The organism is Streptomyces sp. NPDC037242, from assembly GCF_055604165.1.
Genome location: NZ_JBVJUY010000015.1, coordinates 1 through 112056, shown reverse-complemented (window position 1 = coordinate 112056; position 112056 = coordinate 1). Strand labels below are relative to the sequence as shown.

Here is a 112056-nt window from a genome sequence, read left to right as displayed (position 1 = left end):
CTCTCCAGCTTGCGCCGCAGGTAGGAGATGTACAGCTCGACCACGTTGGCCTGGCCGCCGAAGTCGTACGACCACACCCGGTCCAGGATCTGCGCCTTGCTCAGCACCCGGCGCGGGTTTCGCATCAGGTACCGCAGCAGCTCGAACTCGGTGGCGGTCAGGTGGATCTCCTGACCGCCCCGGGTCACCTCGTGGCTGTCCTCGTCGAGCGTCAGGTCGCCGACCGCCAGCACCGAGCCGCCGCGGGCGGCCTGCGCCGCGCCCGAACGCCGGACCAGGCCGCGCAGCCGGGCCACGACCTCCTCCAGGCTGAACGGCTTGGTGACGTAGTCGTCGCCGCCCGCCGTCAGGCCGGCGATCCGGTCCTCGACCGAGTCCTTCGCGGTCAGGAACAGTACCGGCACCTGCGGGATCTCGCGGCGCAGCCGCCCGAGGACCGCCAGCCCGTCCATGTCGGGAAGCATGATGTCGAGGACCACGACGTCCGGCCGGAACTCCCGGGCCGTCCGCACCGCGCCCGCGCCGTCACCGGCGCTGCGGACCTCGCAGCCCTCGTAGCGCAGGGCCATGGAGAGCAGTTCGGAGAGCGCGGCCTCGTCGTCCACGACGAGCACCCGGCAGGGGCCGCCGTCGGACCGCACGAGTGCCGTGGGGTTGCTGGTGGACGTGGACGCGTGGGAGGTGGTCGTCGCAGTCATGCGACCACGCTGTCCGCCACCTCTGAGAGGGCTCTTGTCGGTTCCTGTGAATTTCCTGAGAAACCCCGGAGTCCCTGGTCAGGGCAGCCGGAAGAGGCGGGCGGCGTTGTCGTGGCAGACCGCGCGCAGCCAGTCGTCGCCGAGCCCGAGCCGTTCGAGGGCATCGAGCTGGTGCTCGTAGGTGTAGGGGATGTTCGGGAAGTCTGTACCGAGCAGGATCCGGTCGCCGAGGTCCGTGAGCCGGCCCCGGTCGCCCGGCGGGAAGCCGCTGAACTGTTCCGAGAAGTCGGTGAAGGCCATGGTGGTGTCGAGGCGGACCTCGCCGTACCGGTCGGCGAGGTCGAGGAAGTCGGCGTACTCGGGCATGCCCATGTGCGCGACGATCAGCGGCAGTGCGGGGTGGCGGGCCAGCAGCCGGGCGATCGGCTCGGGCCCGGTGTGCTTGCCCGGGACGGGCCCCGAACCGCAGTGGATCACGATCGGGATGCCCGCCTCGGCGAGCAGGCCCCAGACCGGGTCGAGCCGGTCGTCGTTCGGGTCGTACCCGCCGACCTGGAGGTGCGCCTTGAAGACGCGGGCCCCCGCCTCGACGGCCTGACGGACGTATGCCGTCACGCCCTCCTCCGGGAAGAACGTCGCGGTGTGCAGGCAGTCGGGGGTCCGGGCCGCGAAGTCCGCCGCCCAGGAGTTGAGCCAGGCGGCCATCGCCGGCTTGTGCGGGTAGAGCATCGCGGTGAAGGCCCTGACCCCGAACTCCCGCAGCAGCGCGACCCGCTGCTCCTCCTCGTGCCGGTAGGTGATGGGCCACTCGACGCCGGTCAGGGGGCCGACCGCGTCGAAGTAGTCCCACACCTTGTCCAGGACCCGCTCGGGCATGAAGTGGGTGTGTACGTCGACCAGCCCGGGCAGCCCGAGCCGCTCCCGGAAGGCCCGGACCGCGTCAGCGGTCGGCGCGGACAAAGCCGTGGCTCCGCTCGACCGTCGCGACGTGCAGGGTGTAGCTCTCGTACCAGTTCTCCCGGCCCTGCTTCATGGCCGCCTGGTGCTCCAGGTCCTCGCGCCACGCGGTGAGGGAGTCGTGGTCCCGGAAGTAGGCGACGGTGATGCCGAGGCCGCCGGGGGTGCGCGCGAACTCGTAGCCGAGGAAGCCGGGGTTCTCGCGGACGATCTCGTTCATCCGCAGGTTGGTCTCGGGGTAGCCGGTCTCGTCGGGGGTGCGGACGTTGCTGAAAACGGCCATCAGGTACGGCGGTTCGAACGCCGGTACGGGCTGAATGCTCATGCCCACCACCCTCGGCGGCGCGGCCCCGGCATGTCCACCGGAAAGCGGCCCGTGAGGCCAAAGGGATCCAAGTTTTGACCTTGGAACCCCGCGCGCGGCAGGTCAGAACAGCCCGTCCTGGCCGGCCTCGGGGACGGGCGGCGTGATCTGCGCGCACGGTACGTCCGTTGCCGCGCTCCCGGCGGCTGCCAGCTCCCAGCCGCCCAGCAGCCGGGTGTCCAGCACGAGCCCGTCCGCAAAGTGCAGATCGGGCCCGGCGGCGGCCGCCAGCAGCCCCGCCACCGCCCCGTCGGCCACCAGCTCCGTGACCACCCGGGCCGGTGCGGGAATCCCGGCCAGCCCGAACTCCCCAGCGTGGTCAGTGACTTCGCAGTCCAGCCGCTCCAGCGACTCCGGCCACCCGCGCAGCGCGGCTGCCCTCGCGTGCAGTTCGGCGACCTCCCCGGCCCGCTCGGCCGCCGGCGGCAGGTGTCCCCGTACGGCGCGTTTGCGGGCGTAGGCGATCCGGTCCGGCACGCCGAGCGCGGCCCGCAGCAGCTCCTCCGTACGCCGCGTCGCCATCAGCGGCCCGCGCCCCAGCCAGGTCCAGGTCACCGCACCCTGCTCCAGGAGCCGGGCAGCTCCGCGCTCCTCGGCGGTGATGCCGACCTTGACCATGCCGGGCCCGAACCAGGCCAGGTACACCCGGAAGGTACGCGGATCGGCGACGTTGGTGTCGGCCGCCACCGAGAACGACCGGTCCAGGCGGGCGCATTCGGGGCACTGGGCATGGCCGGCCCGCGCCGGGACGGTGGCGCCCGTCGGGCACACGGTCCGTCTCCCGGCCCGCCACACCCCCAGGCAGTGCCGCTCGCCGCGCGCGGCGAAGGCCAGGCGCTGCCCGAACGCGAGCGGGCTCTCGCGCTCGCCGCGCCCCGGCCCGTACCAGCCGATGGCGGGCCGGCCCTCGCTCCATCGGATCCCGGTGCACCACCAGGTCACAGTGGCAGCGGCCGCTCGAAGAAGGTCTCCAGGACGACCGTGGCGTGAGTGCCGCTGACCCCGTCGATGGCGTACAGGCGGCGCAGGACGTCCTGCAGCTGCTCGGTGGTGGCCGTGCGGACCTTGACCAGGACGGAGGCGTTCCCCGCGATGATGTGCGCCTCCTGGATCTCGGCGATCGCCTCGAAGGCGGCCCGGGAGTCACCCATCCAGGCGTTGGAGTCCACCATCACGTAGGCCAGTACCCCGCTGCCGACGGCCGCCGGGTCCACCTCGACCGTGGTGCGCCGGATGACCCCGCGCTCCCTCAGCTTGCGCACCCGCTCGTGGGTGGCCCCGGCGGAGAGCCCCACCGCCGTGCCGAGGGCGGCGTAGGACTGGCCCGCGTCCTGCTGCAGGCGCAGGACGAGCGCCCGGTCGATGTCGTCCACGCGATCTTCCTCCCACAACGCCTGCCACACCAGCCACGCCTCGCGAAGACGGTAGCTGATCCGGCAATCCCACCATCACGCCGAACGGGATTCGGAACCGCACCCCGGGGTTGGACCTACCGGGCGACGAACTGCGTCAGGATCGCCTGCACCTCGTAGATGTTGACGCCCTTGGTGAAGGTCTTCTCTATCGGTGCGGCGGTGCCCGACACCCATATCTTCAGCTCGGCGTCGAGGTCGAAGTGCCCGGCGGTCTCCACCGAGAAGTGCGTGATGCTGCGGTACGGGATCGAGTGGTACTCGACCTTCTTGCCGGTGATCCCCTGCTTGTCGATGAGCACCAGCCGCCGGTCGGTGAACAGGATCGTGTCGCGGATCAGCAGATACGCGGCGTGCACCTGCTCCCCGTGCCCCAGCAGCCGCGCGTACTCGCGCTGCGCCGACACCGGATCGACGGTGTGCGCGTTTCCGAACAGTCCCATGAGAGCCCCCGTACAGGTAAGAAACGATCTACCCGCAACGGTATGCGCACCCCGCACACGCCCGCGTCCCCCGCCAGAGCGATCCGCCCCCGTAGCTCCCCGGAGCCAGGACTCACCACAAAGGATGACCACCGTGCGGTCCGCGATCGGCGACTCGCTGCCGTACGGCCTGAAACGCCAGAAGCCCCGGACTTTCGTCCGGGGCTTCTGAGCTGCTGTGCACTCGGCAGGATTCGAACCTGCAACCTTCTGATCCGTAGTCAGATGCTCTATCCGTTAAGCTACGAGTGCTTGGCTGGCCGGGGTTTTTCGCCCCGTTGGCCTTGCGAGAACAACAATACATGGACCTCGCCGGGACGCGAAATCCATTAGGCAAACCGCCCCTGACCTGCGGAAACGCCCTGGAAGAAGATCATCCAGTTGAGGCCCGGGCAGCCCGGCCCCGCCCAGACTCCGCCCCGGACGCGCACCAGAGCGCGCGGATCCGGAAAGCACCGAAGCCCCGGTCCGCAAGGACCGGGGCTTCGTGAAGTGCGGAGGCGGAGGGATTTGAACCCTCGATGGGGGGTAAGCCCCAAACCGCATTAGCAGTGCGGCGCCATAGACCGGACTAGGCGACGCCTCCAGCACACCTTCGCGTACGAAGGTGCGTGCAGATGATGACACAGGCCTGGGGCCGGTCACCAATCCGCTCCCACGGTACAAGGACGGCGGCCCGCAGAGCAAAGCCTTAACCCCACTCCGTACGCAACGTCGGCGCGGCCCCGTCGTTGGTCAGTCGTACGACGTACGGACGACCTGGAGTGCCCCATGCTGCGTCTCGCCGCCTTCGCCGTCACCTCCGCCCTGGCCGCCGCGGCGGCGGGGCCGCTGCCGATCCCTCCCCTCGGCCGGCTGCTGGCGGTGCCCGACCGGCTCACCATCGCCGTGTCCGAGACCGGCAACCCGCTCGCCGACGGCGAGTACCGGCTGGAGTGCGACCCGGTCGGCGGGAACCACCCCCAGCGCGAAGAGGCGTGCGCCCGCCTCGACAGGTTCGCGCAGGAGGGCCGGGACCCCTTCGCCACCGACACCACGCGGCAGATCTGCTCCATGCAGGACGGCGGCCCGGCCACCGCCCGCGTCACCGGAACATGGCACGGCCACAAGGTGGACACCACCTTCCGACGCCACAACGGCTGCGAGATCAAGCGGTGGAACGACCTGGAACCTGTGCTTCCGCGTGGGCGTTCTTGACCTGGGAGGATGCGCGGGATGTGCGGTTTACACCACACATCCGCCACCCCGCCGCGGGGCAGTGCCCTTAGACTCCTCCCGTGACATGCCGGTAGTTGTGGTCAGGGAGGAAGCTCGTCGTGAGCAGCAGGCCATCCCGAGGCGCTGCTCGCCTCGCAGCAATACTCGACGCTCTTCCTGACGCGCTGTTGCTCGTCAACGCCAACGGCACTGTCGTCAACGCGAATTCGATCGCCCTTGAGGTCATGGAGAGCCCCGGCACGGGACTCGTCGGCCGCGGCGTGCTCGACCTGCTGCCCGAGTTCGACTCCAAGCTGATCCCCGGTTCCATGCGCCGCCCCGGCGAGGACGAGGGCGGCCGGGCCCGGCCCAAGCGGATGGTCGCCCGCCGGACCGACGGCAGCGAATTCCCCGTGGAGGTCACGGCCGCCCATCTCGACGGCCGCGACGCCTACCGCGAGCCGCAGCCCGGCTACACCGGCGACGAGCTGCTGATGCTCGTCGTACGGGACCTCTCGCAGACCATGGACACCGAGGCCGAGCTGGCCCGCTCGCAGCGCCAGACCGAGATGATCCTGCGCGCCGCCGCCGAGGGCGTCGTCGGCACGGACACCGACGGCCGGGTGGTGCTGGTCAATCCGGCCGCCGCCCAGATCCTCGGCTACCGCGCCACCGACCTCGGCAACCGCGAGCTGCACGGGCTGATCCAGCACTCGAAGGCCGACGGTTCACCGTTCCCCTTCGAGGAGTCCCCGCTCGCCGACACCCTGCGCAGCGGACGCAAGCACCGGGTCCGCGGGCAGGTGCTGTGGAACAAATCCGGGCAGCCGGTCGCCGTGGACCTGACCACCTCGCCCGTACGGGACGGGGAGCAGCTCGTCGGCGCCGTCATGACCTTCACCGACCGACGGCCCTACGACGCCCTGGCAGCGCGGCACGCGCAGCTGCTGGCCGTCCTCGGCGAGTCCCTGCGCGGACCCCTGGAGGAGCTGCGCGGGGAGCTGGCCACGCTGGCCGCCGATGACGCGGGGCAGCTGTGGCCCGAGGCCAACCAGCTGCTGCACCACCTGGCCGCGGGGTACTCCCGGATGAGCACCCTGGTGGACAACGTGCTCGGCTTCCAGCGCCTGGACGCGGGCAGCGAGAAGCTGGCCAAGAAGAAGGTCCTGATCGACGGGGTCGTGGCCGCCGGTGTCGACGGCGCGGTCGAGCTGATCGGGCCCGGCCGTGCGCAGTTCGCCGTGCACGCGCCGACCATCGAGGCGGAGATCGACGCGGAGCGGATCGCCACCGCCCTCGCGCACCTGGTCGCGGACGTCGCCGGGGTGGACGCCACCGGCAAGACCCGCCAGGGCAGCGGCTACGCCGACTCGACGATCGTGGTGGCCGCGGCGCAGCGCGGTGAGGTCGTACGGATCGAGGTGCGCGGGCCGTACGAGGGCGGGAACCCCGTCCACGAGCCCATCGTGCGGGGCATCGTGGCCGCGCACGGCGGGGTGCTGCAGACGGTGGAGGTGCCGGGCGCGCCCGGCGGGGCGTACGTGCTGGAGCTGCCCCTCGGGGCCGGCGCCGGGACGGTGACCCTGCCCGAGCCCGCGAAGGAGCCCGTGGCGGCCGAGGAGGGCGCCAAGACCTCCGGCGGCCGACGGGCCAGGCGCGGGGTGGATGCCTTCCTGGAGGACGAGGCCGAGGAGGCCAGGGTCAAGGCCGGCGCCGCGGACCGGCCCGCCGACGGCGGGGCCGCGCTGGCGCTGCCCTCCGGGCGGCGCCGGGCGGGCGAGGCCGGACCGGGCCAGGGCGGGTCGGAGCCGACCGGGCCCGCCGAACTCGCGCAGTCCCCGGTGAACCCGGCGGGTCTGGGCACCGGCCGCCGACGCGGCCGGGCCGGCGACGGCAACGAAGGCGGCGCGGGCGCTCAGGGCGGCCCGGGCGGTCAGAACGGCCCGGCAGGCCCGGCCGGCCCCGGGCAGCCTGTGCCGCCGCAGGGCACCGGCATGCCCGCGCTGCCCCCGGTGCCGTCCGTGCCGGTGACCGAGCACCCCGCGGCCCGGCGGCGGGCCCTGGGTGCCGCGGGGCCCGCGCAGCCGGGCGGTCCGGTGCCGGCGGCCGGGCTCGGCCCGACGCCCGCCCCCGCCCCCGCGACGCCCCCGGCACCCGCCGCCCAGCGGCCCGTCGCACCCGAGGGCGGCTTCGCGCTGCCCGCGGGACCCACCCCCGCCCCGGCGGACGCGCAGACGCCCGCCACGGCCGGTCCGGCCGCCGCTCCCGCCGAGGCCGAAGCCGAAGCCCCGGGCGGGCGGCGCGGGCGGCGGGTACTGGGCTCGCCGGCCGGGACCGAAGCCCCCGCCGAGCCGTCGGCCGAGGGCGCGGAGGAACCCGTACCCCCGACAGGGCGGCGGCGTGCGCTGCCCGCGACCCCGGCCTGGCCGGTTCCGGCGGCCCGTACCGCTCCCGAGGACGACGACGCCTCCGGGCAGGTCGCGGTGCCCGGGGCCCGGCAGCCGCAGGACAACCCGTCGGAGGCCGCGCAGCCGATCAGCGTGCGCGCCCTCGGCACCCTGGGCCAGGGCATCTCGGTCGACGCCAGCGGCTCCGGCCGTCGGCGCCGGCTCTCGGAACCCGCGCCCCAGGGCCGCGCCTTCGCCATAGGAGCCCCCGAGGCGGGCTCCGACGAGGGCCCCGAGCCGCTGGACGGCCCTGGAGGCGCCGTGGAGGTCGTCAACCGGCCCGTACCGCGTCCGGTGGACGACGAGCTGCCTCCGGAGCCGCTGGACAACCCGCGCCGGCTCCTGGTGTGGCCCGCGCCCGATGTCCAGACGCAGCAGGCCCTCAGCGACCGCGGCTACCGCCCGGTGATCGTGCACTCCCGCGAGGAGGTGGACGCACAGATCGCCGCGTTCCCCGCCGCGCTGTTCGTGGACCCGCTGACCGGGCCGATCACCCGGACCGCGCTCCAGTCCCTGCGCCAGGCCGCGGTGGCCGCCGAGGTCCCCGTCCTGGTCACGGCCGGTCTGGGGCACGCCACGCGCGAAGCCGCGTACGGGGCCGATCCGGCCGTCCTGCTCAAGGCGCTCGCGCCCCGCGACAGCGAGCAGCACCCCTCGCGGGTCCTGCTGATCGAGGAGCACGACGAGATCGCCACCGCGCTGACGGCCGCCCTGGAGCGGCGCGGCCTGCAGGTCGCGCGGGCCGGCGCCGATACGGACGCCGTGGAACTGGCGACCCGGATGCGGCCCAACCTGGTGGTCATGGACCTGATGCAGGTACGCCGGCGCCGGGCGGGGATCGTCGACTGGCTGCGTGCAAACGGGCAGCTGAACCGCACTCCGCTGGTGGTCTACACGGCCACGGGCATCGACCCCGCCGAACTGCCGCGGCTGGCCTCGGGCGAGAGCGTGCTCTTCCTCGCCGAGCGGGCCACCACCGATGAGGTGCAGGGCCGCATCGTGGACCTGCTGGCCAAGATCGGCACCAACTAGTAATCCTGGCCCGATGGCCATCACCGACACGACCGAGCAGACCGTCCCCGCCGACAACGGCGAGGTCAGCCTCCTGATCGCCCGGCAGGTGGAGCCGGGCTACGAGGAGGCCTTCGAGACGTGGGCGCGGGGGATCCTGGAGACCGCCGCCACCTTCCCGGACCACCTCGGGTACGGGTTCTTCCGGCCCGCCACCGAGGGCGCGCCGTGGTTCCTGGTCCACCGCTTCCGCAACCAGGCCGCGTTCCAGCGGTGGCAGGACTCCGCCGAGCGGGCCGAGTTCTTCGCCAACTGCCAGGGCCACCACCACACCGAGATAGCCCGGCGTGAACTGCACGGCATGGAGACCTGGTTCGCCAAGCCGGGTACGACCCGGCCCGCGCCGCCGCGGTGGAAGATGGCGATCAGCTCGGGGCTGGCCATCTTCCCGATCTCGCTGGCCGGCAACGCGGTGCTCGGGCCGTACCTGGTGGATCTGCACTTCGTGCTGCGCACGGCGGCCTTCGCCGTCGTCTTCAGCACCCTGATGACCTACGTGGCCATGCCCGCCGTCAGCAGGCTGCTGCGGCCATGGCTCACGAAGGGCTGAGCGGTCAGTCCAGCTTGGTCACGGCCAGCACGCCGTCCGCGTACTGCTTGCGGATCACCTTCTTGTCGAACTTGCCGACGCTCGTCTTCGGAACGGCGTCCACGACCGTCCACCGCTCCGGGAGCTGCCACTTGGCGATGGCCTGGCCGAGGAAGGCGCGCAGCCCTTCGTAGTCCACAGTCGCGCCCTCCTTGAGTACGACGGTGGCCAGCGGCCGCTCGCCCCACTTGTCGTCGGGGACGGCGACGACCGCCGCCTCGGCGACCTCGGGGTGGGCCATGAGCGCGTTCTCCAGCTCGACACTGGAGATCCACTCGCCGCCGGACTTGATGACGTCCTTGGCCCGGTCGGTGAGGGTGAGGTAGCCGTCGGGGCTGATGACGCCGACGTCCCCGGTCTTGAGCCAGCCGTCGGCGCTGAACTTGTCCTCGGGGCGCAGGGGCTCGCCGGCCGCGCCGCCGTAGTAGGAGCCGGCGATCCAGGTGCCGCGCACCTCCAGCTCGCCCGCCGACTCTCCGTCCCAGGGCAGTACGTCGCCCGCCGGGCCGACCAGCCGCGGCTCCACGCCCGCCGGGAACCGGCCCTGGGTGAGGCGGTACGGCCACTCCTCCTCGGCGCTCAGCCCGGCCGGCGGGTGCGCCATGGTGCCGAGCGGGGAGGTCTCGGTCATGCCCCATGCGTGGCAGACCCGCACGCCCAGCTTGTCGTACGCCTCCATGAGGGAGGGCGGGCAGGCGGAGCCACCGATGGTGACCTGCTTCATCGAGCTGAGGTCGCGCGGGTTGGCCGTGACCTCGGCCAGCAGTCCCTGCCAGATGGTGGGGACGGCAGCCGCGTGCGTGGGCTTCTCCCGCTCGATCATCTCCGCCAGCGGGGCGGGCTGCAGGAACCGGTCCGGCATCAGCATGTTGATGCCGGTCATGAAGGTGGCGTGCGGCAGACCCCAGGCGTTGACGTGGAACTGCGGGACGACGACGAGGGTGGTGTCGCGGTCCGTCAGCCCCATCGACTCGGTCATGTTGACCTGCATGGAGTGCAGGTAGATCGAGCGGTGGGAGTAGACGACGCCCTTGGGGTCCCCGGTGGTGCCGGAGGTGTAGCACATGGCCGCGGCCTCGCGCTCGTCCAGCTCGGGCCAGGCGTAGGTGTCGGGGCGGCCCGCGAGGAGTTCCTCGTACTCGTGCACGCGCACGTCGAGGCCGTCGAGCGCGGAGCGGTCACCGATGCCCGCGACCACGACGTGCTCGACGGTCGGCAGGTGCGGCAGCAGCGGCACGAGCAGCGGCAGCAGGGTGCCGTTGACCAGCACGACCCGGTCGACGGCGTGGTTCACGACGAAGACCAGTTGCTCGGGAGGCAGCCGCAGGTTGAGGGTGTGCAGAACGGCGCCCATGGAGGGGATCGCGAAGTACGCCTCGACGTGCTCGGCGTTGTTCCACATCAGGGTGGCCACGCGGTCGCCCTGCTGGACCCCGAGCTCGTCGCGCAGGGCGTTCGCGAGGCGGGTGGCGCGGATACCGACCTCGGCGAAGCTGCGGCGGTGCGGCTCGGCTTCCCCGGTCCAGGTCGTGACCTGGGACTTCCCGTGGATCGTCATCCCGTGCTGGAGTATGCGGGAAACGAGAAGCGGTACGTCCTGCATGGTGCTCAGCAAAGCGTCCTCCCGGTGAGCGCTGCGGCGCTGCGGCGGCTACGGATGCTGCCGATTCTGCGCACGTACCGGTCGGCATGTCACTACCCGGGGGTACAAACGGCCGCGGATGTTTCACGTGAAACATCGCCGGAGCGGCCGGAGGGCTCAGCGGACGAGGGTGAGTTCCGGGTCCTCGCGGAGCTTGACCATCGCGCGGGAGACGGCGCTCTTGACCGTGCCGATGGAGACCCCGAGCAGCTCCGCGGTCTGGGCCTCACTCAGGTCCTCGTAGTAGCGCAGGACGACCATCGCGCGCTGCCGGTCGGGCAGCCGGGTCACCGCTCGCCACATCGCGTCCCGCAGGGCCTGGGACTCCGCGGGGTCGGCGGACGGCGGCGCCTCGCTCTCCGGGAGCTCGTCGCAGGCGAACTCGTCGACCTTGCGCTTGCGCCACTGGGAGGTGCGGGTGTTGACCAGGGCCCGCCGGACGTAGCCGTCCAGGGCCCGGTGGTCCTCGATGCGGTCCCAGGCGACGTACGTCTTGGCCAGGGCCGTCTGCAGGAGGTCCTCGGCATCGCACGGGTTGGCGGTGAGCGAGCGCGCGGTGCGCATCAGGACCGTGCCGCGGGTCCGTACGTACGCCGAGAACGACGGGTACGGCGTCGGGTTCGAGGCGAGCGTGCACACAGGCGTGGTCATGCCTCCACGCTAGGAGCGGCCGCCCGCCCTGGGATCGGCCGCAAGTGCCGAAGCCGTGTCCATCTCAGGTTGTAGGAGTAGGGCTGGCCCCACCTCCTGAAGGTGGAGGAGGCGGGGCTTCGGCGTCACCGGGGCCGGGCGTCCGCGCCAGGCATCAGGCGGCCGCTCCGGGGGTCAGGCGTCCGCGCCGAGGATCAGGCCGGAGGTCGGGACGCCCGTGCCGGCGGTGACCAGTACGTGCCCCGCTCCCGCGACCTGGTTCACGGAGGTGCCGCGGAGCTGGCGGACGGCCTCGGCGATGCCGTTCATGCCGTGCAGGTACGCCTCCCCGAGCTGCCCGCCGTGCGTGTTGAGCGGCAGCGCGTCCGCGGCGACGAAGTCGGCGGCCTCGCCCGGCTTGCAGAAGCCGAACTCCTCCAGCTGCATCAGGACGAAGGGCGTGAAGTGGTCGTAGAGGATGCCGACGTCGATGTCCGAGGGCCGCAGGCCGCTGGTCCGCCACAGCTGGCGCGCGACCACGTCCATCTCCGGCAGCCCGGTGAGGTCGTCGCGGTAGAAGGAGGTCATGCCCTCCTGGCGGCGGCCCGCGCCCTGCGCGGCGGCGGTGATCACGGCGGGTGCCTGCCGCAGGTCCCGGGCCCGCTCGGTGGTGGTGACCACGACGGCCTGCCCGCCGTCGGTCTCCTGGCAGCAGTCCAGCAGCCGCAGCGGCTCCACGATCCAGCGCGAGGCGGCGTGGTCGGCGAGGGTGATCGGCTTGCCGTGGAAATAGGCGGCGGGGTTGTTCGCGGCGTGCCGCCGGTCGGTGACCGCGACGTGGCCGAAAGCCTCCGGGGTCAGGTTGTACGTGTGCAGGTAGCGCTGGGCGGTCATCGCCACCCAGGAGGCCGGGGTGAGCAGCCCCCACGGCAGGGACCAGCCCAGTGCCGCGCCCTCCGCCGAGGGCTCGCGCTGCTGGACGCCGGAGCCGAAGCGGCGGCCCGAGCGCTCGTTGAAGGCGCGGTAGCAGACCACGACCTCCGCGACCCCGGTGGCGACGGCGAGGGCGGCCTGCTGGACGGTGGCGCAGGCCGCGCCGCCTCCGTAGTGGATGCGCGAGAAGAAGGAGAGGTCCCCGATGCCGGCGGCCTGGGCCACGGTGATCTCGGGGCTGGTGTCCATCGTGAAGGTGACCATGCCGTCCACGTCGGCGGGCGTGAGCCCGGCGTCGTCGAGGGCGGCGTGCACCGCCTCGACGGCGAGCGTGAGCTCGCTGCGGCCGGAGTCCTTGGAGAACTCGGTCGCGCCGATGCCGGCGATGGCGGCGCGGCCGCCGAGGTCGTCCCGGATGCGGACGCTCATCCCGCGGCCCCCAGGGTGACGGTCACGGTGCCCGTGACGTGGTGGCCGATGCCGTTGGCGCCGACGACGCGGACCTCGGCGGTGTCCCCTTCGAGGGCGGTGACGGTGCCGGTGAGGGTCATGGTGTCGCCCGGGTAGTTCGGGGCGCCCAGGCGGATGGCCACCTTGCGCAGAACGGCGTACGGGCCGAGTCGGTCGGTGATGTACCGGCCGACCAGGCCGTTGGTGGTCAGGATGTTCATGAAGATGTCCGGGGAGCCCTTCTCCCGCGCGAGTTCCGCGTCGTGGTGCACGTCCTGGTAGTCGCGGGAGGCGATCGCACCCGCGACGATCAGCGTGCGGGTGATCGGTATTTCCAGCGGCGGCAGCGTGTCGCCGACCCTCATCGCTCAGCCCTCCTGCGCCAGTACGGCACCCAGTTCGGACAGCAGCTCGCTGCCGCAGCCCAGGTAGGCGTCGAGCTGACGCCCCCACAGGAAATGCCGGTGTACCGGGTGGTCCAGGTCCGCGCCCATCCCGCCGTGCAGGTGCTGGCCGGCGTGCACGACCCGTTTGCCCGCCTCGGAGGCCCACCAGGCCGCCGTCAGCGCGTGTTCCCGCGCCGCGAACCCCTGGTCGATGCGCCAGGCCGCCTCGTACGTCGTGACCCGGATCGCCTCGGTGTCCATGTACGCGTCGGCCGCGCGCAGCATGACCCCCTGGTTGGTGGAGAGCGGCCGGCCGAACTGCTCGCGGGTGGACGTGTACTCCACGGCGCGGGCGAGCGAGCCCGCGCAGACGCCCGCCTGGAGTCCGGCGAAGGCGGTGCGCGCGACGGCGAGGATGTCGGCGTAGGCGTGCCCCTCGCCCTCCCCGCCCCCGATCCGCTCGGCCTCGGCGCCGGTCAGGGTGAGCCCTCCGGCCGCCCAGGGCGCGGTGGTGTCCACCGGCGAGACCCGCACGCCGGGCGCGTCGGTCCGTACGAGCCACAGGGCCCCGTCCGCGTCCGGGACCAATACGTGCGTGGCCTCGCGCAGCCAGGGCACGGCCGGGGCGGTGCCGCTGAGCCGGCCCGCCGTGGCGGTGATCCGGCCGCGGGCCGGGAAGGCGCCGGTGGCGACGGCCTCGCCCGTACCGAGTGCGGGGAGCAGGCGGGCCCGCTGCTCGGCGGTGCCGTGCCGGGCCACCGCGAGGACGCCGTAGACGCAGGTGGCGGCGTACGGGACCTGTGCGGTGGTGCGCCCCTGCTCCTCCAGCAGCAGCACCAGGCCGAGCAGGCCGATGTCCTCGACGGCGGCGATCAGACCGGCGGCGGAGAGGGCCTTCCACAGTTCGGCGTCGCTGCCGGTGCCCGCGGCGGCGAGGCGTTCGTGGGTGGCCAGGTCTCCGAAGATCCGGGCGGCGAGCCCGGCCGCGGCGGCCTGCTCCTCGGTGGGGTGGAAGTCCATCAGCCCTCACTTCCCCGGAAGACGGGCAGTTCCAGTTCCTCGTCCACGCGCAGGAACTCCAGTTGCACGGGCAGCCCGATGCGGACCTTGTCGTACGGGACTCCGGTGATGTTCGTGACCATCCGGACGCCCTCGGCGAGTTCGACCAGGGCCACCGCGTACGGCGGGTCGAAGGCCGGGAAGGGCGGGTGGTGCATGACGACGTAGCTGAAGACCGTGCCCGAGCCGCTCGCCTCGACGGTGTCCCAGCGCAGGCTCGCGCAGGCGTTGCAGCCGGGCAGCCAGGGGAAGCGGAGGGTCTCACAGTCGGTGCAGCGCTGGATGAGCAGCTTGTGCTCCCGAACCCCGTCCCAGAACCCCTGGTTGTCGCGGTTGACCACGGGACGAGGGCGCTGGGCCTGGGCCTTGGGCTTCTTCTCCCGCTTGGCGGCGGGCGCGAACTTCAGGATCCGGAAGCGGTGGGTCCCGGCGAGTTCGCCGTCCGCGCGGACGTCCATGCGGGTGGTGACGAAGTGGCCGGTGCCGAGCTTGGTCGTCTTGCGGGCCGACACGGACTCGATGACGGCGTCGAAGGTGACGGCGTCGCCGGGGCGCAGCGGACGCAGGTACTCCTGCTCGCAGTCGGTGGCGACCACGGAGGTGTAGCCGGCGCCGTCGAGGAGCGCGAAGAGGTCCTCGTAGGCGGGGGAGCGGTCGGTGTGGCCGGAGAGTCCGCCCATCGTCCAGGCCTGGAGCATGGTGGGCGGGGCGATGGCCTGCGGCCCGGTGTAGGCGGGGTTGGTGTCGCCCATCGCCTCGCACCAGTGGCGGATCATCGGCTCGTTGACGGCGTCCTTGGCCCGGCCCGCGGTGGCGGCGGGCCGCCCTTCGAAGGCCTTGAGCAGTTCGTGGAACCGGGCTGCCCCGTCGGCTTCCGCCGTCGGTGCGGCTTGCCCGGTCGGTCCGGCCTGCCCGGCCTGCGCGTGCGCGGTCATCGCTTCCTCCCCTTCATACCGAGCCGCATCATGGCGACGATCTCCCGCTGGACCTCGCTGACCCCACCGCCGAAGGTGTTGATCTGCGCGGCCCGGTTCATCCGCTCCAGCTCGCCGCCCGCGAAGGCGGCGGGCCCCCTGACGAGGGCTTCCTCTCCCACCACCTCCTGGCAGATCCGGTACACCTCGACGGTGGACTCGGTGCCCAGGAACTTCACGCCGCTCGCGTCCCCGGGTGCCAGGGTTCCGCCGCCGACGTCCTGTACGAGGCGCCAGTTGAGCAGGCGTACGGCCGCAAGGCGCGCGTGCGCCTCGGCCAGCCTGGCTTGCACCCAGGGCCGGTCCGCGGGGCGCTCGCCGGTGGCCGGATCGGGGGTGCGGGCGTGGCGGAGCGCGTGGGCGTAGAAGTCCTCGGCCTGCATGCCGATGGCGGCGAGGGCGACGCGCTCGTGGTTGAGCTGGTTCGTGATCAGGCCCCAGCCGCCGTGCTCGGGGCCGACGAGGTTGCCGGCGGGCACGCGGATGGAGTCGTAGTACGTGGCCGTGGTGGTGAGCCCGCCGACGGTGTCGATCGGGGTCCAGGCGAAGCCGGGGGCGTCGGTGGGCACCAGGATGATGGATATGCCCTTGTGCTTCGGGGCCTCGGGGTCGGTGCGGCAGGCGAGCCAGATCCAGTCGGCGTTCTGGGCGTTCGAGGTGAAGATCTTCTGCCCGTCGACGACCCAGTCGCCGTTGGGCCCGCCCTCGCGGACGGCACGGGTGCGCAGCGAGGCGAGGTCGGTGCCGGCCTCGGGCTCCGAGTACCCGATGGCGAAGACGATCTCCCCTCGGAGGATCCGGGGGAGGAAGAAGTCCTTCTGCTCCTGGGTCCCGTACTTCATGAGCGTCGGACCGACGGTGTTCAGGGTGACCATGGAGACGGGCGCTCCGGCCCGGTAGGCCTCGTCGAAGAACACGAACTGCTCGTCGGGGCCCCGGCCTTGGCCGCCGTACTCGGCGGGCCAGCCCAGCCCGAGCAGTCCGTCGGCGCCGATGCGGCGCAGCAGCGCGCGCTGCGCGGCCGGATCCTCGGGGACCCCCTCGGGCAGCAGATCCTGGAAGTACTCCCGCAGTTCGGCGCGCAGCCGCAACTGGCCTTCGGTCGGGGCGAGGTGCACGGCGCTGGCCTCCCGGCATCGCATCGTCAAGTGGAGCTGACTGTCCGTCAGATTCCTGTTGGATGTCAAGGCCGGAACGCGCGAGGGCGCCTGCGTTACCGGACCCCAGCCGGTCCGGTCGCACAGGCGCCCTCATCACAGTGAGCGGCTCAGGCCGCGGCTACCACCAGGGGTAGAAGTTCACCGCCACGGTGGAGTTGTGCTGCTCGATCGCCGTGAGGGCCGAGCCGTTGACCTGCGCAGTGTTGTTCTGGTTGGACGCACCGGAGCCGGTGGCAACCTGCTGCGAAGTGGAGGAGTTGCCGTGGTTGCTGCCACCCACGCCGCTGCCGATGATGCTGGCGACGCTCGCATTCGATCCGTCGTTCGCGAAGGAGCCGTTGTCGGCCGACGCCACCCCGCCGAACAGGGCGACGGCGAGGGGGAGAGCGGCGACAGCGGCGATGACGCGGGCGGTACGGATGCTTGCCATGTCTTGATCCTCCAGAAAACCGAAGTGGGGTTTGCTCCAAGGCAGTTGGCCGACCGCCTCGGTCGTTCCGTGTGGTGACGACGTCGCGATTCCAGAGTTGCCCACCGAATCCCCGGCGAACCACCCCGGAGTCTGCGATTCCCCCGCAAGCATGACCAACATCGGATAAACCCGGTTCGCGCCCCCTACGCCCCAGTTCAGCACCCCTGCCCCTGACGGAACTCCTGCCACGCATGAGCTGAACCGTTCCGCCAAACCCATCCGCCCCGGACATGCCGAAAAGGGCCGCGCCGTCCGGGAACCCCACCGTCTCCCGGGCCTGCGGCCCTGCAATGCCAAGCTTCGCGCCCCCTGCGCGCCCCCGGCGTCCGCCGGGGTGATCCGTCCGTGCCCCGCTCTCGGGGCACCCTCGCGGCGCGATCCGCGGTCATGACGTCGACCGGGCTCCAGCGCCTGTTGTTCCTGCCGTTGCTGCTGTCGTACGTACGCGGATCTACGCGGCGAGCGCCATCTCCCGGCGGGCGGCGGCTCGGGCACCGATGGCGGAGGCGACCTCGGCATCAAGGGTGCTGCAGGAGTCGGTGGCGAGGGCGGCGGCGGTGGTCGAGCGGCGGACGGACGGGGTCTTGCCGTGGGCCTCGGCGCGGATGCGCTGCTTGATGGTGGGCGGGAGCGAACCGCCCCGCATCATCGCCCGCCAGGTCCGCCGGGCCATCACCGCCGGCCGGCGCACGGCGGGGGCGACGGTGCCGTCGGCGCCGACGGAAGCGGCGGGGGAGGCGGCCGGAGCGGCCTTGGCGCCGAAGCCGAGGCCGGCGAAGAGGGCCACGAGCGCGGCGAGGACGCTGGTCCAGATCGACATGATGGTGCTGCGGTGAGCCATGACGGGTCCCTCATTTCGCGATGTTCCGACGGGCGGATCTGAATACATTCGTCATGATGCGACCGCAACCGCACCGCCCCCACCACGCGCGCCGATCTTCCGACAAACACCACCCAAAGAGGCTAAACCGAACCTTCAGAGCCCCCAAGTACGGCCTCGAAGGCCGCGTACGCCACCGCGTCGAAGAGCACGAACCGCACCTCCTCCACCTGGGTACGGGCCGCCCGTACGGTCTCCACCGCGATCCGCGCGCCGTCGTCCATGGGCCACCCGTAGACCCCGGTGGAGATCGCCGGGAACGCGACCGTACGGGCCCCCAGCCCGTCGGCGACCCGCAGGGATTCCCGGTAGCAGGAGGCCAGCAGCCCGGAGCGGTCCTCGTCCCGGGACCAGACGGGACCGACCGTGTGGATCACGTGCTCCGCCTGAAGCCGGCCGGCCGTGGTGGCGACGGCCCGGCCCGTCGGGAGGCCCTTGCCGTAGTGGGAGCGGCGCAGGTCCTCGCATGCGGCGAGGATCTCCGGCCCGCCCCGACGGTGGATGGCCCCGTCGACTCCCCCGCCGCCGAGCAGCGAGGAATTCGCGGCATTGACCAACGCGTCCGCCCGCTCCGCCGTGATGTCCCCCTGCACGAGAACGATGCGCATGACCTCGGATCCCTTCGCTGCCTTCTCCGCCTTCTCCGCCTTCGCCGGCTTCTGCCGTCGGCACCTGCCACCATCGCCGTGAACCGGCCCGGCGGCAACGGAGATACGCCCGGCCTCGGCCGGCGGCGCGATCAGCCGTTCAGGAACTCCCTCATGAGCGCGATGTCACGCAGATCCTTGTCGCGCCCACGACCGGTGGCCACGAATCCGGATTTCCACTCGAGCACCTTCTCCAGGGGCGCGAACCGCACGCCTTCGAATACCTCGGCATCCAGGATCAACGCGTCCACCGAGTAGTCGAACCACCCGTTCAGGATCTCGATCGATCCGTCGAACAGGACGATGTGCTGCGCCCATCCGAGCGGGGCTTCCCGGGGTGTTCCGAAATTCCTGGCGCGCTCCCAGGCGGCGCCGCGCACCACGACGTCGAGGTCTCCGACCTCCCGTCTGATGCCGTGCGCCAGGAGGGGGCCGCTCCCGAAAATCACATAGTCCTCGGCCGGGAGTTCCAGGGAGATCAGATTCTGGAAGTACGGGTGATTGCGAAGCATCGTACGCAGCCTCCTGGAGGCGTGATGACCCCAGCGCAATTCTGGTGGGGCCCGCCGCCCCAGGACCTACCCCGATCCGGCCGCGCCACGCTCGGGGGCGGACGGACCGACGACGAAGGGGCGCCCCCAGTTCCGGGACGCCCCTTCCGACCAGCGCTCACGCGCCGGCCTGCGGCGGTGGGTGTGGGATTTGAACCCACGGTGACATCGCTGCCACGACGGTTTTCAAGACCGTTCCCTTAGGCCGCTCGGGCAACCCACCTGGCCGGTACAGAGTACCGGCCGCGGCGGGTGGCCGGAGTCTGGCGATTTCGGTCCGCAGGTGGAACTTTGTCGGTAGCTTCCGTGCGCACGCCTGAACCTGCGTTCGATGAGGGGTGGACCGCCGTATGGCGAAGGAACTTCCGGAGAAATGGCAGCAAGTCGCCCCGGGGGCGGCCCCGGCCGAGCCTCTGCCAGGGGGCGAAGTACTCCAGCACAGCGCGGGGCCCTGGACGGTCGCCGCGCTCGTCGCATCCGACCTCCAAGTGAGCATGGACGCGGGTCTGGCCAAGCTCGCGGCCTCCCACGAGGGAGTGGCCGCCGGCGCCCGCGGGCTGGCTACGGTGATCGCCCTCGACGGGGTGAAGGCCTCCTGGGAGGAACGGATCAAGGCCGTACGCGGCGAATGCTCGGGCCTCTCCGCCATCCTCAAGGGCGTCGCCCAGGCACAGGGCGAGCTCGACAACACGATCGGCCGTCAGTTCCGCCGGATCGAGCACCGGAAGGACGGCTGACCGCGATGGTGTCCCTGCCTGATTTACGGGATCTGCGCCTGTCGGAGCTCACCGAAGCGGCCCAGGGATGGGCCGAGGTCAGCAACCGGGCACGTGCGGCCCGGGACGAGGTGTCCGCACGGATGATCAACCCGCTCCGCGACACGCAGCGGAGCGAGGCCGCGAAGGGGGCGTACAGGCAGCTGGACCGGTTGCGGAACAACTTCCAGTACGTCCACACCGAGGCAGGCCTCGTCCAGGCTGCCCTGAACGGCCTGGTCGAAGAACTGACCGGGCCCCAGAAACAGCTGACGCAGGCACTGCAGGAGGCACAGGCCGACTGTCTGAGCGTGCACGACGACGGCAGCGTCAGCTATCCCGCCTACACTCCCACCGAGCCCGGTGCCGAACCAAGACCCTCGGGCGTCCGCGAGGGAAAGAAGACCAAGGGCCTCTTCGGCGAGATTCCGCTGGGCATGGACGCGAAGAACCCGTACGCGCTGAAGGCCCGCGAGATCGCCGACCGCATAGCCCGGGCACTGGAGACCGCGAGCGCCGCCGACCGGATGTACGCGGGCTCGATGCGCAATCTCAAGGCAGAGAGCGGCCTCGACATCAACCAGAGCACCTGGCAGGACGTGGCGGGAGACCAGTGGTTCCTGCGGCTCGCGGCCAATGACGTCCTGCGGGACGACATCCCCCAGGGCAAGTCCCCCAACGAACGCCGGGTCTGGTGGGACAAGCTCACCCAGGAGCAGCGCAACCAGTACCTCGCGCTCTACCCGGAGATCGTCGGCAACCTCGACGGCATCCCGTCCGCCGCACGCGACGAGGCGAACCGCGCCTACCTGCCGATCCTCATCGCCAAGCTGCAAACCAGCGGCTGGGACCCCAACGCGGCAACCAAGATCGATGGCCTGCTCAGGATCCAGCAGAAGCTGAACGAGGGTGCGGAGCCGCCGATGTTCCTGCTGGCCGTCAGCGCGGAGGGCAACGGGCGGGCGGCCGTCGCCTTCAACAACCCCGACACCTCCCAGAACATCGGCGTGTACGTGCCCGGCACCAATACCCGGCTGGACACGAGCTTCGCGAGCGGAGACCTGAACCGCGCCAAGCAGATCGCCGTGGAGGCGGCCGGCGTGGACCCGAACACCACCACCTCCACCATCGCCTGGCTGGGCTACGACACCCCACAGGTCCGCGGTCCCTCGTGGTCGGCCGCGAGCGCCATTACCGGCACCGAGCTGGCCGAGCAGGGGGCTCCGGCCCTCAACTCCTTCATGGAGGGCATCGGCGCCACCAATACCTACGCGGGCCCCAACATCACGGCCATCGGGCATTCGTACGGAACGCTGGTCATCGGCGAAGCGAGCCAGCTGCGCCCCGGCGGCATCCCGTACGTCGACAACATCGTCCTGGTGGGCAGTCCCGGCGTGGGTCTGGAGCATGCCGGGGACCTGCGGATCGACAAGGAGCACGTGTTCGTCGGGGCCTCGGACAAGGACGTGATCACCGACCTCCCCTCGCAGGACGAGTCACGGCTCTCGGGGGTCCTGGGCGTAGCGGGTGCCGTGGTGGTGGCCCCGATCTTCGGACCGCAGGCCGGACGGGAGGCCGCCGAATTCGGAGTCGACCTGGGCAGGGACGTCTTCGACCTGGGCAACGACGACGTCTGGTTCGGCAAGGATCCGGCCAGCAAGGCGTTCGACGCCGAACGGTTCCCGACCGGCCCCATCGGGCACAGCGACTACTTCACCACCGAGGAGGGCGACAACCAGGAATCCGGGGACCACATCGCCGCCATCGTGGCCGGGCATCCCGAACGCGTGCCGAGGATCCCGCTGCGGTAGCCGCCGACAGCCGGCGGGGCGGCGTGGATACGCCGCCCCGCCGGCCCGTGGTCCGGAGTCAGGAGATCTGCGCCTTGTCGTACGCCGCCTTCGCCTCGTTGCCGAAGTACGGGCCGTACATGCGGTTCGGCAGGAACGTGTAGCCGAAGCTGTTCACCGAGACCTGGGTGCCCAGGCCCGTGGCCTCGTTGAAGTCCTGGAACCAGGGGCCGCCGCTGGAGCCGCCGGTCATGTTGCAGGCCAGGCTGTGGTCCTTGGTCAGCAGGAAGTCCTTGCCGCTGTTGCCGCTGCAGTAGACGAGCTTGGTGCCGTCGTAGGGCGCCGCCGCGGGGAAGCCGAAGGAGTACATCTTCTTGTTGTAGCCGCCGTTGAACGCGATGCCCTGTGCACCGACGACCTGGCTGAGCTTCTGGCCGTTCAGCGGGGCGACGACGGCGAGGCCGACGTCCATGTTCATGTCCTCGCTCGCCGCCCACTGGTCGGTCGCGAGGGTCTTCGTGGCCGACCACTGGCCGTAGGGCGCGTTCCCGTTGTTGTAGGCGGGGACGAAGACCCAGTTGGTGTGCCAGGCGCCCTGGTACTTCACGCAGTGCCCGGCGGTGATCACCGTGCTGCCGTTGGCACTGGTCACGGAGTCGCCGGAACACGACGCCGTCCTGTCACCCATGGTGAAGAAGACCCGGCCGGAGGTCTTCACCACCGCCCCGCCGCCCGTCCAGGCGCCGCCCGCCTGCGGGAACGCCGTGGGGGCCGCGGCAGGAGATCCCACCGACGACGCCGACGCGGACGCTGCCGTCGGCGGGATCTTCGTGGGGGCCGCCACCGTCACCGGGGCTGTCGTACGCAGCGTCCCCGGGGCCGCCGTGACGTCGAGCGGGGCGGCTCCGCGCATCCGCTCGGCCGTCCAGAAGCCCTGCGTGTGCTGCTGCTTGAACGACGCCGGGGTGTCGGAGGAGGGGGCGGCCGCCGCGGGGCCGGCCGCTGTCAGCGCGCCTGCGATCAGGGCGCCCGCCGCCAGGAGGACCGATGCTGCCGTGCGATGACGATTCACGCATGACTCCTTCTGCCGTGCCCGGGTCCCGTCGGACTCGGACAGGGTGGGGGTGAAGAGCTGTCGGTGCGGATCGGCAGCAGAGTGGCACGCGCGGGAGCAGATGTCAGGAGCCGGTCGGAACGTTCGGTCGGTTCAGGCCAGGATTTGGCCAACTCCCCTCCGTCCCCCGGTCATACGGTCAGCAGCACTCCCGCGTACGAGACGCCGGCCACCACCGCCCAGGCGCCCAGCCCCAGTACCGCGGCACGGCCGCCGGTCCGGGCCAGTGTGGGCAGGTGCACGGCGCTGCCGAGGCCGAACAGGGCCGCCCCGAGCAGCACCTCCTGTGCGGTGTGCGACCACTCCAGCGCCACGTCGGGCAGTACCCCGGTCGCCCGCACCGCGGCCGCCGCCAGGAACCCGGCCACGAACAGCGGCACCGGAGCCGGCCGGCGTCCCGAGGCCGTGCGCACCCCGCGCCGCCGGGCCCGTACGGAGAAGGCCACCGCGGCGACCAGCGGGGCCAGCAGCGCCACCCGCATCAGCTTGACCAGCACCGCCTCGCCGAGCGCGCCCGGCCCAGCGGTCTGGGCGGTGGCCACCACCTGGCCGACGTCGTGGACGCTCGCGCCCACCCAGCGTCCGAAGGCCGGGTCCGAGAGTCCGAGCGGCCCTTGCAGCAGGGGCAGCACCGCTATGGCGAGTGTCCCGCACAGGGTGACCAGTGCGACCGAAGAGGCCACGTCCTCCTCGTCGCTCCCGGACACCTCGCTCACCGCCCCGATGGCAGAGGCTCCGCAGATCGAGTACCCGGTGGCGATCAACAGCGGCTGATCCCCGGGGAGTCCGAGCCTGCGGCCCAGCCAGAGCGTGCCGAGGAAGGTGGCCGCGACCACCACCGCCACCATCGCCACCGTGGCCCAGCCCAGTTCGAGCACCTGGTCCAGGCCGAGCGCGAGACCCAGCAGGACGATGCCGATCCGCATCAGCCGCCGCCCGGCCAGGGAGAGCCCCGGGCGGGCGGTTCCCCGTACGAAGACCCGTAGACGCGGGACATGGGCCACGGTGATGCCCAGCAGCACCGATGCCGTCAGCATCGGCACGGCCGGGACCAGCCGGTGCACGCACCAGGCAACGAGGACGCCCGCGGCCGCCAGCGCCAACCCGGGCCACTGGGACGATGTTTCACGTGAAACATGCCGGACCGACGCGCCCTGCGGGCGGTTGAGGAGAGCCATCAGTCGCAGCTGTCGACGGGGTGGGTGTAGACGCGCCGGATGCTGGTGCCGAGCCGGGAGACGTCGGCTCCGTAGACGTGGATGGATATCGCCTTGGTGCGACAGGAGTTGCGCACCTTGTGTATGTCTCCGGGCGGGGCGAATCCGCAGACCTCGCCCTGGGCGTTGACCACATCCTCGGTGGCGACCAGCCGGGCGGATGCCGCACCGGGCGCGAGCCGGTAGCGCCGTTCGCTCTCCTCGCCCTGGTGCACCCCGGCCACGCACCAGGACACGTGGTCGTGGATGCAGGTCTCCTGCCCGGGCAGCCACACCAGCGCGACCAGCGAGAAGCTGCCGTCGGACTCGGCGTGCAGGATGTGCTGCCGGTAGCGGTCCGCGGCCCCCTCCTGCTGCGCCTCGGTCAGGAGGTCGGGCGCACCCAGATGCGGCGCGAGGCGCTCGCCGACCAGGTAGGCGGTCAGGTCGGGGGCCAGCCCCCGGTCCACTACCGTGCGGATCTCACTGACGAGGGCGGCCATCCTCGCGGTCGTACGGGCCGGCGTGGTGGTGGTCATATGGGCAGCGTCCTGCCGTTGATCCATCACGTCCAACGACAGTTCTGACCGGATTTCCCAAGCTCGGCTTATGTGTTGGTGGGACGCTGCTCAGCAGCCGACCCGGTTCGCCGCCACCTGTTTCAGTACGTCCAGCACCACGGCGGTCGCCGGTATCCGCAGATGGTCGCGGTAGACGTAGGCGGCGATATGCCGGCGGGAGGCGGGCTGGAGGGGCCGTCCGCACACCCGGCTCAGCGACAGCGAGGGCAGGACCAGCGCGGGCATCATGGCTACGCCCAGGCCCTGTGCGACCAGGCTCTGCACCACGAGGTTGTCGTCGGTGGCGAAGCGGATGTCGGGTACGAAGCCCAGTTCCGCGCACTCGTGCAGCAGGTTCGCCCGGCAGCGCGGACAGCCCGCGATCCACCGCTCCTCGGCCAGGTCCGCGAGGTGCACGGCCCGCCGCCGGGCCAGCGGGTGCCCGGTCGGCAGGAGCACCGTCAGCTGGTCCTCCAGCAGCTTGACCTCGGCGACCTCGTCTGGGACCTCCTCGTGCAGCCCCGGATAGGTGAAGGCCAGGGTGATGTCGCACTCCCCGCGCTCCAGCCGGCGGAGCGAATCCGGGGGCTCCCCCTCCAGCAGTTCCACCTGGATGCCCGGGTGGTCCTTGGCCAGGGCGCTCAGGGCTTCGGGGACGAGGGTGACGTTGGCGCTGGGGAAGCCGCAGAGCCGGACCCGGCCGGTGCGTAGGCGGGCATAGGCCTTGAGCTGGGCCTCGGCGGCGGAGAGGCTGCCGAGGATGGACTCGGCGTGGCGGGCCAGGGACCGGCCGGCCTCGGTCAGCTGCATCCTGCGGCCGACGCGGGTGAACAGCGGGGTGCCGACAGCGCGTTCGAGCGCCTTCATCTGCTGGGTGATGGCCGGCTGGGTGTACCCCAGGACGCGTGCGGCCGCCGAGTAGGACCCCGAGGCGACCACCTCGTGGAAAGTCCGGATGTGCCGCGAATCGAACACCCGTGAAGCATAAGCGGACGTTGGGAGGGGCCGTAGGTGGAATCCCGCCTACGGCCCCTGTCCATCAGGCCATCGCCGCCCGTGTCTTACGGGCTACTCGTCACCGCGCGCGGCTTAAGGGCTACTTGTCGCCGATCCGCGAGCCGAGGGTGATGTCCACGGTGGTCGGCTTGCCACCGCGCAGGTAGGTCAGCTTCACCGTGTCGCCGGGCTTGTACGTCCAGATCATGCTGATCAGGGTCGGGCCGCTGTCGACCGGCCGGCCGCCGAACTCGGTGATGGTGTCGCCGGGCTTGAGGCCCGCCTTGCCGGCCGGGCCGTTGGGGTCGACCAGCTCGTTGGCCGCCGCGCCGCTCTCGGAGATCTTGGCGCCCTCGGCCTTGGACTGGAGGTCCACGGACACCGAGATGACCGGGTAGACCGGCTTGCCCGTCTTGATCAGCTGCTCGGCCACGTTCTTCGCCTGGTTGATCGGGATGGCGAAACCGAGGCCGATCGAGCCGGCCTGGCCGCCACCGAAGCCGCCGCTGCCGGCGGACTGGATGGCGGAGTTGATGCCGATGACCGCGCCGCGCCCGTCGAGCAGCGGACCGCCGGAGTTGCCCGGGTTGATCGAGGCGTCCGTCTGCAGCGCGCTCATGTACGAACTCTTGCCGCCGGAGCCGTCACCGGAGGCCACCGGGCGGTTCTTGGCGCTGACGATGCCCGTGGTGACCGTGTTGGACAGGCCGAAGGGCGCGCCGATCGCGATGGTCGAGTCGCCGACGGCGACCTTCTCGGAATCGCCGAGCGGCAGCGGCTTGAGGCCGGCCGGCGGGGTCTTCAGCTTGATGACCGCGACGTCGTAGCCCTGGGCCTTGCCGACGACCTCGGCGTCGTACTTCTTGCCGTCGGAGAAGGTCGCGCTGAGCTTCCCGCCGTTGGCGGCGGAGGCCACCACGTGGTTGTTGGTGAGGATGTGGCCCTGCTGGTCGTAGACGAAGCCGGTGCCGGTGCCGCCCTCGCCGTCGCCGGCCGAGGCCTCGATGGTGACCACGCTGGGCAGCGCGGCTGCGGCCAGGCCCGCGATGGAGCCGGCCTCGCGCTTGACGTCCTTGGGGGTGCTGGCGCTGATGGTGGTCGAGCCGGAGCCGTTGCTGCTGCGGTCCGCGGCCCAGTAGCCGACACCGCCGCCGACGCCGCCCGCGAGGAGGGCCGCTGCGAGTACGCCCGCGATCAGGCCGCCCTTGCCCTTCGGCTTGGGCTGCGGGGTGCCGTCGGCGCCCAGGGGCACGCCCCAGGTGCCGCCGCCCTGGCCGTCGCCGGCCCCGTACGCGGGAACCGCCGGCGGAGGGGGCGGCCAGCCGCCGGCTCCGTACGCGGCCGGGGCGGGGGCCTGCGGGGCCGGGGCCTGCGGCGCGGCGGGCTGGGCGTAGGCCGGGGCGGGCGGGATCTGCTGCGTCGGCTCGGTACCGGGCGCGGGCGCCGGCGTCGGCGGGAGCTGCTGCGTCACCGGCTCGGCGGGTACCGGAGCCGGGGCGACCGGCGCGGGTACCGGAGCCGGAGCCGCGACAGGGGCCGGGGCAGGCGGTTCGACCGGCGCGGGTACGGGCGCCTCGGGGGCAGGAGCGGCCACCGGGGGTACGGGCGGGGCCGCGGGGGGCATCGGGGCCGCGGTGCCCTCGTTCTCGGTGCTCACAGCGCTCTCTCCTCGTCACACACGGCTTCAGGTGAATCTGGCGATATCGGTCCGACTGAACGTTCGACGCACCGTACAAGTTCCAGGGCAAAGCCTTTCCCATGACCCGTCAGAGCACTGTAAGCCGGACCTGTGCGTCTCCCCCTATCCTTTATCTCCGACATTTCGGACGCATCCGCAGAAGCGCCCACAGGGCTCCGCACGACACCGGAGGGCCTCTCGGTGGCACCATGACCCGGTGACCCACGCAACGCCGCGCCCCATCCAGGTCGTCGCCCACCGCGGCGCCTCGGAGGATGCCCCCGAACACACCCTGGCCGCGTACCGCAAGGCCATCGAGGACGGGGCCGACGCCCTCGAATGCGATGTCCGACTGACGGCCGACGGCCATCTGGTCCTGGTCCACGACCGCAGGGTGAACCGCACGTCCAACGGCCGCGGGGCCGTCTCCGCCCTGGAGCTCGCCGATCTCGCCGCCCTCGACTTCGGCTCCTGGAAGGACCGCGAGGAGTCCCCCGACTGGGACGCCGACCCCGAGCGCACCTCCGTACTCACCCTGGAGCGGCTGCTGGAGCTGGTCGCGGACGCCGGCCGCCCGGTGCAGCTGGCGATCGAGACGAAGCACCCGACCCGCTGGGCCGGACAGGTGGAGGAACGGCTGCTCTTCCTCCTCAAGCGCTTCGGCCTGGACGCCCCCGCCTCCGAGGGCCCGCACCCGGTCCGGGTGATGAGTTTCTCCGCCCGCTCCCTGCACCGGGTACGGGCGGCCGCGCCGACGATCCCGACCGTGTACCTGATGCAGTTCATCTCACCCCGGATGCGCGACGGGCGGCTGCCGGCCGGCGTACGGATCGCGGGTCCGGGCATGCGGATCGTGCGCAGCCACCCCGGGTTCATCCGCAAGCTTCAGGCCGCGGGTCACTCCGTACACGTGTGGACCGTAAACGAGCCAGAAGACGTTCAGCTCTGCGCTGATCTGGGTGTAGAAGCGATCATCACGAACAGACCGCGTCAGGTTCTGTCACAACTAGGGCGCTGACGTCCCCTTTTGCGCACCCACCACTCCCACCCCGTCCGTTACGGGGTGTGCCCCGGCGCATCCGCTCCGCATTCGCTCGTCATGAATGCGTCAGGGGGCTCCACTCCGGCGGTTTCCGGTCCAGGCCATTGGGGCATCCAGACCATGCGTGGGGCTAAGGAGGTTCCGGGGGTGGCGTTGGTGGTGGCACAGGAAGTGCCCACGTCGTCGTGCATGGACGTACGCCATGGTCCTGCGGGCGTGGGCGAGGCGAGACACCGGATGCGCGAGCAGTTGCGCATCAGCGGGGTGTCCGAATCGGTCGTTGACGACGCCGTTCTGATCCTTTCCGAACTTCTCAGCAATGCCTGCCGACACGGCAGACCGCTGGGCGCACGGGAGATCGGGGACGGAGAGATACGCGCCTCATGGCGCGTCGACAAGGCGGGACGGCTGACGGTCGAGGTCACGGACGGGGGCGGACCGACCCGCCCGGTTCCGGCCACGCCATCGGTCACCGCACGGGGCGGTCGGGGGCTGAACATCATCAGCGCCCTGGCCCAGGACTGGGGTGTCCGGGACGGAGCGGCGGGTGAGGTCACCGTGTGGGTGATCGTTGCCTGTGGGCCCCGGCACGAGGATTTCGCTACGCGCGTTGCGCCCCCGGCGATCGACTTCAGTACGGCTTTCGACGAACTGAACCAGCTGGACCAACTGGACCAACTGGAACCGCTGAATCAACTCGATCCCTGAGTCGGGATCCGAGCAATATCGAGCAGTACCGGTCATCCGTGCACATGCGGCCGTCCGGGAGCGCACGCCGACCGTGCTCCCGGCCGCACCCCACCGGTTCCGGCGGTACGAACGGCTAGGCTCGCGCCCAGACACAACGCCGTACCGCCGCAACCGGGAGACACCCACGATGGCCAAGAAGCGCCCCGCAGCGAAGTCTGCAAAGCCGCAGCTCAACAACGGGGAAATCCCTGTGGTGGGTGCTCGCGAGCCCTGCCCCTGCGGATCCGGGCGCCGTTACAAGGCCTGCCACGGCGCGGCCGCCGCGCACGCCGTCACCGAGCACGTGCGGCGCCCGTTCGAGGGCCTGCCGGGCGAGTGCGACTGGGTGGCGCTGCGCGAGCTCGTGCCCGCGGCCACCGTCCCGCTCACCCTCAAGGGCGGCCTGCCCGAAGGCGTTCCGTCCGTCACGCTGGTGACCGTGCTGCCGATGGCGTGGCCTGCGCTGCGCCGCGAGGACGGCTCCGTCCTGCTCGGCCTCCAGAACGACTCGACCACCGGGGACCTCGGCCGCGACATGGCCGACACCCTGGAGCGCGCCCTCGCCACGGAGCCGGGCAACCCCGTCACGGCCCACCGGGTGCCCGCCGAGGGCCCCCGACTTCAGGATCTCCTCGACACGGACGGCGTTTTCGAGCCGGTTGTGCACAGCGGCTTCGAATTCTGGATTCCGGATGCGGAGAGCGCCCAGAGCGCCTCCCCGGAGATCGCCGCCTCGCTGGAGCGCGCCAACGCGGCCGCCATCCCGACCGTCAAGCTCGCCGGCGTGGACGCCGCCTACTGGTGCGAGACGCCGGACAAGAACCACCTGCGCTGGGTCATGCCGCACCCCGAGGAGAAGCTGCTCGACGCCCTGGCGCGACTGCACGCGACCGGTACGTCCTCGCTCGGCGAGGGCACCAAGCTCGTCGGTTCCTTCCGTGCGCACGGCCTGATGGTCCCCGTCTGGGACCTGCCCACCGGCGTCACGGCCGACGACGTGGAGAAGCCGGCGGCGGAGTTCGCGGAGCGGCTGGCCACGGCCCTGGCCACGGACTCCCCGCTGACCACGGAGGAGCGCCGGGCGCGCGGCGGGCTCACCAACCGCCAGGTGACGCTCAGCTGACGGGCGCACACCGGGGGTTCGGTGACGGGTGTCACAACTCCCGCTAATCGCCTGCAAATCGATGTCTGAATATCAGAGATCGAATTTGCGAACAGGCGATCTCTTGTTACCGTTCTTGTAGCCCGGTCGCTGGTGCATCCCCCGTCGCCAGCGACCGGGCCCTTCCATTTCCGGTGGCGCTCAACCGTCGCCCGGTGCCGGTGAGTTGCTCCCGGACCGCAGGAGCAGTGCCCCTTCATCATCCGGAACTGCAAACTCCGCTACGGCCGAGTAGCCGTCCGGTTCTCCCGCCGAAGCCTCCCTCGGCGTCTCGCACAGCCCCGGCTCGTCACCCGCGCCGACCGCGCAGCGGATCTGCACCGTCCGCCCGGCCGGCCCCATGACCGTCAGCACTGCTTCGAGGGCGCGCCCGCTCGTGTTGCGGTAGTAGCTGCGCCCCCAGGTCTGCCCCTCGCCGACCAGGATGCAGGTCTGCGCCTCCACCCCCTGGGGGGAGGACAGTTCGGGACCGCACCGGGAATCCGTACGGGGCTGCTCGGGCGGACCCGGCCGAGCCGGTTCGGGCGCGGCCGCCGACGGGGGCGCCGCTGCGGACCGGCCGGGCTCGGGGTCGGCGAGCCCGAGGGAGGAGAGCACCCCGCCACCTTTTCCGTCGTCCAGACCGGCGAAATCCGGTCCGGCGATCGCCCCGGCGAGCGGGAGCGACAAGATGATCAGCACACCGGCGCCGATACCGATCAAGCGGAGATTCATTCGCCGAAGATAGCGAGGCGGGAATCGGGCACGGAGATCCCCGCGCCCAATTCCCTTGGAAACTCGTCCTGCTGGCACCCGTACGAGTGATCCGACTGTGCTCCGTACGTCAACTCCGCACGCCGGCTCGCACGTCAGTACGCAAGCCGGCTGCCGCCGCCGGAGGCCCCGGTGCTCGCCTCGACCAGCGCGTCCACGACCGCCTCGACCTCCGGCAGCCAGACGCTCCCGGCCGCCGCGGGCTCCCGCTCCCAGCGCACCTGACCCCCGCCGGACGCGGCGGAGGGCGGCAGCAGCAGGTAGCCGCCCTCGCCGTGGAAGCGCAGCGAGGAGGGCACGTGATCCTTGGCGTAGAGCAGTTCGCCGAGCCGTTCCAGGGAGTACGGCGCCACCAGCAGCGACCACCGGGTGGGGGTCGCCACGATCGGCCCGAGCCGCATGCCTTGTGCGTGCAGGCGTGCGACGGCCCGCGCGGCCGCGGCGGCGGGCAGGCTGACCGCGCACGGCGCGGTCCCGCCGGTGGCGAGCAGGACGGAGGCGGTGGGCCGGTTGGTCCACCACCAGGACACCATCCGGGGGTCGGTGGTGGCCGCGAGCAGCCCCGGGTCGAAGGGGTGCGCGCCGGGCACGACGCAGTCGGGGTCGGGGCAGGCGCACCGCGCACTGTCGGCGGCGGACCGTCCGACGCCCGGCAGAACGGGCCACTGCCAGGCGGTGGCGCAGGTCAGCGCCGCGCCGAGGAGGGGGAGAGCCGACGGCTCGCTCCGCCGTGGGGCGGGGCGCAGGGATTGCAAGCGATCGCGGAGCCGCTGGAGACGCCTTCCGAGGATCTCGCGCATCAGCGCTCGTTCCTTTCCGTTGAACGTCGAGGGCCACATCACACCATGTAAGCGGTGTTTCACCACACGTACACGTTTCGCGTCACTGTCCGCCTGAAGCAGGTTCACACGGTTCGTGCAGTTTTCTTGCGGGTCCATGGAACGTCCGGCGGGGCCCACGAGGGGCGGTCCGCGCAACCAGAGACGGCGCCGGGACCGGCTGCCGCCGCTTAGGACGACGGGCCGCGCCGGGCGGTTCCCGGCAGGTACCCGAAGGGTGCCGGGCTGCGTCAACTGTCCCCAGGCACCACGGATTACGTACCCGGACCCACTCAGCAGCCCGTCCAGTCGACAGCAAAAACCGCCCGCTTCCGGCTTTTTCCGGCCAAGTTCTAGCCTTGGCCGGACAGTGAGTTGTCGTCCCACAGACACCAGGATTCCCACCTGGGCAATGCTGGACATCGCTCCTCGTCTGCGTGTAGATGTGGATTCATTGATAGCGGCGCAGCACGATCTGGGGGTTTGCGATGCTATATGGCGAATCGCACCAGCTGGAAAGGCGGACGCCATGAGCGCCCCGCATCTGCCGAAAGTGGCTGGAATCGATCCAGCGGTTACAACATCCCCGCACACTGCGGCGCCCGTGCCCACACGCACCGCGCCCGCTCCGGCACCCGCGCCTGCCCCGGCACCGGCCGCGAGCACGCTCATCCAGGACCGGCTGGCGGGCATGGTCTCCGACCTCACCACCCTCCATGAGCTCACCGAACGCCTCGCACGCACCGGTGACCTCAGCTCCTCGCTGCAGGAGTTCCTACGCGCCGGAGCCGCCCTCGTCGGCGCCCGGCGCGGCCTGATCGTCCTGGAGCCCTCCGACGGGCTCGGCCCGAGCACCACGATCGGGCTCGGGCTCGGCCGCGCCGACCTCGGCCACATCGAGACCGTGCCGCGCAGCGCCACCTCGTACGGACGCATCCTCGACGGGCTGCCCGACGCCCAGGGCGGCTCCGAGGTACTGCCCGAACCGGGCGCGGCACCGGGCAACTGCGCGACCCCCGTGGACCCGCGCCACCGCGAGGTCGCCGCCCGCCTCGGCTACGCCGCGAGCTACTCCCTCCCCCTGACCGCCGAGGCGACCGGGCGGCTGGGCGCGGCCGTCTGGCTCTACGACGAACAGGCCGAGCCCAGCGACCGCCAGCGGGACCTGGCCGAGCTGTACGTGCGGCACGCCGCCGAGCACCTGGCCCGGATGCTGGAGGTCGAGCGCTCGCGCTCGCGCCTGGCCACCATCGCCGAGGAGCTGCTGCCCAGCCGGCTGCCCCGGATCACCGGGGTCCAGCTCGCCGCCCGCCACCACACCGGCCCGCGCGGCGGCGGCGACTGGTACGACGCCCTGCCGCTGCCCGAGGGCGCGCTGGGGCTGGCCGTCGGCTCGGTCACCGGCTCCGGGCCGAGCGCCGTCGCCGCGATGGGGCGGCTGCGGGCGTCGCTGCGCGCGTACGCCGTCATGGAGGGCGAGGACCCGGTCGCGGTCCTGTCCGACCTGGAGCTGCTGCTGCGGCTCACCGAGCCGGCGCGCGCGGCGACCGCGCTCTTCGCCTACTGCGAGCCCGCACAGCGGAAGATCATCCTGGCCGGGGCCGGCCACACCCCGCCGCTGCTGATCGGCGAGCGGCGCACCGAGTACGTGGAGACCACGCTCTCCGCGCCGCTGGGGATGCTGGCGTGCTGGGAGGCCCCGAGCGTGGAGGTCGAGCCCGCACCGGGAGAAACGGTGCTGCTGTACACGGACGGGCTCCTGCGGCGCACCGGGGACCCGATGGACCGGGCGTACGCGCGGCTGCACGCCGCGGCCGCCGGGGTGCCCCGTAGCGTGCGCGAGGACCCGGCCGCGCTCTGCGACCACATCCTGCGGACGGTGCTGCCCGAGGGGGAGGTGGACGCCGGGACCGACGCCGATGAGGACATCGTGCTGTTGGCCGCCCGCTTTGACTGATTTGTCACACAGTGCTCGGGGCGCCTTCCGCTCACACATACGATGGATGAGGTCCGTACCCGGTCCTTGCATGTCGTAGCAGCTGAGGAGAAGACGTGGCTGACGAGCTCACCCCGGAGACCCCGGAAGAAGAGCAGCCCAAGAAGACGCACAAGCAGCGGAAGAACGGGCTGTACCCGGGCGTCAGCGACGAACTCGCCGAGAGCATGCGCACCGGCTGGGCCGACACCGAGCTGCACGGTCTGGAGCCGATCGCCCAGGCCGAGCACACCGCCGCCCGCCGCGCCGCGCTGTCCGCGCGCTTCCCCGGCGAGCGCCTCGTCGTCCCCGCGGGCCGTCTGAAGACCCGCTCGAACGACACCGAGTACCCCTTCCGCGCGTCCACCGAGTACGCGTACCTCACCGGTGACCAGACCGAGAACGGCGTCCTGGTCCTGGAGCCCGCGGGCTCCACCGGCCACACGGCCACCATCTACCTGCTGCCCCGCTCCAACCGCGAGAACGGCGAGTTCTGGCTGTCCGGCCAGGGCGAGCTGTGGGTCGGCAGGCGCCACTCGCTCACCGAGGCCGAGCAGCTCCTGGGCATCCCCGCCAAGGACGTCCGCGAGCTGGCCGAAGCGCTCACCGAGGCCACCGGCCCGGTCCGCGCCGTGCGCGGCCACGACTCCGGCATCGAGAAGGCCCTGACCGACAAGGTCACCGCCGAGCGCGACGAGGAACTGCGCGTCTACCTCTCCGAGGCCCGCGCCGTGAAGGACGAGTTCGAGATCGGCGAGCTGCAGAAGGCCGTCGACTCCACCGTCCGCGGCTTCGAGGACGTCGTGAAGGTCCTCGACAAGGCGGAGGCCACCTCCGAGCGCTACATCGAGGGCACCTTCTTCCTGCGCGCCCGCGTCGAGGGCAACGACGTCGGCTACGGCTCCATCTGCGCCGCCGGCCCGCACGCCTGCACCCTGCACTGGGTCCGCAACGACGGCGACGTCCGCTCCGGCGACCTGCTGCTGCTCGACGCCGGCGTGGAGACGCACTCCCTCTACACCGCCGACGTCACGCGCACGCTGCCGATCAACGGCTCGTACACGGACATCCAGCGCAAGATCTACGACGCGGTCTACGAGTCCCAGGAAGCCGGCATCGCCGCCGTCAAGCCCGGCGCGAAGTTCCGCGACTTCCACGACGCCTCCCAGCACGTGCTGGCCGAGAAGCTCGTCGAGTGGGGCCTGCTGGAGGGTCCGGTCGAGCGCGTCCTGGAGCTCGGACTCCAGCGCCGCTGGACCCTGCACGGCACCGGCCACATGCTCGGCATGGACGTCCACGACTGCGCCGCCGCGCGCGTCGAGGCGTACGTGGACGGCACGCTGGAGCCGGGCATGTGCCTGACCGTCGAGCCCGGGCTCTACTTCCAGGCCGACGACCTGACCGTGCCCGAGGAGTACCGCGGCATCGGTGTCCGGATCGAGGACGACATCCTCGTCACCGAGGACGGCAACCGGAACATGTCGGACGGGCTGCCCCGCACCTCGGTCGAGGTCGAGGCGTGGATGGCTCGCCTGAAGGGCTGACCGCCCGCGCCACAGCTGTTTCGACCCGCAACGCCGGTGGGCGGGATCCCGTACGGGGTCCCGCCCACCGGCGTACTACGACACCTTCAGCAGCGCTCCCTCGCGCCACTTGAGGATCTTGTCGAAACTGACCACCGCACCGCTGCCCGGCCGGTTGCGGAAGCGGACGTGGTCCGCGAGCTCCGCGATCAACCACAGGCCGCGGCCGTGCTCCTTCGCCGTCTCCGCGCAGCCCGGCGGACCGGCCCGGCCGGGTCTGCCCCCGGCTCCCGTGCCGGCCGCGGCCGGATCGGGCGCGGCCGTGTCGGGCGGAAAGCCCGGGCCCGAGTCGGTCACCTCGATCCGGCAGCAGTCCCCGTCCAGGTACGCCGTCACGCGGTACGCCGCGCAGGCCCCCTGACCGGCTCCGGCGCCGTCCTGCCCGTCGTCGGCCTTAAAACCCCCGTGCTCCACCGCGTTCGCACACGCCTCGCTCAGCGCCACCGACAGGTCGAAGGAGATGTCAGGGTCCACCCCTGCGGTCTCCATCGTCCCGAGCAGCAGCCGCCTGGCCAGGGGCACGCTCGCTGCTTCGCGCCTCAAGTGGAGAGACCACCAGATGCTCATACGGTTACCTATTGCCGCCCATGCCGGGGCGTAAGCCCCCAGCGGCGCCCGGAGCCCTCATTCGGCCGATGCGGCGCTCCCGGGTGGCGGTGTATGCGGCGGTATGGGGCGGCCCCCGGGCCCTCGGGGACGGTCCGCCGACCCTTCGGACGAAGGCGTCTGGAGCCGCGCTGGAGCGGAATCCAAGGCACCTTCCGGAACCTGCCGTATGAAGGGCCTAAGCCCAGTGCGATGATGGCCCGGCCATGACTGCCCCCCACGCGACGCAGGCCGGAGCCGGCCTCCGACTGATCCGGGCCGCGGTGTTCACCGCGGTCTGTGTCGTGCTGTCCGCGGCCGGGCACGCCCTGGCGTCCTGCGCCACCGTGCCCTGGTGGGCCATCGGCATCGGCTTCCTCGCCGTCTTCGCGGTCGCCGCCCCGCTCGCGGGACGCCGCCGCTCGCTGCCGGGCATCGCCGCCGGGCTCGCGGCCGGACAGCTCGCGCTGCACACCGTGTTCGGCCTCGGCCAGCACGGTGCGGCCGCCTCCTCGGCGGGTGCGGCAAGCCCCTCCGACACCTCGCTCGCGGCGCTCGCCGCCCGGTTGGTGTGCGGGGGCAACTCCGTACCGCTGAGCCCGTCCGACGCCCGGCAGATCCTGGAGAGCGCCGGCCTGGACCCGGCCGCCCTGGCCGCCCAGGCCGAGGCGCAGGGGCACTTGGCCCACGCCCACCTGACCCAGGCCGCGGCGGAGCCCGCGACCGCCCTGTTCAGCCCGGCCATGCTGCTCGGCCACCTGCTGGCCGCGCTCGCCGCCGGCTGGCTGCTGGGCCGCGGTGACGCCGCGCTCTTCCGGCTCGTGGAACTGTCCCGGCGCTCCGCCGAATCCGACCCCGTACGTCCGCTGCGCGCCGCGCTGGCCTTCGTACGGGCGCTCCGTGCCGGGCTCGCGGGTACGCCTGCCCGTACGCCGCGGGGCTCGCGGGCCGCGGCCGAACCCGCCGCCTGCACCGGCCGGGAAGCCCTCCAGCACACGGTGATCAGGCGCGGGCCGCCCGCCGCCCTCGCCCTCGCAGCCTGACGCGGCACCCCCCGACTCCCCGGGACACACGACGGGAGCACCGGTGCCGCGAACTCCGCGCGCGCCCTGTGCGCGGAGCCCCAGCCACCACTGCTTCCGTGGAGTGTTTCTGCCATGAAGACCTCTCGCGTCTCCATCGCCGCCGCCGTCGCCGCCGGCTCCGTCCTCCTCCTCTCCGGCACCGCCTTCGCCCACGTCGGCGTGCAGCCCGGCGAGGCCACCAAGGGCGGCTACGCAACGATCAACTTCAAGGTCCCCAACGAGCGCGACAACGCGTCGACCACTCAGCTTGAGGTCAACTTCCCGGTCGACCAGCCGCTCACGTCCGTGATGCCTCAGGACATCCCCGGCTGGACCTCGACCGTCGAGAAGACCAAGCTCGACAAGCCGCTCTCGGTGCACGGCAAGCAGATCAACGAGGTCGTCACCAAGGTCACCTGGTCCGGCGGCAAGATCGAGCCCGGCCGGTTCCAGCAGTTCCCGGTCTCCGTGGGCAAGCTGCCGGACAACGCGGACAAGATGGTCTTCAAGGCGATCCAGACCTACGACAACAACGAGGTCGTCCGCTGGATCGAGGAGCCCAAGGAGGGCTCCGCCGAACCGCAGAACCCGGCGCCCATCCTGAAGCTGACCGCGCCCGCCGCCGGTGGCGACCACCACGACGACGCCAAGGGCGCGGACAAGAAGGCCGACAAGGCGGCCGACAAGGGCCACGACACGGCCGCGAAGAGCGGTTCCGACACGACGGCGCGCGCGCTCGGCATCACCGGCATCGTCGTCGGCCTCGCAGGTGTCGCCTTCGGCGTCGCCTCGCGCCGCCGCGCCTCCTGACCTGCCGCGCTCGCAGGTCCGGCCCAGCCCGCCTGCGGCGCACCCGCACCCCATCACAGAACCACCAGAACCATCCCCCGATCCCAGGGACACTTCCCCATGCGCACCACACGTGTGACGGTCGCCGCCCTCGTGGCAGCGGCCGCCCTCACCCTCACCGCCTGCGGCGGTGAGAAGGCCCCGACCAGCTCGGTCAAGCAGATCAGCGGCGGCCAGGCCAAGGCCGGCTCCGCGACCCTGCTCGACCGCCCGTTCGACAAGCCGGAGCTCGTCCTCACGGACACCACCGGCAAGCCGTGGAACCTGCGCGAGCAGACCAAGGGCAAGCCGACGCTCATCTACTTCGGCTACACCAGCTGCCCCGACGTGTGCCCGCTGACGATGAGCAACATCGCCGTCGCCAGGAAGGCACTCCCCAAGGCCGACCAGGAAAACCTCCAGGTCGTCTTCGTCACCACCGACCCCGACCGGGACACTCCCGAATCCCTCGGCTCGTGGCTCAAGGCCCAGGACCCGTCCTTCGTCGGACTGACCGGGGACTTCGCCACCATCCAGGCCGCCGCACGCAAGCTCGGCATCGGTATCGAGGCCGCCAAGCCGGGAGCCGACGGCAAGATCGTCTCCATGCACGGCGCCCAGGTCATCGCGTTCTCGCCCAAGACGGACGAGGGCTACGTCCTCTACGGCGAGGGCACCACCGTCGATGACTACACCAAGGACCTGCCGAAGATCGTCAAGGGAGAGAACCCGTGAACGCCCGCACCACCCGCACCCTCGCCGCCGCCCTCTCCCTGACGGCAGCGCTCGCCATATCCGGCTGCTCCTCGGACGGCGAGGACGCCGGGGCCAAGCCGAAGCTCTCGGTCAGCGGCGCCTTCATGCCCCAACCGGTGAACGACAAGATGGCCGGCGCGTTCATGGTCATCAAGAACGACTCCAAGACGGCCGACAAGCTGACCGGCGTCACCAGCACGCTCTCCGACGATCTGCAGATCCACGAGACCAAGGAACAGAAGATGCAGCAGGTCCAGTCCCTGGACGTGCCTGCCAACGGTGAGCTGAGGCTGGAACGCGGCGGCAGCCACGTCATGTTCATGGGTCTCAAGAGCACCCCGAAGGTCGGCGACAAGGTCACCGTCGAGCTCCGCTTCGAGAAGGCCGACCCCGTCAAGGTCGAGCTGGACGTCAAGGAGCGGACGTACAACGCGAAGACGCCGACATCCACCGACGGCAATGCCCACTGACGGACCGAGGGACTGACACGCCATGACGGCCACCGCCCCCGCCCCATCCGCGGCCCGCGTCCACGCCACGGCCTTCCTGCCGCGGCTCACGCTGGTCCTCGCAGCCCTGCTGGCAACCCTGTTCGCCGTGGCCACCCCGGCCTCGGCGCACGCCGCACTCACCGCGAGCGACCCCAAGGACGGGGCGGTGGTCGCCACGGCTCCCGCCCAGGTCACCCTCTCCTTCTCGGAGCAGGTCGCCATGGGCGACGACTCCATCCGCGTCCTGGACCCCCAGGGCAAGCGCGTCGACACCGGTGAACTGCGCGACATGTGCAGCGGATCGATCATCCGCTACGGCACCGCCCTGCACACCGGCCTGCCCAACGGCACCTACACCGTGGCCTGGCAGGCCGTCTCCGCCGACAGCCACCCCATCGCCGGCGCCTTCACGTTCTCCATCGGCGCCCCTTCGGCCACATCGGTGACCCTGCCCGCACAGACCGCGGGCGACGGGCCCGTCGCCATCGCCTACGACGTCGCCCGGTACGCCGCCTACGCCGGCTTCGCCGTCCTGGTCGGCGGCGCCGCCTTCATCCTGGTGTGCTGGCGCCGGGGCGCGGCCGAGCGGTCGCTCCAGAGGCTGGTCGTACGGGCCTGGGTCACGCTGACCGTCGCCACGCTCGCGATGCTGATGCTCCGCAACCCGTACACGGGGTCCGGGAAGTTCGCCGACACCTTCGACCTCGACGGGCTCAAGGCCGTACTGGAGACCAAGTCGGGCGCCTCCCTCGTCTCCCGGCTGCTCCTGCTCGGCGCTGCCGCGCTGTTCATCGCCGTACTGTTCGGCGCCTACGCGAGGCGGCAGCAGGCCGACAGGAGCGCGGAGGACGCCAAGGCCGACGGAGACCTCGTCTTCGGCCTCGCCATCGGCGGGACCGTCGTCGCGGCGGGCATCGCCGCCACCTGGGCCCTGTCCGAGCACGCCTCGACCGGCATCCAGCCCGGCATCGCCATGCCCGTCGACGTCCTCCACCTGCTGGCCGTCGCCACCTGGCTCGGTGGACTGACCGCACTGCTGGTCGCCCTGCACAAGGCCCCCGGCATCGAACGCGAGGCCATCCGGCGGTTCTCCACCGTGGCCTTCAGCAGCGTGCTGGTCCTCGCCGCGACCGGCACCTATCAGGCCTGGCGGCAGATCGGCACCTGGTCCGCCCTCACCGGCACCGGATACGGACAGCTGCTGATCATCAAGGTCGGCCTCGTCGCCGTTCTCATCTCCATCGCCTACGTCTCCCGCTCGTGGACCGGGCGGCTCGCCGAGTCCGCCTCCGGGAAGGCCGCCCACGGGGCCGAGGCGGCCAAGGTCGTGGCGCAGCGCGATGTTTCACGTGAAACACAGCCCGTCGGCGTCGGCGGCACCGCGGCGGGCGACCCCAAGCGGGCCGCGCAGCTCGCCCGGCAGCAGGCCGCGCAGGTCAATGCCCGCGAGAAGCAGGCGCGCGACGCCGATCCGGACCGCGCCGGCCTGCGCCGGTCGGTCCTCGCCGAGGCGGGTGTCGCCGTCGTGCTGTTGGCCGTCACGACCATCCTGACCAGCACCGAGCCCGGCCGGGCCGCGGAGCTGGAGTCCTCGCGGGGTTCCAACTCCACCGCCGTGCCCAACCGGGCCATCAAGGTCACCCTTCCCTTCGACACCGGCGGCCAGAACGGCAAGGGCTCCGTCCGGGTCGAACTCGACCCGGGCCGTGTCGGCGCCAACACCCTCCACGTGTGGGCCGAGACCCCCGACGGCAAGCCCTTCGACCTCCCCGAGATGAAGATCTCCTTCACCCTCCCGACCAAGGACATCGGCCCCCTGCCGGTCGTCCCCGACCGTGCCGCGCCCGGGCACTGGAGCGCGTCCGGCGTCCAGTTGCCGCTGGCCGGCGAGTGGCGGATCGACGTGACGGTCCGCACCTCCGACATCGACCAGACCACCGTGCAGAAGAACGTGAAGATCGGCTGACCAGCGTGACCGAGAGCAACCCCGACATCGAGATCTCCCGACGCCGCCTGCTGGGCACCGTCGGCGCCGCGGGCGCCGCGGGGCTGGCGCTCGGCGCCACCGGCGGCGCCCTCGCCCACTCCGCCGTCGCCGAACCCGCGGCCGGCGCCCCGGGCGCCGCCGGGAGCCTCAGCTCCCTCGGCGCCACGCAGGTCGCCTTCCACGGTGACCACCAGCCCGGCATCACCACGCCCCTCCAGGCCAAGGGGCACGTCCTCGCCTTCGATATGGCTCCGGGCGCGGGACGCACCGAGGCCGCCGCCCTCATGCGCCGCTGGTCCGACACCGCGCGGCGGCTCATGGCGGGCGAGACCGCGCCGACCTCCGACACCGGGATCGCCCTCGACGCCGGGCCTTCTTCCCTCACCATCACCTTCGGCTTCGGGTACTCCTTCTTCGAGCGCACCGGTCTGACGGCCCGCCGCCCCGCGGCACTGGACCCGCTGCCGGACTTCTCCTCGGACCGGCTCGACGCCCAGCGCAGCAACGGCGACCTGTGGGTCCAGATCGGCGCCGACGACGGACTCGTCGCCTTCCACGCCCTGCGGGCCATACAGAAGGACGCCGGGGACGCCGCGCGCCTGCGCTGGTCGATGAACGGCTTCAACCGGTCCCCCGGTGCCACCGCGGCCCCCATGACCGCCCGCAACCTGATGGGCCAGATCGACGGCACGGGCAACCCGAAGCCCGCCGAGCCCGACTTCGACAAGCGGATCTTCGTCCAGGGCGCGGGCCCCGGACCCGCCGAGCACGCCTGGATGGCCGGTGGCTCGTACGCCGTCGTGCGCCGCATCCGCATGCTCCTCGACAGCTGGGAGCAGCAGTCGGTGGCCCAGCAGGAGCAGGTCATCGGCCGTACGAAGGCCACCGGCGCCCCGCTGACCGGCGGCACCGAGACCACGGCGATGGGCCTCGACAAGATCGGCCCCGACGGCAAGTCCGTCATCCCGGCCAATGCCCACGCCCGGATCTCGGCCCCGGCGCAGAACGGCGGGGCGGCCATGCTCCGGCGTCCCTTCTCCTTCCACGACGGGATCTCGGCGGACGGCACCCCGGACGCCGGACTCCTCTTCATCTGCTGGCAGGCCGACCCGCTGCGCGGCTTCGTCCCCGTCCAGCGCAAACTCGACCGGGGCGACGCGCTGTCGGCGTTCATCCGGCACGAGGCCAGCGGCCTGTACGCGGTGCCGCCCGGCGCGCGCGCCGGGGAGTACGTGGGGCAGCGGCTGCTCGAGGGGTGAACAGCCCCACGGCGGCCGGTGCCCCGGCATTAGGCTGATCACATGTCGGCCACCCGCTTCACCTATCTCGGTCCCGAGGGCACGTTCACCGAAGCCGCCCTCCGGACACTGCCGGAAGCCGCGACCAGGGAGCTCGTCCCGATGGTGTCGGTCCCGGCCGCCCTGGACGCCGTACGCAACGGCGAGGCCGCGGCCGCGCTGGTGCCGATCGAGAACTCGGTGGAGGGCGGGGTCACCGCCACCCTCGACGAGCTCGCCTCGGGCGAGCCGCTGATGATCTACCGCGAGGTGTTGCTGCCGATCGCGTTCGCACTGCTCGTGCGGCCGGGGACGAAGCTGTCGGACGTGAAGACCGTCACCGGCCATCCGGTCGCGCAGCCCCAGGTCCGCAACTGGCTGCGGGCGAACCTGCCGGACGCGGTGTGGGAATCGGCCGCCTCCAACGCGGACGGGGCCCGGCTGGTCCAGGAGGGCCGGTTCGACGCCGCCTTCGCGGGCGAGTTCGCGGCGGCCACCTACGGGCTCGTCCCGCTGGTCACCGAAATCCACGACGCGGAGAACGCGGAGACCCGCTTCGTGCTCGTGGGGCGCCCGGCCCGGCCGGCCGCCCCGACCGGTGCCGACAAGACCTCGGTCGTGCTCTGGCTCGGCGACGACCGCCCCGGAGCGCTGCTGGAGCTCCTCCAGGAGTTCGCCGTACGCGGGGTGAACCTGATGCTGATCCAGTCCCGGCCGACCGGTGCGGGCATCGGCAACTACTGCTTCGCCGTCGACGCCGAGGGCCACATCTCGGACCGCCGGGTCAGCGAGGCCCTCATGGGCCTCAAGCGCACCTGCCCCCAGGTGCGCTTCCTCGGCTCGTATCCGCGCGCCGGGGTCGCTCAGGGTGACGTCCGCGCTCCGCGGCCGGGCACCTCCGACGGTGACTTCACCGCCGCTTCCGACTGGTTGGCACGCTGCCTCGACGGCCGCGCGTAGCGGTCCCTCCACTGTCCACAGGGTTATCCACAGGCCGAGGCCCAGGCCTGGGGACAAGTCGACAGAGTGGCGCGACAAGGTCGACAAATCGGTCGGGCGGCGCAGGTTTCGCGCTGGGGAGCGGAGGGTGAACGGCGTCACCCCCGCATCACCGATCAACTCTTTGGGGCGAGCCATTCCCACCCGAATGAGTGTGTGAGGGTGGTTTGAGCCCTGATTGAGCCCGGCGACTCCCCGGTCGGGAATGATCTATTCCCGTGTCCACAGATCCGGCGCACAGCCTGTGGATAAGACGCCGCGACGGGGAATTCCTGTGGACAAGGCAGAGCCTCCGGCCCTGCTCAGGGCATGCCCGATCCCTGGCGCCATGCCCCTTTTCGGGGAATGGGACCGCTTTTATTGACCCACCCCGAAGGGGCCTCCCGACCACCTTGCCGGAGCTTTTCCATTCTCCGCAATTAGGACATAGCGACACGCAGCGTGATATCGGTGTGATCCCAGGAAGGCCCGCCCGGTAGCCTGGAGGGGTGATTGACCTTCGGCTGCTCCGTGAAGACCCTGACCGTGTCCGCGCCTCGCAGCGCGCCCGTGGAGAGGACGTCGGCCTCGTCGACGCACTGCTCTCCGCCGATGAGCGCCGCAGGTCCTCCGGCATGCGCTTCGACGAACTGCGCAATGAGCAGAGGTCCCTCGGCAAGCTCATCCCGAAGGCCTCCCCCGAGGAGCGGGCCGAGCTGCTGAAGAAGGCCGACCAGCTCAAGCAGGACGTCAAGGCCGCCGAGGCCGAGCAGAACGAGGCGAACGAGGCTGCCAAGCAGCTCCTGCTCCAGCTCGGCAACATCGTCCACTCGGACGTGCCCGTCGGCGGCGAGGAGGACTTCACCGTCCTCGAGACCCACGGCACCATCCGCGACTTCGGCGCCGAGGGCTTCGAGCCCAAGGACCACCTGGAGCTCGGCGAGTCGCTGGGCGCCATCGACGTCGAGCGCGGCGCCAAGGTGTCGGGCTCGCGCTTCTACTACCTCACCGGTGTGGGCGCGCTGCTCGAACTCGCGCTGGTCAACGCGGCGATCGCGCAGGCCACCGAGGCCGGCTTCATCCCGATGCTGACCCCGGCGCTGGTCCGCCCGCGCGCCATGGAGGGCACCGGCTTCCTCGGCCAGGCCGCGGAGAACGTCTACCACCTGGAGAAGGACGACTACTACCTGGTCGGCACCTCCGAGGTCCCGCTCGCCGCGTACCACATGGACGAGATCATCGACGCGGACAAGCTCCCGCTGCGGTACGCCGGCTTCTCGCCGTGCTTCCGCCGCGAGGCCGGTACGTACGGCAAGGACACCCGCGGCATCTTCCGCGTCCACCAGTTCGACAAGGTCGAGATGTTCTCGTACGTCGCGCCGGAGGAGGCCGAGGCCGAGCACAAGCGGCTCCTCGACTGGGAGAAGCAGTGGCTGACCAGCCTGGAGCTGCCGTTCCAGGTGATCGACGTCGCCACCGGTGACCTGGGCGCCTCCGCCTCGCGCAAGTTCGACTGCGAGGCCTGGATCCCCACCCAGGGCAAGTACCGCGAGCTGACCTCCGCCTCGAACTGCGACAGCTTCCAGGCCCGCCGCCTGTCGATCCGCTACCGCGACGGCAAGAAGACCCAGCCGCTGTCCACGCTCAACGGCACGCTGTGCGCCGTCCCGCGCACCATCGTCGCCATCCTGGAGAACCACCAGCAGGCCGACGGCACCGTCCGGGTCCCCCCCGTGCTCCGTCCGTACCTGGGCGGCCGCGAAGTGCTGGAGCCGATCGCCAAGTGAGCACGGCCCCGTTCCCGTACAAGCTCGTCGCGACCGATCTCGACGGCACGCTGCTGCGTGACGACGACACCGTCTCGGAACGCACCCGTGAGGCGCTCGTCGCGGCCACCGCGGCGGGCGCGGCGCACATCATCGTCACCGGCAGGGCCGTGCCGTGGACGCGGCACGTCCTGGACGACCTCGGCTACAAGGGGATCGCGGTCTGCGGGCAGGGCGCTCAGGTCTACGACGCGGGCGCGCACCGGCTGCTCACCTCGGTGACGCTGGACCGGCAGCTCGCCGGCCTGGCGCTGTCGAAGCTGGAGGCCGAAGTGGGTCCGCTCGCCCTGGCCGCCAGCCGGGACGGGGTGGACGGCGAGGTCCTGTTCGGGCCCGGGTACCAGGTGCAGGAGGGCCTTCCGGCGCTCTACCTGCAGGACACCGCTGCGATGTGGACCGCCCCGCTGAACAAGCTGTACATCCAGCACCCGGAGCTGGACGACGACGCGTTGGTCAAGGTGGCCCGGGAGACCGTGGGCAGCCTCGTGGACATCGTGATGGCCGGTCCGGGGATCGTGGAGATCCTGCCGCTGGGGCTGACCAAGGCCACCGGCCTCTCGCTGGCCGCGCGCCGGCTGGGTGTGAAGGCGGCGGAGACGATCGCCTTCGGCGACATGCCCAACGACATCCCGATGTTCGGCTGGGCCGCGCACGGGGTGGCGATGGCCAATGCCCACCCGGAGCTGAAGGCGGTGGCCGACGAGGTGACGACCTCCAACGAGGAGGACGGCATCGCGGTGGTGCTGGAGCGCCTGCTGGGCGCTGCGTAGCACCTACGACGTACGAGAAGGTCCGGGGCAGCCCGCGCCGTCAGGCGCGCTCGAAGCGGCTGCCCCGGACCTTTTTGTTGCTCCCCGCACGACTCACTCTGCCCCGCGCGCAATCCCCGTACCAGCGAATTTCCCTACGTCGGCGGCGCGTCCGGCGCCGCCGCTCAGCGGCCGGAGCGGGTCGCGGGCCACCGGCTCATGTTTCACGTGAAACATGGACGGGACGCCCGTGCGGGTGGGGGTGCCGGGTGAGCGGCCAGGCGAGCAGACCGACGGCGAGCGAGATGGCGTGGCCGAGGTCGGTGAAGGTGCCGCCGGTGGCGAGCGGGAGCCCGAAGAAGGCAACGGCGCCGGCGAGGTAGAACCATCTCCAGGGGCCGGGCAGCCGGTAGGTCAGGACGCCGATGGCGGCCGCGAGTCCGTAGCTGACGCCGATGTCGACGACGTGGACCATGCTGCGCGGGGCCCGGTGGTCCTGGATGGCCATCAGGACGACCTTCTGGCTGACGAGGGTGGCCGTGATGTGGGCGGTCGCGACGATCACGAGCCAGCGCAGGGTGCCGAGCCAGCGTTCGACGGGGGCGTGGAAGAGCTCGAAGAGCACGGCGTAGAGGGCGAGCGAGGCCGGGTTCTCGATCCAGAAGGCGCTGGAGAGAAGGCTCCTTATCGGGTGCTTGGCGAGCTCGTGGATGTTGCTGCTGTTGCGGTGGAGCAGGACTCGTTCGAGGTGGTCGGGCGCGATCACGACGACGATGCTGGTGATGGCGATGATCAGCAGCCAGATGTGCGTGCCGGGCGCGGACCGTATCCAGGACCGCACGGGCCTGGACGGCTCGGGCTCGGGGTGCTCGATCATGCACTGATGATGACGTGCGCGGCTGTGCCCCGCCTGGCCGGGTGGGCCGGGCGGGGCACAGTGTGCCGAGCGGGTGCGGCGGGGTCCTACTCCTCGCCCGCCAGGGTCAGGCGGCGCAGCTTCTGGCCGGCGTAGACGGTGGCGCCGATGGTGACGGTGACGAGCAGGACCACGGCGGTGGGCATGCTGACGGTGGCGTCCACGTATCCCTCGCCGGCGATCTTCTCCGCGAGGGTGAGGGACCACTGCTGCACGCTGAGGGTCTTGGCACCGTTGACCAGGCTGCCGAACAGCGACTCCCAGATCAGGGCGTAGACCAGGCCGAAGACGACGGCGTGCCGGCTGACGGTGCCCAGCAGCAGGAAGAGCGCGCTGTAGGCGATGGAGGCGACCACGGCGGCGACGGCGTAAGCGACGGCGATCTGCTGCCCATTGCCGTTGAGGATGAAGCCGGCGATCAGGGTGGGGATGGCGGAGAAGGCCATCGTGACGGCGATCGCGACGATCAGCTTGGTCATGATGATCGTCGGGCGCTTCACCGGCTTGGAGAGCAGGTAGACGATCGAGCCGTCGTCGATCTCCGGGCCGATGGCTCCGGTGCCGGCGATCACGCCGATCAGCGGGACCATGGTGGCGAGGGCGAAGCCGCCGAGGAGGTCTGCCGCGACCTTGTCGTCCAGGCCGGCGAAGGCGCGGACGGCGACGGAGATGACGATCAGCAGGACGGGCAGCGCGCAGAGGATCAGCGCGCGGCGGCGGCCGAGCAGGGCCCGGTAGGTGAGCCGGGCGACGGTGGGGTTGTACATGGGTGCCAGCTCCTTCAGGCCGCGACGAGGTAGGAGAAGACCGACTCGAGGGACTCGTCGGAGGGCGAGACCGTCAGCAGCCGGATGCCCTGCGCGCGGGCGACCCGCGGCAGCAGCTCGGTGAAGCGCCCGAAGTCGACGGCCTGGATCCGCAGGGCGCCTTCCTTGAGGTCGACCTCGATACCGGCCGTGGACGGGTCGGCGATCAGGGCCGCGGCGAGGGCCCGGTCGTCGGAGGAGCGGACGAGGTAGCGGTGCGGGCGGTCCGTCATCAGGCGGCGGATCTTGCGGTAGTCGCCGGAGGCCGCGTGGCGCCCGGCGACGACCACCTCGATGTGCGAGGCCAGCTGCTCGACCTCCTCCAGGATGTGGGAGGAGAACAGCACCGTGCGGCCTTCGTCGCCCATACGCCGCAGCAGCTCCATGAGCTGCATGCGCTGGCGCGGGTCCATACCGTTGAACGGCTCGTCGAGGAGCAGCACGGACGGGTCGTGGACGAGGGCGGAGGCCATCTTGACGCGCTGGCGCATGCCCTTGGAGTACGTGGAGATCTTGCGGTCCTGGGCGTACTCCATCTCGACGGTAGCCAGGGCCCGCTGCGCGGCCGCGTCGTCGAGCCCGTGGAGTTCGGCGTTGGCGACGACGAACTCCCGGCCGGTGAGGAAGTCGTACATGGCCTCGCGCTCGGGCACGACGCCGACCTGCTTGTAGACCTGCTCGTTGCGCCAGATCTGCACCCCGTCGAGGGTGACGGAGCCGGTGGAGGGGGCGAGGAAGCCGCCCATCATGTTGATGAGGGTGGACTTGCCTGCGCCGTTGGGGCCCAGCAGCCCGGTGACGCCGGGTCCGATGCGCATGGTGACGTCGTTGACGGCGACGACGTTGCCGAACCAGCGCGAGGCGTGGTCGATGTCGATGATGGTCACAGCCCGGCCTTCCGGTAGCGGGCCATCAGGGCGGCGTAGGAGCCGGCGATGAGGCCGAGGATGACGAGCAGGTAGACCATGCCGGTGCCGGCCGACGGGCCCGTGCCGCCGGGGAAGGCGGAGGACGCGCCGAGGAGGGCGGTCTGGAAGCCGTCGATCAGGGTGATCGGGGAGAAGAGGCCCAACCAGTCGATGGCTCCGGTGGAGCCGGTGCTGTAGGCGATGCCCTGCACCGCGGTGACCGCGCCGTAGGGGATCAGCAGCACGGCGATGATCGCGGCGACGCCGAAGCCGCGGCGCGGGGTGAGGGCCGCCATGACCAGGCCGAGGCCGGAGAAGAGCAGCGACAGCAGCAGTACGGACACCAGTCCCTGCCCGAATCCCTTGGTCTGGTCACTGAAGTCGAACTTCGCCAGCAGCGCGCCGATGTACATGATCAGCAGCGGGGTGGCGGTGAGGATGAAGAGGGCCGAGGCCATGGCCGCGAACTTCGCCACGACGTAGTCGACGCGCTCGATGGGTCGCGAGAAGTAGAGCGGCACGGTCTTGAAGCGCAGGTCCCGGGAGACCGACTGGGGTGCCTGCGACGCGAGGAAGAGGTAGACGATCACCTGGGTGGTCAGGGCGTACGTCGTGTACTTGATCGGCAGGTCGGTGTAGGTGGGCACCATGATGGACACCGCGACGAGGATCGGTGCGGGAACGCACATCACCGCGAAGAGGAGCATCGGCAGCACCTTGGACTTGGCCGAGCGGCCGAGTCCGAAGGCCCCGCGCAGGGACTGCGAGTACAGCGACTTGCGGGCGTAGGCGCGGCCGAGCCGGAGGCCGTCGTAGGACCGGTAGCCGATGTTGTGGATCTGGGTCGAGGTGTCAGGCGCCATCGGAACCGGCTCCCTTCCGCTGGACGGACTGGTCGTTGTCGCGGAAGACCTCCGCGATGTGGTGGCGGCGCTGCTCCATGCGGACCAGGCCGAGCCCCAGGTCGGCGACGGTGTCGCGGACGGTGTCGTACGTCTGCTCACCCGTGGCCTCGACGAGGAGGATGTGGCCGGCTCCGGGGAGGCCCTGCTCCTCGCCCGCGTGCAGGGTGATGCCCGCCTCGGTGAGCGCCTTGCGCAGGGCGGAGGTGCCGTCCGGGTGGGTGTCGGAGTCGGTGACCTCGACCGCGAGGGTCGCGGTGGTCTGGGTGAAGTCGCTGGTGGAGCTGGAGCGCAGCAGCTTGCCGCCGTCGACGACCACGACGTGGTCGCAGGTCCGCTCAAGCTCGCCGAGCAGGTGGGAGGTGACCAGCACGGAGATGCCGAAGTCCGTGTGGATGCGTCGGATCAGGCCCAGCATCTCGTCGCGGCCGACCGGGTCCAGGCCGTTGGTGGGCTCGTCGAGCAGCACCAGCTGGGGGTCGTGGACGAGTGCTTGGGCGAGCTTGACGCGCTGCTTCATGCCGGTGGAGTAGCCGCCGATGGGGCGGTAGCGCTCCTCGTACAGCCCTACGTGGCGCAGGGTGTCGGCGGTCCGCTCACGGGCAGCGGTCGGCGGGAGGCCGGACATGCGCGCCATGTGCACGACGAACTCGGTGGCCGAGACGTCGGGTGGCAGGCAGTCGTGTTCGGGCATGTAGCCGACGCGCTCGCGGATGGCACTGCCATGCGTGGCGACGTCGAGTCCGAGCACGGCGGCGCGGCCCTCGGTGGCGGGGGACAGTCCCAGCAGAATCTTGATCAGCGTGGACTTGCCGGCTCCGTTGGCACCCACGAGTCCGGTTACGCCGGGCCCGATGTCCAGGGAGAGCCGGTCGAGAGCGGTCACTCGGGGGTACCGCTTGCTCAGGCTTTCGGTCGCGATGACAGTCACGGGTTCGACGTTAGTGGCGACGGCGGCGCGGATCGTCAGACCTGGAGCCGGATCGAGTCTCAGCCTTCAGGACTACAGACCCTGACCAAAGGCTGATGCGGACGGTGGCCGATTGCGAAGCCTGATGCGTACCGGACAAGTTTGTCCACAGGTCCGTGCACGGGCCTTGACGTGATCTCCGGTCATTGTCACATTCATCAGTGTCAAGTTACGGGCGCGTACGGCTAGTAGGGATGGACGGGCTGGTATGGCTGGGGACACCAAGCAACGCACCGCGCGACTCTCCGCCGAGCTGAGCGGGTTCCGGGAGGTACAGCGCCTCTCCTACGAGTGCGCGGAGGCCGTCGCGGCGCAGCTGCGGCCGGGCGTGACCGAGCGCGAGGCCGCGCGGATGCAGCGTGAGTGGCTGCGCGAGCGCGGAGTGCGGGACTGGTTCCACATGCCGTTCGCCTGGTTCGGGGACCGCACCGCCTTCGTGAACTTCAAGATCCCCCTTCAGTTCTTCCCGACGAACCGGGCGCTGGAGCCGGGGATGCCGTTCATCCTCGACATGGCACCGGTCTACAAGGGCTACACCGCCGACATCGGGTACTCGGGCTGCCTCGGGCTCAACCCCGTGCACGACCGGCTGCTCTCGGATCTCAAGGCGCACCGCGAGCTGATCCTGGAGCAGGTGCGCGAGCGCCGCTCGCTGCGCGACATCTACGAGGACGTCGAGCGGCTCATGATCCGCCAGGGATACGCGAACCGGCACCGCGCCTACCCCTTCGGTGTGATCGCGCACAAGATAGACCGGGTCAAGGAGCGGCGCTGGTCGCCGACGGCGTTCGGGTTCGGCACGCAGGCCCTGAAGGGGCTGGCCGCCGACGCCCTGCACGGGCACCGTGAGGGCTGGTCCCCGCTGTGGAGTCCCTACCACTTCTCCGACCATCCGCCGCAGCCCGGCCTGTGGGCGGTGGAGCCGCACCTGGGCTTCCGGGGCACCGGCGCGAAGTTCGAGGAGATCCTGGTCGTCACCGACTCCCGGGACCCCGAGGAGAGCGCGTTCTGGCTGGACGACGATCTGCCGCACGTGCGGCGCTGGGCTGAGGAGCAGACGGCATGAACGGGACGGGAATGGCGGGGGCGCGCGAGCGCTGGGTGAGCAGCGGCGGGGTCGAGCTGTGCGTCATCGAGCTCGGCGAGGCGGACCGGCCGACCGTGGTGCTGGTGCACGGGTACCCGGACAGCAAGGAGGTCTGGTCGGAGGTCGCCGAGCGGCTGGCCACGCGTTTCCACGTCGTGCTCTATGACGTGCGCGGTCACGGGCGCTCCACGGCCCCGAAGCCGCTGCGCGGGGGTTTCACCCTGGAGAAGCTGACCGATGACTTCCTGGCCGTGGTGGACGCGGTCAGTCCGGACCGGCCGGTGCACCTGGTCGGCCACGACTGGGGCTCGGTGCAGGGCTGGGAGTTCGCCACGGTCGGCCGCACCGAGGGCCGGATCGCCTCCTTCACCTCGATGTCGGGGCCCTCCCTCGACCACTTCGGGCACTGGATCAAGAAGCGGATGGCGCGGCCGACCCCGCGCCGGGCCGCGCAGCTGCTCGGCCAGGGCGCCAAGTCCTGGTACGTGTACATGCTCCACACCCCCGTGCTGCCGGAGCTCGCCTGGCGCGGGCCGCTCGGCAAGCGGTGGCCGGGGATCCTCCAGCGGATCGAGCAGGTTCCGGCCGGGTCCTACCCGACCTCCTCGCTGCCCTCCGACGCGGCGCACGGCGCCTGGCTCTACCGGGACAACGTCCGGCCGCGCCTGCGCCGGCCGCGCGCCGACGCATACGCGCACGTACCGGTCCAGCTGATCACCCCGACCGAGGACGCCTTCCTCTCCGAGCGGCTCTACGACGACCTCGAACTGTGGGCCCCCGACCTGGTACGCCGCACCCTGCCGGCCAAGCACTGGGTGCCCCGGACCCGGCCCGACCAGCTGGCCGCGTGGATCACCGAGTTCGTCAGCGCGCGGGAGGAGCCCGCCACGCGGGCACCGGAACAGAAGGCCCCGGGGAAGTACGCCGACCGGTTCGGCGGCCAGCTGGTCCTGGTCACCGGAGCAGCCAGCGGCATCGGCCGGGCCACCGCCTTCGCGTTCGCCGAGGCCGGGGCCCGCGTGGTGTGCGTGGACCGGGACGCCGAGGGCGCGGCGCGCACAGCCGACATGGCCCGCCTCGTCGGCGCACCCGAGGCCTGGGGCGAGTGCGTGGACGTCAGCGACGAGCAGGCGATGGAGGAGCTCGCGGCGAAGGTCGCGGCCGAGCACGGGATCGTGGACGTCCTGGTCAACAACGCCGGGATCGGCCTGTCGGGTCCCTTCCTGGAGACCAGCTCCGAGGACTGGAAGAAGGTCCTCGACGTCAACCTGTGGGGCGTCATCCACGGTTGCCGGATCTTCGGCCGGCAGATGGCCGAGCGCGGCCAGGGCGGGCACATCGTCAACACCGCCTCCGCCGCGGCCTATCTGCCCTCCCGGACCCTGCCCGCGTACAGCACCTCCAAGGCGGCGGTGCTGATGCTGAGCGAGTGCCTGCGCGCCGAGCTGGCCTCGAAGTCGATCGGGGTCTCGGCGATCTGCCCGGGCATCGTCAACACCAACATCACCGCCACCTCCCGGTTCGCCGGGGTGGACGAGGCCGAGGAGAAGCGCCGCCAGCAGCGCTCCTCGCGGCTCTACGGGCTGCGCAACTTCCCGCCGGAGAAGGTCGCCGACGCGATCCTGAAGGCCGTGGTGCGCAACGAAGCCGTGGTCCCGGTGACCCCCGAGTCCAAGGGCGCGCTGTGGATGTCCCGCTTCGCCCCGCGCACGCTGCGGGCCTTCGCGAAGCTGGAGCCCCGGCTGTGAGCCGGGCCGCGGAGCAGCCCGGCGTCCCCGCGCCGGGACCGCAGGGGGCTTCGTACGCGATCGGTCCGCGCCGGGTGGCCTTCGACTGGAAGACCACGCCGCTGCACTGGATACCCGACGAGCCCACGGCCACCCACGTCATCAACGTGCTGCACCTGCTGCTGCCCGCCGGCGAGCGGTGGTTCGTGAAGGTCTTCAAGGAGGGCCTGCCGCTGGTCACCGACCCGGTGCTGCGCAAGGACGTGAAGGGGTTCATGGGCCAGGAGGCCACGCACAGCGTGCAGCACTCCTACGTCCTGGACCACCTAGCGGAGCAGGGCCTGCCGACCGAGGCGTACACGAAGTACGTGGACTTCCTCTTCGAGAAGCTGCTGGGCGAGACCCCGCCCTTCGGGGCGCCGATCACGGCGCAGGAGTGGCTGCGCTTCCGGCTCTCGCTGATCGCCGCGATCGAGCAGTTCACGGCGGTCCTCGGGGACTGGGTGCTGCACGCCGAGGGGCTCGACCGGGCCGGCGCGGACGAGATCATGCTGGACCTGCTGCGCTGGCACGGAGCGGAGGAGGTGGAGCACCGATCCGTCGCCTTCGACATGTACGAGCACTGCGGGGGAGCCGGACTGCCCCGGTACGCGCGGCGCGTGGAGGGCATGGTCGTGGTCGCCCCGGTGCTGGGCTGGCTGTGGGTGTGGGGAGCCTCGTACCTCATGCGCAACGACCCCGGACTGCGCGGGCGGACACGCTATTCGCTGCGCGCGCACAACCGGGCCGTGGCCAAGGGGCTGCTGCCGACGTGGAGAGAGCTCGGCACGGCCATACCCCGCTACCTGCGGCGGTCGTACCATCCCTCGCAGGAGGGCTCGCTGCGCAGGGCGGTCGAGTACCTTGCGGCTTCGCCTGCCGCCCGGACCGCCGCGGGCGCGGTCGGCCGAGCCGCCATGTCGTAGGGAGCCGGGGTTGTCCGATCAGGCAGTAGCCGAGTACCGGATCGAGGATCTGGCGCACCACAGCGGTGCGACCGTTCGCACGATCCGGGCGTACCAGGACCGCGGTCTGCTGCCCAAGCCGGAGCGGCGCGGCCGTTCCAACGTGTACCGGGACACGCACCTGGCTCGGCTGCGGCAGATCGCCGACCTGCTGGACCGCGGCTACACCCTGGCCTCCATCAAGGAGTTGCTGGAGGCCTGGGACGCGGGACGCGGGCTGGGCGGCGTCCTGGGACTGGTCGCCGAGGTGCACGGGCCGTGGACCGACGAGGAGGCGGCCCGGATCAGCCGGGACGAGCTGAACGAGCGGTTCGGCGGCAAGCCCGACGACGACGCCGTGGGCGAGGCCTGCGAGCTGGGGGTGCTGGAGCGGATCCCGGGCCGCCCGGACCAGTTCCTGGTGCCCTCGCCGCAGGAGCTGGCAGTGGCCGCCGAGCTGTACGCGGCCGGGGTGCCGCTGCCGGCGATCACCGGCCACCTGCGGGAGCTGCGCGGGCAGGTGGAACACATCGCCTCGCGATTCCTGGAGTTCACCACCGAGCACGTCTTCGCCCGGTACCTCGGGCCGGTGCCTCCGACCGATGCGGACGCGGCCGAGGCGGCGACGATGGTACGGAGGCTGCGGCCGCTGGCGCAGCAGACGGTGGACGCGGAGCTGGCGCGGGCCATGCAGCTGTTCGCGACCCGGCACCTCCAGCGGCACCTGGGGGCGGCAGCGCCCCCTCAGCCCGCGGGACCGGCACCGGTGGCGCTGCCGGCCGAGACGGTGCGGGCGGTGCAGGAACTGGTGGGCGCGGACCATGTCGCGGAGTTCGTCCGGGCCGCGACGGAGCGGGAGCTGCAGGCCAGGACGATGAACGATCTGGCGCGCCGCGGCGGCTCGCACGGCGGCCGGTAGCTGTCGATCAGTAGTCCACAGGGCGGATCCCGCTTTTGCCGTCGAAACCGGACCAAAGGGCTGTGGACAGCTGTGGACAACTCCTGTGGAGCTGTGGGGAACCCGGCCAGCAGCCTCAGCTGACGGCCTCGTAGGCCGGGTCGGTGGGACGGTTTTCGGCCACCTGTTCCAGGTTGCCGACGCCGGTGGCGACGACGGTCGCCGCCCGCTGCGCGCGGCCGTAGAGCAGGACCGCCAGCACCAGGCCCAGGACCCCGCCGAGCAGCTGGGCGGCGACGAACCCGGGCAGGGACTGCGGGGCGATGCCGGTGAAGGAGTCGCTGAAAGAGCGCCCGATGGTGCCGGCCGGGTTGGCGAAGGAGCCCGAGGACGTGAACCAGATCGCGGCGGCGATGTACGCGGCGACCGCGAGCGGGATGAGCCTCGGGCGCCCGATCCGGCCGAGGCCCTCGATGACGAGGACCAGCCCGGCGGTGGCGACCACCTCGCCGATGAGCAGGTGGCCCCCGTCGCGGATCTGGGTGGAGAAGGTGCCCGGGGTGCGACCGAACATGGCCTCCGCGAGGACCGCCCCGCCGATGGCTCCGGCGATCTGCGAGGCGGCGTAGACGAGGGCGTCCCGGCCCGCGAGTCCCTCGCCGCCGGTGCGCCGGTGCCACCAGGAGGTGAGGGTGACCACCGGGTTGAGGTGGGCGCCGGAGAGCGGCCCGAGGAGGGTGATGATCAGCCCGAGGCCGATGGCGGAGGCGAGCGAGTTGGCGATGAGGGCGACACCCGTGTCGCGGCTCAGCTCGGCGGCCTGTATCCCGGATCCGATCACCACCACGAGCAGGCCGGCGGTTCCGATGAGCTCGGCGGCCGCGCGGCGTGGCAGAGACGCGTGGGTCGTCATGGATTCTCCCCTGAACAGAAGTGGCAGCGGAAAATATATTCCGCATCTCGGAAAGGCGATAGAGGGTGTCCACCCCCTGTCGACCGTCGGAAAATCCCTGTCGAAGGCCCCGCGGACCGGGCACGCTGGGCGCATGAATGACAGGCGCACCGTGAAGGTGTCCAAATACGTCTCGAAACACCTGCGGCATCAGCCGGATCGCATCGGACTGGTGCTCGATCCACAGGGCTGGGTGGAGATCGACGATCTACTGAGCGCGGCCGCGGCCCACGGATTCGCCATCAGCCGCGCCGAGCTCGACCACGTCGTGGCCGCCAACGACAAGCAGCGGTTCGCCGTGCAGGGCACCCGGATCCGCGCCAGCCAGGGGCACACCGTCCCGGTGGACCTGGGCCTGCCGGAGGCCGAGCCGCCGGCGTACCTCTACCACGGCACCGTCGCCGCCGCCCTGGACGCGATCCGAGCCGAGGGCCTGCGCCCGATGGCCCGCCACCACGTGCACCTCTCCCCGGACCGCGAGACCGCCACCCGCGTCGGCGCGCGCCGCGGCCGACCGATCGTGATCAGCGTGGACGCGGGGGCGATGCGTGCGGCCGGACACGTCTTCCGGGTCAGCGCCAACGGGGTCTGGCTGGCGGACTCCGTACCGCCGCAGTTCCTGCGCTTCCCCTGATCCCCGGGCGTCAGGGGAATTCGCTCAGGGATTGTCGGATCATCGCCCTACTCTGTTGCCCACTCCGGGATACGTGAGGGGGGGCACCTCGCGATCGCCGAACCACCCGCGCGAACACACGAGGTGACGCACCATGACGTCCACACCCCCATCCGTTCCCACTCCGGCTCCGGCGCCCGTTCCCGCGCCCACCGCGGCTTCCGCTCCCGCTCCCGCTCCCGCTCCCGAGGCGGCGACCAGCACCTTCCAGGTCGATCTGCGCGGCCTGGTCGACCTGCTCTCCCACCACCTCTACTCCAGCCCGCGCGTCTACGTCCGCGAGCTCCTGCAGAACGCAGTCGACGCCGTCACCGCCCGCCATGGCCTCGACCCCGACGCCCAGGTGCGCATCCGGCTCTCGGCCACCGCCGGAACCGTGACCATCGAGGACAGCGGCATCGGCCTGACCGCGAGCGAGGCGCACTCCCTCCTCGCCACCATCGGCCGCAGCTCCAAGCGCGGCGGAGAGCACGGCCTGGAGACCACCCGCCAGGAATTCCTCGGCCAGTTCGGCATCGGCCTTCTCGCCTGCTTCGTCGTCGCCCGCCAGATCCGCGTCGTCACCCGATCCGCACGCGACCCCGAGGCCGCGCCCGTCGAGTGGCTGGCCACGGACGACGGCTCGTACACCGTCCGCGAACTGCCGCCCGAGGCCCGCCCGGAACCCGGCACCACCGTCACCCTCCAGGCCCGCCCCGGCGCCGAGGAGTGGGCCGAGCCGGCCAAGGTCGAGCAGCTCGCCCGCGACTACGGCTCCCTGCTCCCGTACGACATCACCTTCGACGACGGCTCCGGCGGCGAGCCGCGCCACATCACCGACCGGCCCCCCGTGTGGGACCGGCCCTTCCGCACGCCCGCCGCCCGCCGCGTCGCGCTCGCCGGGCACTGCGACCAGCTCTTCGGCTTCTCCCCGCTCGACAGCATCGACCTCGACCTGCCCGTCGCCGGAGTGCGCGGAGTGGCGTACGTCCTGCCCGAGCCGACCAGCCCCGCCCACCGGGCCGGCCACCGCGTCCACCTCAAGGGCATGCTGCTCACCGACAAGGCCGACAACCTGCTGCCCGACTGGGCCTTCTTCGTCCGCGCCGTCCTCGACACCGACACGCTGCGGCCCACCGCCTCCCGCGAGAACCTGTACGACGACGAAACCCTGGGCGCCGTACGCGAGGCCCTCGGAGCCCGCGTCCGGGCCTGGCTCACCGAACTCGCGGCGAGCGACCCCGAGCGCCTGGCCGCGTTCCTGAGCGTCCACCACCTCGGCGTGAAGTCCCTGGCCCGGCACGACGCGGAGCTGTTCGGCCTCATGCTGCCGTGGCTGCCGTTCGAGACCAGCAACGGCTCGATGAGCCTGGAGGAGTTCGCGGCCGCCCACTCCGAGATCCACTTCACCCGCACCGTCGAGGAGTTCCGCCAGATCGCCCCGATCGCCGCGGCCCACGGGCTCGGCGTCATCAACGCCGGATACACCTACGACGCGGACCTGCTGGCCCTGCTGCCCGCCGTACGGCCCGGGCTCAAGGTCTCCGAACTGGACGCCGGAGCCGTCACCGAGCGGCTCGACCCCGTCCCGGCCGCCGCCGAACTGGCGCTCGCCTCCTTCCTGTCGACCGCCCGTACCCGGCTGGAGCCGCAGGGCTGCGACGTGGCACTGCGCGCCTTCCAGCCCGTGTCCGTGCCCGCGCTGTACCTCGACGACCGCCAGGCCCGGCAGGAACGCGACCGCACCGCGGCGCTGGACAGCGCCGACTCCCTGTGGAGCGGCATCCTCGGCGCGCTGCGCGGATCCGCTCCGCGGGCCCGGCTCGTTTTCAACCACAACAACCCGCTGATCCGCCGGATCGCCGCCCTCCCCGACGCCGCCCTGACCGGCACCGCCGTCGAATCGCTGTACGGCCAGGCCCTGCTGATGTCCCAGCGGCCACTGCGCCCCGCCGACTCCACCCTGCTCAACCGGGCCTTCCTCGGGCTCCTGGAATGGGCGACCCACTCCGCCGACTCCCGGGAGGACGACAAGTGAGCAGCATGACGGCCGAGGAGATCCGGCAGGCGCTGTACGAGAACCGCGAGCTGCCCCACGGCCCCGCGCGCAACGCGCAGGCAGAGGTGCTGACCGCGGCGGCGGAGGTCTGCGGTGACCCGGAGCTGTTCCGGCAGGCGCTGCTCGCCCAGATCGACGCCTACGAGTACAGCGCCGAGCGGACCCGCATGGTGATCCCGTTCGCCCGGCTGCTCCAGGAGTACGACCGCGACCCGGGCGCCTTCGGCAGGAGGGACACCTACAACCTGTTCTGGCGGTTCAAATGGGTGTCCGGCCGGATCGTGGAGTCCCCCGAGATCCCGCTGGAGTCCGTCACCGGCTGGCTGGAGGACATGGAACGGCGCTACCGGCTCGCCGGATACAGCGAGCGGGCCGTGCGCCAGGCGGAGTTCTACCTCGCGCACGCCACTGGTGACGACGAGCGCGCCGAGCGGGCCATCAACCGCTGGCGGGCCGCTGAGCGCGACGGCATGAGCGACTGCCACGCCTGCGAGACCCACACCCAGGGCTGGTTCTGGACGAACAAGGGCGAGTACGCGAAGGCGATCGAGATCTGGGAGCCGGTGCTCGCGGGCCGTCAGACCTGCCGGGAGGAACCGCACCGGGTGCTCGCCCGCTCGCTGCTGCCCCTCGTCCGCCTCGGGCGCGCCGACGAGGCCCGGGCCCACCACCTGCGCGGCTACCGCATGGCGCGGGGCACGGAGAGCCTGTTGCGCTCGATCGGCGAGCACATCGAGTTCTGCGCGCTCACCGGCAACGAACCGCGCGGCCTGGAGATCCTCACCGAGCACACCGCCCTCCTGGGCCCCCTCGCGGACGTCGACTCCCAGATGGAGTTCTACGGCGGCGTCCTGGTCCTGCTGCGCCGGCTGAGCCTGCTCGGACACGGCGCCGACCTGTCCGTGCCGTACGAGGGCTCCCCCCGGACGGTCGACGAGCTGTACGGGATCCTGCGGGCCGAGGCCCTGGGCATCGCCGGGCGCTTCGACGCGCGCAACGGCCACACCCGGACCTCGGACGAACTGCGCACGCGCATCGAGCAGGCTCCCCTGCTCGACGTGCTGCCGCTCGGGGTACGCAGCACGGCGCTGCCCGAGCCGGCCGGGATCCCGGCACCGGATCCCCTCCCGGTGCCCGCCGCGGCGCCGGCCACCGGCTTCGCCGAGCTGGTGGAGCGCGCCCGGCAGGCCCGCGACCAGGGACATCCGGCCGCCGACGGGCTGTGGGCCGAGGTGGCCGTACGGCTGGACGAGCGAAGCGGGCAGGACGGGCAGGACGGGCAGGACGCCGAACCCCAGCTCCTGGCGGACGTGGCGGACCATCGTGCGCTGTCCGCCGCCCGGAGCGGCGCGGCCGACGCGGCCGAGCTGCTGACGGCGGTCCGGGACCGGTACCGCGCCCTCGGCCAGGCGGAGCGGGCCGCCCTGGCCGAACTACGGCTGGCAACCGCGGTAGCGCAGGCCGCCGGCGCGCCGGGAGAGATCCGGGCGCTGCTCGCGGCGGCCCTGAGGTCCGCGGAGGCCTTGGATCCGGCCGAGCCGCTGCGGACCCGCCGGATCGCGCTCGCGGAACTGACCTCGATCCGCGTGGAGTCCTACCTGCGCTCGGTCGAGGCCGCCCACTCGGACGTGCCGGGCCACGACCACGGGCACGACCTCGTCCACGGCCACGGCCACGGCCACGCCGACGGGCACGACGAGTTCGCCGCCGAACTGACCGCCTTCGCCGCGGCCTACGACGAGTCACTGCCGGACGTGGTCGCGGAGGCCGAGGAGACGCTCGGTCGCCTGGCCCTGTCGCAGGGGGACCCCGACGGGGCCGCGACACTGCTGGCAGCGGCTGCCGCCCGGTCGGTCGCCGCGGGTCGGCCGTGGGAGGCGGTGGACCCCCTGGTGCTGCGGGCCGGCGTGCTGGTCTCCCTCGACCGGCCCGAGGAGGCGCAGGAGGCGGCACTTTCCGCGCTGGAACACGCCTCGGAGGTGACCGATGCCGATACGCAGGGCGTCGTACGGCTCACCCTGGCGGACATCCTGCTGCGGCGCGGGGCGGCGGGGGAGGCGGCCACACACGCCCTGACCGCGGCGCACTGGTTCGACCAGGCCGGTCGCACCGCGGACGGCGGGGCCCAGGCCCGGCTGCTGCTGGCCCGGGCGTACGCGCGGGACGGCCGCCCCGCCGACGCGGCGGAGGTGCTGCAGTCGACGCTGCCGGACCTGCTGGAGCACGGCGAGGGGCAGGCCGTATCCGCCCGGGAGTTCCTGGGTGACCTGCTGAGCGAGCTGAGGGAGCCGCGGCCGGCGGCCGAGCAGTACCTGCTGGCGGCGGAGGTGGCCAAGGACTGGGAGGACCAGCGTCCGCACGCGGCCCTCGCCCAGTCGGCGGCCGACCAGCTCTCGATGGCCAACCTGGTGCCGGAGGCGGTCGCCGCGTACGAGCGGGCCCTGGAACTGCACCGGCAGACGGGCGGGGATCCGGCCGCCGCGGCACGGATGCTGCGCTCGCTGGCCTGGCTGGGGCTGCGCGAGGGGGTCACCGACGCGGGAGTGGCACAGGCGCGGGCCCGGATGGGCGAGGCGGCCGCGGTGCTGGAGGGCTCGCCGGCCTCGGATCCGCAGGCACCGGAACTGCGGTCCGAACTCGCCCAGACCTGGCACCAGCTGGCCCAGATCCTCGACCGGCGCGTCACCGCCCAGGAGGACGAGGACGTGGACGACGCGGACGAGACCGGCACGGGCTCGGACCGCCTCGTACTCCTGGACGAGGCGAAGATCGAGGCGCTGCGGCTGGAGGAGGTCCACCTGTGGGACCGGGCAGCCGGGATCTACGGGGACCTGGGCACGGACCATCTGCAGGACCGGTTCCAGTGCCTGACCAGCGCCGCCTGGACCGAGCACGAGCTGGGCCGTGCGGAAGCGGGCGCCGCCCGGATGTCCGCTCTGGCCGACGAGCTCCGGGCACTGCCCGAGGGCACGGCCCCGGAGTGGATGCTGCCCAGCGCGGAGCGTGCCGTGAAGAGCCTGATGGACTGAGGCCTGATGGATTGATGGCCTGAGCCGTCTGCTCCGGCCCCGCCGCCTGATGGCGGTGGGGCCGGAGCGGGCGTGGGCTCAGCCCAGCTGCGCGAGCGCCTCGGTGGCGATCTGCTCGAAGACGCGCTCGTCGGCGGCGAAGTCGGAGTCCGGGATCGGCGCGTGGATCACCAGTTCGGTGAAGCCGAGCTCGCGGTGGCGTCCCGCGAAGTCGACGAAGGCGTCCACCGACTCCAGCATCGTGTTGCGCTCCGGGGTGAAGCCGGTCAGGAGGATCTTCTCCATGGGCTCGGGTGCCCGCCCGATCTCCGCGAACGCCTTGTCCAGCTTGGCGATCTGCCCGCGCATGGCTTCCAGCGACTGCTCGGGCGTGCCCGCCTCGAACAGCTTCGGGTCGCCGGTGGTCACCCAGGCCTGGCCGTGCGCGGCGGCGAGCTTGAGGCCGCGCGGCCCGGTCGCGGCGACCGCGAACGGCAGCCGCGGCCGCTGCACGCAGCCGGGGATGTTGCGGGCCTCATCGGCGGAGTAGAAGGTGCCCTGCTGGGTCACCGCCCCCTCGGTCAGCAGCCGGTCCAGCAGCTCGACGAACTCCGCGAAGCGGTCCGCGCGCTCGCGCGGGGTCCACGCCTCCTGGCCCAGGGCCGTCGCGTCGAAACCGTTGCCGCCCGCGCCGATGCCGAGGGTCACACGCCCGCCGGAGATGTCGTCCAGGCTGATGAGGTCCTTGGCAAGGGTCACCGGGTGCCGGAAGTTCGGCGAAGTGACGAGGGTGCCCAGGCGCATCCGCTCGGTTGCCGCGGCCGCGGCGGTCAGGGTGGGCACAGCGCCGAACCACGGGCGGTCCCGGAAGGTCCGCCAGGACAGGTGGTCGTAGGTATAGGCGCTGTGGAAGCCGAGCTGCTCGGCCCGCACCCACTGGTCGCGGCCTCCCTCGTGCCACGCGCGTACCGGAAGGATCACAGTGCTCAGACGCAGACTCATGCATCGAGCCTACGGTGGCCCGCGGCCATGTTTCACGTGAAACATGGCTGGGCGATCTCTTGTTTCACGTGAAACATCGCTCACCGCCCGGGAGTGCGACCGGCCCTGGCTCTGCGCCCGAGTCCCATGGGTGAAGATGGAGCCGTGACCTCGGCTCCTCAGTGCCCGGACGGGCAAACCCCCACGCCCCGGCTCATCGCCACCGACCTCGACGGCACCCTGCTGCGCGACGACAAATCCGTCTCGGCGCGGACCATCGCCGCGCTCGCCGCCGCCGAGGAGGCCGGCATCGAGGTCTTCTTCGTCACGGGCCGCCCGGCCCGTTGGATGGACGTCGTCAGCGACCACGTCCACCGCCACGGCCTGGCGATCTGCGCGAACGGTGCCGCCGTGGTCGACCTGCGCGGCGAGCCGGAGTTCGTCCAGGTCAGAGCTCTGCCCCGAAGCACCGCACTCAAGGTGACGGAGGCCCTGCGGGCCGCCGCCCCCGGCACTTCCTTCGCGGTCGAGCTGACCACCGGGATCAACTACGAGCCGGCTTACCCGCCCTTCTTCCAGGACCCCGGCGCCAATCTCGCCACGGCCGAGAAGCTCCTCGCCGAGGACACGGACGAGAACTCCGCCCCCGTGCTCAAGCTGCTCGCGCACCACGCCGAGCTGGCCCCGGACGAGTTCCTGGCCCTGGCCCGCTCCACCGCGGGCACGTACGCCGCGATCACCCGCTCAAGCCCGACCGCCCTGCTGGAGATCAGCGGGCTGGGCGTGTCCAAGGCCAGCACCCTGGAGCTGTGCTGCGAGGAACGCGGTATCTCCCCCGCGGAGGTGGTCGCCTTCGGGGACATGCCGAACGACATCGAGATGCTCGTCTGGGCAGGCACCTCATACGCGATGGCCAACGCCCACCCGGCCGTGATCGCGGCCGCGTCCGGCCGGACGGTCGCCAACAACGAGGACGGGGTCGCCGTCGTCATCGAGCAGATCCTGGCCGAGCGCGCCGCCCGCGCCGAGTCCGAGCTGTAGCTCGCCCCGCGCGGGCAGCAACCGGCAGAGCCTAGAGCGGGGCCTCCCAGACCAGGGTGGTCCCGCCGCCGTTCTCACCGATGCCCGGGCCGTAGGAACTGGAACCGCCCAGTGACTCGGCCCGGCGGCGCAGATTGCGCAGCCCGCTGCGCCGTCCTCCCTCGGCGATGCCGACTCCGTCGTCGGCGACTTCCAACCGCACCCCGGGCCGTCCGTCGGCCAACGTGACGGTGGAGTCGAGGACCACCTCGATCCGGCCCGCTTCCGCGTGCCGGAAGGCGTTCGACAGTGCCTCGCGCAGGGCGGCGATCAGGTTCTTGCCCACCAGTTCGCCGACGACCGCGTCGATCGGGCCGAGGAAGCGGTGTGCGGGCTTGAAGCCCAGCGGTACGGCAGCCATGTTGATCTCCCGCAACACGCGGGTGCGCAGGCCCGAGGGGGCCTCCGCCGGTCCCTGCTGGAGCGCGAAGATCGCGGTGCGGATCTCCTGGATCGTCACGTCCAGCTCGTCCACGGCCTTGCCGACCCCGTCGCGGACCTCCGGGACGATGGACCGGCGCTGGGCTCCCTCCAGCATCATCCCGGTGGCGAACAGCCGCTGGATGACCAGGTCGTGCAGGTCTCGGGCGATCCGGTCGCGGTCCTCGAAGACGGCCAGCCGCTCCCGGTCGCGCTGCGCCTCCGCCATCATCAGCGCGAGCGCCGCCTGGGAGGCGAACTGCGTGGCCAGGGTCCGTTCCGCCTCGGTGAACGGCCTCTTTCCCCGGGCCCGGGGGGTGACCAGCGCGCCGAGCACCCGGCCGCCGCTCTGCAGGGGCAGCATCATGCAGGCCCCGTACTGGCTGGTCAGCCGGCTGATCATGCGCGGATCGCTGGCCGCGTCGTCCACGAAGACCGGCTCGCCCTCCAGCAGCCTGGCCACCACCGGGCTCTCGGCCGGGATCACCAGCCCGAGTGAGGTGGCGGGGTTCTCCGCGGAGACGGCGACGATCTCCATTCCGCCGTCCTCGGCGGGCAGCATCACGATCCCCGCGGCCGAATCGGCCAGGTGGCGGGCCTGTTCGGCGACGACCGCGAGGGCGTCGTCCGCATCGCCGCCCGAGAGCAGGGCGGTGGTGACGGCCACCGAGCCGTCGATCCACCGCTCGCGCTGGGTGGCGGCCTCGTAGAGGCGGGCGTTGCCGATGGCGATACCGGCCTCGGTGGCCAGCACCCGGACCATGTGGACGTCGTAGTCGTTGAACTGGCCGCCGCCGTTCTTCTCGGCGAGGTAGAGGTTGCCGAAGATCTCCCCCTGGACCCGGATCGGAACGCCGAGGAACGTCCGCATGGGCGGGTGGTGCGGGGGGAAGCCGGCCGAGCGCGGATCCTTCGTCAGATCGGCGAGCCGGACCGTGTCGGGGTGCGAGATCAATGCGCCGAGCAGGCCCCGCTTCCCGTCCGGACGGTGTCCGATCCGCCGCGTCGTCTCGGGGCTGACCCCGTAGGTGACGAAGTCCGAGAGCCCGCGGCCCTCGGTGTCCACGACCCCGATGGCCGCGTACTGGGCGTCCGCGAGTTCGGCCGCGGTCTCGCAGATGCGGTCCAGCGTGGAGTGCAGTTCGAGGCCGGTACCGACCGAGCGCATCGCCTCCAGCAGCTGTGGCACCCGGGCAGTGAGCTCGGTGGACAGCCCTTGGAGACTCCTGGTGGCCGCGGACGCGGCCTCCAGCGGGTCCGGCGCATCCGGTCTGCCCGGCGTATCCGGCGCTGCCTCGGGCGATCCCTGCGGGCCCAGCCGTTCCTGCGGTCCCTGCGAATCCTGCGGCTCCTGCACTGACATGCCCTTGAGACTAGTTAGTCCCATTTATTGAGGAAAGTCGGCCAGGGCGCCGTCGGCCTCCCTCTCGCGCTCCAGCAGCCGCCGCAGCGGCCCCTCGACGGCCGCCAGTTCCGCGTACGGGCCGCGCTGCACGACGTGTCCGCCGTCCAGCACGAGCACCTCGTCGACTGCCTCCAGGCCGGCGAGCCGGTGGGTGATCAGCACGGTGGTCCGGCCCTCGGTGGCGGCCAGCAGATCCGCCGTCAGGGCGTCCGCGGTCGCCAGGTCCAGGTGCTCGGCCGGCTCGTCCAGGACGAGTACGGGGAAGTCCGCGAGCAGCGCCCGCGCCAGGGCCAGTCGCTGGCGCTGGCCACCCGAGATCCGCTCGCCGTGCTCGCCGACCAGGGTGTCCAGGCCGTCCGGGAGACCGTCGGCCCAGTCCAGCAGCCGGGCGGCCGCGAGCGCCTCGCGCAGCTGGGCCTCGCTCGCCCCGGTGCGGGCCAGCCGCAGGTTCTCCCGTACCGAGCTGTCGAAGATGTGCGCGTCCTGGGCGCACAGCCCCACGAACCGGCGTACCGCGTCGCCGTCGAGCGTGCGCGCGTCGATTCCACCGAGGGTGTACGAGCCCTCGTGCGGGTCCAGGAACCTCAGCAGGACCTGGGCCAGCGTGGTCTTGCCCGCACCCGAGGGGCCGACGACCGCGATGCGGCGGCCGGCCTCCAGGGTCAGGTCCAGCCCGTGCAGCGCGTCGCGCTCCTGGCCGTGGTGGCGGGTGATGAGCCCGGTCAGCCTCAGCGGGAAGGGCGAAGCCGGCGCCTCGCACACCTGCTCGGGTTCGGCGACCGGCACCGGTGCGTCGATGACCTCGTAGACCCGCTCGGCACTGCGGCGCACCCGCTGGCGGTACTGGACGGCCAGCGGAAGTCCGGTGACCGCCTCGAAGGCGGCGAGCGGGGTCAGTACGGCGACAGCCATGGCCACCCCGGACAGCCGCCCGTCGTGCACCGCGTCGGCGGCGACGGCGGCCGCGGCCACCACGGTGAGCCCGCACACCAGGGCGGTCAGCCCGCTCCCGAGTCCGGTGGCGGCGGCCCCGCGGGCGGCGATCGAGGTCAGCGTACGGTCGCTCTGCCGCGCGGCGTCCTTGCGCCCGCCGAGTGCGCCGGCGACGGTCAGCTCGGCGGTCCCGGTGAGCAGATCGGCCACCCGGGTGGCGAGCTCGCCCCGGGCGGGAGCGAGGCGCCGCTCCGCCCGCCGGGCGCAGGCCCCGCTGACGAGCGGCACCGCGACACCGGCGATGAGCAGTCCCAGGGCGAGCGCGGCCCCGGCCTCGGGGAGCAGCCAGGCGGTGAAGGCGACGGATCCGGTCCCGACGAGCACCGCGGTGCCGACCGGGAGCAGCCAGCGCAGCCAGTAGTCCTGCAGGGCGTCCGCATCGGACACCAGGCGGGCCAGCAGGTCACCGCGCCGCTGCTCGCGCAGCCCGGCGGGGGCGATCCGCTCCAACTGCCGGTACACGGAGACCCTCAGGTCGGCGAGCATGCGCAGTACCGCGTCGTGCGACACGAGCCGTTCCGCGTACCGGAAGACCGCCCGGCCCATACCGAACGCCCGCGTCGCGGTGACGGCCACCATCAGGTAGAGCACCGGCGGCTGCTCCGAGGCCCGCGAGATCAGCCATCCGGAGACGGCCATCAGCCCGACGCTGCACCCCACGGCGAGCGCCCCGAGCAGCAGTCCCAGCCTGAACCGCCCCTGCCAGGCCCTGGCCACGGCCCTGACCCGGCTGAGCGGGTCGGCTCCGCCCGAGTCCTTCCCCGCGGCCCTCTGCGCCTTCTCGGGCGCGGCCCCGAGGATCCACTGCCCGGGATCCCTCACCGGGGTCGTCGCCGATCCGGGGGACCGGGGCGCGCCCGCTACGGGCTGGTGCTGCGGATCCGGTACGGGCGCCTGCCCCGCGGGACCGGCCCCCACCGCGACCACCCGGTCCGCGACGGCCAGCAGCGCGGGCCGGTGCACGACCAGCAGGACGGTCCGCCCGACGGCGAGTCGGCGTACCGCCTCCACCACCGCGGCTTCGGTCTCCCCGTCCAGTGCGGCCGTCGGCTCGTCCAGCAGAAGCACCGGGCGGTCCGCGAGGAAGGCCCGCGCCAGCGCGAGGCGCTGGCGCTGCCCGGCGGACAGGCCGACCCCGCCCTCACCCAGCAGCGTGTCGGCGCCCCGCGGCAGCGCGGCCACGAACTCCCAGGCCCCGGCGTCCCGCAGGGCCGCGGCGACCGCCTCCGTGGACGCGCCCGGCTGCGCCAGCCGTACGTTCTCGGCGATCGTGCCCGCGAACAGGTGCGGCCGCTGCGGGACCCAGGCGATCCGCTCGCGCCACTGCTCCGGGGACAGCTCGGCCAGGTCCACACCGCCGACCCGCACACCGCCCGCGGTCGGCGTGACGAACCCGAGCAGCACCTGGAGCAGCGTGGACTTGCCCGCCCCGCTCGGCCCGGTGAGGGCGACGCACTCGCCCGGTTCGACGACGAGCGAGACCGGACCGGGCGAATCCTCGCCGCGGCCCGGGTAGAGGACGGCGACCCCGTCCAGCTCGATCCGCAGCCCCGCCCCGGTGGCCGGTACGGCGGCCGTGCCCCGCGCCTGGGAGACCGGGGTCTCCAGGACCTCGAAGATCTCCTCGGCGGCGGACAGCCCCTCCGCCGCCGCGTGGTACTGCGCGCCCACCTGCCGCAGCGGCAGGTACGCCTCGGGAGCCAGGATCAGGATGACGAGGCCGGTGTACAGGTCCAGTTCCCCGTGGACGAGCCGCATGCCGATGGTGACGGCCACCAGCGCCACCGACAGGGTGGCCAGCAGTTCCAGGGCGAACGACGACAGGAACGCGATGCGCAGCGTCCGCATCGTCGCCCGCCGGTAGTCGTCGGTGATCTTCCGGATCGACTCCGCCTGCGCCTTGGCGCGCCCGAACACCTTGAGCGTCGGCAGTCCGGCAACCACGTCCAGGAAGTGTCCCGACAGCCGGGACAGCAACCGCCACTGGCGGTCCATCCGGGACTGGGTGGCCATTCCGATCAGCGCCATGAACAGGGGGATCAGCGGCAGCGTGACCACGATGATGGCCGCCGAGACCCAGTCCTCGGTGACGATCCGGGCCAGGACCGCGACCGGTACGACCACCGCGAGCCCCAACTGGGGCAGGTAGCGCGAGAAGTAGTCGTCGAGCGCGTCCACGCCCCGGGTGGCGAGCGCCACCAGGGATCCGGTCCGCCGGCCGCCCAGCCAGCCGGGCCCCAGATCGGCGGCCCGCTCCAGCAGCCGGCCCCGCAGCTCCGACTTGACCGCCGCGCTGGCCCGGTGCGCGGCCAGCTCCGTGAGCCAGGCCACCAGGCCGCGCCCCAGCGCCACCGCCGCGAGCAGCAGCAGCGGTGTCCGCAGCGCCGCCCCGTCCAGGCCCTCCTCGAAGGCGCCCACCACGATCTGGGCGATGAGTACCGCCTGACCGACGACCAGCCCCGCCCCGGCAAGGCCCAGCGCTACCACCGCCCCCAGGAAGAGGCGGGTGGAGCGGGCGTACCGGAGCAGGCGCGGGTCGATCGGTTTCACGTGAAACATCCCCCAAGGCAGGGTCAGGCAGGAGGGGCGGCGGCCGAGCCGTCAGCGGGCGTCAGTGCGTATCGGCGATGTGCTGCGTCCCGATCCGCTTGCGGAACACCCAGTAGGTCCAGCCCTGGTAGAGCAGGACGAGCGGCGTGGCCACTCCCGCGAGCCAGGTCATGATCTTCAGGGTGTACGGGCTGGAAGAGGCATTGGTGACCGTGAGGCTCCAGGCATCATCCAGCGAGGAGAGCATGACGTTCGGGAAGAGCGTCAGGAACAGCATCGCGACGGCAGCCGCGATGGTGATCCCTGACAGTGCGAATGACCAGCCCTCGCGGCCCGCCAGGTTGAAGCCCAGTGCCCCGACGAGCGCCAGCACGGCGACGATCATCGCGATCAGGCTCCCGCCGTCACCGCGCGAAACCTGGGTCCAGATCAGGAACACGAGTGCCAGCACCGCGGTGACCGCACCCAGCCGGGTGGCCAGTTGGCGCGAGCGGTCCCGGATGTCACCGACCGTCTTGAGCGAGGTGAAGACCGCGCCGTGGAAGGTGAACAGGGTGAGGGTGACCAGACCGCCGAGGATCGAGTAGCCGTTGAGCAGGTCGAGGAAGGTGCCGACGTACTCCTTGTGCTCGTCGATCTTCACGCCGCGCACGATGTTGGCGAAGGCCACGCCCCACAGGAACGCGGGGATCAGCGAAGTCCAGAAGATCGCGTGTTCCCAGTTGGTCTGCCACTTGTCCTCGGGCCGCTTGTGGCGGTACTCGAAGGCGACGCCACGGATGATGAGGCAGATCAGGATGATCAGCAGCGGCAGGTAGAACCCTGAGAAGAGGGTGGCGTACCAGTCGGGGAAGGCGGCGAACGTCGCGCCGCCCGCGGTGAGCAGCCAGACCTCGTTGCCGTCCCAGACAGGTCCGATCGTGTTGATCAGGACCCGCTTCTCCTTGCGGTCCCGGGCGAGCAGCTTGGTCAGTACGCCGACTCCGAAGTCGAAGCCTTCCAGGAAGAAGTAGCCGATCCACAGGACGGCGATGAGTACGAACCAGACGTCGTGGAGTTGCATGGTGTGGTCTCCTCAGCCTCAGTACGAGAAGGCCATCGGCCGGTCGGGGTTCTTGTCGTCTCCACCGATCTTGGTGGGCGGGTTGAGGTCGGCCTCGGTGAGCTCGGGCGGGCCGGCCTTGACGTACTTCACGATCAGCCTGACCTCGATGACCGCGAGCACGGCGTAGAGGAGCGTGAAGCCGATCATCGAGGTGAGCACCTCACCCTGGGAGACGCCCGGCGAGACCGCGTCCCTGGTGCGCAGGACTCCGTAGACCACCCAGGGCTGGCGGCCCATCTCGGTGAAGATCCAGCCCCAGGAGTTGGCGATCAGCGGGAAGCCCATGGTCCAGAGCGCGACGACCCAGTACAGGTTGGTGAACCTGGGGTTCAGCGCCTTCTTGAAGAGGACCAGGTGCGGGACCTCGCCCTCCCCGGTGCGCAGCCCCGGCGGCAGCATGAACTTCTTGCGGGTCAGCCACAGCCCCAGCATTCCGATGCCGAGGGAGGCCATGCCGAAGCCGATCATCCAGCGGAAGCCCCAGTAGGCGACGGCGATGTTGGGCCGGTAGTCGCCCGGCCCGAACTTCTCCTGCTCGGCCTTGTTCACGTCGTTGATGCCCGGGACGAACGAGGTGAAGTCGTCGTTGGCCAGGAAGGACAGCAGTCCCGGGACCTCTATCGCGACCTTGTTGTGGCCCTTGTCGACATCGCCGTACGCGAAGATCGAGAAGGGTGCCGGTGCCTGGCCGTCCCAGAGCGCCTCCGCGGCGGCCATCTTCATCGGCTGCTGCTTGAACATGACCTTGCCGAGCAGGTCACCGCTGATGGCGGTGCCGAGGCCGGCGATGATCAGGGTGACCAGGCCGAGCCGCAGCGAGGTACGCATCACGGGGATGTGCTTCTTGCGGGCCAGGTGGTAGGCGGCGATGCCGACCATGAACGCGCCGCCGACCAGGAAGGCCGCCGTCATGGTGTGGAAGAACTGGGTCAGTGCGGTGTTCTGGGTGAGCACCAGCCAGAAGTCGGTGAGCTCGGCCCTGCCACGCTCCTCGTTGATCCGGTAGCCGACCGGGTGCTGCATCCAGGAATTGGCCGCGAGGATGAAGTACGCGGAGAGGATGGTGCCCATCGAGACCATCCAGATGCAGGCCAGGTGGATCTTCTTCGGCAGCTTGTCCCAGCCGAAGATCCACAGCCCGATGAACGTCGACTCGAAGAAGAAGGCGATGAGCGCCTCGAAAGCCAGCGGGGCTCCGAAGATGTCACCGACGAAGCGCGAGTAGTCGGACCAGTTCATGCCGAACTGGAACTCCTGGACGATGCCGGTGACGACGCCCATCGCGATATTGATCAAGAAGAGCTTGCCCCAGAACTTCGTCGCCCTGAGGTACTTCTCCTTCTCGGTGCGCACCCACGCGGTCTGCAGGCCGGCGGTCAGCGCGGCGAGCGAGATCGTCAGAGGGACGAAGAGGAAGTGGTAGACGGTGGTAATGCCGAACTGCCATCGCGCCAATGTCTCTGGCGCCAACGCTACGTCCACGTCGTCGGTCTCCTTCGGTTCGCCGTGGTCACTGCGGCAGTTTGCCTGTTGTGTCCCACTCAATCCTGGAGGAAGCAGGACACGCTTGTGAACGCGTTCACATTCACAAGCATTATGTCGTACCGCTGTCCGCGACTTTCAGGTGGGGGTCCCCCTAGCCAATATCTTCAACAGATTGTTGAATTTGGCGCATGCAGATACGAATCTCCTGGCCCTCGGGCCAGCTCACCGCGACCCTCGACGAGACTCCGACCGCCAAGGCCCTGGCCGACGCGCTTCCGATCTCGGCCTCCGCCAATACCTGGGGCGAGGAGGTCTACTTCGACACGGGCATCTCCGTGGCACTGGAGCCCGGCGCCCGGCAGGTCGTCGATCCGGGCACCGTCGCGTTCTGGACCGAGGGCGACGCACTCGCGCTGCCCTACGGCCCGACGCCCATCTCGCGGGGTGGCGAGAGCCGCCTGGCGAGCCCGTGCAACGTCCTCGGCTCGTTCGACGGCGACCCCCGCCTGCTCGCCACCGTTCGCGACGGCGACCCCGTCCGCGTGGAACTGGCGTAACCGCACCGGTCACGCCACGCCCGTCCACGCCGTCGGCACCCTCGCACCGGAGCGGTGCTACAGCTCCTTGAAGAACGCCCCTGCCGTGTGCAGGAAGATGTCGTTCGCCTCGGCCTCACCGATCGTGACCCGCAGGCCCTCGCCCGCGAAGGGCCGGACCACCACACCGGCCTTCTCGCAGGCCTGAGCGAACTCCGCGGTCCGCTCCCCCAGCCGCATCCACACGAAGTTCGCCTGCGTCTCCGGGACCACGGTCCAGCCCTGGGCCAGCAGCGTCGTGTGCACCCGCTCGCGCTCCCCGACCAGCGCCCCGACCCGGCCCATCAGCTCGTCCTCGGCGCGCAGCGAGGCGACCGCCGCGTCCTGGGCGAGCTGGCTGACGCCGAAGGGCACCGCCGTCTTGCGCAGCGCCGCGGCCACCGGCTCGTGCGCCACCGCGAAGCCGACTCGCAGGCCGGCCAGCCCGTACGCCTTGGAGAACGTACGCAGCACGGCGACGTTCGGGCGGGTGCGGTAAAGCTCGATGCCGTCCGGCACCTCGGTGTCACGGATGAACTCGCGGTACGCCTCGTCCAGCACCACCAGCACGTCCGAGGGCACCCGGTCCAGGAACCGCTCCAGCTCGGCCCGGCGTACGACGGTGCCGGTGGGGTTGTTGGGGTTGCAGACGAAGATCAGCCGCGTCCGGTCCGTGATCGCGTCGGCCATGGCGTCCAGGTCGTGCACGTCCCCGGCGGTCAGCGGGACCTCCACGGGCGTCGCGCCGGAGATCTGCGTGATGATCGGGTAAGCCTCAAAGGACCGCCAGGCGTACATGACCTCGTCGCCCGGGCCCGCCGTCGACTGGATCAACGACTGGGCCACGCCCACCGAGCCGGTGCCGGTGGCGATGTGCTCGACCGGTACTCCGAACCGGTCGGCGAGCTCCGCCACCAGGCCCGAGCACGCCATGTCGGGGTAGCGGTTGAAGTTCCCGGCGGCGGCGACCGCGCTCTCCAGCACCCCCGGGAGCGGCGGGTACGGGTTCTCGTTCGAGGACAGCTTGTACGCGACGGCCCCGCCCGCGGCCGCGGGCTTGCCCGGCTTGTACGTAGGGATGCCGTCCAGTGCGGCGCGCAGCTTCGGGCTCTTCTCGCTCACTACAGGTCCTCCTCGACCATCCCGTACGACGTCGCCGTCGACTCAATACTCCTCACCTTATGAGGATTCCGCCCTCCCGAGAATGGGAGCGCCAGGAATGCGGGGGAGCGCACGCATATATGCGCACGCCGGTGGCCTGCGCCGTGGCGCGCGTCCCTCGTGCAGGTGAGTTGAGACCGGCCCGAGACCGTACCGCTTTGGCATGCCCGGACCCGACGACAAGCCCACTGCTCACCCCCTGCAACTAAAAGCCTTCATTTCCAAGGTCATTGGGGGTGGCGAACCGTGCAGAAACGTGCCTGTCAACGGCTGCATATGCATCCGGACCACGCAGCCCCCCGAGCCCTACTATCGGCTCGCCATGACAGCAGCAGGGAAGCATCAGGTGAGCCGGACCGAGACCACCCGGCGGGCCGCCGGCCGACAGGGCCGGGCCGGCATCAGGGACGTGGCCGCTGCGGCGGGCGTCTCGATCACGACCGTCTCCGACGCGCTCAATGGCAAGGGGCGGCTGCCGGACGCCACCCGCCGCCACGTTCGCGAGGTCGCCGATCGGCTGGGCTACCGCCCTTCCGCCGCAGCCCGCACGCTCCGTACCGGCAAGTCGGGCCTCATCGGCCTGACCGTGACGACGTACGGGGATGAACCTTTCACCTTCACCGAATTCGCCTACTTCGCCGAGATGGCCCGGGCCGCCACCTCCGCCGCGCTCGCCCGCGGCTACGCCCTGGTCATCCTCCCAGCCACCTCCCGACACGACGTCTGGTCCAACGTGGCCCTCGACGGCACCGTCGTCATCGACCCCTCCGACCACGATCCGGTCGTCACCGAACTGGTCCGCCAAGGCCTGCCCGTGGTCTCCGACGGCCGCCCGGCCGGCTCCCTCCCCGTCACCGCCTGGGTCGACAACGACCACGAGGCCGCCGTACTCAACCTGCTCGACCACCTCGCCGCCGCCGGCGCCCGCCGGATCGGGCTGCTGACCGGAACCACCACCGACACCTACACCCGGCTCTCCACCACCGCCTACCTCAGCTGGTGCGAGCGCGTGGGCCAGGACCCCGTCTACGAGTCCTACCCCGCCCACGACCCGTGCGCGGGCGCCGTGGCCGCCGACCGGCTGCTCGCCCGCCCCGACCGCCCCGACGCCGTCTACGGGCTCTTCGACCCCAACGGCACCGACCTGCTCGCCGCCGCCCGGCGCTACGGCCTGCGCGTCCCCGAGGACCTGCTGCTCGTGTGCTGCAGCGAATCCACCGTGTACGCCAACACCGAACCGCCCATCACGACCCTCTCCCTCAAACCGCGCCGCATCGGCACCGCCGTCGTACAACTGCTCATCGACGCCATCGAGGGAGTGGACACCGGACGCCCCGTCGAACAAGTCGTCCCGACCGAACTGATCATCCGTACTTCGTCGCAGCGCAGGCAGCCCCGTACGACCGTCAGCCCACCCCGTTCTCCGGCCAAGGACTGACCGCCAGACCGTCCGGTCGGCTTGGTCGGCGGCCCGGCCATGGATTCAGCAACACCTATATCGGTAGAAACTGGTAGGAACGATCGGCTCCGCACAGGATTCACCACCCCTGGTGCGTCACAGAGCGCGAGCCGCATTCCTATGATGGGCGCACGACATCACGGACCCTCCTCCCTCGAGGTGAGAAGGGTCCGCAGGTGTACGGCAGCGCGACGGTGGTGGAGGGGTCGATGACTCAGGGGGCCGGTCAGGGACCCGCGATGCGGACGGAGACGCTGCGGGACTTCCGGGTTCCGGTCACCGAACCCGCCCCGTACGCCGTAACCGCCGGACTTTCCGGCGAGGCCCCCGTGTACGGCGAGTACCCCGCGTACTACGGCGAGGGCGTGCCGACCGTGCCCGCTCAGTCCGGATACGAGGCCGCGGCCGCGGCTGCGCCCGTACGCGTACCCGTGCTCGCCATGAGCGAGACGCCCGAGGTGAGCGACCCCGAGGGCTACACCCCGACGCACCGCGACCTCCCGGTCATCGGCCGCGGCGGCCCCGGAGACACCGTCCAGGTCCAGTACGTCCCCCAGGAGCGCTCCACCGCGGGCCCCGGCCCGCTCTACGTCGTCGGCGACGTCCACGGCTACCTGGACGAGCTCGTCACCGAACTGCACGCCCAAGGCCTCATCGACACCGAGCAGCGCTGGTCCGCCGGCAACGCCCGTCTCTGGTTCCTCGGCGACTTCACCGACCGGGGCCCCGACGGCATCGGCGTCATCGACCTGGTCATGCGGCTGTCCGCCGAGGCCGCCGCCGCGGGCGGCTACTGCAAGGCCCTCATGGGCAACCACGAACTCCTGCTCATCGGCGCCAAGCGGTTCGGCGACACTCCCGTCAACTCGGGCGCCGGCACCGCCACCTTCCAGGCCGCCTGGCTCCTCAACGGCGGCCAGCGCACCGACATGGAGCGCCTGCAGGACGTCCACCTCCAGTGGATGTCACGGCTGGACGCGGCCGTCCTGGAGGAGGACCACCTGCTCCTCCACTCCGACACCACCGCGTACCTCGACTACGGCGACTCCATCGAGGACGTCAACGACACCATCCACGAGCTCCTCAACCGCAACGACGCCGACATCACCTGGGACCTCTTCCGCAAGTTCACGAAGCGGTTCGCGTTCCGCGACGAGGGAACCGGGCCGCAGGCCGTACGCGAACTGCTCGGCACCTACGGCGGCAGCCGCGTCGTACACGGCCACAGCCCCATCCCGTACCTGCTGGGCGAGGTCGGTACGGAGGACGGCGACGAGTCCCGCGGTCCCGAGGCCGTGGACGGCCCGCACGTGTACGCGGAGGGCCTGGCCATCGCCATGGACGGGGGAGTGACCATGGCCGGCAAACTGCTCGTCGTACAACTCCCGCTGAACGACTGAGGGTTCCCCGAGCGGGGTATTTCCGGAAAGCCCCTGTCAACGTGTGGCGGGTGCGCTCTACCATCGCTCTATCCGTAGCAGGCTCTCCTCCGTTTGTGCCGGTGCCCGGGTCTACGCGGGCAAACCGGCTTGTACGGAGCATCGGGGGATGCACATGACCAGCGCTCCGCACCTGCTGACCGAAGACCGGCCGGAGTTCGATCGGCTCCTCGACGAGGCGCTGCGTACGCCGAGCGAACGGCCCGAGCTCGCCACCCTCGGCGAACGGCTGAACGCCGAACAACTGCGCACCATGGCCATGGACGCCAGCGACCTGCTGGCGGCGGCCGCCGCCGCCGAGTACGACCACTACGTGAAGGTGCGCGGAGAGCGGCGCGACGAGCTCCTGTCCACGCCGACCATGACGGGCCACGAGGACGCCGGTCAGGGCACCGGCGAGGGCGCGGGCATCAGCGCCGTGGTCGCGGTCCTCGCACCCGTCCTGGCGGGCACGGCCATGCTGATCTTCCTGCTGGTCGGCTACATCCTGAAGATGATCGAGCCCGAACCCGCCTTCGCCGACACCATGCTGACGGCTGGTTGGCTCTTCGGCGGGCTCACCGTGGCCGCGCTGCTGTTCGCGGTGATCGGGCTGCTCCTGACGGCCGTCCGCAACAGCTCCACCGAGGTGGTGGCGGAGGAGGCCGAGATGGTGCCCGACGAGGTCTCGCGGGCCCGGGAGGCCTGGCGCAACGCGCTGCTGGAGCGCGGCATCATTCCGTTTCTGCGGGATGCTCTGGCCGATCCGAGCTCGGGGGCCGCGTACCCGATCCCCCGTACGCCGGGGGCCGGGCGCATCCCCAACCTGGGATACACCCGGCCCGACTTCAGCAGTCCCGGGCCCCCGAAGCAGGGGCCCCGTCCCGGTTATTCGTCACCGGACTTCACCAGCCCGGACTTCGGCGGCCCGGAGCACGCCCCGGAGTGAGTGCTGGTCCCTGTCGGCTCAATGCTGGTTGAGCGCCTCGGCGTCGAGCGTGTGGCGGAACTTCCCGCGGAGGGTGGCCGTGCTGACCGGGTTGACCTGGGACCACGTCTTGGTACAGGTGAGGATCGGGTTACCCGCGACCACGCTCGGGTTGCAGGTGGTCTCGTACACCAGGTTGGTGGGGGTCAGGACCTCGATCGAGATCAGGTTGGCCTGTGCACCGATAGAAATGGCGCAGGCGGTGGTCGGGTAGGTGCCCGACGGCGTACCGCCGTTGGTCAGGTCGTACCAGGTGAATGCCGTGATGGTGGGCACGTTGCTGCGGACACCGACGTAGGCCTTGCCGCCGGTGAGCACGGCGTTGTACTGCGTGGCTCCGCTCGGGTTGTACGCGTCGATGTCACTGCACGGGCCGGCAGCGCCGGCCGAGCCCGTCGGACCCGTCGGGCCCGTCAGACCGTCAATACCAGCGGCACCGGTCGGGCCCGTCGGACCCGTCAGACCATCGACGCCCGCGCTGCCGGTCGGACCGGTCGGTCCGGTCGAACCTCTCGGGCCGGTCGGGCCCGTGTGCCCCTTCGGACCCCGGGGGCCCGTCGGGCCCACGCACTTGCCGCTGCTCGGCGAGCTCCCGCCCTTGGCCTTCTTGTCCGGGTCGTCGTGCTTCGACCGGCAACGGTCCCCAGCATCGGGAGCCGCCACCGTCTCCGCCGACCGCGGAGTCGCGACGGCGGGCGCCGCAATGCTCGCCAGCACCAGCGCCACCGAGGCGAAAGTACCTCCGGCCACCCAGCGGGCCCGTCGGGGCAACGGACCCAGCAGTCGGGACCTGTCTTCAGAACTCATTTACCGCTCCTCGCACACACCGGGATCGAATGGTTCTCCGTAGCCCGGACAGGAAGCCGGACTCCGCGGACATCCTGAAGAACTCTCGGACGATAAGCGGACCGCCTCGCCCATAGGTCAGCAGAACGGCGGAGTCCACACCGCCACATGGCTGCTCCCCCCGGGGCACCCGGGTCCAGGCACCGGCGTGCCGCATCCGCCCCGTACCGGCCCCTGCCTAGGGTCAGCGGCCGTGAAGCCGACCATTTGCCTGTGCATGATCGCGAAGAACGAGTCCGCCGTCATCGAGCGGTGCCTCAACTCCGTACGGGACCTCATCGACACCTGGGTCATCTCCGACACGGGTTCCACCGACGGCACCCAAGAGCTGATCCGGAGCGCCCTGCGCGGGATCCCCGGGGAGCTGCACGAGGAGCCCTGGACCAACTTCGGGTACAACCGCAGCCTCAACATCAGCCACGCCCGGGGCAAGGCCGACTACCTGCTGCTCCTCGACGCCGACCTCGTCCTGCGCAGCGCCGGCCCGCTGCCCCCGCTCACCGCCGACTCGTACATGCTGCGCCACGAGGGCCCGACCGAGTACCGGATCAAACGGCTGGTGCGCGGTGACCGGCCCTGGCGGTATGAGGGCGTCACCCACGAATACCTCACCTGCGACCGCCAGGACGAGAACGACCAGCGCCCGGGAGTCCAGGAGAATCTCGATGCGCTCGTCATCGAGGACTACGCCGACGGCGGCTCCCGGCACGACAAGTTCGAACGCGACGCCCGCCTGCTCAGCGCCGAGTTCCAGCGCGACCCCTCGAACGCGCGGACCGTCTTCTATCTCGCGCAGACCCTGCGGGACATGGGCGACACCGAGGGTGCCATCCGGCTGTACGAACACCGCGCGACGATGGGCGGCTGGAGCGAGGAGGTCTACTACGCCCTCCTCCAAGCCGGCGTCCTGAACGGCGAGTCGGGGGACTTCCCGGCTGCCATGGACGCCCTCACGCGCGCCTGGGAGTTCCGGCCCAGCCGCCTGGAGGCCTGTTACGAACTGGCCTCCAGGCTGAGGGTGTTGGGGCGCCACCACACCGCCCATGCGATCACCCGGTCCGTCCTGGGGCGTCCGGCACCGGAGGACCTGCTCTTCGTCCAGCCCTGGGTGTACGAGTGGGGGCTGCTCTTCGAGCACTCCATCACCGCGTACTGGGTGGGCGACATGGCCACCTCGCTACGGGCCTGCGACCAGTTGCTGAACCTGCCCGAGCTGCCCGAGTCCTATCGCCGCCAGACCGAGACCAACCGGGGCTTCGCCCTTGCCCACAGCAGCCCGGCGGGCTCTGTTTCACGTGAAACATCCGTCCCTGTTTCACGTGAAACATCGGAAAGCTCGCCCTCGCCGGTCTAACCGGCAGCGCGGTCACCCAGCGCCCGCCTCCTCAGTGCGGCATCCGTCAGAGCCTGCGGGCGCCAGACCCCGTCCGGGCGGTAGAGATTCCGGCCCGGCTCCACGATCTCGTCGATCCGGTCGAGCACATCGTCGTCCAGCACCAGGTCGGCGCCCTTGATCAGCCCCTCCAACTGCTCCATGGTCCGCAGCCCGATGATCACCGAGGTGACGGCGGGATGCGCCACGGGGAAGGCCACGGCCAGCTCCGGGAGCGTGCGGCCGATGGAGTCGGCGAGCTCGACGAGCTGCTCCACGGCCTCCAGCTTCGCGACATTGCCCGCAATCGCCGGGTCGAAGCGGGCCGGCGTCAGCGCCGCCCGCCCCGAGGAGAGGTCCACGGGTCCGCCGAGCCGGTACTTTCCGCTCAGGAATCCGGACGCGAGCGGGCTCCAGGTCATGACGCCCATCCCGTAACGCCGGGCCACGGGCAGCACATCGGCCTCGATCCCCCGGGCCAGGATCGAATACGGCGGCTGCTCGGTCCTGAACCGGGGCAGCGCCCGTCGTTCGGAAACGTGGTGTGCCTCGACCAGTTCCTCGGCCGGGAAGGTCGAGCATCCGAAGGCCCGTATCTTGCCGGCCGATACGAGATCGCCGAGAACGGACAGGGTCTCCTCGACATCGGTCGTGTGGTCGGGGCGGTGCACCTGGTAGAGGTCGATCCAGTCGGTGTCGAGCCGCCTCAGGCTGTCGTCCACGGCACGCACGATCCAGCGCCTGGAGTTGCCGCTCCGGTTGCGCCCTTCGCCCATCTGGAAGTGCACCTTGGTCGCCAGCACGACATCGTCGCGCCGCCCCTTGAGGGCCTTCCCGGTGATCGTCTCGGATTCGCCGCCGGAGTACATGTCGGCGGTGTCCACGAAGTTGATCCCGTGATCGAGTGCGGCGTGGATGATCCGCACGCACTCCTCGTGGTCCGGGTTCCCCACGGCTCCGAACATCATCGTGCCGAGGCAGTGCGCACTGACCTCGATGCCGGTCCCGCCCAGATTTCGGTATCGCATGCTCATGCGGCCGCACTCTAGGAGTTGGAGCGCACTTCAGGGCAAGGGCTTTCCGAGGCCGACCGGTCACCCGTCCCCCACCGCCGGGCCCGCCGGTCCCCCCGGCCCGGCGGGCCCCCGTAAGGCGGACACGGACACGGTGCTGCTCCCGTACGGCGGCGTGCGCCGTGCGGGAGCAGCACTCCCCCCGTGTGCGGCGTCAGTCCGCCAGTGGCAGGTAGACCCGGTTGCCCGCGGCGGCGAACTCGGCGGACTTCTCCGCCATGCCCGCCTGGATCTCGTCGGCCTTCAGGTCGCCGCCGTGCTCGCGGCGGATGTCCTGGGAGATCTTCATCGAGCAGAACTTCGGACCGCACATGGAGCAGAAGTGCGCGGTCTTGGCCGGCTCGGCCGGGAGGGTCTCGTCGTGGAACTCGCGGGCCGTGTCCGGGTCGAGGGCCAGGTTGAACTGGTCCTCCCAGCGGAACTCGAACCGCGCGTCCGACAGCGCGTCGTCCCACTCCTGGGCGCCCGGGTGGCCCTTGGCCAGGTCCGCGGCGTGCGCAGCGATCTTGTACGTGATGACGCCGGTCTTCACGTCGTCGCGGTTGGGCAGGCCCAGGTGCTCCTTGGGCGTGACGTAGCAGAGCATCGCGGTGCCCCACCAGGCGATCATCGCGGCGCCGATGCCCGAGGTGATGTGGTCGTAAGCCGGCGCCACATCCGTGGTCAGCGGGCCGAGCGTGTAGAACGGCGCCTCCTCGCAGATCTCCTGCTGGAGGTCGATGTTCTCCTTGATCTTGTGCATCGGGACGTGGCCCGGGCCCTCGATCATCGTCTGCACGTTGTGGCGCTTGGCGATCGTGTTGAGCTCGCCCAGCGTCTTCAGCTCGGCGAACTGCGCGGCGTCGTTGGCGTCCGCGATGGAGCCGGGGCGCAGGCCGTCACCCAGCGAGTACGTGACGTCGTACGCCGCGAGGATCTCGCAGAGCTCCTCGAAGTTCGTGTAGAGGAAGTTCTCCTTGTGGTGCGCCAGGCACCACGCAGCCATGATCGAGCCGCCGCGCGAGACGATGCCGGTCTTGCGGCGGGCGGTCAGCGGCACGTACGGGAGCAGCACGCCGGCGTGGACCGTCATGTAGTCGACGCCCTGCTCGGCCTGCTCGATGACCGTGTCCTTGTAGATCTCCCAGGTCAGGTCCTCGGCACGGCCGTCGACCTTCTCCAGCGCCTGGTAGAGCGGCACGGTGCCGATCGGCACGGGCGAGTTGCGCAGCACCCACTCGCGGGTGGTGTGGATGTTGCGGCCGGTCGAGAGATCCATGACCGTGTCGGCGCCCCACTTGGTCGCCCAGGTCATCTTGTCGACCTCCTCCTCGATGGAGGAGGTGACCGCGGAGTTGCCGATGTTGGCGTTGACCTTCACCAGGAAGCGCTTGCCGATGATCATCGGCTCGATCTCCGGGTGGTTCACGTTCGCGGGAAGCACCGCGCGACCTGCGGCGATCTCCTCGCGGACGACCTCGGGGGAGACGTTCTCGCGGATCGCGACGTACTCCATCTCCGGGGTGATCTCGCCCCGGCGGGCGTACGCGAGCTGCGTGACGGCGACGCCGCCGCGGCCACGGCGGGGCTGCCGCGGGCGGCCCGGGAAGACCGCGTCGAGGTTCTTGAGGCCACCGCGGGGCGAGGTGTGCTTGATGCCGTCGTCCTCGGGGCGCACGGGGCGGCCCGCGTACTCCTCGGTGTCGCCTCGGCCGATGATCCAGTTCTCGCGCAGGGGCAGCAGGCCCCGGCGGACGTCGGTCTCGATCTGCGGGTCGGTGTACGGCCCGGACGTGTCGTAGAGCGTCACGTCCTTGCCGTTGGTGAGGTGGACCTGGCGGACCGGCACCCGGATGTCCGGGCGGGAGCCCGCCAGGTATCCCTTGTGCCAGCCGGGCTGGCGCTCGGTCTGGCCGTCGGTGTCCTGGCTGACGGCAGGCGTGCGTGCGTCCTGAATGGTCATGAGACCTGATCTCCCTACGCCGGCATTACCCGGTAACAGGTTCGGCGGTCGACGCAGCCTCTTCCCGTACGCATTCACTGCGCGTACGGTGATCAGCGCCCTCTCAGCCCGGTGCTCCGAGCTCCCGCGTTGTGCAAAGGTGCCCCCACGCTAGCGTCATGTGTGGCGTGCTGAACAGTGGGCCCCCTCATCTGTTGCGATGATCTACGGGTGACGTCCTCGCCGCAGCCCCCCGCCGAGCCCACTGACCCCACGGGTCACACAGGTCATACCGACCATGCGCATGCGGGCCCCGGGCACTCACACGGACACTCCCACAGCCACGGCCCGGCGGCTCCCGTCTCGAAGCACCTGCGCAAGGTGATCGCGGCCGTGCTGATCCCCTTCGCCACCGCCGTCTTCATCGGCATGGTGGTGCTCTGGCCGGGTGGCGCCCCCGCGCACGAGCGCTCCGGGGTGGGTTTTGACCGCCAGACCCAGCAGGGCAAGGTCGTCTCGCTGGCGCGGGTCGACTGCAAGTCCGTCAACGCCTCCCAGGTGCCGGCCACCGGCGACACCTCCACACCCGAGGGACGCGAGGCGCAGGCCGCGCAGACCGGCGAGTGCAAGAAGGCCACCATCGAGGTCGGCACCGGACCGGACAAGGGCCGGACCTTCATCGAGATCGTCCAGCCGGGCGCACCACGGCAGTTGAAAGACGGTCAGGACGTGGTGGTCGCCTACGCGCCGGACGCCCCCAGGGACCTCCAGTACTCGGTGATCGACGTGAACCGGAAGTTCCCGATGGCGCTGCTCGCCGGGATCTTCGCCCTCGCAGTGGTCCTGGTCGGCCGGATGCGCGGGCTGTTCGCGCTCATCGCGCTCGTCGTCAGCTTCGGCGTACTGACCCTCTTCATCCTCCCGGCGATCCTGCAGGGTTCGAACCCGCTGGTCGTTGCGGTGGTCGGGGCCAGCGCCATCATGCTGATCGCGCTCTACATGTGCCACGGCCTGACGGCCCGTACGTCGGTCGCCGTCCTGGGCACGCTCGTCTCACTGCTGCTGATCGGGCTGTTGGGCTCGATGTTCATCGGCTGGGCGTTCCTCAGCGGCAACACCGAGGACAACACGGGGCTGATCCACGGGCTGTACCCGAACATCGACATGAGTGGTTTGCTGCTCGCAGGCGTGATCATCGGGTCGCTCGGTGTGCTCGACGATGTGACGGTCACCCAGACGTCAGCAGTCTGGGAACTCCATCAGGCCGACCCGGCGATGGGCCCCCGCGGCCTGTACCGGGCGGGCATCCGGATCGGGCGGGACCACATCGCCTCAGTGGTCAACACCCTGGTGCTGGCATACGCGGGCGCCGCGCTGCCACTGCTGCTGCTCTTCTCGATCGCGAACAGCAGTATGGGTTCCGTGGCCAACAGTGAACTGGTGGCGGAGGAGATCGTACGAACCCTCGTGGGCTCGATCGGACTGGTGGCCTCGGTGCCGGTGACAACGGCGCTGGCCGCGCTGGTGGTTTCTGCCGACCGACCGGGATCCCCGGCCACCGGGGCGGCTGCGGGGCCGGCCCGCGGCGGCCGGGGCCGGCGTCGCAAGCGCTGAAGGATGTGTGGTGCCCGTTGCGCGGACCGGCGTGCACGGCTGGTCGGGCCGTGCGCGCAGCCCGTCGTCGGGAGCGGCAAGTCGGTGCACTCAGCGCGTCGGCACGCTGAGCCGGTGGTGCGTCTGATCAGCCGGCTGAGTCAGCCCGCGTTCTGCTCGTTCTGCTGCGACTCGGCCAGGATCTTGCCGAGCGCCTCGTCCAGGTTCTCCTCGAAGTCGCCCAGGTTTCGCTCCTGACCGAGCGGAACCAGCCGATCGGTGCGGTCGAGGAACGCGACGAGCGGCGCCGCACTGGCACGGAAGAGTGCCCGGTCGGCCCCGACCTGGAGCCTGATGTGGACGTCGGACAGTTCCTCCGGGTCGGTGGGGGCGATGTGTACGTCGCCGTCACCGCACGGCTTGTTGATGCCGTCCAGCAGTAGTTCCCGGCCGAACGCCCAGGTCACGGGCGCATCTCCGGGAAGGTGGAAGGTCAGGCGGATTGCGTAGGGGTCACGAGCGTCGTACCGGAGCTCCACCGGGATCCGGAACGAGAGCTCCTCGGAAACGAGGAAGCTCATCATGACCTCTGCCTGTACCGACTCGCGCATTGCCTACCCCGCTGTTGTGGAAGTGGCCAGGAATGATCCCCCAGGGCCCTCTTGACAAGAGTGGTGGAAGCGCCAGCAGATCACAAGGAGTGAGTTTTCAGATACTGATAGAGAACGAGAGGGTGCTCAACAGCGCGCCTACTTCACTCCGTAGCCGATCAACCGCATAGAGCAAGCGGTCTTCTTGGTGCAGTGGGAGAGAAATAGCCATGGTCGCGGCAGTGTCACCCGCTGTAATCGGGATGGCCGCGCACACCGTGCCCAGCGCGTACTCCTGACGCTCGGTCACCGGCTGCATCCGCTGGAAGGATGCGATGCGCTGCTCCAGCGCCCGCTGGTCGGCCACGGTGTACGGGGTGATCGCCTCGACGGGGTGGCGGTCCAGGTAGTCCTTGCGCGTCTTCTCGTCGAGCTGGCCCAGCAGGCACTGCCCGATGGCGTGCGCGTGGCCGGTCTCGCGGAAATCGGCCCACTCTTCGCAGGCCGGGTTGGCCGGGGTGTCCGAGACGCCCACGACCTCGATCTCACCCTCGCGGTAGACCGCGAAGTAGACGGGGGCCCCGACCGCGTCGCGGAAGTGCGCGAGGGAGTCGAGGATCATGCTGCGACGTTTCTGCTGGAGTCCGCCACCGGCCAGCCGCCCGGCGGCGTCGCCCAGGACGAACACGCCGCTCTCCCGGCGCAGGTAGCCCTCGTGGGTCAGGGTGCGCAGCAGGTGGTACGCGGTGGGAAGCGGGAGCCCTGCCTCGCGCGCCAGTTGTTTGGCCGGAGCTCCCTCGCTATGGGAGCCCACCGCTTCGAGCAGTCTCAACGCCCGCTGCACCGAACCGATCAGCGTCGGCACACCGGCATTGTGAACCGAAGACAAAGCTCACCCCCAGGCGTGGCGGCAGGCCGTGGGGGGCCCGCCCTGCGGGGGCCGCCCCCGCGTATGCCGTGGCTCCTGGGGGTCGTGCTCGGTGAGTTGCTCTACAGAACCGCGGGTCGAGGCGGCATTACCGGCTTTCGGTGCCCAGGTAACGGCACAGATTGCCACTCTATCTGCCGATTCCCGCAGTGTGAGCGGTTTGGCGTGTCACGTTCCCTCACCTGGGTTAATCCCGTTACCGACCGGCTTGGGCCGTTCTACCACTCGCCGGAGGAGGACTTCGAGCCGCTGCCGCTGAACTTCTTCACGAGGAAGACCAGGCCGGCGACCAGGGCGACGAAGAGCAGGACGTTGAAGACGAATCCGATCAGCGTCGCCAGGACGTGGGTGATCACACCGCCGAAGACGAGAATCACCAGCAGCGGAACGGCGACCCACTTAACCCACCAGGGCATGCCTGCGAATGTTTCTCGGATGCCGTTCATGTCCTCAACCTCTTCCTCGTCCGTGACTTCCTGCTTTCGATGCTAGGAGGCCGCAGACGCCCGCGGGGGCCCGCAAGCCCCCGCAGTCCCCTGACCCGCCCCCTAGGGGGATCAGGGGCTCAACCCTCATCCGGCGCTCCCGCCGCTCACGCCTCCGGCGGGGAGAAGACCACCATCACCTTCAGGTTCTCGGTGATGTGGTGGAACTTGTGCGGGACCCCGGCGGGTACGTAGACCACGCTGCCGTTGGCCACCGTCGTGGTCTCCACGCCCACCGTGATCGAGGCCCTGCCGCTCACGACGAAATACACCTCGTCCTGTCCGTGCGGCTGTTGCGGATCACTCTGCCCCGCATCGAGCGCGTACAGCCCGACCGACATGTTCCGCTCACGCAGGAACTGCAGATAGGCGCCGTCGTTCACGGCCCTCTCCGCTTCGAGCTCGTCCAGCCGGAAGGCCTTCATCTTCGCTGTGCCCCTTGTGCTCTCTCGTACGACCGCCATCAGCAGATCTGCCGATGTTCCACCGGGATCTTCTCTGCAACGATCAGACACATGACGAATTTCGTAGTCAAGACGCTCGCCAACGCGGCGGCCCTGGCCGTCGCCATCTGGCTCCTCGCCGGCATCACCCTGGACGACGGCAGCAGCATGGGCCGCCGGACGCTCACCCTGATCCTGGTGGCGCTGATCTTCGGCCTGGTCAACTTCATCGTCAAGCCCGTGGTGAAGCTGTTCTCCCTGCCGCTGTTCATCCTCACCCTCGGTCTGTTCACCCTCGTCGTGAACGCGCTGATGCTGATGCTGACCTCGTGGCTGGCCAAGCAGTTCGACCTCAGCTTCCACGTCGACAACTTCTGGACCGCGGTCGTCGGCGCCCTGATCATCTCCATCGTCTCCTGGGCCGTGAACATGGTCCTGCCCGACAAGAACTGAAGCGCCCGCATGTACCGCGTGTGCTTCGTCTGCACCGGCAACATCTGCCGCTCGCCCATGGCCGAGTCCGTCTTCCGCGCACGCGTCGCCGAGGCCGGACTCGACCACCTGGTCGAGGTCGACAGCGCCGGCACCGGCGGCTGGCACGAGGGGGACGGCGCCGATGCGCGCACCGTCGCCGTCCTGGAGGCCGCCGGGTACGAGCAGGACCACCGGGCCCGGCAGTTCCGGTCCTCCTGGTTCGCCGGCCTCGACCTCGTCATCGCCCTCGACGCCGGGCACCTGCGGGACCTGCGCGCCCTCGCCCCCACCCCGCAGGACGCCGCCAAGGTCCGCCTGCTGCGGTCGTACGACCCCGCGGTCCCGGCCGCGGAGGCCGACGTACCCGATCCCTACTACGGGTCCCTCGACGGGTTCGAGGAGTGCCTGGCCCTGGTCGAGGCGGCGAGCCCCGGCCTGCTGGACGCCGTACGCGAAGCCGTGAAGGAGTCACCCACCCCATGAGCGAACACGACGGCGCCAGCGCCGTACCCGCGGCCCGGCTCGGCGACGGCACCCTCGCCGTCCGCGCCGGCCTGCCCGAGCCCGTCAAGAACGAGCCGACCATGCCCGGCCCGGTCTTCGCCGCCCACTTCCACCTCCCCGGCGACGTCGACGGCCCGTACACCTACGGGCGCGACACCAACCCCACCTGGACCCTGCTGGAACAGGCCATCGGGGAGCTGGAAGCCCCCGGCCAGGACGGCGTCCACACCATCGCCTTCGCCTCCGGCATGGCCGCCGTCTCCGCCGTACTCCTCTCGCAGGCGCGCACCGGAGACACCGTCGTCCTGCCCTCCGACGGATACCAGGCACTGCCGCTGCTGCGCGAGCAGCTGGAGGCGTACGGAATCCACGTGCGCACCGCCCCCACCGGCGAGGACGCGCAGCTCGCGGTCCTCGACGGGGCGCGGCTGCTGTGGATCGAGACCCCTTCCAACCCCGGGCTCGACGTGTGCGACGTACGCCGCCTCGTGGACGCGGCGCACGCCGGCGGAACCCTGGTCGCCGTCGACAACACGCTCGCCACCCCGCTCGGCCAGCGGCCACTCGAACTCGGCGCCGACTTCTCCGTCGCCAGCGGCACCAAGGGCCTCACCGGCCACGGTGACGTACTGCTCGGATACGTCGTCTGCCGCGACCCCGGGCTCGCGGCGGGCGTCCGCCGCTGGCGCAAGATCGTCGGAGCCATCCCCGGGCCCATGGAGGCATGGCTCGCCCACCGCTCCCTGGCCACCATCCAACTGCGCAGCCAGCGGCAGTGGGCCAACGCCCTGGCGGTCGCCGAAGCACTCGCCGACCGCGCCGACGTGAGCGGGCTGCGCTACCCCGGACTGCCGGCGGACCCGTCGCACAAGACGGCCGCCCGCCAGATGCGGGGGTTCGGATCGGTGGTCTCCTTCACCCTCCCCGACCGCGCGCACGCCGAGCGCTTCATGGCGGCCCTGCACCTGGTCGAGGACGCCACGAGTTTCGGCGGGGTGCGGTCCACCGCCGAGCGGCGCGGGCGGTGGGGCGGCGATGCGGTTCCCGAGGGCTTCATCCGCTTCTCCGCCGGGGCGGAGGACACCGAGGACCTGGTCCAGGATGTGCTGCGAGCCCTCGACTCCGCGGGTACGGGGGCCTGAAACAGCCGTGGAAAGGCGGTCCGAGCCTCCCCCCAAGTGGCTCGGACCGCTTCGGGTTCCGCGCGCGAAGAACCACCTGCACAAGGCTAGTTGACTCTGTGTCAGAGTCCAATCACGGTAACGACAGGACCCTATCGGCATATTTATAGTTGAAGGCCCCCACCGAGAGGGGCCGTCATGGACCTGGCCCTGCTGCGCACCTTCGTCGCCGTGCACCGGGCCGGCTCGTTCACCCGGGCCGCCGCGCTCCTCGGGCTGTCGCAGCCCGCCGTCACCTCGCAGATCCGCACGCTCGAACGCCAATTGGGGCGGCCGCTCTTCCACCGCCGGGCCCGCGGTGTCACCCCCACCGCCGTCGGCGACGAGCTCGCGCACAAGGCCGCTCCGCACCTCGACGCCCTGCTGCGGATCACCGAGTCGGAGCGGGAGGCCGCGGGTACGGCACGCACCCTTCATCTCGCAGGACCTCCCGAGTTCCTGAGCCTGCGCGTACTGCCCGCCCTCGCGCCGCTGGTCGGCCAGGGCCACACCCTGCGCACCGCCCTGCTGACCGACGCGGCGGAGACCCTCGAAGGGCTCGCCGCCGGGCACCACGACCTCGTCGTCGCCACCGCCCGCCCGCGCGGAGCGCTCTTCAACGCCACTGCCCTGTGCGACGAGGAGCACGTCCTGGTGGCCGCGCCCTACTGGGCCGCCCTCGTCGATCCGGACCGGCTAGGCAAGAGCGGCCCCGAGGCCCTGGAGGGCATCCCGGTCGTCGAGGTCCACGAGAGCCTGCCGCTCGTCACCCGCTACTGGGCCACCGTCTTCGACGCACTGCCCGACGCGGCGGCCACCGTCGTCGCCCCCGATCTGCGGGCCGTGGTGGAGTGCGTCCGGGCCGGCGCCGGGCTCGCGGTGCTGCCCCGCTACCTGTGCCAGGACGCGCTGGACCGGGGACAGGTCGTCGCCCTCCTGGAGCCCGCGGTACCGCCGCTGCGCACCTGGTTCCTCGTCGTACGCAGCGGCAGCCTCGCCCTGGCCCACCTCGCGCGGGCCCATGAACGGCTGCTGAGCGCCGGCGCACACTGGTGAGCCATCGGGTTCCGGGCGCCGAGGCGTTTCAGAAGCGGAGTCCTGGGCCACTCTTCTCCCATGACCGAACGTCCCGTGGTCAAACGCACCGCCCGCGCGATCCTGCTCGACGGTGACGACCTGATCCTCATCAAGCGCACCAAGCCCGGCGTCGATCCCTACTGGCTCACTCCCGGCGGCGGAGTGGAGTCCTCGGACGCCACCGTCGTCGACGCCCTCCACCGAGAGGTCCACGAAGAACTCGGCGCGAAGATCACCGATGTGGTGCCCTGTTTCGTCGACACCATCGAGCACATCGCCGACCGGGGAGTGACCGGGGTCAAGGTGCAACACTTCTTCGTCTGCCACCTCGAATCCATGGACCCCGGCCTACGGCACGGCCCCGAGATCGACGAGCCCGAGGGCGAGTACGAGATCGTCCGCGTGCCCTTCAGCCGCGTCGGGATCGCCGCGGTCCACCTCGTCCCGCTGTCCCTGCGCCACTACCTCGACGGCAACATCGAGGGCGTACGTGCCATGCACGCCCCCGACCTGGGCTGACCCGAGCCCCGGCCCGATCCGACGCAACGGAGTGCAGGCGCCTGCCGGTCTCAGCCGGCGACGCCTGCCAGTTCCTCCACCGCGTCGTGGCGAATCCGCTCACCGGGGATCCCGATCCTCTTCAGCGCGTCCACACCACTGCGGATCATCGCTGCGGGCCCCGAGATGAAGGCGTCGTACGAGCTCCAGGGCCCGTGCGTGCCCACCGCCTGGGGCAGCTGCCCGGCCAGCCCGTCCGCGCACACCACGGGCCGTACCGAGAGCCACGGATGTGAGCGCTGGAGCCCCAGCAAGGTGTCCTTGTCGTACAGGTCGCTGTCGCTGCGCGCACCGAAGAACACCTCCACCGGGCGGCGTTCACCGTGCTCGGCCACGTCCTCGATCAACGCCTTGATGGGCGCGATTCCGGTGCCGCCGCCCAGGCAGAGCATGCCGTTGTCGGTGCTGTGGTCCACGACCATCGAGCCGGCCGGCGGTCCGAGCCGCAGCACGTCCCCGGGCCTGGCGTGCCGTACGAGGGCGTTGGAGACCCAGCCCGCAGGGACGGCCTTGACGTGGAAGGACAGCAGCCCGTCGGCGCGCGGCGCCGAGGCGAAGGAGTAGTGCCGCCACACCCGCGGCCACCACGGGGTCTCCAGGCTCGTGTACTGGCCCGCGAGGAAGGCGTACGGCTGGTCGGGGCGGACGGTGATCACTGCGATGTCCGGGGTGCGCAGGTCGTGGGAGACCACCTCGGCGTGCCACCACGGCGGGGCCTTCACCTCGTCCTCGGCCGCCGCGTCGATCATGATCTGGGAGATCGAGGTGTACGCCCGTACCCAGGCCGCCTGGGCCTCCGGCCCCCAGGTGTGCTCCGCGTACCGGGCCAGCGCCCCGATCAGGGCCTCTCCCACCACCGGGTAGTGGCCCGCCACCGTGCCGTATTTGCGGTGCCCGGTACCCAGCCTGCGCAGGTACGGGACGAGGACATCGGGATTGTCGATGTGCTCGGCGGCGGTCAGCAGCGCCTTCAGCAGCCGGTCGCGCTGTACGTCCATCGCGGCGGGGAACATGCCCCGGACGTCCGGGTGCCCGGTGAACACCAGGGCGTAGAAGTACGAGGTCACCTTGTCGGCGACAGGTGCGATCTCCGCGAGCGTCCGGCGGATGAGTACGGCATCGGGGGAGGGCTCGGTCGCGCCGCCCCCGGAGGGTATCCGAGCCGGCCTCCCTCTGGCCGGTCTGGTGGGCGGAGCGTCCATGCGGTGCCTCGCTTCGAGCATCTCGGTAAGGTCTGCACACGCCACGGCCTCAGATCCGTGGTTCCGGGTTTCACAGCGTGCCAGCCCTGCCGAGGGCTGGCGGGGAAATGCGGGAATTCCGCGTTTCGAACCCACTATCCCCTTAAGATGCCTCAACTCCCGGGCGTGCCAACCCCGCCAGCTGATACGCCTCCCGCAGGTCCCGGCCCGTGTAGACATGAGTCGCCCGCTCGGCCAGATACGGCCGCGCATTGACCGCCACCGACCGGGGCACCGCCTCGAAGAGCGCGGCATCGGTCCGGGAATCCCCGTACGCGACACAGTCGCTCCGACTCACCCCGAACTGCGCGCACAACCTGTCCGCCACCATGACCTTGCCCTCGGGCGTCAGGATGCCCGCCGCGTCCACGGGCCGGGTGAAGGGCACCTCCGGGAAGAGCGAGCCGTGCGCGGCATGCGCGCCCCACTCCAGAAGCAGCTCGACGAAGAAGGACGGCGACAGCGAGATCACCGCGCAGTAGTCCCCGCGCTCCCGGATCTCCTGCCATACCTCGCGGATCCCGGACAGCCACGGCGAGCCGTCGAACGCCGCCCGGACATGCGCGGGTGTCAGAGCGGACCAGAGGCCCTGCGCTGCCACCGAGAACTGGTGCGGCCCGATCTCCTGCGCTCCGAAGGCCCGCTCCAGCTCGGCGATCTCGGCCGTCAGTCCGAGCTGGCGGGAGATCTCGACCGGCGCGGCCGAGCCGTACATCAGCGTCCCGTCGAGATCGAAGAGGTGCAGGGTGCTCATAACCGTCGAGGCTAGTCCGTCGCCTGCACGCGAAACAGGATGTTTCACGTGAAACATCGACCCGATTCACGCGGAACGCCCTCATGTTTCACGTGAAACATCCAGTCCCTAATCCCCTGGACGCCCCCCGGCCAATGATCCAGTCTGGGCCCGTGACACCACCACATCTCAGCGAACTTCCGATCCGCGCACTGACCGTGGACGACCTCCGCCACTGCGCCGATCTCTCCGAAGACCGCGGCTGGCCGCGCGAGGACCACAAGTGGGGACTGCTCCTCGCCGCCGGAAACGGCTACGGCATCGACGCCCCTGACGGCCGGGGGCTCGCCACGGCCTGCGTCGTCACCCGGTACGGACACATCGGGACCGATCCGGAGCTCGCCGCCATCGGGATGGTCCTGGTCGCCGACCGCTATGCCCGCCAGGGCCTGGGCCGGCGCCTGATGACGTACATCTGCGATGACGTCCTCAAGGGAGTTCCGCTCACCCTGCACGCGACACCGTACGGCCGTCCCCTCTATGAGGAGCTCGGTTTCGACACCACGGGACGCGCCGAGATGCTGCGCGGCACCTTCCGCCCCGATGACACCGCTCCCGCTGCCACGGCGGACGGCGCCACGGTCCGGCCGGCCACCGGCGAGGACGTCGCACGGATCCTGCGCCTGGACAGCGAGGTCTTCGGCACCGACCGGACCCACCTGATCACCCGGCTGCCCGCCTTCACGGACAGGCTGCTGGTCGCCGAGGACCCCGCCGGCGACCTGATCGGGTACGCCGCCATCTGGCCCAACATGGAGACCCATGTGATCGGCCCCCTGATCGCCCGCGACCAGGTCACGGCCCAAGCGCTCGTCACCGCCCTGGCTGCCACGACCGAGCGGCCACTGCGCACCGATGTCGACGTACGCCACGAGGAGCTCCTCGCCTGGCTCAAGGGCCGCGGCCTCGAATCCGTGGCCTTCAACGCCGTCATGACCCGAGACATCCCCGGCCTGCCCGGCGACTGGACCCGCCGCTGGGCTCCGCTCACCGTGGCAGCCGGCTGAGAAAGGACCCACCCGACCATGACAGCCGCCACTGACCTGGAGATCCGCCCGGCCGGCGAGGCCGACCTGCCCGCGATCGTGGCCATGCTCGCCGACGACCCGCTGGGGGCGACCCGTGAGTCCCCGGACGACCTCACCCCGTACACCGAGGCCCTCAAACGCCTGACCGACGATCCGCGTCAGCACCTGGTCGTCGCCGTCCGCGGGGAGCGTGTCGTCGGCACCCTCCAGCTCACGATCGTCCCCGGTCTCTCCCGCAAGGGAGCCACTCGCTCGATCATCGAGGCGGTCCGCATCCACGCCGATGAGCGCGGCAGCGGCCTGGGCACCCGGTTCATCGAGTGGGCCATCGAGCAGTCCCGCGCCGAGAACTGCCAACTCGTGCAGCTCACCTCGGACGTGACCCGTACCGACGCCCACCGCTTCTACGAGAGGCTCGGCTTCACCGCCTCCCACGTGGGGTTCAAGCTGCAGCTCTGACCGGCCGAGAACGCGGACGCGAAAGGCCGGGACGTTGCGTGCGTCCCGGCCTACGATCGGGAGGATGAGCAGCCTTCCCCTCATCACCACCGCGGAGCGCCGCCACCGGCTCGGCCGCAGGCACCGCCTGGCGCCCTCGGCCCGCGCCGCCGCAGTGGCCGAGGCTGCGGACTCCGTCGTCGCCCTGCACGCCACCGACGCCGCGACCGTCTTCCTTTCGGCGCGCGCCCGGATGGCCGAGAGCGAACCCGGCACGATCGAGCACGCGCTCTACGGGGACGTCAGCCTCGTCCGACTGCTGAGCATGCGCAACACGCTCTTCGCCGTCTCCGCCGAACTCGCCCCGCACGTGGACGCATCCACCGCCCGGGGCATCGCGGTGAAGGAGCGGCGAACCCTCCTCAAGCACCTCGCCGAGGACGGCCAGGGCCTCGATGCCGCCTGGCTGACCGATGCCGAGGCCGCCGCGCTCGACGCCCTAGACCACAGCGGCCCCTGCACCGGCAGCCAGCTCTCCGCCGCCGTCCCGGCCCTGCGCCGGAAGATCACCATCGGCCGCGGCAAGAAGTACGAGACGGAGACCGGCGTCGCCACCCGGGTCATCCGGCTGCTCGCCGCCGACGGGCGGATCCGCCGGGACCGGCCGCGCGGATCGTGGACCTCCAGCCAGTACCGCTGGGTCCACACCGAGCCCTGGCCTCCTGTACCCGTGGCCGAGGCCCGGGCCGAGGTCGCCCGCCGCTGGCTCCACGCGTACGGGCCGGCCACCGAGGCCGACCTCAAGTGGTGGACCGGCTGGACCCTCACCGACGTACGCAAGGCCCTCGCCGCCGTCGGCCCCGAGCAGGTGCGGCTCGACGACGGCACCATCGCCCTCGTCGGCCCCGGGGACACCGCGCCGGAACACGCCCCCGAGCCCTGGGCCGCCCTGCTGCCCGGCCTCGACCCGAGCGCCATGGGGTGGGCCGACCGCGGCTTCCACCTCGACCCCGCCCACCGGCCCGCCCTCTTCGACTACGCCGGCAACATCGGCCCCACCGTCTGGTGGAACGGCGAGATCGTCGGCGGCTGGGCCCAGCGCGCCGACGGCGCCGTCGTGTACCGCCTGCTGGGCAGCCCCGGCGGCGCCGCCGAGAGGGCGATCTCCGCCGAGGCCGCCCGGCTCGCGGAGTGGATCGCGGACGCCCGCATCACCCCGCGCTTCCGCACTCCGCTGGAGCGCGAACTCGTAGCCTGATGATGTGGTGCCAGGGGGTGTCTAGCCGATGCCCCGCCATCCCTGCGGGTCCACCCCGCCGGGCACCGGGGCCTGGGTGTCGTACGGCTCCCGCGTGAACACGAACGAGCCGAGGTCGAGGTGGCTCACCGAGCCGTCCGGCCGCCGCACCGCCCGCAGCGACTCCCCCGCGTAATAGCCGGTCAGGCCGGTCCAGGTGCCGTCCGGCTCCGCCCGGAACCTGGCCGCACGTCCCGTCGCGCTCAGCGGGCCCAGCTCCAGCAGGCCCTCCGCGGTCAGCCGGAGGGAGTACGCGCCCGTGCCCCAGTACCAGGGCCCGCACAGCTCCAGCGCGACCGGATCGGCCTCCCGGAACGGCCGCCACGGCCGCGGGAAGGGCGGCTCCGCGTCGGCCACGATCGCCACCATGTCCGCGGCCACGGCCGCGGCCGGCAACCCCGACGTACAGTTCGCCAGCACCACGGCCGCCACGTCGTCCGCCTCGCTCAGCCACAGTCCCGCGACGAAGCCGGGCAGCGAGCCCGTGTGCCCGGCGAGGTGGCGCCCTGCGCTGTTCAGCAGCTGCACTCCGAGTCCGTACCCGCCCTCGGCGAGCCCCGGCTCCGGGGGAGCGGCCGGCGTGCGCATCTCCCGTACCGTGTCGGCGCTCAGCACCCGATCGTCACCGCGCAGGAGGAAGGTCGCGAACCGCGCAAGGTCCGTGGTCGTGGACCACAGTTGGCCGGCGGCCGCCATCAGCCCCAGGTCCTCCAGCGGCTCCGGCATCATGACGTCGGCCCACGGGTGCACCGCCCATCCCCCGGCGTGCGGGGCCTGCGGCTGTGCGCTGGTGCGGTCCAGCCCCAGCGGCTCCAGGATCTCGGCCCGCAGCACCTCTTCCCACGGCTTCCCGCGCACGGCCTCCACGAGCGAACCCAGCAGCGTGTAGCCCGGGTTGGAGTAGTGGTGCCGGCGTCCGGGCTCGTGACGGAAGGGCTTGTCCCCCAGTACGTCCGAGAGCTCCGGCCGCAGCGTCGCCGGCGAGCGCTCCCACCACTCACCGGGCGTCTCCGCCGCCAAGCCGCCGGTGTGGGCCAGCAGCTGACCGACGGTCACCTCACCCACGCCCGCCCCCGGCAGGAACTTCTCCACCGGATCCCCGAGCCCCAGCAGGCCCTCGTCCCGCAGCCGCAACACCAGAACGGCCGTGAAGGTCTTGGTGATCGAGCCGATCCGGTACTGCACGTTCCCGTCGGGTCCGTGCCCTTCCACGGAGGTCCGCGAGCCCTCCCACACCACTGCGCCGCCGCGCACCACGGCCGCCACCACCGACGGGGCCCGCCCGTCGCTCTGCGCGACGGCGATCCGGCGCCTCAGCGCGCGCCGGGTGGCAGGGAGCAGTTCCAGGTCTTCAGATCGGGCATCCATGATCGGATGCTACGTGTTGGCCATGTCCACGAACCGCGAATAGTGGCCCTGGAAGGCGACGGTGATCGTCGCCGTCGGACCGTTACGGTGCTTCGCCACGATCAGGTCGGCCTCGCCCGCACGGGGCGACTCCTTCTCGTACGCGTCCTCACGGTGGAGCAGGATCACCATGTCGGCGTCCTGCTCGATGGAGCCGGACTCACGCAGGTCGGAGACCATCGGCTTCTTGTCGGTGCGCTGCTCGGGACCACGGTTCAGCTGGGACAGGGCGATCACCGGGACCTCGAGCTCCTTCGCCAGCAGCTTGAGGTTTCGCGACATGTCCGAGACCTCCTGCTGGCGGCTTTCGGGACGGCGGGAACCACCCGACTGCATCAGCTGGAGGTAGTCGATGACGACGAGCGAGAGGTCGTTGCGCTGCTTGAGCCGACGGCACTTCGCACGGATCTCCATCATCGACAGGTTGGGGGAGTCGTCGATGTAGAGGGGGGCGGCGGAGACGTCCGGCATCCGGCGGGCCAGCCGGGTCCAGTCGTCGTCGGTCATCGTGCCGGAGCGCATGTGGTGCAGCGCCACGCGGGCCTCCGCCGACAGCAGGCGCATCGCGATCTCGTTGCGGCCCATTTCGAGGGAGAAGATGACGCTCGGGAGGTTGCTCTTGATGGAGCAGGCCCGGGCGAAGTCCAGCGCGAGCGTGGACTTACCCATGGCGGGGCGGGCCGCGATGACGATCATCTGGCCGGGGTGGAGGCCGTTGGTCAGCGAGTCGAGGTCGGTGAAGCCCGTCGGGACACCGGACATCTGGCCGCTGCGCGACCCGATCGCCTCGATCTCGTCGAGGGCGCCTTCCATGATGTCGCCCAGCGGCAGGTAGTCCTCGGAGGTGCGCTGCTCGGTGACCGCGTAGATCTCCGCCTGGGCGCTGTTGACGATCTCGTCGACGTCGCCGTCCGCGGCGTAGCCCATCTGCGTGATCTTCGTGCCGGCGGCCACCAGGCGGCGCAGGACCGCCCGCTCGTGGACGATCTCGGCGTAGTACTCGGCATTCGCCGCGGTGGGGACCGACTGCACGAGCGTGTGCAGGTACGAGGCCCCGCCCACCTTGCTGATCTCGCCGCGCCGGGTCAGCTCGGCGCCCACGGTGATCGGGTCGGCCGGCTCGCCCTTGGCGTACAGGTCGAGGATGGCCTGGTAGATCGTCTCGTGCGAGGGCCGGTAGAAGTCGTGGCCCTTCAGCACCTCGACCACGTCGGCGATGGCGTCCTTGGACAGCAGCATGCCGCCGAGCACCGACTGCTCGGCATCGAGGTCCTGCGGCGGGACACGCTCGAAGCCGCCGCCACCGCCGTCCCAGGAGCCGCCCTCACGGCCTCGGTCGTGCTGTTCGTCCCCGCGGCCTCGGCCCTCGCCCCCACGGCGCGGACGGGCGGGCAGACGGTCTCCCGGACCGCTGTCGGCCCAGGGGTCGTCCATGGGCTCGGGCATGCTCACCGGGCCGCCTCCTCCCGTCCGCAACGCGGACCTCGCCGTGTCACTCTTTCTACGACACGGCTCTGACATTTGGGGCACCCGAATCCGCAGTCGGCGAGTCGGGCAACGAACAACGGTAGGCCCGCGAGCGGCGTCAGCCAATCTTGTTATCCACAGGCTGTGTGGATGAGATGTGGACGACGGCGCCAATGCTGTGGGTAAGTCCCCGGAAGCTGTGCACGGACCGGGGGATGACGCTGTGGACAAAATCACCCGACCCTCCCCGTTACCCCACCTGACCTGCAATTTTTCTCTCCACGGGCTGTGGGGGAGAAAAATATTGGCCACTGTCTCAAGATCGCCACCAATGAGGTGCGGAGAACGCCCAAGTCAACGCATCGGTAAGGATCCAAGGACCCTTGTGTCTATTACCTGTGGAAGATTAGATTGAGCCCATGACACAGGCCCCCGCAGCGCCGAAGGCTGCCCCGAGACGGCACGACCGAGAGATCTTCGCACTCGCCGTTCCCGCCTTCGGCGCACTCGTCGCCGAACCCCTTTTCGTGATGGCCGACAGCGCCATCGTGGGACACCTCGGCACGCCCCAGCTGGCCGGCCTCGGCATCGCCGCCGCACTGCTCACCACCGCCGTGAGCGTCTTCGTCTTCCTCGCCTACGCCACCACCGCGGCCGTCGCCCGCCGTGTCGGCGCCGGCGATCTGCAGGCCGCCATCCGGCAGGGCATGGACGGCATCTGGCTCGCCCTGCTCCTCGGCGCGGCCGTCATCGCCGTGGTCCTGCCCACGGCGCCCTGGCTGATCTCCCTCTTCGGAGCCTCCGACACCGTCGCCCCGTACGCGATCACCTACCTGCGCATCTCCGCCCTGGGCATCCCGGCCATGCTGGTGGTGCTCGCCGCCACCGGAGTCATCCGCGGCCTCCAGGACACCCGGACCCCGCTCTACGTCGCCGTCGGCGGCTTCGCACTCAACGCGGGCCTCAACGCCGCCCTCGTCTACGGCGCCGGCCTCGGCATCGCCGGGTCCGCCTGGGGCACGGTGATCGCCCAGTGCGCCATGGCCGCCGCCTACCTGGTCGTGGTCGTCCTAGGTGCCCGACGGCACGGCGCCTCACTGCGCCCCGATGCCACCGGGATACGGGCCTGCGCCCAGGCCGGCGTGCCGCTACTGGTCCGCACCCTGTCCCTGCGGGCCGTCCTGATGATCGCGACAGCCGTTGCCGCCCGGCTCGGCGACGCCGATATCGCCGCCCACCAGATCCTGCTCTCGCTGTGGTCCCTGCTGGCCTTCGCCCTGGACGCCATCGCCATCGCCGGGCAGGCCATCATCGGCCGCTACCTGGGCGCCGGCGACACCGAGGGCGCGAAGGCCGTCTGCCGCCGCATGGTGCAGTGGGGGATCGGCTCGGGCGTCGTCCTGGGCGTCCTCGTGATCGCGACCCGTCCACTGTTCGTCCCGCTGTTCACCAGCGACCCGGCGGTCAAGGACGCCATCCTGCCCGCCCTGCTCGTGGTGGCCCTCTCCCAGCCGGTTTCTGGCATCGTCTTCGTGCTCGACGGGGTCCTGATGGGCGCGGGGGACGGCCGCTACCTAGCCTGGGCCATGCTGGTGACCCTCGCGGTGTTCACCCCGGCCGCGCTGCTCGTCCCGGCCGTGGGCGGCGGCCTGACCACGCTGTGGTGGGCCATGACGCTGATGATGCTGGTCCGGATGGCCACCCTCCAGCTGCGCGCTCGATCGGGCCGCTGGCTGGTCGCGGGAGCCACCCGCTGACCCTCTGTTTCACGTGAAACATCGCGAGAGCGCCAGGAAGGCCCCGATGTTTCACGTGAAACATCGCTCGCCTCACCCCGAGCCGCCCCACCGCGTCCGGGAACGACGAAGGGCCGCACCCCACAGGGTGCGGCCCTTCATGCGCAGCCCTTAGGCGGCGACGACCTCGATGCCCACGTTCGCGGCCACGTCGGCGTGCAGACGCACGGAGACCTGGTACGAACCGAGGGTCTTGATCGGCGAGCCCAGCTCAACGCGGCGCTTGTCGACCTTCGGGCCACCGGAAGCCTCGATCGCCGTGGCGATGTCGGACGGGGTGACGGAACCGAAGAGACGACCGGCGTCACCCGCGCGGGTGGCCAGACGAACCTTCACGCCCTCGAGCTTGGCCTTGACCTCGTTGGCCTGCTCGATGGTCGCGATCTCGTGGATCTTGCGGGCGCGGCGGATCTGCGCCACGTCCTTCTCGCCACCCTTGGTCCAGCGGATCGCGAAACCACGCGGGACCAGGTAGTTGCGAGCGTAACCGTCCTTGACGTCGACGACATCGCCGGCGGTACCGAGGCCAGAGACCTCGTGGGTCAGGATGATCTTCATTAGTCGGTCACCCTTTCCTTATCGCGCGGTGGACGTGTAGGGCAGCAGCGCCATCTCACGGCTGTTCTTCACGGCCGTGGCGACGTCACGCTGGTGCTGCGTGCAGTTGCCGGTAACGCGGCGGGCACGGATCTTGCCGCGGTCGGAAATGAACTTCCGCAGCATGTTCGTGTCCTTGTAGTCCACGTACGCGGTCTTGTCCTTGCAGAACGCGCAGACCTTCTTCTTAGGCTTGCGCACAGGCGGCTTCGCCATTGTGTCTCTCCTGTGTGATCAAGAAGTGGGGATGCGAGCTGCCCTAGAAGGGCGGCTCGTCCGAGTAGCCACCGCCGGAGCCGCCGGAGCTTCCGCCCCAGCCGCCCCCGCCGCCGCCCTGCTGCTGCTGGCCGCCGGCCGGCGCGCTGGACGCCCACGGGTCGTCGGAGGGAGCTCCGCCGCCCTGCGGAGCGGCGCCACCGGGGGCTCCGCCCCAGTTGCCACCGCCGCCGCCCTGCTGCTGACCGCCGCCGCCGTATCCACCCTGGCCACCGCGACCGGTGGTCTTGGCGACCTTGGCCGTGGCGTTCTTCAGGCTGGGGCCGACTTCCTCGACGTCCAGCTCGTAGACCGTGCGCTTGACACCCTCACGGTCCTCGTACGACCGCTGCCTCAGCCGGCCCTGCACGATGACGCGCATGCCCCGCTGGAGGGACTCGGCGACGTTCTCAGCCGCCTGCCGCCATACCGAGCAGGTCAGGAACAGGCTTTCGCCGTCCTTCCACTCATTGGTCTGACGGTCGAAGGTGCGGGGGGTGGACGCGACACGGAACTTCGCGACCGCCGCACCCGAGGGGGTGAAGCGCAGCTCGGGGTCGTCGACGAGATTGCCGACGACCGTGATGACGGTCTCGCCTGCCATGGATGAACCTCTCGGCGGGGATTTGCTGCTGGGCTGCTGTGCTACTCGATCCCGATTACCGCTGAACCGAAGTTCAGTGGGTCTCGGGGCGAAGGACCTTGGTCCGGAGAACCGACTCGTTCAGGTTCATCTGTCGGTCAAGCTCCTTGACGACCGCAGGCTCGGCCTGAAGGTCGATGACCGAGTAGATGCCCTCAGGCTTCTTCTTGATCTCGTAAGCGAGACGACGACGGCCCCAGGTGTCGACCTTCTCGACCTTTCCGTTGCCCTCACGGACGACAGAAAGGAAGTTCTCGATCAGCGGGGAGACAGCGCGCTCCTCGAGATCGGGGTCGAGGATGACCATCACTTCGTAGTGACGCATGTGGAACCCACCTCCTTTGGACTCAGCGGCCACGGTCGTTCCGTGGCAGGAGGGTCGTGATGCGTGCGCACGGTGTCCGAGAGCAGACACCGCGCAGCTGTACAGACTACCTCCTCGACTCCTTCCGGTTGAAATCCGGCACCAGGAGGCCACAATCTGTATCCATCGGGTGTGCTCGGTGCTATGCCCCCGGCCCCTGCCGAGGGCAGCCCGCTGCACCGCTCTGCTTCAGCCAGGAGGTGCCTTCCGATGGCACAGGCAATGCGACGCCAGACCTCACCCCCGTCGATCTCCCTCTTCTCGACCGACGGCAAGCCCCATCCGCTGCAGGACACCCTGGTGGCGGTCACCCTGGTCCTGGGCGCCGTGGCGTTCATCACGGCGTTCTTCCACCATCTGCACCTGCTCAGCTCGTGGACCGGGCTGATCGGGATCCTGACCGGTGCCTACGGGCAGTTCATCTCCGCCACGACGCGCGAGCGCTTCGCGCTGATCATCGGGCTGGGCGCCTCGGCCATCGGGTTCTTCCTGGGCATGGCCCACGGCGGTCTCTTCGGGGGCTGGCTGGGCTGACCGGGGTACCTCCTCGACAGGGCGCCGGCCTCCCTCCGGCCCAGGCCCGGCCTGTCCCCCAGATGGGTGGCGCCCTTGTCGCAGTAGGCTTCGCGCCATAGCCAGCGAAGCCGCCGGAGGAGACGCCCCGCATGAGCCTGTCCCTGAGGACCATCAGCCGAGAGCAGCATCTGGGTTACCTCCAGAGCCTGCCCTCGGCTAGCCACTGCCAGGTCCCGGCGTGGGCCGACGTGAAGAACGAGTGGCGTTCCGAGAACCTCGGCTGGTTCGACAAATCCGGCGAACTCGTCGGTGCCGCCCTCGTGTTGTACCGACAGCTGCCCAAGGTGAAGCGGTACCTCGCGTACCTCCCCGAGGGCCCGGTCATCAACTGGTACGCCCCCAATCTGGAGGAATGGCTCCAGCCGATGCTGGCGCACCTCAAGCAGCAGGGCGCCTTCACCGTGAAGATGGGCCCGCCCGTCGTCATCCGCCGCTGGAACTCCACCGCCATCAAGGCCGGAATCCAGGACCCGGAGGTCAAGCGCCTGCGTGACGTGGAGGCTTCGCACATCGAGCCCCGCGCCTTCGAGGTGTCCGACAAGCTGCGCCGCATGGGCTGGCAGCAGGGCGAGGACGGCGGCGCCGGCTTCGGCGACGTACAGCCTCGCTACGTCTTCCAGGTGCCGCTGGCCAACCGGTCGCTGGACGACGTCCTCAAGGGCTTCAACCAGCTGTGGCGCCGCAACATCAAGAAGGCCGAGAAGGCCGGCGTCGAGGTCGTCCAGGGCGGTTACGAGGACCTTGAGACCTGGCAGCACCTGTACGAGATCACGGCCGAGCGCGACAAGTTCCGCCCGCGCCCGCTCAGCTACTTCCAGCGCCAGTGGAAGGCCCTCAACTCCGAGGACCCCAACCGGATGCGGCTGTACATCGCCAAGCACGAGGGGGAGCCGCTGGCCGCCGCCACGATGCTCACCGTCGGCCAGCACGTCTGGTACTCGTACGGGGCCTCCGCCAACCACAAGCGCGAGGTGCGGCCCTCGAACGCCATGCAGTGGCGCATGCTGCGCGACTCCTACGCGCTGGGCGCCAGCGTCTACGACCTGCGCGGCATCAGTGACACCCTGGACGAGAACGACCACCTGTTCGGCCTGATCCAGTTCAAGGTCGGCACGGGCGGCGAGGCCGTCGAGTACGTCGGCGAGTGGGACTTCCCGCTCAACAAGCTGCTGCACAAGGCGCTCGACATCTACATGTCGCGTCGCTGACCCACCCCGCCCCACCCACACACACCGCACCGCTGCACCACGCAGCTTTCAGAGAGAGGCTCCGGACGGGCATGGCGCTCACGCTCTACGTCGACACCGCGCGCTGGCGTGCGCACCAGAAGCAGATCCAGGACCAGTTCCCCGGGCTGATCCCGGTCTGCAAGGGCAACGGCTACGGCTTCGGCCACGAGCGGCTGTGCGAGGAGGCGACCCGGATGGGCGCCGACATCCTGGCCGTCGGGACGACGTACGAGGCCGCCAGCATCAAGGACTGGTTCGGCGGGGACCTGCTCGTCCTCACCCCGTTCCGGCGGGGCGAGGACCCGGTCCCGCTGCCCGATCGCGTCATCCGCTCGGTGTCCTCCGTGGACGGGGTCCGCGGCCTGGTCGGCGCCCGGGTGGTCATCGAGTGCATGAGCTCGATGCGCCGTCACGGCATCTCCGAGCAGGACCTGGGCCAGCTCCACGCGGCGATCGAGGACGTCCGCCTGGAGGGCTTCGCCCTGCACCTTCCGCTGGACCGCCCGGACGGCTCGGACGCCGTCGAGGAGGTCATCGGGTGGATGGACCGGCTGCGCGCGGCCCGGCTGCCGCTGCACACCATGTTCGTCAGCCACCTGAAGGCCACGGAGCTCACCCGGCTCCAGCAGCAGTTCCCGCAGACCCGGTTCCGGGCCCGCATCGGCACCCGGCTGTGGCTGGGCGACCACGAGGCGACCGAGTACCGCGGCGCGGTCCTCGACGTCACGCGCGTCGCCAAGGGCGACCGGTTCGGCTACCGCCAGCAGAAGGCGGCCTCCGACGGCTGGCTGGTCGTGGTCGCGGGCGGTACCTCGCACGGGGTGGGCCTGGAGGCCCCCAAGGCCCTGCACGGGGTGATGCCGCGCGCCAAGGGCGTCGCACGGGCCGGCCTGGCCACGGTCAACCGGAACCTGTCGCCGTTCGTGTGGGCGGGCAAGCAGCGCTGGTTCGCCGAGCCCCCGCACATGCAGGTGTCGATCCTGTTCGTGCCCTCGGACGCGACCGAGCCGAAGGTCGGCGACGAGCTGGTGGCGCACCTGCGCCACACCACCACGCAGTTCGACCGGGTGCTCGACGCCTGACCCGTCAGTCCTTGGGGATCATGCCCCAGTCGACCCGCTGTCCCTCCGAGGGCGCCGCTTCCTGCGGCGCCCTCGCGGCGTCGGAGAGCACGAACACGTCGGGGGCCCCGTCCAGGACCCCGCCCGAGGGGTCGTCAGACCCGTCGCGGCGTACGACGTCCCGCTCGGGCATCAGGATGTCGCGGACGACGACCGCGCAGAGGTAGACGGTGGCGAGCAGGTGGGCGGCAATCGCCAGCTGGTAGCCCTCCACCGGCAGGCCCTGGTGCTTGTCCCCGCTGGTCGTGTACGCGAGGTAGAACCAGATCCCGAGGAAGTACAGGACCTCGCCCGCCTGCCAGACCAGGAAGTCCCGCCAGCGCGGCCGGGCCAGCGCGGCGAGCGGGATGAGCCACAGCACGTACTGCGGGGAGTAGACCTTGTTGGCCAGGATGAAGGCGGCGACGACCAGGAAGGCCAGCTGCGCGAAGCGCGGGCGCCTCGGAGCCATCAGCGTGAGCACCCCGATGCCCGCGCACAGCAGGACCGTCAGGCCCGTCGCGTAGGTGTTGGCGCCCTCCAGGGGGTTCCCGGTGCGCTGGGAGATCAGCAGCCAGACGGAGCCGAAGTCGATGGGCCGTTCTTGGCTGAAGGTGTAGAACTTCGTCCAGCCGTCCCAGGCGCCGACCATGACGGGCACGTTCACCAGGAGCCAGGAGCCGGCCGCGCCGAGCGTCGCGATGCCGAACTCACGCCACTTGCCGGCCCGCCAGCAGAGCACGAACAGCGCCCCGAGGAGCAGTACGGGATAGAGCTTGGCCGCGGTGGCCAGTCCGATCAGGATGCCGAAGGCCAGCGCGCGGCCGCGGGACCACATCAGCATCGCGGCGGCCGTGAGGGCGATGGCGAGGAGGTCCCAGTTGATCGTCGCGGTGAGCGCGAAGGCGGGCGCGAGGGCGAAGAGCAGGGCGTCCCAGGGCCGGCGGTGGTGAGTGCGGGCGACGCACACGGCGATGACCGCGGCGCAGGCCATCAGCATGCCGGCGTTGACCATCCAGTACATCTGCTCGCGGTGCTGCATGGTGCCGCTGCCCGGGGTCAGCCAGGAGGCGATCTCCATGAAGAGGCCGGTGAGCACCGGGTACTCGAGGTACTGCATGTCGCCGGGGAGCTTGTCGAAGTACGGCACGAGGCCGTCGGCGAAGCCGCGTACGACGTAGAGGTGCGGGATGTCCGAGTAGCAGGCGTGGGTGTACTGCGAGCCGGCTCCCCGGAACCACGCCCAGTCGTAGCAGGGCAGTTTCTGCACCATGCCGAGGGCGAACATCCCGAGGGCGACGAGCACGACGACGCGCACCGGGGTCAGCCAGTGGCCGCCCAGCCTGGCGTGGCGGCCGAGCGGTCCGCCGATGAGCTCGCTGCCTGCCGCGGCGACCTCGTCCTGCTGGGTGGGCAGTACGGGCCGGTCCTCGTGCACCTTCGTCATGCGCTCATCCTGCCGTACGGAGCCGGACATGGGGGGAGGGCCGTCGCACCGGGTGCGACGGCCCTCCTCAGCGTGGAGCGGGTGGCCGGGTCAGCTGGCCGTGCCGCCGGCCGGGAAGCCGGTGACTCCGCCGCGACTGCCGGGTTTGCTCGTGGTCGTCGACGGCGACGGCGATGTGGACGCCCCGCCGTTCGAGGTCCCGGTGCTGGTGCCCCCGGTGGTGTCCGGGTCGCAGTACAGCTCCCACGGCTTGCAGGAGGGCTTGCCGCCCTTCGACGGGGTCGGGGACGCCGGGGGCTCGGAGCTCGGCGACGGGCTCACCATCGACGGGGTCGGCGAGGGGGACGTCGACGGGGTCGGGGAGGGGGCTCCGGAGGCATCCGCGATGACACCGATCTTGTCGGGCTCCGGGAAGTCCTTCTCGGGGACGCCGTTCAGCGCCTCCTTCATGTACTTGGTCCAGATCTCCGCCGGGATGTCACCACCGTGGAGGGACGGGATGTCGCCCACGCCCTTCATGGAGAGGAGTTCCTTCTTCTCCGCGTTGGGGTCCGAGCGGAACAGGGCCACGGACGTGGACAGCTCGGGCGTGTAGCCCACGAACCAGGCCGACTTGTTGTCGTCGGTGGTACCGGTCTTGCCGGCGGCGGGGCGGCCCAGCTTCATGGCCTTCTTGCCGGTGCCGTTCTCGACGACGTTGCGCAGGACCTTGGTGATGTTGTCCGCGATGGAGTTGTCCATGGCCTGCTGCGCCTTGGGGGCCTCGAAGCCGGTCAGGTCCTTGCCGTCCTTCTGGACGCTGCGCACGGAGTACGGCTCGTGGTGGGTGCCGGAGGCGGCGAAGGTGGCGTACGAGTCGGCCATCCGGATGGCGCTGGGGGTCGAGGTGCCCAGTGCGAAGGAGGCGTTGTCGCTCGGGTCGAAGGACTCCGGGAGGATGCCGGTGGCCTGGGCGACGCCCTTCACCTTGCTGTGGCCGACATCGAAGATGAGCTGGGCGAAGGGGACGTTGATGGACTTCTCCATCGCCTCGTTCAGCGTCACGTAGCCGTAGGCGGTCGGGCTCTCGTTCTTCTGCTTGAACGGCTTGCCCGACCCGTCGCGCAGGGGCTTGCCCTCACGGTTGTTGATCACCGTGAGGTCGTTGGCCATGTACTTGCTGTCGGCCGAGATCCCCGAGCCGTTGGAGTTCTGGGTGCCGTACTGCATGGCTGCCGCCAGCACGTACGGCTTCCAGGTCGAGCCGACCTGGACGCCCGTGGTGTTGGCGTTGTTGGTGAAGTGCTTCTTGTCGAAGCCCGGACCGCCGTACAGGGCGACGAGGGCGCCCGTCTTCACGTCCACGGAGGCGGCGCCGACCTGGACGAAGGTGTCGGTGTTGGGCCGCTTCTTCTCGTCGAGCAGCCCGTTGCGGGTCTCCTCGACGGCCTTGACCAGCGCGTCCACCCTCGGCTTCTCGAAGGTCGTGCGGATCTGGTAGCCGCCCTTGGCCAGGTCCTCGACGGTGAGGCCCTTGGTCTTCATCACGTAGGCCTTGGCCGTGTCGACCATGTAGCCGATCTGCCCCGACATGTTGCGGGCCTGCTCGGACTCGATGATCTTGGGGAATTCCTTGTACTGCTCACGTTCGGACTGCTGCATGCGGCCCACCGTGACCTCGCGGTCCAGCACCCAGGCCCAGCGCTGCTTGGCCCGCTCCGTGTTCAGCTGGGGCGTGGCCGCGGTGCCGATGCCGCCGTCCGGGTTGTAGAGGTTGGGGCCCTTGAGCACGGCGGCCAGGAAGGCGCCCTCGGACGGGGTCAGCTCCTGGCTGTCCTTGCCGAAGTAGGCGCGGGCGGCCGCCTGGATGCCGTAGGCGTCACGCCCGTAGTACGCGGTGTTCAGGTAACCCGCGAGGATCGTGTTCTTCTCCTCGCTGACGCCCAGCTTTATCGAGATGAAGAGCTCGGTGACCTTGCGCTTGAGCGTCTGGTCCGAGTCCAGGTACGTGTTCTTCACGTACTGCTGGGTGATCGTCGAGCCGCCCTGGGTGGATCCGCCCTTGGCCATGTTCCACACGGCGCGGGCGATACCCATCGGGTCGACGCCCTTGTCCGACTCGAAGGACTCGTTCTCCGCCGCGATCACGGCGTTCTGCATCGACCGGGGGATCTTCCCGATGGGCACGATCTGGCGGTTCATGGACCCGCCGGTCGCGACCATCTGGGTGTCGTCGGCCCAGTAGAAGACGTTGTTCTGCGCGTGGGCCGTCTTGTTCGCGTCGGGCGTGTTCACCGAGGCGATGCCGATGCCGGCGCCTGCGGTGATGATCGCGAAGAAGCCCAGGGCCGTACCGCCGACGAGCTTCCAGGACGGGACGAAGCGCTTCCAGCCGTCCTTGTCCGAGCGCGGGTAGTTGATGAGCCGCTTGTCCGGCTTGCCCGTGCCACGACCGGCCTTGGCGGCGCCCCGGCCACCGCGGCCGGCGGCAGCACGTCGGGCCTCGGCGCGGGTGCCGTGGCCGGGCTGGTCCCCGTACGGTCCGCTGGGTGAGGCGGTCGGGACGTCGTGTCCGGACCTGCCGCCCCGGCCAGGGCGCTGCTGGGCAGCCCGGCGGGCCGCAGCGCGACCGCCGGCTTCGGGGTGCTGCGGTTTGCGTCGGTGCTCGCTCATCGAACGACTACTCCTCGGGCAGGCGAGTGGCCTGGAAGCGGCGGGTGAATTCCGGTTCCCCCGGTTTCATGGCCCACAGACTACGCACGCTCAAAACCCAATCAGTGCCGAAGTTCACCCCAAAACAGGCAACTTGCCTCGTACGAATTGGTGATGTGATGCCGGTCACCTCGCCACCACTTGTAGCCGGGGGCGGCCCGTTCTATCGTCTGGATGTATCGAGCCGATACATCAGCTCGACATAACGACTCCGAAGCGGATGAGGGGCAGGCGGATGAGCAGGCGCTCAGGCATCCTTGAGTTCGCCGTCCTCGGCCTGCTTCGCGAATCCCCCATGCACGGCTACGAGCTGCGCAAGCGGCTCAACACCTCGCTGGGGGTGTTCAGGGCATTCAGCTACGGAACGCTCTACCCCTGCCTCAAGACGCTCGTCACCAACGGCTGGTTGATCGAAGAACCGGGCAACGCCCCGGAAGACGCTCTCGCCGCTTCACTCGCAGGGCGCCGCGCCAAGATCGTCTACCGGTTGACGGCAGCAGGTAAGGAGCACTTCGAGGAGCTGCTCTCCCACACGGGTCCCGATACCTGGGAGGACGAGTCCTTCGCCGCCCGCTTCGCCTTCTTCGGCCAGACCGAACGAGAAGTGCGCATGCGGGTGCTGGAGGGCCGCCGCAGCCGGCTGGAAGAGCGCCTGGAGAAGATGAGGGCCTCGCTCGCCCGTACACGGGAGCGCCTCGACGACTACACGCTTGAGCTGCAGCGGCACGGCATGGAGTCCGTGGAGCGCGAAGTGCGCTGGCTGAACGAGCTCATCGAGAGTGAGCGGGCGGGACGGGATCAGAGACGACCCGGTCCGTCCGACGAAACTGCAAAGTGAGACCTGCATCTCGCAGGCCTCGTCCGAGAACAAACAGGGAGCAACCGGAATGGGTTCGGTTCGCGTAGCCATCGTCGGCGTAGGCAACTGCGCCGCCTCGCTGGTGCAGGGCGTCGAGTACTACAAGGACGCCGACCCGGCGGCCAAGGTCCCCGGTCTGATGCACGTCCAGTTCGGCGACTACCACGTGCGTGACATCGAGTTCGTCGCCGCGTTCGACGTCGACGCGAAGAAGGTCGGCCTCGACCTCTCGGACGCCATCGGCGCCAGCGAGAACAACACCATCAAGATCTGCGACGTCCCGAACGCGGGCGTGACCGTGCAGCGCGGTCACACCCTGGACGGCCTGGGCAAGTACTACCGCCAGACCATCGAGGAGTCCGCCGAGGCTCCGGTCGACGTGGTCCAGATCCTCAAGGACCGCCAGGTCGACGTCCTGATCTGCTACCTGCCCGTCGGCTCCGAGGCTGCGGCGAAGTTCTACGCCCAGTGCGCCATCGACGCCAAGGTCGCCTTCGTCAACGCCCTCCCGGTCTTCATCGCCGGCACCAAGGAGTGGGCGGACAAGTTCACCGAGGCCGGTGTCCCGATCGTCGGCGACGACATCAAGTCGCAGGTCGGCGCCACCATCACGCACCGCGTGATGGCGAAGCTGTTCGAGGACCGCGGTGTCCGTCTTGAGCGCACCATGCAGCTCAACGTCGGTGGCAACATGGACTTCAAGAACATGCTCGAGCGCGAGCGCCTCGAGTCGAAGAAGATCTCCAAGACGCAGGCCGTCACCTCGCAGATCCCCGACCGTGAGCTCGGCGAGAAGAACGTCCACATCGGCCCGTCCGACTACGTCGCGTGGCTCGACGACCGCAAGTGGGCCTACGTCCGCCTTGAGGGTCGCGCCTTCGGCGACGTCCCGCTGAACCTCGAGTACAAGCTCGAGGTGTGGGACTCCCCGAACTCCGCCGGTGTCATCATCGACGCCCTGCGTGCCGCGAAGATCGCCAAGGACCGCGGCATCGGCGGCCCGATCCTGTCGGCGTCGAGCTACTTCATGAAGTCCCCGCCGGTGCAGTACTTCGACGACGAGGCCCTGGCCAACGTCGAGAAGTTCATCAAGGGCGAGGTCGAGCGCTAGTCGCACCCAAGGGTCCTTGAGGACACCTGGACTTCGGCTGTTCTTACGCGGAGGGTCCCCGGGCAATACGCCCGGGGGCCCTCCGCGTATGTGACCCTTGCCCTCATGGCTGTCGTACGTGATCTGCGCGTACTCCTGCGTCTGAGGGACTTCCGCAACCTGCTCGCCGTCAGGCTGCTCTCCCAGGCGGCGGACGGTGTCTACCAGGTGGCGCTCGCCACCTATGTCGTCTTCTCGCCGGAGAAGCAGACCTCGCCGGCGGCGATCGCCTCGGCCATGGCGGTACTGCTGCTTCCCTACTCGGCCGTCGGTCCCTTCGCCGGGGTACTGCTCGACCGCTGGCGCCGCCGGCAGGTGTTCCTCTACGGCAACCTGCTGCGCGCCTTCCTGGCCTGCGTCACCGGAATGCTGATCGTCGCGCACGTCCCCGACTGGCTGTTCTACGCCTCGGCCCTGTCCGTGACCGCAGTCAACCGCTTCGTCCTGGCCGGGCTCGCCGCCTCCCTGCCCCGCGTCGTCGGACCGGACCAGCTGGTCACCGCGAACGCGCTCTCCCCCACCGCCGGCACGCTCGCGGCGGTGGCCGGCGGGGGACTGGCCTTCCTCGTCCGGTTGCTGGCCTCCGACTCCAACGCCATCGTCGTCCTGCTCGGAGCCGGCCTCTACCTGTGCGCGGCCCTGGCCTCCCTGCGCCTGGCCATCGGCCTCCTGGGGCCCGACCACCCCCCGGGCCGGACCAACCCCTCGGTCGCCGAGGGGGTCGCACTGACCGTCCGGGGCATGGCCGAGGGGCTGCGGCACCTGGCCGACCGGCGCGAGGCGGCCCAGGCGCTCGCCGCCATGACGATGATGCGGTTCTGCTACGGGGCCCTGTTCGTCATGCTGCTCATGCTCTGCCGCTACTCGTGGTCGGACACCGAGGCCGACGGGCTGGCCCTGCTGGGCGTCGCCGTCGGTGTCTCCGGAGCCGGATTCTTCGCGGCCGCCGTCGTCACGCCCTGGCTGGTGGAGCGGCTGGGCACACACGGCGCGATCACACTCTGCGCCGCGGGCGCAGCGGTCCTGGTGCCGGCGCTCGGTCTGTTCTTCTCCCCCGGACCGATGCTGGCCGCCGCGTTCGTCCTCGGTCTCGCCACGCAGGGCGCCAAGATCTCCACCGACACCGTGGTCCAGTCCCGTGTGGACGACGATTTCCGCGGCCGCGTCTTCTCCGTCTACGACGTGCTGTTCAACGTCGCGTTCGTCGGCGCGGCGGCGGTGGCCTCGCTCATGCTCCCCGTCGACGGGGAGTCGGTGCCACTGATCCTGAGCGTGGCCGCGCTCTACGCCACGACATCCCTGCTCCTCGCACGGCAGGGGCGATGTTTCACGTGAAACATCGCCCCTGAGCCACGTACGAACGACGCCGGCATTGGCGCTGGGGGGGGGGGGGGGGGGGGGGGGGGGGGGGGGGGGGGGGGGGGGGGGGGGGGGGGGGGGGGGGGGGGGGGGGGGGGGGGGGGGGGGGGGGGG

Annotated in this window: 102 protein-coding genes and 3 tRNA genes (1 of these 105 only partly in view); 48 read left to right on the top strand and 57 right to left on the bottom strand. The window is 70.8% G+C overall.

Annotation, left to right across the window (positions count from 1 at the left end; genetic code table 11):
* The 8 genes from ACZ7GJ_RS19665 to ACZ7GJ_RS19630 form a co-directional block, all read right to left on the bottom strand.
* Window positions 1-698, bottom strand: the 5' portion of a protein-coding gene (locus ACZ7GJ_RS19665) for a response regulator transcription factor (protein WP_470753260.1). The gene continues 70 nt to the left of window position 1, outside the view; 698 of the gene's 768 nt are visible here — the first part of the coding sequence; it begins with the start codon at window positions 696-698; its stop codon lies beyond the left edge, outside the window.
* Between the two features lie 78 nt (window positions 699-776).
* Window positions 777-1658: an amidohydrolase family protein gene (locus ACZ7GJ_RS19660; protein WP_470753258.1), complete on the bottom strand. Its 882-nt coding sequence runs from the start codon at window positions 1656-1658 to the stop codon at window positions 777-779.
* Entirely contained in the window at window positions 1639-1980 is a 342-nt protein-coding gene (locus ACZ7GJ_RS19655; RefSeq protein WP_470753256.1) for an antibiotic biosynthesis monooxygenase family protein, read from the bottom strand. Before ACZ7GJ_RS19655 ends, ACZ7GJ_RS19660 begins: the two co-directional genes overlap by 20 nt.
* Window positions 1981-2082: 102 nt before the next feature.
* The gene (locus tag ACZ7GJ_RS19650) at window positions 2083-2961 is read right to left on the bottom strand and encodes a DUF2797 domain-containing protein (RefSeq protein WP_470753254.1); all 879 of its coding nucleotides are present in this window, start codon (window positions 2959-2961) and stop codon (window positions 2083-2085) included.
* A complete protein-coding gene (locus tag ACZ7GJ_RS19645; protein WP_365924390.1) occupies window positions 2958-3392 on the bottom strand; it encodes an Lrp/AsnC family transcriptional regulator in 435 nt (144 codons plus the stop codon). Before ACZ7GJ_RS19645 ends, ACZ7GJ_RS19650 begins: the two co-directional genes overlap by 4 nt.
* A gap of 116 nt (window positions 3393-3508) precedes the next feature.
* Complete coding sequence (locus ACZ7GJ_RS19640) at window positions 3509-3874, bottom strand: PH domain-containing protein (protein WP_470753253.1); 366 nt, start codon at window positions 3872-3874, stop codon at window positions 3509-3511.
* Between the two features lie 218 nt (window positions 3875-4092).
* Window positions 4093-4165: transfer RNA gene (locus ACZ7GJ_RS19635), tRNA-Arg, on the bottom strand.
* Between the two features lie 243 nt (window positions 4166-4408).
* Window positions 4409-4499: transfer RNA gene (locus ACZ7GJ_RS19630), tRNA-Ser, on the bottom strand.
* Window positions 4500-4684: 185 nt separating this feature from the next.
* Here ACZ7GJ_RS19630 and ACZ7GJ_RS19625 point away from each other — a divergent pair.
* From ACZ7GJ_RS19625 to ACZ7GJ_RS19615, 3 genes are all read left to right on the top strand, one after another.
* Window positions 4685-5110 carry an SSI family serine proteinase inhibitor gene (locus tag ACZ7GJ_RS19625; RefSeq protein ID WP_470753252.1) on the top strand — a complete coding sequence of 142 codons (426 nt, stop codon included), beginning with the start codon at window positions 4685-4687 and terminating at the stop codon, window positions 5108-5110.
* 119 nt (window positions 5111-5229) lie between these two features.
* Entirely contained in the window at window positions 5230-8589 is a 3360-nt protein-coding gene (locus tag ACZ7GJ_RS19620) for a response regulator (RefSeq protein ID WP_470753251.1), read from the top strand.
* A 13-nt stretch (window positions 8590-8602) separates the two neighbouring features.
* Window positions 8603-9178 (top strand): antibiotic biosynthesis monooxygenase, encoded by a 576-nt coding sequence (locus ACZ7GJ_RS19615; RefSeq protein ID WP_470753248.1) that lies wholly within the window; start codon window positions 8603-8605, stop codon window positions 9176-9178.
* A gap of 4 nt (window positions 9179-9182) precedes the next feature.
* Here the strand turns inward: ACZ7GJ_RS19615 and ACZ7GJ_RS19610 are convergent, their stop codons facing one another.
* The 12 genes from ACZ7GJ_RS19610 to ACZ7GJ_RS19555 form a co-directional block, all read right to left on the bottom strand.
* Window positions 9183-10832, bottom strand: a complete 1650-nt coding sequence (locus tag ACZ7GJ_RS19610; RefSeq protein ID WP_470753246.1) for a long-chain fatty acid--CoA ligase — start codon at window positions 10830-10832, stop codon at window positions 9183-9185.
* Between the two features lie 144 nt (window positions 10833-10976).
* Window positions 10977-11510 (bottom strand): SigE family RNA polymerase sigma factor, encoded by a 534-nt coding sequence (locus ACZ7GJ_RS19605; protein WP_365924378.1) that lies wholly within the window; start codon window positions 11508-11510, stop codon window positions 10977-10979.
* Between the two features lie 174 nt (window positions 11511-11684).
* A complete protein-coding gene (locus tag ACZ7GJ_RS19600) occupies window positions 11685-12851 on the bottom strand; it encodes a lipid-transfer protein (protein WP_470753243.1) in 1167 nt (388 codons plus the stop codon).
* Window positions 12848-13237, bottom strand: coding sequence for a MaoC family dehydratase (locus ACZ7GJ_RS19595; protein WP_470753241.1), 390 nt, complete (start codon window positions 13235-13237; stop codon window positions 12848-12850). The genes ACZ7GJ_RS19600 and ACZ7GJ_RS19595 overlap by 4 nt, the downstream gene beginning before the upstream one ends.
* A 3-nt stretch (window positions 13238-13240) precedes the next feature.
* Entirely contained in the window at window positions 13241-14278 is a 1038-nt protein-coding gene (locus ACZ7GJ_RS19590; RefSeq protein WP_470753240.1) for an acyl-CoA dehydrogenase family protein, read from the bottom strand.
* Window positions 14278-15252 carry a bifunctional MaoC family dehydratase N-terminal/OB-fold nucleic acid binding domain-containing protein gene (locus ACZ7GJ_RS19585; RefSeq protein ID WP_470753238.1) on the bottom strand — a complete coding sequence of 325 codons (975 nt, stop codon included), beginning with the start codon at window positions 15250-15252 and terminating at the stop codon, window positions 14278-14280. The genes ACZ7GJ_RS19590 and ACZ7GJ_RS19585 overlap by 1 nt, the downstream gene beginning before the upstream one ends.
* Complete coding sequence (locus tag ACZ7GJ_RS19580; protein ID WP_470753364.1) at window positions 15249-16409, bottom strand: acyl-CoA dehydrogenase family protein; 1161 nt, start codon at window positions 16407-16409, stop codon at window positions 15249-15251. Before ACZ7GJ_RS19580 ends, ACZ7GJ_RS19585 begins: the two co-directional genes overlap by 4 nt.
* 160 nt (window positions 16410-16569) lie before the next feature.
* Window positions 16570-16881 carry a hypothetical protein gene (locus tag ACZ7GJ_RS19575; protein WP_470753236.1) on the bottom strand — a complete coding sequence of 104 codons (312 nt, stop codon included), beginning with the start codon at window positions 16879-16881 and terminating at the stop codon, window positions 16570-16572.
* Between the two features lie 493 nt (window positions 16882-17374).
* Window positions 17375-17764, bottom strand: coding sequence for a DUF6344 domain-containing protein (locus ACZ7GJ_RS19570; RefSeq protein WP_470753235.1), 390 nt, complete (start codon window positions 17762-17764; stop codon window positions 17375-17377).
* A gap of 122 nt (window positions 17765-17886) precedes the next feature.
* Window positions 17887-18411: an O-acetyl-ADP-ribose deacetylase gene (locus ACZ7GJ_RS19565; RefSeq protein ID WP_470753232.1), complete on the bottom strand. Its 525-nt coding sequence runs from the start codon at window positions 18409-18411 to the stop codon at window positions 17887-17889.
* Between the two features lie 131 nt (window positions 18412-18542).
* On the bottom strand, window positions 18543-18962 hold the full coding sequence (locus tag ACZ7GJ_RS19560; protein WP_470753231.1) for a hypothetical protein: 420 nt from the start codon (window positions 18960-18962) through the stop codon (window positions 18543-18545).
* A 175-nt stretch (window positions 18963-19137) separates the two neighbouring features.
* Window positions 19138-19224: transfer RNA gene (locus ACZ7GJ_RS19555), tRNA-Ser, on the bottom strand.
* A gap of 127 nt (window positions 19225-19351) precedes the next feature.
* Here ACZ7GJ_RS19555 and ACZ7GJ_RS19550 point away from each other — a divergent pair.
* Window positions 19352-19738, top strand: coding sequence for a hypothetical protein (locus ACZ7GJ_RS19550; protein ID WP_470753230.1), 387 nt, complete (start codon window positions 19352-19354; stop codon window positions 19736-19738).
* A 5-nt stretch (window positions 19739-19743) separates the two neighbouring features.
* Window positions 19744-21567, top strand: coding sequence for an alpha/beta hydrolase (locus tag ACZ7GJ_RS19545; RefSeq protein ID WP_470753228.1), 1824 nt, complete (start codon window positions 19744-19746; stop codon window positions 21565-21567).
* A 58-nt stretch (window positions 21568-21625) separates the two neighbouring features.
* Here the strand turns inward: ACZ7GJ_RS19545 and ACZ7GJ_RS19540 are convergent, their stop codons facing one another.
* The 5 genes from ACZ7GJ_RS19540 to ACZ7GJ_RS19520 form a co-directional block, all read right to left on the bottom strand.
* Window positions 21626-22618 carry a trypsin-like serine peptidase gene (locus ACZ7GJ_RS19540; protein WP_470753226.1) on the bottom strand — a complete coding sequence of 331 codons (993 nt, stop codon included), beginning with the start codon at window positions 22616-22618 and terminating at the stop codon, window positions 21626-21628.
* 173 nt (window positions 22619-22791) lie between these two features.
* Window positions 22792-23838 (bottom strand): YeiH family protein, encoded by a 1047-nt coding sequence (locus tag ACZ7GJ_RS19535; RefSeq protein WP_470753224.1) that lies wholly within the window; start codon window positions 23836-23838, stop codon window positions 22792-22794.
* The gene (locus ACZ7GJ_RS19530; protein WP_470753223.1) at window positions 23838-24395 is read right to left on the bottom strand and encodes a cysteine dioxygenase family protein; all 558 of its coding nucleotides are present in this window, start codon (window positions 24393-24395) and stop codon (window positions 23838-23840) included. Before ACZ7GJ_RS19530 ends, ACZ7GJ_RS19535 begins: the two co-directional genes overlap by 1 nt.
* 90 nt (window positions 24396-24485) lie before the next feature.
* Window positions 24486-25391 carry a LysR family transcriptional regulator gene (locus ACZ7GJ_RS19525; RefSeq protein WP_470753222.1) on the bottom strand — a complete coding sequence of 302 codons (906 nt, stop codon included), beginning with the start codon at window positions 25389-25391 and terminating at the stop codon, window positions 24486-24488.
* 121 nt (window positions 25392-25512) lie between these two features.
* The gene (locus ACZ7GJ_RS19520) at window positions 25513-27069 is read right to left on the bottom strand and encodes a S1C family serine protease (RefSeq protein ID WP_470753220.1); all 1557 of its coding nucleotides are present in this window, start codon (window positions 27067-27069) and stop codon (window positions 25513-25515) included.
* 238 nt (window positions 27070-27307) lie between these two features.
* On the opposite strand from ACZ7GJ_RS19520, the gene ACZ7GJ_RS19515 reads away from it, so the two are divergent.
* The 3 genes from ACZ7GJ_RS19515 to ACZ7GJ_RS19505 all read left to right on the top strand — a co-directional run bounded on the left by ACZ7GJ_RS19515 (window position 27308) and on the right by ACZ7GJ_RS19505 (window position 29984).
* A complete protein-coding gene (locus tag ACZ7GJ_RS19515) occupies window positions 27308-28108 on the top strand; it encodes a glycerophosphodiester phosphodiesterase (RefSeq protein ID WP_470753219.1) in 801 nt (266 codons plus the stop codon).
* Between the two features lie 171 nt (window positions 28109-28279).
* Window positions 28280-28840: an ATP-binding protein gene (locus ACZ7GJ_RS19510; protein ID WP_470753218.1), complete on the top strand. Its 561-nt coding sequence runs from the start codon at window positions 28280-28282 to the stop codon at window positions 28838-28840.
* Window positions 28841-29009: 169 nt separating this feature from the next.
* Window positions 29010-29984 (top strand): DUF5926 family protein, encoded by a 975-nt coding sequence (locus ACZ7GJ_RS19505; RefSeq protein ID WP_470753217.1) that lies wholly within the window; start codon window positions 29010-29012, stop codon window positions 29982-29984.
* 180 nt (window positions 29985-30164) lie between these two features.
* On the opposite strand, the gene ACZ7GJ_RS19500 is transcribed toward ACZ7GJ_RS19505, so the two are convergent.
* Both ACZ7GJ_RS19500 and ACZ7GJ_RS19495 read right to left on the bottom strand, forming a co-directional pair.
* Complete coding sequence (locus ACZ7GJ_RS19500; protein WP_470753216.1) at window positions 30165-30737, bottom strand: hypothetical protein; 573 nt, start codon at window positions 30735-30737, stop codon at window positions 30165-30167.
* Between the two features lie 134 nt (window positions 30738-30871).
* Window positions 30872-31576 carry a bifunctional DNA primase/polymerase gene (locus tag ACZ7GJ_RS19495; protein WP_470753215.1) on the bottom strand — a complete coding sequence of 235 codons (705 nt, stop codon included), beginning with the start codon at window positions 31574-31576 and terminating at the stop codon, window positions 30872-30874.
* Window positions 31577-32006: 430 nt separating this feature from the next.
* On the opposite strand from ACZ7GJ_RS19495, the gene ACZ7GJ_RS19490 reads away from it, so the two are divergent.
* Together ACZ7GJ_RS19490 and ACZ7GJ_RS19485 are read left to right on the top strand one after the other, a co-directional pair.
* The gene (locus ACZ7GJ_RS19490) at window positions 32007-33551 is read left to right on the top strand and encodes a PP2C family protein-serine/threonine phosphatase (RefSeq protein WP_470753214.1); all 1545 of its coding nucleotides are present in this window, start codon (window positions 32007-32009) and stop codon (window positions 33549-33551) included.
* A 95-nt stretch (window positions 33552-33646) separates the two neighbouring features.
* A complete protein-coding gene (locus ACZ7GJ_RS19485; protein ID WP_470753213.1) occupies window positions 33647-35113 on the top strand; it encodes an aminopeptidase P family protein in 1467 nt (488 codons plus the stop codon).
* A 75-nt stretch (window positions 35114-35188) separates the two neighbouring features.
* Here the strand turns inward: ACZ7GJ_RS19485 and ACZ7GJ_RS19480 are convergent, their stop codons facing one another.
* Window positions 35189-35719 (bottom strand): ATP-binding protein, encoded by a 531-nt coding sequence (locus ACZ7GJ_RS19480; protein ID WP_470753212.1) that lies wholly within the window; start codon window positions 35717-35719, stop codon window positions 35189-35191.
* Between the two features lie 245 nt (window positions 35720-35964).
* On the opposite strand from ACZ7GJ_RS19480, the gene ACZ7GJ_RS19475 reads away from it, so the two are divergent.
* The 9 genes from ACZ7GJ_RS19475 to ACZ7GJ_RS19435 all read left to right on the top strand — a co-directional run bounded on the left by ACZ7GJ_RS19475 (window position 35965) and on the right by ACZ7GJ_RS19435 (window position 45714).
* Window positions 35965-36780, top strand: coding sequence for a hypothetical protein (locus ACZ7GJ_RS19475; RefSeq protein ID WP_470753211.1), 816 nt, complete (start codon window positions 35965-35967; stop codon window positions 36778-36780).
* Between the two features lie 114 nt (window positions 36781-36894).
* The gene (locus ACZ7GJ_RS19470; protein WP_470753209.1) at window positions 36895-37611 is read left to right on the top strand and encodes a YcnI family copper-binding membrane protein; all 717 of its coding nucleotides are present in this window, start codon (window positions 36895-36897) and stop codon (window positions 37609-37611) included.
* A gap of 99 nt (window positions 37612-37710) precedes the next feature.
* Window positions 37711-38364: an SCO family protein gene (locus ACZ7GJ_RS19465; RefSeq protein ID WP_470753207.1), complete on the top strand. Its 654-nt coding sequence runs from the start codon at window positions 37711-37713 to the stop codon at window positions 38362-38364.
* On the top strand, window positions 38361-38855 hold the full coding sequence (locus ACZ7GJ_RS19460; RefSeq protein ID WP_470753206.1) for a copper chaperone PCu(A)C: 495 nt from the start codon (window positions 38361-38363) through the stop codon (window positions 38853-38855). Before ACZ7GJ_RS19465 ends, ACZ7GJ_RS19460 begins: the two co-directional genes overlap by 4 nt.
* 22 nt (window positions 38856-38877) lie before the next feature.
* The gene (locus ACZ7GJ_RS19455; protein ID WP_470753205.1) at window positions 38878-40842 is read left to right on the top strand and encodes a copper resistance CopC/CopD family protein; all 1965 of its coding nucleotides are present in this window, start codon (window positions 38878-38880) and stop codon (window positions 40840-40842) included.
* Window positions 40839-42122 carry an iron uptake transporter deferrochelatase/peroxidase subunit gene (gene efeB, locus ACZ7GJ_RS19450; RefSeq protein WP_470753363.1) on the top strand — a complete coding sequence of 428 codons (1284 nt, stop codon included), beginning with the start codon at window positions 40839-40841 and terminating at the stop codon, window positions 42120-42122. Before ACZ7GJ_RS19455 ends, efeB begins: the two co-directional genes overlap by 4 nt.
* Before the next feature lie 42 nt (window positions 42123-42164).
* Window positions 42165-43100 (top strand): prephenate dehydratase, encoded by a 936-nt coding sequence (pheA, locus tag ACZ7GJ_RS19445; RefSeq protein WP_470753203.1) that lies wholly within the window; start codon window positions 42165-42167, stop codon window positions 43098-43100.
* Between the two features lie 527 nt (window positions 43101-43627).
* A complete protein-coding gene (gene serS, locus ACZ7GJ_RS19440; RefSeq protein ID WP_470753202.1) occupies window positions 43628-44905 on the top strand; it encodes a serine--tRNA ligase in 1278 nt (425 codons plus the stop codon).
* A complete protein-coding gene (locus ACZ7GJ_RS19435) occupies window positions 44902-45714 on the top strand; it encodes an HAD family hydrolase (protein ID WP_470753200.1) in 813 nt (270 codons plus the stop codon). The genes serS and ACZ7GJ_RS19435 overlap by 4 nt, the downstream gene beginning before the upstream one ends.
* 196 nt (window positions 45715-45910) lie before the next feature.
* Here the strand turns inward: ACZ7GJ_RS19435 and ACZ7GJ_RS19430 are convergent, their stop codons facing one another.
* The 5 genes from ACZ7GJ_RS19430 to ACZ7GJ_RS19410 form a co-directional block, all read right to left on the bottom strand.
* Window positions 45911-46570 (bottom strand): rhomboid-like protein, encoded by a 660-nt coding sequence (locus ACZ7GJ_RS19430; RefSeq protein WP_470753199.1) that lies wholly within the window; start codon window positions 46568-46570, stop codon window positions 45911-45913.
* Window positions 46571-46656: 86 nt separating this feature from the next.
* A complete protein-coding gene (locus ACZ7GJ_RS19425) occupies window positions 46657-47376 on the bottom strand; it encodes an ABC transporter permease subunit (protein WP_470753196.1) in 720 nt (239 codons plus the stop codon).
* Between the two features lie 14 nt (window positions 47377-47390).
* Window positions 47391-48302, bottom strand: coding sequence for an ABC transporter ATP-binding protein (locus tag ACZ7GJ_RS19420; RefSeq protein WP_470753194.1), 912 nt, complete (start codon window positions 48300-48302; stop codon window positions 47391-47393).
* On the bottom strand, window positions 48299-49186 hold the full coding sequence (locus ACZ7GJ_RS19415; protein WP_470753192.1) for an ABC transporter permease subunit: 888 nt from the start codon (window positions 49184-49186) through the stop codon (window positions 48299-48301). Before ACZ7GJ_RS19415 ends, ACZ7GJ_RS19420 begins: the two co-directional genes overlap by 4 nt.
* Window positions 49176-50156, bottom strand: a complete 981-nt coding sequence (locus tag ACZ7GJ_RS19410; protein WP_470753191.1) for an ABC transporter ATP-binding protein — start codon at window positions 50154-50156, stop codon at window positions 49176-49178. The genes ACZ7GJ_RS19415 and ACZ7GJ_RS19410 overlap by 11 nt, the downstream gene beginning before the upstream one ends.
* Before the next feature lie 247 nt (window positions 50157-50403).
* On the opposite strand from ACZ7GJ_RS19410, the gene ACZ7GJ_RS19405 reads away from it, so the two are divergent.
* From ACZ7GJ_RS19405 to ACZ7GJ_RS19390, 4 genes are read left to right on the top strand one after another with little or no spacing between them, the layout of a single operon-like run.
* Complete coding sequence (locus tag ACZ7GJ_RS19405; protein WP_470753189.1) at window positions 50404-51261, top strand: M24 family metallopeptidase; 858 nt, start codon at window positions 50404-50406, stop codon at window positions 51259-51261.
* The gene (locus ACZ7GJ_RS19400) at window positions 51258-53030 is read left to right on the top strand and encodes an SDR family oxidoreductase (protein WP_470753187.1); all 1773 of its coding nucleotides are present in this window, start codon (window positions 51258-51260) and stop codon (window positions 53028-53030) included. The genes ACZ7GJ_RS19405 and ACZ7GJ_RS19400 overlap by 4 nt, the downstream gene beginning before the upstream one ends.
* A gap of 59 nt (window positions 53031-53089) precedes the next feature.
* Window positions 53090-53974 (top strand): metal-dependent hydrolase, encoded by an 885-nt coding sequence (locus ACZ7GJ_RS19395; RefSeq protein ID WP_470753361.1) that lies wholly within the window; start codon window positions 53090-53092, stop codon window positions 53972-53974.
* Between the two features lie 10 nt (window positions 53975-53984).
* The gene (locus ACZ7GJ_RS19390) at window positions 53985-54911 is read left to right on the top strand and encodes a MerR family transcriptional regulator (RefSeq protein WP_470753186.1); all 927 of its coding nucleotides are present in this window, start codon (window positions 53985-53987) and stop codon (window positions 54909-54911) included.
* A gap of 115 nt (window positions 54912-55026) precedes the next feature.
* Here the strand turns inward: ACZ7GJ_RS19390 and ACZ7GJ_RS19385 are convergent, their stop codons facing one another.
* Window positions 55027-55803 carry an aquaporin gene (locus ACZ7GJ_RS19385; protein WP_470753185.1) on the bottom strand — a complete coding sequence of 259 codons (777 nt, stop codon included), beginning with the start codon at window positions 55801-55803 and terminating at the stop codon, window positions 55027-55029.
* Window positions 55804-55936: 133 nt separating this feature from the next.
* Between ACZ7GJ_RS19385 and ACZ7GJ_RS19380 the strand changes: the two genes are divergently transcribed.
* The 3 genes from ACZ7GJ_RS19380 to ACZ7GJ_RS19370 all read left to right on the top strand — a co-directional run bounded on the left by ACZ7GJ_RS19380 (window position 55937) and on the right by ACZ7GJ_RS19370 (window position 61582).
* Window positions 55937-56476, top strand: a complete 540-nt coding sequence (locus ACZ7GJ_RS19380) for an RNA 2'-phosphotransferase (protein ID WP_470753182.1) — start codon at window positions 55937-55939, stop codon at window positions 56474-56476.
* Between the two features lie 133 nt (window positions 56477-56609).
* The gene (locus tag ACZ7GJ_RS19375) at window positions 56610-58532 is read left to right on the top strand and encodes an HSP90 family protein (RefSeq protein ID WP_470753180.1); all 1923 of its coding nucleotides are present in this window, start codon (window positions 56610-56612) and stop codon (window positions 58530-58532) included.
* Window positions 58529-61582 (top strand): tetratricopeptide repeat protein, encoded by a 3054-nt coding sequence (locus tag ACZ7GJ_RS19370; RefSeq protein WP_470753179.1) that lies wholly within the window; start codon window positions 58529-58531, stop codon window positions 61580-61582. Before ACZ7GJ_RS19375 ends, ACZ7GJ_RS19370 begins: the two co-directional genes overlap by 4 nt.
* 78 nt (window positions 61583-61660) lie before the next feature.
* Here the strand turns inward: ACZ7GJ_RS19370 and ACZ7GJ_RS19365 are convergent, their stop codons facing one another.
* Window positions 61661-62563, bottom strand: a complete 903-nt coding sequence (locus tag ACZ7GJ_RS19365) for an LLM class flavin-dependent oxidoreductase (protein ID WP_470753177.1) — start codon at window positions 62561-62563, stop codon at window positions 61661-61663.
* A gap of 126 nt (window positions 62564-62689) precedes the next feature.
* Here ACZ7GJ_RS19365 and ACZ7GJ_RS19360 point away from each other — a divergent pair, with 126 nt between their 5' ends.
* Window positions 62690-63583 carry a Cof-type HAD-IIB family hydrolase gene (locus ACZ7GJ_RS19360; protein WP_470753176.1) on the top strand — a complete coding sequence of 298 codons (894 nt, stop codon included), beginning with the start codon at window positions 62690-62692 and terminating at the stop codon, window positions 63581-63583.
* A 31-nt stretch (window positions 63584-63614) separates the two neighbouring features.
* Here the strand turns inward: ACZ7GJ_RS19360 and ACZ7GJ_RS19355 are convergent, their stop codons facing one another.
* The 4 genes from ACZ7GJ_RS19355 to ACZ7GJ_RS19340 all read right to left on the bottom strand — a co-directional run bounded on the left by ACZ7GJ_RS19355 (window position 63615) and on the right by ACZ7GJ_RS19340 (window position 71577).
* Window positions 63615-65405 carry a sensor histidine kinase gene (locus tag ACZ7GJ_RS19355; protein WP_470753175.1) on the bottom strand — a complete coding sequence of 597 codons (1791 nt, stop codon included), beginning with the start codon at window positions 65403-65405 and terminating at the stop codon, window positions 63615-63617.
* 24 nt (window positions 65406-65429) lie between these two features.
* Window positions 65430-68990, bottom strand: coding sequence for a thiol reductant ABC exporter subunit CydD (gene cydD / locus ACZ7GJ_RS19350; RefSeq protein ID WP_470753174.1), 3561 nt, complete (start codon window positions 68988-68990; stop codon window positions 65430-65432).
* 61 nt (window positions 68991-69051) lie between these two features.
* On the bottom strand, window positions 69052-70053 hold the full coding sequence (gene cydB, locus ACZ7GJ_RS19345; RefSeq protein WP_470753173.1) for a cytochrome d ubiquinol oxidase subunit II: 1002 nt from the start codon (window positions 70051-70053) through the stop codon (window positions 69052-69054).
* An 18-nt stretch (window positions 70054-70071) separates the two neighbouring features.
* Window positions 70072-71577: a cytochrome ubiquinol oxidase subunit I gene (locus ACZ7GJ_RS19340; RefSeq protein WP_470753172.1), complete on the bottom strand. Its 1506-nt coding sequence runs from the start codon at window positions 71575-71577 to the stop codon at window positions 70072-70074.
* A 191-nt stretch (window positions 71578-71768) separates the two neighbouring features.
* Between ACZ7GJ_RS19340 and ACZ7GJ_RS19335 the strand changes: the two genes are divergently transcribed.
* Window positions 71769-72137 carry a cyclophilin-like fold protein gene (locus ACZ7GJ_RS19335; RefSeq protein WP_470753171.1) on the top strand — a complete coding sequence of 123 codons (369 nt, stop codon included), beginning with the start codon at window positions 71769-71771 and terminating at the stop codon, window positions 72135-72137.
* A 57-nt stretch (window positions 72138-72194) separates the two neighbouring features.
* On the opposite strand, the gene hisC is transcribed toward ACZ7GJ_RS19335, so the two are convergent.
* Window positions 72195-73277 (bottom strand): histidinol-phosphate transaminase, encoded by a 1083-nt coding sequence (hisC, locus tag ACZ7GJ_RS19330; RefSeq protein WP_470753169.1) that lies wholly within the window; start codon window positions 73275-73277, stop codon window positions 72195-72197.
* Window positions 73278-73638: 361 nt separating this feature from the next.
* Between hisC and ACZ7GJ_RS19325 the strand changes: the two genes are divergently transcribed.
* The 3 genes from ACZ7GJ_RS19325 to ACZ7GJ_RS19315 all read left to right on the top strand — a co-directional run bounded on the left by ACZ7GJ_RS19325 (window position 73639) and on the right by ACZ7GJ_RS19315 (window position 77142).
* Complete coding sequence (locus tag ACZ7GJ_RS19325) at window positions 73639-74754, top strand: LacI family DNA-binding transcriptional regulator (RefSeq protein WP_266627634.1); 1116 nt, start codon at window positions 73639-73641, stop codon at window positions 74752-74754.
* Between the two features lie 215 nt (window positions 74755-74969).
* On the top strand, window positions 74970-76175 hold the full coding sequence (locus ACZ7GJ_RS19320) for a metallophosphoesterase (protein ID WP_470753359.1): 1206 nt from the start codon (window positions 74970-74972) through the stop codon (window positions 76173-76175).
* 148 nt (window positions 76176-76323) lie between these two features.
* Window positions 76324-77142 (top strand): hypothetical protein, encoded by an 819-nt coding sequence (locus tag ACZ7GJ_RS19315; RefSeq protein ID WP_470753167.1) that lies wholly within the window; start codon window positions 76324-76326, stop codon window positions 77140-77142.
* A gap of 18 nt (window positions 77143-77160) precedes the next feature.
* Here the strand turns inward: ACZ7GJ_RS19315 and ACZ7GJ_RS19310 are convergent, their stop codons facing one another.
* Window positions 77161-77988, bottom strand: a complete 828-nt coding sequence (locus ACZ7GJ_RS19310) for a hypothetical protein (protein ID WP_470753164.1) — start codon at window positions 77986-77988, stop codon at window positions 77161-77163.
* Between the two features lie 232 nt (window positions 77989-78220).
* On the opposite strand from ACZ7GJ_RS19310, the gene ACZ7GJ_RS19305 reads away from it, so the two are divergent.
* Complete coding sequence (locus ACZ7GJ_RS19305; protein ID WP_470753163.1) at window positions 78221-79381, top strand: tetratricopeptide repeat protein; 1161 nt, start codon at window positions 78221-78223, stop codon at window positions 79379-79381.
* On the opposite strand, the gene ACZ7GJ_RS19300 is transcribed toward ACZ7GJ_RS19305, so the two are convergent.
* Together ACZ7GJ_RS19300 and thiC are read right to left on the bottom strand one after the other, a co-directional pair.
* Entirely contained in the window at window positions 79378-80427 is a 1050-nt protein-coding gene (locus ACZ7GJ_RS19300) for an aldo/keto reductase (protein ID WP_470753358.1), read from the bottom strand. The genes ACZ7GJ_RS19305 and ACZ7GJ_RS19300 overlap by 4 nt on opposite strands.
* Before the next feature lie 199 nt (window positions 80428-80626).
* Window positions 80627-82414 carry a phosphomethylpyrimidine synthase ThiC gene (thiC, locus tag ACZ7GJ_RS19295; protein ID WP_470753161.1) on the bottom strand — a complete coding sequence of 596 codons (1788 nt, stop codon included), beginning with the start codon at window positions 82412-82414 and terminating at the stop codon, window positions 80627-80629.
* A gap of 177 nt (window positions 82415-82591) precedes the next feature.
* On the opposite strand from thiC, the gene ACZ7GJ_RS19290 reads away from it, so the two are divergent.
* Window positions 82592-84007: a YibE/F family protein gene (locus ACZ7GJ_RS19290; protein ID WP_470753160.1), complete on the top strand. Its 1416-nt coding sequence runs from the start codon at window positions 82592-82594 to the stop codon at window positions 84005-84007.
* Between the two features lie 140 nt (window positions 84008-84147).
* Here the strand turns inward: ACZ7GJ_RS19290 and ACZ7GJ_RS19285 are convergent, their stop codons facing one another.
* From ACZ7GJ_RS19285 to ACZ7GJ_RS19270, 4 genes are all read right to left on the bottom strand, one after another.
* Window positions 84148-84597: an SsgA family sporulation/cell division regulator gene (locus tag ACZ7GJ_RS19285; protein WP_365921803.1), complete on the bottom strand. Its 450-nt coding sequence runs from the start codon at window positions 84595-84597 to the stop codon at window positions 84148-84150.
* Between the two features lie 97 nt (window positions 84598-84694).
* On the bottom strand, window positions 84695-85432 hold the full coding sequence (locus tag ACZ7GJ_RS19280; protein WP_470753357.1) for an IclR family transcriptional regulator: 738 nt from the start codon (window positions 85430-85432) through the stop codon (window positions 84695-84697).
* A gap of 290 nt (window positions 85433-85722) precedes the next feature.
* Window positions 85723-85950 carry a DUF5326 family protein gene (locus ACZ7GJ_RS19275; RefSeq protein ID WP_470753158.1) on the bottom strand — a complete coding sequence of 76 codons (228 nt, stop codon included), beginning with the start codon at window positions 85948-85950 and terminating at the stop codon, window positions 85723-85725.
* A gap of 146 nt (window positions 85951-86096) precedes the next feature.
* The gene (locus tag ACZ7GJ_RS19270) at window positions 86097-86414 is read right to left on the bottom strand and encodes a cupin domain-containing protein (protein WP_470753157.1); all 318 of its coding nucleotides are present in this window, start codon (window positions 86412-86414) and stop codon (window positions 86097-86099) included.
* Window positions 86415-86504: 90 nt separating this feature from the next.
* Between ACZ7GJ_RS19270 and ACZ7GJ_RS19265 the strand changes: the two genes are divergently transcribed.
* The 5 genes from ACZ7GJ_RS19265 to ACZ7GJ_RS19245 all read left to right on the top strand — a co-directional run bounded on the left by ACZ7GJ_RS19265 (window position 86505) and on the right by ACZ7GJ_RS19245 (window position 90166).
* Window positions 86505-86885 carry a phage holin family protein gene (locus ACZ7GJ_RS19265; RefSeq protein WP_365921809.1) on the top strand — a complete coding sequence of 127 codons (381 nt, stop codon included), beginning with the start codon at window positions 86505-86507 and terminating at the stop codon, window positions 86883-86885.
* 9 nt (window positions 86886-86894) lie between these two features.
* Window positions 86895-87389, top strand: coding sequence for a low molecular weight protein-tyrosine-phosphatase (locus tag ACZ7GJ_RS19260; protein WP_470753155.1), 495 nt, complete (start codon window positions 86895-86897; stop codon window positions 87387-87389).
* A complete protein-coding gene (locus ACZ7GJ_RS19255) occupies window positions 87386-88552 on the top strand; it encodes a cystathionine gamma-lyase (protein ID WP_470753154.1) in 1167 nt (388 codons plus the stop codon). The genes ACZ7GJ_RS19260 and ACZ7GJ_RS19255 overlap by 4 nt, the downstream gene beginning before the upstream one ends.
* A 177-nt stretch (window positions 88553-88729) precedes the next feature.
* A complete protein-coding gene (locus tag ACZ7GJ_RS19250; protein ID WP_470753152.1) occupies window positions 88730-89626 on the top strand; it encodes a LysR family transcriptional regulator in 897 nt (298 codons plus the stop codon).
* Between the two features lie 60 nt (window positions 89627-89686).
* Complete coding sequence (locus tag ACZ7GJ_RS19245; protein ID WP_470753151.1) at window positions 89687-90166, top strand: NUDIX domain-containing protein; 480 nt, start codon at window positions 89687-89689, stop codon at window positions 90164-90166.
* A gap of 50 nt (window positions 90167-90216) precedes the next feature.
* Here ACZ7GJ_RS19245 and ACZ7GJ_RS19240 read toward each other — a convergent pair whose 3' ends face one another.
* Window positions 90217-91626, bottom strand: coding sequence for a globin domain-containing protein (locus tag ACZ7GJ_RS19240; protein ID WP_470753150.1), 1410 nt, complete (start codon window positions 91624-91626; stop codon window positions 90217-90219).
* The gene (locus tag ACZ7GJ_RS19235) at window positions 91550-92200 is read right to left on the bottom strand and encodes an HAD family hydrolase (protein ID WP_470753149.1); all 651 of its coding nucleotides are present in this window, start codon (window positions 92198-92200) and stop codon (window positions 91550-91552) included. The genes ACZ7GJ_RS19240 and ACZ7GJ_RS19235 overlap by 77 nt, the downstream gene beginning before the upstream one ends.
* Window positions 92201-92334: 134 nt before the next feature.
* Here ACZ7GJ_RS19235 and ACZ7GJ_RS19230 point away from each other — a divergent pair, with 134 nt between their 5' ends.
* The 3 genes from ACZ7GJ_RS19230 to ACZ7GJ_RS19220 all read left to right on the top strand — a co-directional run bounded on the left by ACZ7GJ_RS19230 (window position 92335) and on the right by ACZ7GJ_RS19220 (window position 94963).
* Window positions 92335-93246, top strand: coding sequence for a GNAT family N-acetyltransferase (locus tag ACZ7GJ_RS19230; RefSeq protein WP_470753147.1), 912 nt, complete (start codon window positions 92335-92337; stop codon window positions 93244-93246).
* A gap of 18 nt (window positions 93247-93264) precedes the next feature.
* The gene (locus ACZ7GJ_RS19225) at window positions 93265-93726 is read left to right on the top strand and encodes a GNAT family N-acetyltransferase (RefSeq protein WP_470753145.1); all 462 of its coding nucleotides are present in this window, start codon (window positions 93265-93267) and stop codon (window positions 93724-93726) included.
* Window positions 93727-93790: 64 nt separating this feature from the next.
* The gene (locus tag ACZ7GJ_RS19220; RefSeq protein ID WP_470753144.1) at window positions 93791-94963 is read left to right on the top strand and encodes a winged helix DNA-binding domain-containing protein; all 1173 of its coding nucleotides are present in this window, start codon (window positions 93791-93793) and stop codon (window positions 94961-94963) included.
* Between the two features lie 21 nt (window positions 94964-94984).
* Here ACZ7GJ_RS19220 and ACZ7GJ_RS19215 read toward each other — a convergent pair whose 3' ends face one another.
* Window positions 94985-96370: a serine hydrolase domain-containing protein gene (locus ACZ7GJ_RS19215; RefSeq protein WP_470753142.1), complete on the bottom strand. Its 1386-nt coding sequence runs from the start codon at window positions 96368-96370 to the stop codon at window positions 94985-94987.
* A 9-nt stretch (window positions 96371-96379) separates the two neighbouring features.
* Window positions 96380-97843 (bottom strand): replicative DNA helicase, encoded by a 1464-nt coding sequence (gene dnaB / locus ACZ7GJ_RS19210; protein WP_365922037.1) that lies wholly within the window; start codon window positions 97841-97843, stop codon window positions 96380-96382.
* 452 nt (window positions 97844-98295) lie between these two features.
* Between dnaB and ACZ7GJ_RS19205 the strand changes: the two genes are divergently transcribed.
* Window positions 98296-99633, top strand: a complete 1338-nt coding sequence (locus ACZ7GJ_RS19205; RefSeq protein WP_470753141.1) for an MATE family efflux transporter — start codon at window positions 98296-98298, stop codon at window positions 99631-99633.
* A gap of 150 nt (window positions 99634-99783) precedes the next feature.
* Here the strand turns inward: ACZ7GJ_RS19205 and rplI are convergent, their stop codons facing one another.
* From rplI to rpsF, 4 genes are all read right to left on the bottom strand, one after another.
* A complete protein-coding gene (gene rplI / locus ACZ7GJ_RS19200; RefSeq protein WP_365921833.1) occupies window positions 99784-100230 on the bottom strand; it encodes a 50S ribosomal protein L9 in 447 nt (148 codons plus the stop codon).
* Between the two features lie 18 nt (window positions 100231-100248).
* The gene (rpsR, locus tag ACZ7GJ_RS19195; protein WP_005315025.1) at window positions 100249-100485 is read right to left on the bottom strand and encodes a 30S ribosomal protein S18; all 237 of its coding nucleotides are present in this window, start codon (window positions 100483-100485) and stop codon (window positions 100249-100251) included.
* A 43-nt stretch (window positions 100486-100528) separates the two neighbouring features.
* Window positions 100529-101128, bottom strand: a complete 600-nt coding sequence (locus ACZ7GJ_RS19190) for a single-stranded DNA-binding protein (protein ID WP_470753139.1) — start codon at window positions 101126-101128, stop codon at window positions 100529-100531.
* A 73-nt stretch (window positions 101129-101201) separates the two neighbouring features.
* Window positions 101202-101492 (bottom strand): 30S ribosomal protein S6, encoded by a 291-nt coding sequence (gene rpsF, locus ACZ7GJ_RS19185; protein WP_004950685.1) that lies wholly within the window; start codon window positions 101490-101492, stop codon window positions 101202-101204.
* A 249-nt stretch (window positions 101493-101741) separates the two neighbouring features.
* On the opposite strand from rpsF, the gene ACZ7GJ_RS19180 reads away from it, so the two are divergent.
* The 3 genes from ACZ7GJ_RS19180 to ACZ7GJ_RS19170 all read left to right on the top strand — a co-directional run bounded on the left by ACZ7GJ_RS19180 (window position 101742) and on the right by ACZ7GJ_RS19170 (window position 104418).
* Window positions 101742-102065, top strand: a complete 324-nt coding sequence (locus ACZ7GJ_RS19180; RefSeq protein ID WP_365921838.1) for a hypothetical protein — start codon at window positions 101742-101744, stop codon at window positions 102063-102065.
* Between the two features lie 131 nt (window positions 102066-102196).
* On the top strand, window positions 102197-103315 hold the full coding sequence (locus ACZ7GJ_RS19175) for a lipid II:glycine glycyltransferase FemX (RefSeq protein ID WP_470753138.1): 1119 nt from the start codon (window positions 102197-102199) through the stop codon (window positions 103313-103315).
* A gap of 71 nt (window positions 103316-103386) precedes the next feature.
* Window positions 103387-104418, top strand: a complete 1032-nt coding sequence (locus tag ACZ7GJ_RS19170; protein ID WP_470753137.1) for an alanine racemase — start codon at window positions 103387-103389, stop codon at window positions 104416-104418.
* A gap of 4 nt (window positions 104419-104422) precedes the next feature.
* On the opposite strand, the gene ACZ7GJ_RS19165 is transcribed toward ACZ7GJ_RS19170, so the two are convergent.
* On the bottom strand, window positions 104423-105883 hold the full coding sequence (locus ACZ7GJ_RS19165) for a glycosyltransferase family 87 protein (RefSeq protein WP_470753134.1): 1461 nt from the start codon (window positions 105881-105883) through the stop codon (window positions 104423-104425).
* 90 nt (window positions 105884-105973) lie between these two features.
* Window positions 105974-108535 (bottom strand): transglycosylase domain-containing protein, encoded by a 2562-nt coding sequence (locus tag ACZ7GJ_RS19160; RefSeq protein ID WP_470753133.1) that lies wholly within the window; start codon window positions 108533-108535, stop codon window positions 105974-105976.
* Between the two features lie 274 nt (window positions 108536-108809).
* Between ACZ7GJ_RS19160 and ACZ7GJ_RS19155 the strand changes: the two genes are divergently transcribed.
* The 3 genes from ACZ7GJ_RS19155 (at window position 108810) to ACZ7GJ_RS19145 (ending at window position 111918) form a co-directional block, all read left to right on the top strand.
* Entirely contained in the window at window positions 108810-109412 is a 603-nt protein-coding gene (locus tag ACZ7GJ_RS19155; protein WP_365921848.1) for a PadR family transcriptional regulator, read from the top strand.
* 49 nt (window positions 109413-109461) lie between these two features.
* A complete protein-coding gene (locus tag ACZ7GJ_RS19150; protein WP_470753132.1) occupies window positions 109462-110544 on the top strand; it encodes an inositol-3-phosphate synthase in 1083 nt (360 codons plus the stop codon).
* A 105-nt stretch (window positions 110545-110649) separates the two neighbouring features.
* On the top strand, window positions 110650-111918 hold the full coding sequence (locus ACZ7GJ_RS19145; protein WP_470753131.1) for an MFS transporter: 1269 nt from the start codon (window positions 110650-110652) through the stop codon (window positions 111916-111918).
* The last annotated feature ends 138 nt before the right edge of the window (window positions 111919-112056 follow it).

Excerpts from the sequence above, each read along its gene's own strand:
- ACZ7GJ_RS19655 (WP_470753256.1), bottom strand. The coding sequence starts at position 1,980 with ATGAGCATTCAGCCCGTACCGGCGTTCGAACCGCCGTACCTGATGGCC.
- ACZ7GJ_RS19640 (WP_470753253.1), bottom strand. The coding sequence starts at position 3,874 with ATGGGACTGTTCGGAAACGCGCACACCGTCGATCCGGTGTCGGCGCAG.
- ACZ7GJ_RS19625 (WP_470753252.1), top strand. The coding sequence starts at position 4,685 with ATGCTGCGTCTCGCCGCCTTCGCCGTCACCTCCGCCCTGGCCGCCGCG.
- ACZ7GJ_RS19615 (WP_470753248.1), top strand. The coding sequence starts at position 8,603 with ATGGCCATCACCGACACGACCGAGCAGACCGTCCCCGCCGACAACGGC.
- ACZ7GJ_RS19605 (WP_365924378.1), bottom strand. The coding sequence starts at position 11,510 with ATGACCACGCCTGTGTGCACGCTCGCCTCGAACCCGACGCCGTACCCG.
- ACZ7GJ_RS19600 (WP_470753243.1), bottom strand. The coding sequence starts at position 12,851 with ATGAGCGTCCGCATCCGGGACGACCTCGGCGGCCGCGCCGCCATCGCC.
- ACZ7GJ_RS19595 (WP_470753241.1), bottom strand. The coding sequence starts at position 13,237 with ATGAGGGTCGGCGACACGCTGCCGCCGCTGGAAATACCGATCACCCGC.
- ACZ7GJ_RS19590 (WP_470753240.1), bottom strand. The coding sequence starts at position 14,278 with ATGGACTTCCACCCCACCGAGGAGCAGGCCGCCGCGGCCGGGCTCGCC.
- ACZ7GJ_RS19585 (WP_470753238.1), bottom strand. The coding sequence starts at position 15,252 with ATGACCGCGCACGCGCAGGCCGGGCAGGCCGGACCGACCGGGCAAGCC.
- ACZ7GJ_RS19575 (WP_470753236.1), bottom strand. The coding sequence starts at position 16,881 with ATGGCAAGCATCCGTACCGCCCGCGTCATCGCCGCTGTCGCCGCTCTC.
- ACZ7GJ_RS19570 (WP_470753235.1), bottom strand. The coding sequence starts at position 17,764 with ATGGCTCACCGCAGCACCATCATGTCGATCTGGACCAGCGTCCTCGCC.
- ACZ7GJ_RS19565 (WP_470753232.1), bottom strand. The coding sequence starts at position 18,411 with ATGCGCATCGTTCTCGTGCAGGGGGACATCACGGCGGAGCGGGCGGAC.
- ACZ7GJ_RS19560 (WP_470753231.1), bottom strand. The coding sequence starts at position 18,962 with ATGCTTCGCAATCACCCGTACTTCCAGAATCTGATCTCCCTGGAACTC.
- ACZ7GJ_RS19550 (WP_470753230.1), top strand. The coding sequence starts at position 19,352 with ATGGCGAAGGAACTTCCGGAGAAATGGCAGCAAGTCGCCCCGGGGGCG.
- ACZ7GJ_RS19545 (WP_470753228.1), top strand. The coding sequence starts at position 19,744 with ATGGTGTCCCTGCCTGATTTACGGGATCTGCGCCTGTCGGAGCTCACC.
- ACZ7GJ_RS19535 (WP_470753224.1), bottom strand. The coding sequence starts at position 23,838 with ATGGCTCTCCTCAACCGCCCGCAGGGCGCGTCGGTCCGGCATGTTTCA.
- ACZ7GJ_RS19530 (WP_470753223.1), bottom strand. The coding sequence starts at position 24,395 with ATGACCACCACCACGCCGGCCCGTACGACCGCGAGGATGGCCGCCCTC.
- ACZ7GJ_RS19505 (WP_470753217.1), top strand. The coding sequence starts at position 29,010 with ATGGCCAAGAAGCGCCCCGCAGCGAAGTCTGCAAAGCCGCAGCTCAAC.
- ACZ7GJ_RS19500 (WP_470753216.1), bottom strand. The coding sequence starts at position 30,737 with ATGAATCTCCGCTTGATCGGTATCGGCGCCGGTGTGCTGATCATCTTG.
- ACZ7GJ_RS19495 (WP_470753215.1), bottom strand. The coding sequence starts at position 31,576 with ATGCGCGAGATCCTCGGAAGGCGTCTCCAGCGGCTCCGCGATCGCTTG.
- ACZ7GJ_RS19490 (WP_470753214.1), top strand. The coding sequence starts at position 32,007 with ATGCTGGACATCGCTCCTCGTCTGCGTGTAGATGTGGATTCATTGATA.
- ACZ7GJ_RS19480 (WP_470753212.1), bottom strand. The coding sequence starts at position 35,719 with ATGAGCATCTGGTGGTCTCTCCACTTGAGGCGCGAAGCAGCGAGCGTG.
- ACZ7GJ_RS19475 (WP_470753211.1), top strand. The coding sequence starts at position 35,965 with ATGACTGCCCCCCACGCGACGCAGGCCGGAGCCGGCCTCCGACTGATC.
- ACZ7GJ_RS19470 (WP_470753209.1), top strand. The coding sequence starts at position 36,895 with ATGAAGACCTCTCGCGTCTCCATCGCCGCCGCCGTCGCCGCCGGCTCC.
- ACZ7GJ_RS19465 (WP_470753207.1), top strand. The coding sequence starts at position 37,711 with ATGCGCACCACACGTGTGACGGTCGCCGCCCTCGTGGCAGCGGCCGCC.
- ACZ7GJ_RS19455 (WP_470753205.1), top strand. The coding sequence starts at position 38,878 with ATGACGGCCACCGCCCCCGCCCCATCCGCGGCCCGCGTCCACGCCACG.
- pheA (WP_470753203.1), top strand. The coding sequence starts at position 42,165 with ATGTCGGCCACCCGCTTCACCTATCTCGGTCCCGAGGGCACGTTCACC.
- ACZ7GJ_RS19430 (WP_470753199.1), bottom strand. The coding sequence starts at position 46,570 with ATGATCGAGCACCCCGAGCCCGAGCCGTCCAGGCCCGTGCGGTCCTGG.
- ACZ7GJ_RS19425 (WP_470753196.1), bottom strand. The coding sequence starts at position 47,376 with ATGTACAACCCCACCGTCGCCCGGCTCACCTACCGGGCCCTGCTCGGC.
- ACZ7GJ_RS19415 (WP_470753192.1), bottom strand. The coding sequence starts at position 49,186 with ATGGCGCCTGACACCTCGACCCAGATCCACAACATCGGCTACCGGTCC.
- ACZ7GJ_RS19405 (WP_470753189.1), top strand. The coding sequence starts at position 50,404 with ATGGCTGGGGACACCAAGCAACGCACCGCGCGACTCTCCGCCGAGCTG.
- ACZ7GJ_RS19400 (WP_470753187.1), top strand. The coding sequence starts at position 51,258 with ATGAACGGGACGGGAATGGCGGGGGCGCGCGAGCGCTGGGTGAGCAGC.
- ACZ7GJ_RS19385 (WP_470753185.1), bottom strand. The coding sequence starts at position 55,803 with ATGACGACCCACGCGTCTCTGCCACGCCGCGCGGCCGCCGAGCTCATC.
- ACZ7GJ_RS19380 (WP_470753182.1), top strand. The coding sequence starts at position 55,937 with ATGAATGACAGGCGCACCGTGAAGGTGTCCAAATACGTCTCGAAACAC.
- ACZ7GJ_RS19375 (WP_470753180.1), top strand. The coding sequence starts at position 56,610 with ATGACGTCCACACCCCCATCCGTTCCCACTCCGGCTCCGGCGCCCGTT.
- ACZ7GJ_RS19365 (WP_470753177.1), bottom strand. The coding sequence starts at position 62,563 with ATGAGTCTGCGTCTGAGCACTGTGATCCTTCCGGTACGCGCGTGGCAC.
- ACZ7GJ_RS19360 (WP_470753176.1), top strand. The coding sequence starts at position 62,690 with ATGGGTGAAGATGGAGCCGTGACCTCGGCTCCTCAGTGCCCGGACGGG.
- ACZ7GJ_RS19355 (WP_470753175.1), bottom strand. The coding sequence starts at position 65,405 with ATGTCAGTGCAGGAGCCGCAGGATTCGCAGGGACCGCAGGAACGGCTG.
- cydB (WP_470753173.1), bottom strand. The coding sequence starts at position 70,053 with ATGCAACTCCACGACGTCTGGTTCGTACTCATCGCCGTCCTGTGGATC.
- ACZ7GJ_RS19335 (WP_470753171.1), top strand. The coding sequence starts at position 71,769 with ATGCAGATACGAATCTCCTGGCCCTCGGGCCAGCTCACCGCGACCCTC.
- ACZ7GJ_RS19325 (WP_266627634.1), top strand. The coding sequence starts at position 73,639 with ATGACAGCAGCAGGGAAGCATCAGGTGAGCCGGACCGAGACCACCCGG.
- ACZ7GJ_RS19315 (WP_470753167.1), top strand. The coding sequence starts at position 76,324 with ATGCACATGACCAGCGCTCCGCACCTGCTGACCGAAGACCGGCCGGAG.
- ACZ7GJ_RS19310 (WP_470753164.1), bottom strand. The coding sequence starts at position 77,988 with ATGAGTTCTGAAGACAGGTCCCGACTGCTGGGTCCGTTGCCCCGACGG.
- ACZ7GJ_RS19300 (WP_470753358.1), bottom strand. The coding sequence starts at position 80,427 with ATGCGATACCGAAATCTGGGCGGGACCGGCATCGAGGTCAGTGCGCAC.
- thiC (WP_470753161.1), bottom strand. The coding sequence starts at position 82,414 with ATGACCATTCAGGACGCACGCACGCCTGCCGTCAGCCAGGACACCGAC.
- ACZ7GJ_RS19285 (WP_365921803.1), bottom strand. The coding sequence starts at position 84,597 with ATGCGCGAGTCGGTACAGGCAGAGGTCATGATGAGCTTCCTCGTTTCC.
- ACZ7GJ_RS19275 (WP_470753158.1), bottom strand. The coding sequence starts at position 85,950 with ATGAACGGCATCCGAGAAACATTCGCAGGCATGCCCTGGTGGGTTAAG.
- ACZ7GJ_RS19270 (WP_470753157.1), bottom strand. The coding sequence starts at position 86,414 with ATGAAGGCCTTCCGGCTGGACGAGCTCGAAGCGGAGAGGGCCGTGAAC.
- ACZ7GJ_RS19265 (WP_365921809.1), top strand. The coding sequence starts at position 86,505 with ATGACGAATTTCGTAGTCAAGACGCTCGCCAACGCGGCGGCCCTGGCC.
- ACZ7GJ_RS19260 (WP_470753155.1), top strand. The coding sequence starts at position 86,895 with ATGTACCGCGTGTGCTTCGTCTGCACCGGCAACATCTGCCGCTCGCCC.
- ACZ7GJ_RS19255 (WP_470753154.1), top strand. The coding sequence starts at position 87,386 with ATGAGCGAACACGACGGCGCCAGCGCCGTACCCGCGGCCCGGCTCGGC.
- ACZ7GJ_RS19250 (WP_470753152.1), top strand. The coding sequence starts at position 88,730 with ATGGACCTGGCCCTGCTGCGCACCTTCGTCGCCGTGCACCGGGCCGGC.
- ACZ7GJ_RS19245 (WP_470753151.1), top strand. The coding sequence starts at position 89,687 with ATGACCGAACGTCCCGTGGTCAAACGCACCGCCCGCGCGATCCTGCTC.
- ACZ7GJ_RS19240 (WP_470753150.1), bottom strand. The coding sequence starts at position 91,626 with ATGTCTACACGGGCCGGGACCTGCGGGAGGCGTATCAGCTGGCGGGGT.
- ACZ7GJ_RS19235 (WP_470753149.1), bottom strand. The coding sequence starts at position 92,200 with ATGAGCACCCTGCACCTCTTCGATCTCGACGGGACGCTGATGTACGGC.
- ACZ7GJ_RS19230 (WP_470753147.1), top strand. The coding sequence starts at position 92,335 with ATGATCCAGTCTGGGCCCGTGACACCACCACATCTCAGCGAACTTCCG.
- ACZ7GJ_RS19225 (WP_470753145.1), top strand. The coding sequence starts at position 93,265 with ATGACAGCCGCCACTGACCTGGAGATCCGCCCGGCCGGCGAGGCCGAC.
- ACZ7GJ_RS19220 (WP_470753144.1), top strand. The coding sequence starts at position 93,791 with ATGAGCAGCCTTCCCCTCATCACCACCGCGGAGCGCCGCCACCGGCTC.
- ACZ7GJ_RS19215 (WP_470753142.1), bottom strand. The coding sequence starts at position 96,370 with ATGGATGCCCGATCTGAAGACCTGGAACTGCTCCCTGCCACCCGGCGC.
- dnaB (WP_365922037.1), bottom strand. The coding sequence starts at position 97,843 with ATGGACGACCCCTGGGCCGACAGCGGTCCGGGAGACCGTCTGCCCGCC.
- ACZ7GJ_RS19205 (WP_470753141.1), top strand. The coding sequence starts at position 98,296 with ATGACACAGGCCCCCGCAGCGCCGAAGGCTGCCCCGAGACGGCACGAC.
- rplI (WP_365921833.1), bottom strand. The coding sequence starts at position 100,230 with ATGAAGATCATCCTGACCCACGAGGTCTCTGGCCTCGGTACCGCCGGC.
- rpsR (WP_005315025.1), bottom strand. The coding sequence starts at position 100,485 with ATGGCGAAGCCGCCTGTGCGCAAGCCTAAGAAGAAGGTCTGCGCGTTC.
- ACZ7GJ_RS19190 (WP_470753139.1), bottom strand. The coding sequence starts at position 101,128 with ATGGCAGGCGAGACCGTCATCACGGTCGTCGGCAATCTCGTCGACGAC.
- rpsF (WP_004950685.1), bottom strand. The coding sequence starts at position 101,492 with ATGCGTCACTACGAAGTGATGGTCATCCTCGACCCCGATCTCGAGGAG.
- ACZ7GJ_RS19180 (WP_365921838.1), top strand. The coding sequence starts at position 101,742 with ATGGCACAGGCAATGCGACGCCAGACCTCACCCCCGTCGATCTCCCTC.
- ACZ7GJ_RS19175 (WP_470753138.1), top strand. The coding sequence starts at position 102,197 with ATGAGCCTGTCCCTGAGGACCATCAGCCGAGAGCAGCATCTGGGTTAC.
- ACZ7GJ_RS19170 (WP_470753137.1), top strand. The coding sequence starts at position 103,387 with ATGGCGCTCACGCTCTACGTCGACACCGCGCGCTGGCGTGCGCACCAG.
- ACZ7GJ_RS19165 (WP_470753134.1), bottom strand. The coding sequence starts at position 105,883 with ATGACGAAGGTGCACGAGGACCGGCCCGTACTGCCCACCCAGCAGGAC.
- ACZ7GJ_RS19160 (WP_470753133.1), bottom strand. The coding sequence starts at position 108,535 with ATGAGCGAGCACCGACGCAAACCGCAGCACCCCGAAGCCGGCGGTCGC.
- ACZ7GJ_RS19155 (WP_365921848.1), top strand. The coding sequence starts at position 108,810 with ATGAGCAGGCGCTCAGGCATCCTTGAGTTCGCCGTCCTCGGCCTGCTT.
- ACZ7GJ_RS19150 (WP_470753132.1), top strand. The coding sequence starts at position 109,462 with ATGGGTTCGGTTCGCGTAGCCATCGTCGGCGTAGGCAACTGCGCCGCC.
- ACZ7GJ_RS19145 (WP_470753131.1), top strand. The coding sequence starts at position 110,650 with ATGGCTGTCGTACGTGATCTGCGCGTACTCCTGCGTCTGAGGGACTTC.